Genomic DNA, 115,343 nt, shown 5'->3' with positions numbered 1-115,343 from the left:
CCTGTAACTGTTGTTTCCAGGCGGCTTTGCTGCGGTCGGTGAATATCTGGGAGAGACGGTAAGACAGTGAGTCAACGTTTTCCTTGAACACCAGTCCGTTTTTATCCCGCAGGCCGTCTGCTGCAAAGTCTATCCGGATGTCGAAATATGGGATGGAGGTTGACAGCATCCTGCCTTCCTCCGAGTAGATAGTGCCTCTTTCTGCGTCCAGTGCCACGTAGCCGGTGTGCAGGCTATCGGCCATACTGCGCCAGTAGTTGCCCTGTACGTTCTGGATATAGAACACTTTCACCAGGATGGCGACGCCGAACAGCGCCATGCCGATGAGGCACAGATACACTCTCCACAATATGTCCTTTTTTACATCCACGATGTTGTATTAGCATTTTAGTTTTTAGCCTTTAGCTGTCAGTTATTTACCCGGGGGCAGATAGCTGATGGCTAAAGGCTGATAACTTATAAGAAGATACCTGACACTGGCTGCATTTATAATTGAGATGCTTGCCATTGATTTGATTTACCAGCATCCCCGACCTGAGTTATGGGTCAGGCGGGCAGCGTCAGGCATCAATATTAAATTCATTTTTCTGTTTCCTTTTTCAGCACAATCTTTTGTGGAGGGGAGCTGAGTTGTTTAAGGCCCAGCGGCTCTACTGACTTGCTGACTTCACTCATTTTGCTTCGAAACATGAGCTCACTTTTCACGTTGATGTACTCCCACTTCAGCTCTTTAATTTCTTTGCCTAGTTTGTTAATGCGCCGGATCTTTTTTTCAGCGAGGTGACTGTTGGCGATATAGATTAAAGCCAGGAGGGAAAGGAAACCGATAAAGGGCATGTTTTGCACCAACGCTCTGTAGTTGATGCGCAAACGCCATTCTTTACGTTGCTCCGGGGGAAGGGTATTTACTTCAGCCGGACTTTCCTGGATTGTATCTATATCTTCTTCCTGCAACACGCTCTATGCCTTTTTAAAAATTGACAATATAAACCTGAACGCAACTCAAAACGGGTGTGTATAGGATAGGGTAGGATGTGGTGGGCGGTTTATAGCCGCGTCACGCTTGTTTTTCGGCCACCCGCAGTTTTGCACTTCTGGATCTTCCATTAAGTTTCAATTCTGCATCACTGGCGGTAACCGGTTTTTTTGTGATTAATCTGAACAATTTAGGGGGTGTTTCTTTTGCAAACGGATCTTCCGGTGCTTCTTCAAAACTTCCAGTCTTCATAAAATTTTTCACCATCCTGTCTTCCAGCGAGTGGAAGGTGATGACGGCGAGTCGTCCTCCTGGTTTCAGCACATTGGCAGCTTGTTCCAGTAAATCTTTCAGAGCGCCCAGTTCATCATTAACGGCTATACGCAAAGCCTGGAAAACCTGTGCCAGGTACTTTTGCGGGTTACCTTTTACGATGGGCTGGATCACGGATTTGAATTCTGTGATGGTGCGCATGGGGTGTGTTTTGCGCTGCTTTACAATTGTTTGGGCGAGGGTTTTCGCGTTGGTTACTTCTCCGTATTCCTGGAAAATCAGTTGTAACCTTGCTTCTCCCCATGTAGCCAGCAATTGGGCGGCAGTAAATTCTGTTCTTGTATCCATCCGCATATCCAGGTCGCCATCAAAGCGGATACTGAATCCTCTTTCTGCTGTATCGAACTGGTGCGATGAAACGCCCAGATCCGCCAGCACGCCGTCTACCTGGTCTGCTTTATGTAATTTCAGAAAGCGTTGCAGATGACGGAAGTTTTGTTGTACAAAAGTGACACGTTCGTCTATAATCCTGTTTCGGTAAGCATCTTCATCCTGATCAAACACTATCAGCCGTCCTTTTTCACCCAGTTTCTCCAGTATGGCTCTCGAATGTCCTCCGCCTCCAAACGTAGCGTCTACATAGATCCCATCGGGATTTATCTGTAACAGCTCCGTCGTTTCCTGCAGCAGAACGGGTAAATGATATTGTTGTTCGCCCATATGCTCCCCTCTTTAAATTGATATGTTGTTATCTCCTCCTCCCATTACCTGTTGTGCCAGATCACTGAACGCCCCTGGTGAGAAATTTTCAAAGAACTCCTGGTATTTACCTTTATCCCAGATCTCGATTTTATTGGATGCTGCTGCCAGCACAATATCTTTTTCCAGATTGGCGTACGACAGCAGGTTTTTCGGTACCAGCAGTCTTCCTGCACTGTCTAACTCCAGAATAGTGGCCCCGTTTAAGAAGTACCGCCTGAATTCCCTTACTTTTGGATCAAAGTCATTCAACTTGCTGATACGCTCGAAAATAGGCTGCCATTCGTTCATGGGATACAGGGACAAGCATTTTTCAAACCCTCGGTTAATCACAAACTGTCCTCCGGCCCCGTCTGTTAACTGCTTTTTAAACCCGGCAGGTAACAGAAAGCGTCCTTTTGCGTCCAGCGTCGATTCATATTCACCGAGAAATCCTGTCATACCATGGGGCAAAGTCCTTGAAAATCCTTTTTCAACACAAAATAACACTTTTTCCCACTTTTTAACGAAAAAATACTTTATAAATTTTTTCCACAGATGCAAGCGCCTGCATCATAGCCCTTTTGCTACCATTTATGCACCTTTATGGTGTATTAAACAATAATACGTGTGAATAACGTGTGAATAAGTGTTAATTTCATGTTCATATCTTGCAGATGCCCACGGAGTGAGACATTCCCGAATGGGATAGCGGGTGGGAAAATGGTACGGAGAAATGCTTATGCGTGGAATTTTTTTATAATATGAGGCTTTTTCTGCCGCTTTTTGTCTCTTAAAATCCAATTTTCCACATCCGGGTGGGAAAAATGTCAGCAACCCCGGCGGTGGTGGAAAACTCCCCTTTCGGCGATTTAATTCCCTCTTTTGCAAAATTTTAACAGCAATCAAAATCTCTCTGCCTTACATTTACATTTAATTCTTAATTTTGCCACTCTTTTATGCGGAAATTTTTATTGTACATCAGTGTTCTTGCGGTTGTCGTATCTACCTCCTGTAACAACCAGTTACGGAGAATAGAAAAAAGCAACAACTTTGAAAAGAAGTTGGACTACGCAAATCAGCTGTTCCAGAAGAAAAAATACAATACGGCAATAACACTCTATACCGACCTGGTTCAGGTATATAAGGGAACAGAGAAGTTTGAGCCCATGTATTACAATTTCGCATATTGCTCTTACTATGTTAAGGACTACGTTCAGGCAGCTTTCCAGTTCAAAAATTACCTGGACCTGTTCCCGAACAGCCCCAGAGCGGTAGAAATAGATTATATGCAGGCATATTGCTACTATAAGCAGTCGCCAAAGGTATCACTGGATCAAACCAATACCATGAAGGCCATTGCTGCTATGCAAACCTTCATTAACAACTACCCTACGGCAGATAAAGTGTCGGAAGCCAACCTGGTAATCGAGTTGTGCAGACGCAAGCTGGAAAAGAAAGAGTTCTCCAGCGCAGAATTATATTATAACCTGGGCTTCTTCAAAGCCGCTGGTATTGCCTTCAAAAACCTGATGCGCAACTACCCCGACTCTGACAAAAGCGACAGTTACAAAGTAATGGCCATCAGATCTTACTATAATTATGCTAAAAACAGTATCCCGGAGAGACAAAAGGAGCGCTACGCAACGGTTCTCGACGAATACCTGGACTTCGCGGATCACTACCCGAACAGCAAATTAAAGCCAGATGCCGAAAAATTTTATACCTTAGCACAAAACAACATAAAAACACTGGATAATGAGCAAATTAAAGCGAAGTCTAACCAGTAGCCTTAATCCCTGGGTAGAAACCAAAAACACTACCGACATTAAGAACAGAACTGGTAATTTATATGAGTCTATTGCCGTAATAGCCAAACGCGCCAATCAGATCAATATTTCCGTGAAAGAGGAGCTCCATTCCAAACTGGAAGAGTTTGCCAGTCATACTGACAACCTCGAAGAAGTGCACGAGAACAAGGAGCAGATTGAGATTTCCCGTTTTTATGAAAGACTGGCAAATCCGGCAATCCAGGCTACACAGGAGTTCCTGGACAGCAAAATTTATTTCCGCAAGAACGACGACGATTTGTTTAGCTAATCCGCCACACATTATTTTGTGAGGTGCGTGATTGCGAAAAATAAAAATATTAATTTCATGGCGGCAGAATGATTTCTGCCGCTTTTGTTTTTATATATGTCCATGGACGCTATCAAAATGCTACAAGGAAAAAAGATCCTGCTCGGAGTGAGCGGCAGCATCGCTGCCTATAAGGCCGCTACCCTCATACGCCTGCTGGTAAAGGAAGGAGCTGAAGTGAAAGTGGTTATGACCACCGCCGCCGCCGGCTTTATTACCCCCCTCACCCTGGCTACCCTCTCTAAAAATGAGGTTCCCCTCAATATCAGTGACCACAACAGCTGGAATAATCATGTGATGCTGGGCCGCTGGGCAGATGTAATGCTCATCGCTCCCGCTTCAGCCAATACCCTCGCCAAAATGGCCCTGGGGTTGTGCGACAACCTCCTGCTGGCCGTATACCTCTCCGCCACCTGCCCTGTACTCTTTGCCCCGGCAATGGATGAAGACATGTGGCATCATCCGGCCACCCGCAGCAATGTGGATAAACTCATCTCCTTTGGTCATCAGCAGATCCCCGTAGAATCCGGGGAGCTGGCAAGTGGCCTCTTCGGGGAAGGCCGCATGGCAGAACCAGAACAGATTTTGACCTTTCTGCAACAGCATTTTCAGCAGAAAAACGGAAAAAAGGCACTGAACGGCACCACTGCCATCGTTACAGCCGGTCCTACGATCGAACATATTGACCCGGTTCGCTACATCAGCAACCACTCCAGCGGCAAAATGGGAATTGCCATTGCGGAGGCCCTGGCAGATGCCGGCGCCAATGTACAGCTGGTACTCGGCCCCACTTCGCAGAAAACAACCCATCCGGGTATCACCGTCACCCATGTGCAAACCGCCCAGGAAATGTTTGATGCCGTAACCACCCGCTACCCCGCCGCCGGGATAGTAGTGGCCGCTGCCGCCGTAGCTGATTACCGCCCGGCAAATGTGGCCGACAAAAAGATCAAAAAAGGGGAAGCACAGTTACATATCGATCTCGAAAAAACACCTGATATACTCCGCTCACTGGGCGATAACAAAGGTCCGCAGCAACTGCTGGTAGGATTCTCCCTGGAAACAAACAACGAAAAAGAATATGCGCTGAAAAAACTGCGCGACAAAAACCTGGACCTGATCGTGATGAATTCACTGGCAGATACAGGTGCAGGCTTTAACTATGATACCAATAAAGTAACCCTGTTTGACAAAAACGGGAATGAACGCAGTTTCCCTCTCAAATCCAAACAGGCCGTGGCCCAGGATATTGTTTCCGCTATAATCGAATTGCAACATGCATAATCGTTTCCCGTTGTTCCTGCTGCTTGCAGGCGCCTTCTTACTATTCTGCTCCCCCGCTGTGAAAGCCCAGGAAATAAGGGCCAACGTATCTGTCGTTGCCCAACAGATACAGGGAGTGGACAAGAAAATATTTACTACCCTGCAGAATTCCATCCGGGATTTCCTTAATAACCGGCATTGGGCAAATGATGCCTTTACACCGGCAGAACGGATAGAATGTAACTTTTTGCTGAATATCACCGGTACTTCCGGGAACGACAGCTATAAGGCATCCCTGACCATACAGGCCACCAGACCCGTATACAACGCCAGTTATGTAACCAGCCTGCTCAATATCCAGGATCCCAACGTAGTGTTCCGGTATGTGGAATTTCAACAGCTGGAATTCAGCGATACCAGGGTGGTGGGAAATGATCCGCTGAACTCCAACTTAACCGCTATCCTGGCCTATTACGTTAATATCATCCTGGGCCTCGATTATGATTCCTTTTCCCCACGGGGCGGAGATGTATATTTTAAGAAAGCGCTTAATATTGTAAATAATGCGCCGGATGGGAAAGAAATTTCCGGTTGGAAGGCTTTTGAAGGAAACCGTAACCGCTACTGGTTACAGGATAATCTTCTCAATGCAAAATTCCTCCGGTTTCATGATGTGATGTACCAGTATCACCGGCAGGGACTGGACCTGATGTATGATGATGTAATCAAAGGCCGTGCAGCCATCCTGAACTGCCTGAACATGCTTTATGCCATCCACCAGGACATCCCCAATTCCATGCTGATGCAAACTTTTTTCCTTTCCAAAGGAGAGGAGTTATTGAAAATATTCTCCCGTGCCACGCCACAGGAGAAAAGCCGTGCAGCGGAATTGCTTTCGCAGATGGATGTACCCAATGCGCAGAAGTATCAACAGATGAAGTAACAGCTATGATGAATATGATGATGAAATACGCCTCCCTGGCTTTGTTAGCGGTATTTTTGGTCGCCTGTGCCAACAGTGACCAGGTGCCGCGTAAATATATTTCAAAGGAACGTATGACAGGTATCCTGGTAGATATGTCTATTGCAGATGCCTACAGCAATGAACAACAAATGCAGGTTACTTATACGCCCAACTTTGATTCCCTCAGACAGGAGAAAGTAAAGATCTATTACAAACAGATACTGGACCTGCATAAAGTAACCGTTAAGGAATTTATGGAAAGCTACCGGTATTATGAAAGTCATCCCAACAGGCTGAAGGAAGTTTTTCAAATGGTACAAACAGATATTGCTTCCAGGAAACAGCGGTTGCCCAATCCGATTGATGAAAATGCGCCGCTCCGGTTTCGTATGAAAAGCATTTTCCCTTATGCAGACAGCGTGCTATTGCTGCCGAAGACCGATACAACCCGGCCTTTTATCAAGCGGCAGCCCTAATCTATAAAACACCAAAACATGAACAAAGTAGTAGCAAATGCCGACGAAGCCATACAAGATATCCGGGATGGAGCGGTACTGATGCTGGGAGGGTTTGGTTTGTGTGGAATTCCGGAGAATTGTATTACCGCCCTGGTAAAAAAAGGGGTGAAAGATCTTACCTGTATTTCCAATAATGCAGGCGTAGATGATTTTGGTCTTGGCCTGTTGCTCAAAACCAGGCAGATCAGAAAAATGATGTCTTCCTACGTAGGTGAAAATGCAGAATTTGAAAGACAGCTGCTGGCTGGAGAACTGGAAGTAGACCTCATTCCCCAGGGAACGCTGGCCACACGCATCCAGATGGCAGGCATGGGCATTCCTGCTTTTTTTACACCAGCCGGTTATGGAACAGAGATCGCTGAAGGAAAAGAAGTGCGGGTGTTTGACGGCAAGCCTCACCTGATGGAACTGGCACTGCACGCCGATTACGCCATCGTAAAAGCGTGGAAGGGAGATACACTGGGCAACCTCGTATTCCGTAAAACCACCCGGAATTTCAGTACCTCAATGGCCCGGGCAGGACAAATCACCATTGCTGAAGTAGAGGAACTGGTGCAACCCGGAGAGCTGGAACCCGACCAGATACATGTGCCGGGTATTTATGTGCGCCGCATTTTCAAAGGTGGCAACTATGAAAAAAGGATCGAACGCAGAACGGTAAAGATCTAGTTCATCCAATTCTCCACTTTTCAAATCTGATATTTTATGCCTCTCGATAAATATGGTATTGCCAAAAGAATTGCGCAGGAACTGCAGGATGGTATGTATGTAAACCTCGGTATTGGTATTCCTACGCTGGTATCTAATTACATCCCTGCCGGAATATCTATTATGCTGCAGTCTGAAAACGGGATACTCGGTATGGGACCGTATCCTGCTGCGGAAGATATTGATGCTGACCTGATCAATGCAGGAAAGGAAACCGTTACCCTGCTGCCCGGTGGCAGCTTCTTTGATTCCGCAGAAAGCTTTGGTATGATCCGCGCCGGTAAGGTAGATCTTACGGTATTGGGTGCAATGGAAGTATCCGATACCGGTGATATCGCCAACTGGAAAATTCCCGGTAAAATGGTGAAAGGCATGGGTGGCGCAATGGACCTGGTAGCTTCTGCAAGGAACATCATTGTGGCCATGATGCATACCAATCCCAAAGGAGAAAGTAAATTATTGCCGGCATGTACATTACCACTTACCGGCGTTAACTGTGTAAAGAAAATTGTTACGGAACTCGCTGTGCTGGATGTAACGCCCGAAGGATTTAAGCTCCTCGAACGTGCGCCTGGTGTTACGGTAGAAGAAATCCGCGCTAAAACTGCCGGGAAACTGATCATTGAAGGTGATATTCCGGAGATGAATATTTAACAGCAACATTCGTATATACGTCACCGTGCCCTGCTTTCCCGGAAGCAGGGCATTTTTATTTTTTGGTAAAAAAGTCGTTTTTATAATATGTAATTAATTTAAATATTTATAATTTAGCATGCTTAAGTTGTTAATCTCGTTTATTCCTAACCTATAATAGTCACTATGAAAAGGATTTTTACATCCGCATTATTATTGTCATGCTGTGCACTTTCCACGCAGGCACAGGACCTGGCCGGATTCCGGACCAGTAACTACGCAGGCGTAACCAGCGTATTTTCCAACCCCGCCAACATCGCCGACAGCCGTTACCGCTGGGATGTTAATCTCGTGGGTGTAAACGCAGGCGTTTCCAACAACCAGCTGAAGTACAAACTGGGAGATGTAGGCTCCGCATTTGGAGAGGACACTATCAAGAGCCAGTTGTTTGGCCAGGGTAAGGGCCTTACCAAAGCATTGGTGAACCTTGCAGTGTATACTCCCTCCGTTATGTTCAACGTGGGGAAGTTTTCTTTTGCCGTTACCACCCGTGCGCGCGTAGTGGCCAATGTAACTGATCTGGACGGCCGGCTCGCCGATAAGATCATGAATGACCTGTCTGCAACCGACAACCTGCCTTACAATATTGCTTCCAACAGCAATATGCGGGTTAGTGTGAATGCCTGGTCGGAGTATGGCGTATCTGTGGCCCGTGAAGTGATTACCGTGGGTCCTCATTTCCTGAAAGCCGGTGTAACCCTGAAATACCTGGCCGGTTCCATGAACGGCACCATAAACATCGATAAGCTGCATGCCACTATGGATGTGGATGAAGGTCAGCAGGAGGCTTTTCTTACCAATGCTTCCGGTAAAGTAGGCATGAATTTCTCCGGGATGAACCTTTCCGATTTTAAAGCGGAAGATGCTTCCAAAATGGTGGGACACGGCATTGGTGCAGAGTTGGGCGTGGTATATGAATACCGCCCTGCCAGCGAAAATGTTTCCGGAAAAGGAAGCAACAAGTATAAATTCCGCTTGGGCCTATCCCTCATGGATGCAGGCAAAATCAAATACGAACGTGATGTAACACGTAGTGGTGCATTTACCATTGGAATACCGGCTAATCAACAGTTTTCACTGCAAAATCTGCAGGATGTAAAGCTGGATAATTACAAAACAGAATTAGGTAAGTATCCGCAATACTTCACACCGGCAGCAGATAATAACAATGCTGATTACTCGGTGAGCCTGCCAACTACCTTACAACTGGATGGCGACTATCACATCCATCATGCGTTTTACGTAAACGCAAACATACAGCTGGCTTTAACAAGCGGCGACAAAAAACCTTACAACACCCAGTATTACAGTGGCTTCAGTATCACTCCGCGTTACGATGGCCGTATATTCGGCTTCTTCCTGCCGGTAAGCTACAACCAGTTATCCAAACTGAATGCAGGCGCCAGCTTCCGTGTAGGTCCGCTGTATCTTGGTTCAGGCAGTGTACTCAGTGCATTACTGGGATCTTCTCATCAGCTGGATGGCTTTGTGGGTGTCCGTTTTGGAGGATTGCAACGGCATAAATAATACTTAACCTCTATAGGGATTTAGATATTTTGTTTTTGGAATACATACTTCCATGAAACAAAATGTCTAAATCTCTAAATTTATAAATCCCTAAATAATTGGTACCTTTCAACTTGCTAAAATAGTTCGAGGTGCAAGTTGGATTTCTTTGTTATAACGGTAAATATATTCCTGCGGCTGACCCGATTTTTACGGCAGATAATCGATCTTTCAGATACGGGGATGGCTTTTTTGAAACCCTGAAAGTATACCAGGGACAAGTATTGCTGGCTGACCTGCACTTTGAACGGATGCTTGCCAGTTTACACCTGCTGCATTTTGATATCCCCACACATTTTACCAAAGCATATTTTGTTAAGCAGATACTGGAACTCTGCAGTAAGAATAACGTATCCCAGATGGCCCGTGTTCGCCTGGCTATCTTCCGGTCGGATGGTGGTTTGTATGATCCGATCAATAACTTACCGAACTACATTATCCAATGCTGGGAATTAAGCAGAACCATATTGGAGTTAAATAACAGCGGGCTGGTAACAGATATCTTCCCCGATGTAAAAAAAAGCTGTGATAAATTATCCGCTATTAAATCAAACAACTGCCTGCCCTATGTGATGGCAGCAATGTATGCCAAGCAGCACCGGCTGAATGAAGCTATTTTACTCAATCCTTATGGAAGAGTGGCCGATAGCACCATTGCTAATGTATTTATTGTACGGGATAAAGTGCTTTATACACCGCCATTGTCTGAAGGTGGCGTGTGTGGCGTAATGCGCAAGTATTTGCTGAAAACAGAACTGCCATTCAAAATAGAAGAAAAGCCACTGAATATAGAAGACCTCGAAAATGCGGATGAAATATTTTTAACCAATGCCATCTATGGTATCCGTTGGGTAGGCCTTTTCCGCGACAGCAGCTATGGAAACGCCACCGCCGCTATTTTACACGAGGTATTACATGAAAGCATGTTGTAAAAATCACCTGCTGAGATGGAACAAACAATCAGTTTATGCTGGTTTCGCCGCGATCTCCGGCTTGACGACCAGGCCGCTTTCTATTATGCGCTACGTGCCGGTAACCCGGTAGTGCCGGTATTTGTTTTTGATACACATATCCTCAACGACCTGGAAGATAAACAGGACCGCAGGCTTACCTTTATTCATGAAGTGGTGGAAGACATGCAGACACAACTGCAGCAACTGGGTTCCTCAATGGATATTTTTTATGGTACACCGGAAGCCGCTTTCACACACTGGATCAGTAAATACAAGGTAGCTGATGTATATACCAATCATGATTATGAACCTTATGCGAAAAGCAGGGATGCTGCAATAGCAAAGCAACTCAGCGAACACGGGATTTCTTTTCATAGTTACAAAGACCAGGTAATATTGGAAAAAAATGAAGTGCTGAAAGATAACGGTGAACCATATACGATATTTACACCTTACAGCAGGAAATGGTATGATACCCTCACCTTTTTTCATATGAAACCTTATCCCTGCAAAAAATATTATCAGCATCTCTTTAAACAACCACCTGTAAAAATCCCTTCCTTAAAGGAGATGGGATTTATCACCGCAGAAAAGCATTTTCCCGCAAAGAACCTGGACGAAACACTGGTTAAACATTACGATGAAACCCGCGATTTTCCTGCTATAAACGGCACCTCAAAATCAGGCATCCATCTGCGCTTTGGTACGGTAAGCATTCGCGCATTAATGCAGCAGGCGATGCAGCTCAATGCTACCTTTGCAAAGGAATTGATCTGGCGGGAGTTTTACCAGATGATCCTCTGGCACTTTCCTCATGTGGCAGGAAATTCTTTTAAGAAAGAATATGATAAAATAGTTTGGCGTAATAATGAAGAAGAGTTTGAAAGATGGTGTAATGGCCAAACAGGTTACCCGATAGTAGATGCCGGCATGCGGGAACTGAACACCACCGGCTTTATGCACAACCGTGTTCGCATGATTGCCGCCAGTTTTTTAACCAAACATTTACTGATCGACTGGCGCTGGGGAGAAGCTTATTTTGCAGCTAAACTGTTGGATTATGATCTTGCTGCGAATAACGGTGGCTGGCAATGGGCAGCAGGTTCGGGGTGCGATGCTGCACCTTATTTCCGGGTGTTTAATCCCACGCTGCAAACGCAGAAGTTTGATAAAGACCTGAAGTATATCCGCAAATGGGTGCCGGAATTTGAAGGATTTGAGTATGTGAAGCCGATTGTATCGCATGAGGAAGCGCGTAAGCGTGCATTGGAAGTATATGGAAAAGCGCTGAAGAAATAGCATAAAAAAAGCAGTGAAGACAACATCTTCACTGCTTTTTTTATGACTGCAAAATTTAGTGGTTAAACACTTCTTTCAACTTAACGTCCAGCGCTTCATGTTCTTCCCCGCCGCCACCATAGCGTGCTACAATTACTCCTTTCGGATCAATCAGTATCTGGGTGGGTAACGAATGAATGCCGAAGTGTTCGCTGATATCTTCCGGGTTAGGCTCATTCTTCATGCGCTTATTCATGTCCAGTCCGCGCAGCACATGTTTCCACACACCAATACCATCTTTTTCCACTGCTTTTTTCCAGGCGTCATGATTGCGGTCATCGTCAGATACACTGATCACTTCAAAGCCTTTATCCTTGTATTGTTTGTATAGTTCCAGCAGATGTGGATTACCCGCACGGCAAGGCACACACCAGCTGGCCCAGAAATCTACCAACACGTATTTTCCTTTGAAGTCCGATAAACTGAGTGGCTGGCCATTGATGTCTGCTTTGCTGAAATTAAAAGCAACGCTGCCCGGGGAGCCCTGTTCCAGTTTTTTAATCTCCTGGGCTATGTCCAAACCATCTTTACTTTGTTGTAAAGCGGGGCTTAAACTGTTGTAATAGTATTTGGCAGAATCCAGTGTCATGCTGCCTATTTGAAAGCGCATGAGATAAACACTCAGGAAAGAATTATGATGTTCACGGATAAATTTCCTTGACAACTGGTTGTTTGCATTAAAGTAAGGCGCCAGTTGCTCGCGGATAGCACCGGCTTTGTCGTGATCTTTTTCATTGCGTAATGCTTCCAGTAATGGCTGGTATTTCACGGTAGCCATTTCTCTTTCCTTTTCCAGCTGTACATTTTCATCATTGCTTGCGGAGCCTTTCAGTACGGTGGTGCTGAGGTCGCCGTTTGTGATAGTGATGGTCATGGCAGCGGGTTCCAGGAACAGGTATGCCTGCTCTTTTTTGTTGCCGGTCATGTTTTTGACCAGTGCCGCGGAAAATACGCCGGGGGCGGGTTGCGATAATGTACCTGTAAAGTTGAATCTGCCATTTTTAACTTCGGCACTGTCTGTAATATATTTTGCACCATTGCTATACTGCAGGTAGTATTTCGCAGGCGCATTGCCGGTAACGGTACCGGCTATACTGAATTTCTGTTGTGCCGTTACCAGCTGACTGAATGCTAACGGTAATGACAGTACGCAAATTATTCTTTTCATCATGTTATTGTTCGTTTTGTGTAAGATTAGGATTGAGGATGATTTCTTCTTGCGGGATGCGCAGTAATATCTTCGGGCTGGTAGCGGCGATGGTCATAGTACCACTGCTGGCAGAGGTGTAGTTGCGTACCATCGGTAAACCGTTTCTGAAATAGTCGAACCCGGTATGTCCTTCGAAAGCAAGTTCCAGGCGGCGTTGCAGCAGTATCTCATCAAACAGCGCCTGTCCGGAAAGGTCTACTGAGGCAAGTCCTGCGCGGTTTCGGATGATATTCAGATCGGCCAGTGCAAGATCCTTTTTACCGAGCTTGGCATTGGCTTCTGCACGGTTCAGGTATACTTCTGCAAGACGGATATACCGGAACGGCGATTTGCTGTAGATGGCTGAGTACAGGTACATATATTTAGCCGTGGCAATACTGTCGTTGGGAAAGCCGGGCGTTACATTTACTTTGTAGTGCGACGTGCGCAGATCTGTTTGGGCAATCCGGCTCAACAAATCGGGAGAAGGCCGGTAGTAACCGCCGGTGTAATTGATCTGTGGCGGATAGGCATATTGCTGGCTGATAGAAGCACTGCCATAATCCACATTGCCCGCAAAGATATCTTCCTTATTGGCGGTATTGCTGCTGTTGTAGTAAGCCCGGTAAGCATTGTCAGTGAGCAATGCATATTTGTTACTGCTAATCACCTGGTCCGCATAGCTCACTGCCTTCTGATTAAATGCTGCATCCGGTTGCTGGAGAGTACCACCCATATAGAGATACACCCGCGATAACAAAGCGGCGGCGCTCATTTTTCCGGCAAAGCTGTTGGACTTCTCCTGGCTGAACAGCGACATGGCTGTTTCGAGATCTGAAATGATTTGCCCGTATACCGCTTTGACGCTGGCGCGCGCCGGCTTATAATCGGTGCCGTTGGCGGCGGTGGTAATAAGCATTACACCTGGCGATCCTGCTGCATCCTGGTAGTAAGGCTTTGCATAAAAGCGCACCAGGTTAAAGTATACGAACGCTCTCACAAACAGCGCTTCTGCTTTCGCCTGCAATACCGCCGGGCGCTGTTCATCTTTAGGTACATTATCCAGTAGTTTGTTGGCATGCAGAATAGTAAAGTAACTTCCTCTCCATAAGTAGTAAGTCCAGCTATGATCTTTGTCAGGAGAGTTAGTATAATCAAACGCATCCGAGTAGCGGTTAGGTCCCAGATCGAGCGAACGGATATTGTTACCGTGTGTTTCCGAAAGGAACATAGTAATATCACCGTATCCAAAGCTGCTGCTTTCCATAGCAACACCGGTGGTGATCATGGGATACAAACCCAGTGCGGCCTGTGAAAACCCTTCCGGGGTGCTGAACTGGGCATCTTCGTTGGTAACGTTGTGCGGACGTAGTTCATCCAGTTGTTTGTTGCAGGCGCTTAACGAAATAAGGCTGATAGCGGCTATTATAATTGTACGCGTCATTTTCAAGTAGTTTAGAATGTAACATTAAGACCGGCAGTAATGCGCCGTGGATTAGCATTTCCGATACCTACACCTCCATAGGCAGTAGAGGTACCGATGGATGCGCCTTCGGGATCTGCCCCTACATAGTCTTTATGTTTGATAACAAAAACATTGTCCATACTAACGAATACGCCTGCACGCTGTGCGCGGATCTTTGTCAGTGTTTTTTGAGCAAGATCATATCCGATCCTGATGTTGCGCATACGGATATGGCTGGCGTTACCGTAGATAAGTGATGAGCGGCTGTCAAATGCCCGCCAGGTATCCATTTTACTACTGTATACATCAGGGTAGTTGGCATTTTTATCGCCGGGTTGCTGCCATACTTTCTGGCTGGATTGCCAGTTCACATTATTCCTTCCGAGGAAAGGAGCAGCGGGTGATTGAAAGTTATTAATGAGACTCATAGCGGTATAATTACCCACCTGGAACCACATCTCTGCACTCAGGGAAAATTGCTTGTAGGTAAAAGTATTGGTGAAACCTCCAAAGAATTTTGGTGTGGCGGAGCCCACAGTCTGGTAATTGCGGATATCCGACATGGCGCCAATGCCTTCTGTTACCTGCTTCTTTCCGGAAGCATCATAGTTTTCAAACAGCGGTGCGCCGTTATCAGGGTTTACACCTACATAACGGATTGCTTTAATTACATTCAGGTCTTCTCCTTCATAGCGGTAATAGGCGCGGTTGTAGTTGTCGAGAAGAGAATCGCCGTATAATTTCTGTATCGTGTTTTTATTAAAGCTTACGTTGAGATTGGTGGTCCAGCTGAAGTTCCGCGCGTCTATATTCCGGGTATTCAGCATAAGTTCCAGTCCTTTGTTCAATACTTCTCCTACATTCTGGTATTGCTGGAAAGAGCCTTGTGCAGAACCAACAAACACCTGTTGCAGCAGGTTTTTACTAAGTTTTGAATAGAAGTCGGCGGAAAGCTCTATACGTTTCCATAGGCTGACATCTATTCCCGCTGTATTGTTAACGGTAGTTTCCCAGCTGATGTCGGGGTTTTCCAGCTGTGTAATAGCAGAGCCTATGTTGTTAATGTTATCGTAGGTATAATTGGAGGTGGCGGCATAAAGGGTTTGGTTCAGGTATCCATCGCCTACATCCCTTCCGGAAGTTCCGTGCACTACTCTCAGCTTCAGCAGGTCTATTGCTTTCACATCTGCCAGGAAAGCTTCTTTGTTGATCAGCCATCCGGCACTTACAGCATAAAAAGTACCGTATCTTTTGTTGCGGCCAAAGTTGGTGAATGCATCGGTACGAAGAGAAGCTGCCGCATAATACTTAGTGAGGTAGTTATAATTTAATTCACTGAAGGCAGAAAAACTGGCTCTTTCAGTATAGGCGCCGCTGGGCCGGTAGGGGGTATTATAAGCCACGCTGATGGCGCTGCCAAAGTTTTTGGCTGCACCCATATTTCTTTCGCCTGGCAGCAGGTTGTACATATCTGTACTGTTGGTTTCATTGGTACGCTTTGCCCATTCTGTTCCTGCCAGGAAATTGAGGCTGTGCTGCCCAAATTGTTTGGAAGCATTCAGCGTATTGGTGGAGGTAAAGTTAAAGAACCTGGTATCTGCGATGGTGAGCGTTCCGTTGGGAGTAACGGCGCCTGGTGCAAACAGGTAAGGATAACCACCGTATTTCCCGGAGAAGCTACGGGGATCCAGGTAGGAGTTCCGGTGGGTGTTGATATAGTCGATGGTATTGGTAGTTTTAAGGCTTAACCAGGGCAGTACGCGGTAATTGAGCCATATGGTACCGGTGAAGTGCTGGTTGTCTATAATGGCGGTATTATTGAATTTCTTTTCGGCTAAGAAGTTCTGCGACCAGGTGGTATAAGGAACACCGAAATTATTGGATTGCCTCACGGGGATACTGTCGGCCAGCGTACCATCCGCATTGTAAGGCGTAACAAAAGGCTGGGTCATATAAAGCGCCGGCACTCCATTGCGGGAAATGGTTTTATCGATAATAGCGCTGGTATTCAATCCGCCGGAAACTTTTTTGGAGAAGTTCTGCACAAGGTTCAGCCGCAGGTTACGACGGTCGAAGGTATTACCAACGTTAATACCTTTTTCCTTGTACCAGTCGATGCCTGCATACACCATTGTTTTATCGTTGCCGCTGTTAAGTCCCAGGCTGATATCAGAGAAATTACCGTCATCGAACATCGCTTTTTCCCAGTCGAAGTTCTTTGATTTATCTTCATCTGTATAAATCCTTCTTTGCTGAATAAAATCTGCTGCAGTAGGAAACTGTTGCTGGAGGGAAGGTGTTTCTTCCCATCTGCGTTGCATCACTTTATCCATCAGCGCAATATTTTCTGTTGTGTTCATCATGCGGATGGCGCGGTTCTGTTTAATAACGCCGTAGCGGGTATCCAGCGTTACGTGCACGCCACTGTTGGCGGCGGCTCTTTTGGTGGTTACCACAATTACTCCCTGCGCAGCGCGTGAACCATAGATAGCAGTAGAGGCGGCATCTTTGAGGATAGTAACGCTTTCCACATCAGCGGGATTCACTACATCCTGTAAATTCTGTGAGTTGGAAATTACGCCGTCAATTACGATAAGCGGTCCGAAGTAAGCGCTGGTACCGGATGGGAGCGACGACTCTCCACGCAGCAGTACCTGTCCTCTTGCACCGGCGTCGGCACTAGGCTCCACGATATACATGCCGGTAGTTTTTGCTTTCAGCATAGAGAGGATATTGGAAGAAGAAACAGAGCTGCGCAACTGGTCGCCCGAAACTTTTTGTACAGCGCCGGTTAGTTCAGCAGCCTGTTTACTGGTGTATCCCATTACTACAACGCCACCAAGACTGGTAGCATCTTCTTCCATCGCAATATGATTTTCTGTACCGGATATTACCTGTGTTTTCTGGCGGTAGCCAATGCTGCTGATCAGCAGCGGGTGACCTTCCTCGGCGTTAACCGCAAACATGCCGTTGGCATCTGTAACAGTGCCTTTGCCGGTAATAATATCCCGCACGGTGGTGCCGGGCAGCGGCTGTCCCTTACGGTCTGTTACCCTTCCTCTTATTGCGGGCACCACGGCCTTCGTAACACCGGTTTGATTATAAGGCATTACTACCCCGATCATATTACCACTTACCCGGAACTTAAGGCTGGAAGCATCTTCCAGCTCTGCCAGCACTTCGCGGATACTCCTGGCTTTTGTGGCCAGGGTAATACGCCGGATTGGTAAGGTGGCAGCGTCGTAAAAGAACTTTACCTGGTAGGTGCTTTCAATTTTTTTGAAGGCGGCAGACATGGTTACATCCCGGAACCCTATTGATTTTCTTTGCTGCCCATATGATAGCATACAGGTCATCAGCATTAACAACACCAAAAGAGGGAACTGCCATTTTACCGCAGTGCTTAACGGCGCACGCAGGCGCGCATAATTAAAAGTCATGCATCAGATTTTTTAATGATGGTTGATATGGTCACCACAGGCGCCGGCAGCCTGCGTGTGATCCCGGTTTAGCGATTTTGGTGGAAACGCTTTGTGATTAAAATTGAATCAGCACTTTGTCCGGTTGTATTTGAAAACTACATCCGGCTGTAAAACAAAAGATGTTCAATACTTTTTCCAGTTTATCGTTGTCGAAGGCCCCGGAGAACCGTTTGGCATTTAATGAATTTCCGTTTACCTGGAAGGGTATTCCATACCAGTTTTCCAGTTCACGTATTACTTCAAAAGCGCTGGCATTGTTAAACACTAGTTTTCCTGATTTCCAGGTACGTAGTGCAACCGTATCAAATGATGCCCTGCTCATTTTCCGGGTAGACTCATTCCACCGCGCCTGTTCACCCGGCGCCAGTGTGAGCGGATCTGTTTTGCCTGATTGTTCACTCACTTTTACTTTTCCGCTGAGCAGTGAAACGGTGGACTGTGGCTCATACGGATAAGATTTTATTAAGAAGGAAGTACCCAGTACAGTAGTTTGTATTTGTTTGCTGGTTACCATAAACGGATCATCCGAATTTGTTTTTACATCAAACAGTGCGGCGCCTTTTACCAGTTCCACATGCCGGTGTTTATTGCTATAATCGGAAGGAATCCTAATGGTAGTGTTAGCGTTCAGAATCACTGAAGATCCATCCGGTAATGTCAGCAATTTGCGTTGTCCCCATTCACTGGAGTATACCAGGAAGGTGTTGGGAGCTGTTGCCGGTTTCTGTGGTTTTAACCGGGGCCATAACAGCGTGATGCCTCCCAGGAGCAGGAGTACTGCTGCGGCACGCCAGGCCACCTGCCGCCAGTTGATCCGTCGGATACGTACCGGCTGAGTGGCTTTAACAGCCTGTTGCAGCCTGTTTAGCTGCATTGTTCTGTCTTTTTCTGCCTCAGCGGTATTAATGTTATAATACAATGTTATTGCCGCTGCCACCTTATCCTTTATTTCAGGATGCAGCAGGATATAGCTTTCCCATTTAGCAATAGCCGTATCATTGTTTCGCCGGATATATTGCAGAAAGGTGTCGTCGAGCAGCAGGTCTAATTCAGTCAGGTCCTTTGGCAGCATTCCCCATCCATTTTTAAAGTAGAGCGACAATCAGTTCTCTTTTACCGGGTATGGACCGGTAAATTTTCAGATTTTGATAAATTTTATTTTAAAGTGGCTTTATTGAAAATAATCTAACAGGGAATTTATAAGGGAAGTAACAGCAGTAATGTTCTCAAATGCAGGTTGCCGGATTTAAGATCCTGTTCCAGTGATTGTTTGAGCGATTTCAGTGCTTCGTACAAGTGATTATAAACGGTGCGGTGCGTAAGCCCCGTGATGTCTGTTATTTCGTCGTAGCTCCGGCCTTCGTAAAAGCGGAGGTTAATTAATTCTTTTTGTCTCGGACTGAGTAAAGATATGGCTTCCTGTATACGTGCAATAGTTGCTTTGTTTTGTTGCTGCTGCACCAGCAGTTGTTCTGCAGAAGGAATGTCGCCGGTGGCTTCGGTATCCATCCACAGCGACAGCAGGCCATTGTCCTTTTTTTCCTGCTGAAGATGTAATAACAGTTTGCGTTTAAAGGAGGTGATAATGTAGCTGCGTACATTGGTAACGGTATCCAGTCCTTCTTTCTTCTCCCAGAAATAAAGAAATACCTGTTGGATACAGTCTTTTACCGGCTCGCTTCTCGCGCATATTTTAAGGCCCAGGAAAAGGAGCAGGTGATAATACTTTTCATACAAGGTATATAGCGCCTGTTCCTCTCCTTGCCGAAACCTGTTCCACAGGTCTGTATCCTTATTATCGATCATACCGCAACAAAAGAACGAAAAAATCGGCTGCTTTACGGACGGATTTTTTCTGCCGCTTCCATCAGCGCTACTACAGCGGCTTTCCCTTCCTCGCCCAGGTCTAAACTAAAATCATTTACATACAGGTCGATATGCTGGCGCATCACGGATTCATCCATTTCCTGCGCGTGTGATTTCACATAGTCAGACAGCTGCGGGTAGGTGGTGTAGCTGTTCTGCAGGCTTTTATGGATCAGGGAATCGAGTTGTGCGCGGGTAGCTTCGGGTACATCTTTACGGATAAAGATACCTCCCAGCGGAATAGGATTACCGGTGGTTTGTTCCCAGTATTCGCCCATATCCATCAGCTTTACGAGGCCCTTGAGCTGGTAAGTGAAGCGGTTTTCGTGAATGATTACGCCGGCATCCACATCACCGTTCAGCACGGCATTTTCAATTTCAGAGAACAGCATCACCTTTTTGTTGGTGGCTTCCGGGAAAGCGATGGAGAACAGCAGGTTGGCAGTGGTGTTTTCTCCGGGGATGGCGATGGTCAGATTTTTTATCTCTTCACGGGGAATGTCTTTCTTTGCAATGAGCAACGGGCCACAGCCGCGTCCCAGTGCGCTGCCGCTGTTGAGCAGTTCATATTGGTCTTTTACCTTCAGGTAAACTGCAAAACTCAGCTTTGTAACGGCCAGTTTGCCTTGCAGTGCCCAGTTGTTCAGTGTTTCCACATCTTCGAGATGGGTATCGAAGGTAAATTCCTTTGTGTCTATTTTGTTGTTTACCAGTGCATCAAAAATGAAAGTATCATTCGGGCAAGGTGAAAAACCTAAAGATAAATGCATAGCTATCAAAATTTTATAGTCTGTCGTTAAATTCCGGCCAGTGTTTCCACGGTTTTTATCAGTTCGTCGTTGAGTGTTTTCACCGCCAGGGGGATCTTCCATTTGCTCTTATCCCTGATTTCCACATAGTTAGAGATGCTGCGCAGCTGAAGAAACGGTATTTCTTCCAGCAGGCAGGCATAATGAAAGGCGGCGCCCTCCATGCTTTCTATGTCGGGGTTGTATTTGGCCACCAGCTTTTGGATGGTGGGTTCGCTGCCGCTCACCAGGTTTACGCTTATCCCGGTAGCGGTGGGCAGGGGAGGTACTTCGGGCAGGCCGGCAAAGGTGTTCACCAGGCTGTTGCCGGTGAATGGTGGCTGCGATGGCTGCCAGAGCTGTATATCAAATAAATCTTTAAACTGATCATTATCTTCCGCTCCGAGGTCGGCCAGGTATTCACGTTTGATGAGCACTACCTGTCCCAGTTCCCAGGTGTGGCGGAAACTGCCGCCGATACCGGCCTGTATGGCTATATCCGGCCGGTTTACCACCAGGTGCCTTCCCAGGCTGAAAGCGGTGTGCATCATGCCAATACCGGCAATCAGTACGTCTATATTGCAGTTCGCGGCTTTAAGGGCCGGAATGTGCTGGTCCAGGTACTGTAAAAAAGGCTGTATTTCCAGCGTGGTAGCCGCGGTCACCAATATTTTCATCCCGTAAAAATACAGCAAAAATGATTGCTCCCCGTGTAAAACAATTGACAGGAATTAGGATAAATTGGCACTACTCACTTAATAGTGGTATTTTTGCAAAAATTTTTTGCAATAATGATTTATTTAACGCGAGTAGAGAACTTCAATGCAGCGCATAAGTTATCTAACCCGGGCTGGAGCAAAGAAAAGAACGAGGAAGTTTTTGGTAAATGCGCCAACGAAAACTGGCATGGTCATAATTACGAACTGCACGTCACTATAAAAGGTAATCCTGATCCGGAAACGGGTTTTGTATTTAATGCCAAGACTTTAGGAGTAATTATCCGGGATGCGGTGATAGAAAAGATTGATCACCGGAACCTGAATATGGATGTTGATTTTATGAAAGATAAATTCACTTCCGCTGAAAACTTATCTATCGCTATCTGGGATCAGCTGGCCAAACACCTGCCTGCAGAGGTGCAGCTGCACTGTATCAAGCTGTATGAAACTCCACGCATATACGTAGAGTACTATGGTGGCAAGTAATGTCCGCATATTACCGGCCTTTGAAATTTGTTAAATCATATAAGAATGGCGTATAATAAGAACGAAAGTTACGATGAAAAGATCACGTCCGGTCTTGTAGAAAACTATAAAGAATGCCTGCACCTGCTGGGGGAAGACCCTGAGAGGGAAGGCCTGCAGAAAACACCTGAACGGGTAGCCAAAGCCATGCAGTTTCTTACACAAGGGTATCAGCAGGACGCACGCGAAATACTGGAAGGTGCGAAATTTACAGAAGCATATAGTGAAATGGTGATTGTAAAAGACATAGAATTATACTCTATGTGTGAACATCACATGCTGCCCTTTTTCGGAAAGGCCCACGTAGCTTATATTCCCAACGGGTATATCACCGGCCTGAGCAAAATAGCCAGGGTGGTAGACGTATACGCCCGCCGCTTACAGGTACAGGAGCGGTTAACACACCAGATTCTGGATGCCATCCAGGAAACCCTGCAGCCGCAGGGCGTTGCGGTAGTAATTGAAGCACAACACCTGTGTATGATGATGCGCGGTGTGCAAAAACAAAATTCCCTTACCACCACCTCCGCTTTCAGCGGTCAGTTCGAGCATGGTACCACCAGGGCCGAATTCCTGAAACTGATTGCCAAATAAAAAGATTTTATATAACGGATTACGGATTTATGGGTAGATGATAATAGTAACTTATATTTATCAGCTACCTGTAAATCCGTAATTCTTATTTATATTTGAAAAAATATTAATTTATATCCACATGAAGCATGCTTACGTATTTCCCGGACAAGGTTCCCAGTTTCCGGGTATGGGCAAAAATCTGTACGACACCAACGCAAAAGCAAAAGAACTTTTTGAACAGGCCAACGACATCTTAGGCTTCCGTATTTCTGATATCATGTTCAACGGAACAGAGGAAGACCTGAAACAAACCAACGTTACACAGCCTGCCGTATTCCTGCATGCAGTGATTGCCTTCCTCTGCACGGAGCATTCCCAGCCTGAAATGGTAGCGGGTCACTCCCTGGGAGAATTTTCCGCCCTCGTAGCCAATGGCGTATTGTCGTTTGAAGCTGCCCTGAAACTGGTGGCTATCCGCGCCAATGCCATGCAGAAAGCCTGTGAGCTGCAACCTTCCACAATGGCCGCTGTACTGGCCCTGGATGATGCTAAAGTAGAAGAAATATGTGCGGCTGTTACCGCCGAAACCGGCGAAATAGTAGTACCTGCCAATTATAACTGCCCTGGTCAGCTGGTGATTTCCGGTACCCTCAAAGGCGTGGAAATTGCCTGTGAAAGAATGAAGGCCGCCGGCGCCAAAAGAGCGCTGATCCTGCCGGTAGGTGGCGCGTTCCACTCTCCTTTAATGGCTTCTGCCAAAGAAGAATTACAGGCAGCCATCAACACCACTACTTTCAATACCCCTTCCTGCCCGGTGTACCAAAACGTGGTAGCCGTAGCAGTAACCGATCCTGCACAGATCAAACAAAACCTGATTGATCAGTTAACAGGCGCTGTAAGATGGACGCAATCCGTTCAGGCAATGGTGGCCGATGGTGGTAAAGAATTCACGGAAGTAGGCCCCGGTAAAGTATTACAGGGACTGATCCAGAAGATCAACAAAGAAACAGTGGTAAACGGCATCAACTAAAATGCAGCCGATTTTGCCTTTACTGCTGATTACACGGATCATGCTTTGCACATACTTAGTACATACTTAGCACATGCCTTTGGTGTGGAGTTGACACGGACCTGACGTGGAGGTGATGTGGACTTGATCGGTAACCTATTGTGTATCAAAGCGCTAGAGGGGGTTCCGGGAGATTCTTTAGCGGGGTCGCATCAGAGAAACAAACTGGATATCAATGCTTTAGGTGTTTTATAAAGATAAACGTAATCAGGCAAAAAAACAAAATTTTGGATCAGGGAAGATAGCAGCGGAATATGCGCTTTTATCTTCCCTGATTTTTTACTTTATAATACAATCTCCATCTCGTACTGCGACAGGTAATGCATCAATCCGGCCTGTTGCAGGAATTTATCTATCTCCGGAAAATGTTCATCAATATTTATAATGCTCACCGCCGCACCCCTGAACTGATCGGCGGCATATTGCAATAAAGCGCTGCCCACGCCTTTTCTGCGGAACTCCGGGTGTACGGCTATATTCCTGATCCTCCGGGTATCTTTATGTACACTGATGAAACCCGCCGTTTGCCCGTTGACGGTAGCCTCCCAGGTAACCGTAAACGGGGCTTCCCGCTGTATGCTGGCCACATTGTTGGACCAGGTGGGGATCATATCCATAAACGTAGCCAGCAGGGGCCAGTCGGGTGTTGTATTTTCTTTTATGGAGATGCCCGCCGGGTTTTTATGCGTTTTTATATTGCCTTTGAAAGAATGAATGGTGCGGGTTTTATGAAACCCTGTATTCGTATATGCTTTGATGGCAGGAAGATTGGTGCTGATTACCTCCAGGATTATTTTACGGATACCCTGCGACTGGTACGCAGGAATAAACTGATCATACATTTTTTGTACGAGGTGCTGGCCGCGGTATTCGGGAATAATACCGGTGCCCCCGTTGTATAATACGGTTGGATGCGTTTTGTTATCTACTGCATGTAAAATGAAGCCGCCAAGTGCATTACCGGCAAAGGCGCCGATAGAGTAATCCCGTAGCAGGTTTTCACCCTGCATTTTTTGTTCCAGTATAGAGGGCGTGAGGTGCAGGGGGACTATATAATCGCTGAAAGCCACGTTGAAAGTGTCGCAGAGGTCGGGTGTGGATACGTTGTGAAGTGTCCGGAAGTCGTGGATAAAAATCATAGTGAAATGGTATGTCGTCAATATTAATGAGGATTGACGACATACCGTCCCGGAATTTTATGAGCGGAAAAATTATTGCAGTTCTATGCTGACGTTGATCCATTCCGGATCAAATTTATCTGTATATTTTTGGTAGAAGTTGATGGCAGGTGTGTTCCATTCCAGCACCTGGAAAACGATGCCACTGAACTGTTTTTCTTTTGCTTCAATGATCAGCTGGTCGAACAACAATTTGCCGATGCCTTTACCCCGCCAGTTCTCTGTAACAAGAATATCTTCCAGGTACATCCGGCAACCTTTCCAGGTAGAGTAACGGATGTAATACAGTGCAAATCCGTGGATCACTTCCTGTCCGTTAATCATAGTGGAGGCTACAAATGCTTTCCACACCGGGTTGGGGCCAAATCCTGCTTCTTCAAAATGTTCCTGGCTCACGGTTACTTCTTCCGGTGCTTTTTCATATGCTGCCAGTTCGCGGACCAGTTCCATCAACCGGGCACAGTCTTCTTTTCGTGCAACCCTTAACGTTATATCTTCCATATCTGTATATATTAATCAAATACCCGGCCGGTTGTTTATACACACAGCCTCCGGCCGGAGGCTGCAAATTAATCAAAATTGCGAAGTCCATCGCTGCCACTCATCCCGGTAAGCGAGCGCCGTATAACGGTAACCGTAAATATCGGTATGTTAAAATGGCAAACAATATTGTAATTTGTAGGTTGTTTGGGGTGGAAATGGCATTAATCTCTTCTTACATGAAAAATATGCTTGCGCATTATACAGCTTACAATTACTGGGCTAACCAGCAGCTGGCAAAGGGGTTACTAAAATTAACGGATGAACAGCTGGACCGGGAGCTGGGAGGAGGATTTTCCACGTTGCGCGCTACCGTTTATCACCTGTGGCATACGGAAAGTTTGTGGTACCAGCGTTTACAGCTCACGGAAAAAACAACCGATCCTACGGCGGGTTTCAGCGGCAGCTTTGCGGCAGCCTGTGCAGCCTGGCTCACACAGTCGGAACAACTGGAGGAATGGGTGCAAAAGGCCAGCCAGGTGAGGCTGAACCACACGGTTGCCTACACCCTCAAAAAGAGTGAACACTATAAAATAGCGGTACAGGATGTGATCATGCAGGTGTGTAACAGTAGTACCTTTTACCGTGGACAACTGGTATATATGTTAGAGATGTTGGGCGTGAGTAAGATACCGGTCACGGAATACAGTCGTTTTAAGCCCAAAAAATAGGTTGGTTTTATTATTTTTGATAGATTTTCCGCCTTTTAAAATTCCTATATGAATGCTGCTTCTTTTTATGCAAAGGCCCCGAAACACCTGGTGGCAGTAGATTGTATCATCTTCGGTTTTGATGAAGGCCGCCTGAAATTATTGATCATGCAACGGAAAGTTGCCCCTATGGCCGGCGAATGGTCGCTGGTGGGCGGTTTTGTGCAGGAAGATGAAAGTACCGATGAAGCGGCCGCCCGCGTGCTGGAGCATACCACCGGGCTGGACGATATTTACATGAACCAGCTGCATTGCTATGGTAATGTGGGCCGTGATACCGGCGCCAGGGTAATATCTGTTGCCTATTATGCCCTGATCCGTATTAAAAACCACGATAAGCCGCTGGCCCGCGAACACGGTGCACACTGGCTGGAACTGCACGAAATACCGGAACTGATCTTCGATCATGGTAAAATGATTGAAGACGCATTGGCTGCACTCCGTAACAATGCACAGTTTCACCCCATCGGCTTTGAACTGCTGCCGGAGAAATTCACCCTCTCACAACTCCGGAGCCTCTACGAAGAGATTTACCAGAAAACCCTCGACAAACGTAATTTCCGCAAAAAGATCCTGTCGCTCGATGTGATGGAAAAACTGGAGGAAAAAGACAAAACCTCTTCCAAGAAAGGCGCTCACCTGTATCGCTTCGATCCTGAGAAATACGAAGCCCTGAAACGCAAGGGATTGGTATTTGAAATCTAGTGATAAAATGAACAAAATGGATGAAAGCAGGCACTGTAAATAAAATTATTTTACAGGCTGTTGATTCCCATTTATGTCATGTTTACACCGTATGGGCCTTTGCGCCCTGCTTTTTATTTCGCAGGCATTATGCGCCCAGCATAATGATATTATAGCAATTAAGAATGCGTTACCACGGTTAACGGACAGTGCTGCCTATGCAGATGCGTTGAACAGGTTATCGTCGCTGTATCTGCCGCGACAGCTGGACAGCAGCGGCGTATACGCCCGGCGGGCCAGTGAGTTGTCGGAGCGTATTCATTACAGCAAAGGACAACGTGACGCATTGCGGGGCATGGGCCGGTATTATGCCCTCAGGCCACACCGGTATCTTTCCTTTCTTTTTTATGACAACGCATTGGCCGCCTGCCGCGCCGCCGGCGATTCTGCAGGCGTTGCGGTATCGCTGATGAATATTGGCACCTTTTACCAGTACCAGCAAAAACATACGGAAGCGCAGAACTATATCAACAGGGCGCTGAAAGTAGCCTGGGATGCGGGACTCGACTCCCTGCGGGCCTGGGTGCTGGTGAGCTATTACATCATTAATGAATCGGACTCTGCTGTGCTGCCCATTGCACAAAAAGGACTGCAACAGGCCCTCAACCTCACTGACAGGTATCACGACGAACCAGGCATTTTATACACCAGGTTATTTGCCGCACATGAACAGATGAGGGCGGGTGAAATAAAGAAGGCAGAAGAAACCCTGAAAGGTATAATGGCCGCGGCCGACAGTACAGGGCTTAACTACATTGCCATGTACGCCTGTATGCAGCTGACAGGCTATTGCATCTGGCAAAGAAAAGCAGATTCGTTGCTGTATCAGCGTAAATCGGTGAACTATGCGGTAGCCGGTGGATACACCGGGTTAATGCTGCCCGCGATTACCGGGTTATATAACACGTACCTGCAATCGGGCGATGCCTCCAAAGCCTCCGGATACAGCCGTCTCGCACTCGGTGTGATGCAGCAGCAACAGGAAGACATGCAGGCCGGCGAAGCAGATTATCTCTCCTATGCCTTTGGCGATGAATGGCTGGATTCCCTTCAGCAGCAACATCACTCACAACAGGAACAACTGGCTTTTAATAAAGCCACAAATCATTTCTGGTATTATCAGCTGCTGATCATAGCGGCCATTGCTATCCTGCTCATTATCCTGCTTATTTACTTTGTGCGCGCCCACCGCCTTTCCCGGAAAAATGCCGCCAGCATGGCCACTTTGCAGGAGGAGATCCGCGTTGGTAACAAAGCCCTCCAGGATAACGACGACTTCAAAAATAAACTGATTTCAATGATTGCGCATGATTTCAGAACGCCCCTGTATAACATCGTTAATATCACCGGGTTTATTGATGAAAAGGCGCTCACCGTAACCGATGCGGCCAGCATGATTGTGGAAGTAGAACATACCGCTTCCGATACCCTGGTTATTTTTGAAGAAATATTGCGATGGATCCGTACCCAGCTGTCGGGCTTCGTATATCATCCTAAAATATTCCTGCTGGAAGAAATGATCAACGCCACAGCCGGCAACCTGCAGCATTTGCTTGCGGGGAAAGATATTCGCTTATCCATAGACATCCCGGCAGGAACTACTGTGCTGGCAGATTATGAAATGCTGCAGTTCATCCACCGGAATTTCTTACATAACGCAGTTAAGTTTTCACCGGACTATGGCGTAATAACTATAACGGCTACACGTAAAAATAACTGGCTTACAGTTTCTTTTACAGATGAAGGTTCCGGCATAGACGCCGCCGTGCTGCCACATCTCTTTAACTGGAACAGCAGCACCAGCGAACAGGATCGCGCAGGGAAAGGCGCAGGACTGGCACTCATCATCTGCAAAGACTTTATAGATAAAATGAACGGAAACATAAAGGCGGAAAACAATTACGAGGAAGGCAGCACCTTTTATTACCAGCTGCCGGAATCATCGGAAAAAGCATGATACGCCGCATCAGCTATTCATATTACCAACGCATTTTATCCGCCACGTTGCTGGCGCTCGCCTTGTTATGCGCGGCACCCCGTATTGCTGCCCAAAGCCCGCAGCTGCCGGAACTGCTGCATGAGTTAGCCGCTCCCCATGATAGTATCGCCTATATCAACACCCTGGGGAAACTCGGCGCACTGTATATGATGATTAACCTCGACAGCAGTTTTACCTATGCTATCAGGGAATATGAAATAGCGGAAAGATGGCAGTATAAAAAAGGCATGGCAGACGCCTTTGATGTAATGAGTTTCTGCTACGCCCTGAGAACAGATTTTAATGTAGCCGGCATCTATGGCTACAAAGCGCTGCAGCTGCACAAAGCGGTATCAGACAGCGGCCGCATTGCTAAAACGCTGAGTAACCTCTATCTCTACTATCGCAATATGGGACGCCCGGCAGACGCCAATAACTATTTCTATGAAGCCTTTCATATGGCTGCCAGGCTCCCGGCATCGCAGGATTCTATCTACAGTATTCTACTGGTAAATTATGCCATGCGTTTTTATAAAGATAGCACCCGTAAGGACTCCGTACAATGGGCGTTGCGAACAACTGCACATATCAGTGAAAAGTATCCGCACAGCCGGTTGCCGCTGTACATTGATGCCTACGCAGCAGATACGCTGGTAATACAGGGCCGTGGAAAAGAGGCAGAGGCGGGGATCAACCAACTGGCAGCGGCTGCATTGAACAGGGGGCTGCCGTATGTAGCGATGGACATTTATAACCGGCTGGAAGATTATAGCCGGCTGGGGTATCATACAGATTCCACCCGGTACCGGGAGCTCTCTTACCAGCTGGCTAAAAAGGCCGGGTGTATTGAGCTGAACCTGCCCGTACTGGCAGGATTATACGACTACTACCAACAGCATAACCAGGTTGCGAAAACTGATTATTACAGCCGGGAAATAATGCGGCTGGCCGCGCAACACCGTTATCAGCAGGGGAGAGACCCTATTAATTATATCGCCTTCTTTTTAAAGGAACAGTCCCTGCAACGGTTATCCCGCAGCAACCAGCAGCAACAACAGGAACTGGAACAGGTACAGCTCCGGAGAAAACACAGCCAGTTTATAATAGCCGGGCTGTTTATTATTGTGATCCTGCTGTTCATCCTGCTGTACAGCCGGTACCGGCAATACATTACCTGGCAGGAACAGGAACAGGCTATTTCAGACAGTTACACCCATTTGTCGCTTAAAAATGTAGCCCTGCGGGCAAATGATGAGTTTAAGAACAAGCTGATTACCCTTATTGCCAATGACTTCCGCGCGCCGCTGCATCATATTTCAGAGGTGGCGCTGAAGTTGCGGAATCAGGCCGCCAGCCAGGCTACTATGGCTGCTTTGATCCGGGAAATTGCATTGGTATCCGGTAACACGCTCTGCGTGTTTGATAATATTTTAAAGTGGATCCGCATGCAGTTGCCTGGATTTACCTACCAGGGGACACGCTGCCTGCTGGATGATATATTCCTGCAGGTTTTAAAGCAAACGGCGCCTGATGTGAAAGAGAAGGCGTTGGTGGTGGTGAACCTGTTGCCGGAACGATGTGTGGTAATGGCCGATCCGGAAATGCTCCGGGTAGCCCAGTTGCACCTGATGCGCCTCTCCATACAGTATGCCCGGCCGGGCAGCCTGCTGATCCTGTCGGCCTGGAACAACGAAGGGGCGGTATACGCCCGCATCATTGCGGATGCCGGCCCGGCTACTGAGGACATTTTACGGCACCTGTCCAGCTGGCAGCACGACATGCACGCCCTTAGCTATGCTATTACCCGTGATTTTATGGATAAGATGAAAGGCGCCGTACAGGCAACTACCAGTGAAGGGAGATACCTGGTGTTTACCGTGGTGCTGGAGGGGGCTGAAAACACAAACGGATAACAGCTGCGAATGATCCGCTGCTGTTATCCGTTGTAATATCGGGAGTATGTTTATTTACCGTATTTATCCCCGTCGTACGCCCATTTGATGTAGTTGGCGCCCCAGGTGAATCCACCGCCAAAGGCAGCCATCATTATGTTGTCGCCTTTTTTAAGGTACTTTTCGTAGTCCCACAGGCATAAAGGAATAGTACCCGCGGTGGTGTTGCCATAGCGGTGAATATTCATCATTACTTTTTCGTCCGGTACGTTAATGTATTGGGAAGTGGCCGCAATGATACGTTTGTTCGCCTGGTGGGGTACCAGCCATGCAATATCGTCTGCGCTGAGGTTATTACGTTCCATTACATCCTTCGCTGCTTCCGTCATATTGGAAACGGCATATTTAAACACCATTTTACCTTCCTGGTATACGTAGTGTTCTCGGTTGTTTACGGTTTCAATGGTGGCAGGTTTTACGGAGCCACCGGCTTTCATGTGAAGGTATTCACGGCCATGACCATCACTTTTCAGGATGCTGTCTATTAACCCGAAGCCTTCTGTATTAGGTTCCAGCAATACGCCACCGGCGCCATCTCCAAAGATGATACAGGTGGTTCTGTCGGTATAATCAATGATAGAACTCATTTTGTCGGCCCCAATGATCATTACTTTGGCGTAACGGCCACTTTCAATGAACCGGGCGCCGGTTTCCAGGGCGTATAAAAAGCCGGAGCAGGCGGCGCTGATATCAAAGCCAAAAGCGTTTTTAGCGCCGATTTTGTCGGTTACCACGTTGGCGGTAGCCGGGAAAGTCATGTCCGGGGTTACGGTGGCTACAATCAACAGATCAATTTCTTCCGGAGAAATTCCTCTCTTTTTGCAGATTTCCAGTGCTACAGGAACACACAAATCAGAAGTCCCTTTCCCTTCTCCCTTCAATATCCTTCTCTCCGAAATGCCCGTCCGGGTTAATATCCAGTCGTTCGTTGTATCTACTAATTTTTCTAATTCCTGGTTGGTTAGCACGTAATCGGGAACATACCCACCCACCGCTGTAATAGCGGCCGTTATTTTATTCATATAAACTAAATATGTGTTTAAAACGAGGCGTAAAAATACGATATAAACGTATATTTCCTAAAAAAGTCGCATATGACAAATATTAGGGATTGTCAATCCGTTAAAAGTTAGCATCTTTGCCCCGGTTTTCCCGAATACATTATTAATCAATTTCCAAAAGTTTAATTAATTTACTGAACCTTTACCTCGTATGATTGCTTATCTGAATGGTAAATTAGCATATAAGTCGCCTGCTCTTGTTCATATGGATGTGAATGGAATCGGTTATGAAGTACAGATCAGCCTCAATACATATTCCCGGATACAGAATATGGAAAGTTGCAAACTGTTAACCTTCCTCCAGATTAAGGAAGATGCACACACTTTATATGGTTTTTTTGAAGAAGCAGAAAGAAGCCTTTTTCTCCTGCTGATCAGTGTTTCAGGGGTAGGCGCGAGTACCGCGCGCATGATGTTGTCTTCTTTACAACCAGAAGATGTACAACGGGCGATCATGATGGAAAATGAAAAAATGCTCGAAAGCGTGAAGGGAATCGGTGCGAAAACAGCCAAAAGAATAATTCTGGAACTAAAAGACAAGTTGACGAAGCATAAGGATACCGGCATACATTTATCTGCCAGTGTGAACAATACAATCCATGAAGATGCGTTAAATGCTCTGATAACTCTGGGAATAGCCCGGAATATGGCAGAATCGTCTATCCAGAAAGTCATGAAAAATGAGCCGCTATTGCAAAATTTGGAAGAACTGATAAAGAAGGCTCTGAAAACGTTATAAGAAGTAAATAAAATCCTCTATAAAACCTATTTTTCTTGGCAAGAAAGACATACTATGGTGCTTTTGTGGTGATAGCAATTGTATCCTTTATCATTGTTGACACTGCCGCTAGGGATCGTTCTGGGAATCTGAAATTATCGAGAAGTAGATGGAAACCGGATACCACCATTACTCCTCAAACCAAAATCGATACTACCGGGAAAAAAGATACCTTGAAATACCCCCTTCAAGACAGACGTGGCCCCAAAATAACGGATCAGGGGTCAGGGAATGCTATTGATCTCAAGGACCCTTCCAATATCAACAAATCTGTAGAATACGATCCGGTTACCAAACAATACACCGTTACCGAAAAAATCGGTAACCAGTATTACCGTAACCCTACCTACATGAACTTTGATGAGTTCTATAAACTGCAATCCAAACAAAGTGAACAGGACTACTGGCAGAAAAGAGCCAGCGCACTCGGTAACCTGAACCAACGCGCCAATGGCCCCGTTCTGTATAATGGCAACAACCTGTTCGACCGTATTTTCGGCGGCAGCAAGGTGGATATCCGCCCCCAGGGTAGCCTGGACCTCACTTTCGGATACCAGGGCCAGAATATCAAAAACCCCGTGCTGGTAGAACAGGCCAGGAAAAACGGCGGGTTCAATTTTGATATGGGTATCAACATGAACGTAGTAGGTAAGATCGGGGATAAACTGAAACTCATTACTAACTATAATACCCAGTCGCAGTTCGATTTTGAGAACCAGGTAAAACTGGAGTACACCGGCTACAACGATGAGATTATCAAGAAAATTGAAGCCGGTAACGTAAGCTTTCCCCTGCGCAGTACCCTCATATCGGGTATCCAGTCGCTCTTCGGGGTGAAAACCCAGCTGCAGTTCGGCCGCTTAACCGTTACCAGTGTACTCTCCAACCAGAAGTCGCAGAAACAAAACCTCATGCTCAAAGGCGGTACCCAGGTACAGGACTATAACCTGAGGGCCGACGAATACGAAGATAACCGCCACTTCCTGCTGGCGCAGTACTTCCGCAATAATTTCAACAGCGCCATGTCCAACCTGCCGGTGATCAAGTCACTGGTAAATATCACCAGGCTGGAAGTATGGGTAACCAATAAAACCGGCGCCACCACTCAAACCCGCGATATCGTTGGTTTGATGGACCTGGCAGAACAGGAGCCTTATAATAAAGACGATATCACGGTACTTACCAGCTCCAAGCTGCCGGACAGAGGAACCAACGACCTCTATTCAAAACTGATCAGCGATCCGGCCAGCCGTAACACCGGAACAGTGGTGAGCCGCCTGCTCAATATCGGCCTGCAGCCGGTATCAGAATTTGAAAAAACATTTGCCCGTAAACTCGATTCCACCGAATACATCTATAACAGACAACTGGGCTTCATCTCACTTAACCAACAGTTACAACCGGATGAAGTACTGGCCGTAGCTTATCAGTATACCTACAACGGAAGGGTATACCAGGTGGGTGAGTTTTCACAGGATGTGCCCCCGGATCAGAACAACAGTGCCAACCAGCCCGTTCTGTTCCTCAAATTGCTCAAAGCTACTTCGGCCCGTCCTACCCTCCCGGTATGGGACCTGATGATGAAAAATATTTACGCCACCGGCGCCTTCCAGGTAAATAAGGAAGACTTCCGCATGGATGTATACTATAAAGATCCCGGCGCGGAAGGCCGCCCTCCCAGCGATAAACGGTATATCCCCGATGCAAAAGGCGACTATGCCGGCGCACCGATCATTACCATTCTTAACCTCGACCGTCTCAACAACCAGCTGGATCCACAGCCGGATGGCGTGTTCGATTACGTGGAAGGCTATACGATCAATTCCCTGACGGGTAAAATCATGTTCCCGGTACTGGAACCATTTGCCGACGGACTGAAGAAAGCCTTTAATGGCGACGTCACCCTGGAAAAGCAATACCTCTATAACGTATTATATGACTCCATCAAAGTAGTTGCCCAACAGTTCCCGCAACTGAACCGGTATGTGATCAGGGGTTCCTATAAATCGGCCAGCAGTTCGGAAATTAACCTCGGCTCCGGTACCACCATCCCCCCGGGGTCAGTGGTAGTAACCGCCGGTGGCCAGCAGCTCCGCGAAAATGTGGATTATATTATTGATTATAATCTCGGCCGTCTGAAAATTATTAACGGAGGCGTACTCAACTCCGGCGTACCTATCAACGTGCAGTTTGAAAATAATTCCCTCTTCGGGCAACAGGTCCGGAACTATTTTGGTACCCGCCTGGATTATCTTGTAAATGATAAACTAAGTATTGGTGGTACAGTGGTGCGCATGAGCGAAAGACCCTATTACCAAAAGGTGAACTATGGGGAAGATCCTATTAAAAACACGATGGTAGGTTTGGATGCAAACTATGCCTCCGAATGGAAAGGGCTTAACCGCTTCCTCGATAAACTGCCCAACTATAACAGCACTTCTCCTTCCAGTATCCTGTTCACGGGTGAGGTAGCCCGCTTGTTCCCGGGCCACAGTAAACTGGTAAATGAACCCGGCAGCAAAAAAGGTACTGCTTATATCGACGACTTCGAAGGCGTGAAAAGCGGTTATGATCTGAAGTTCCCTGCTACCAGCTGGGCGCTCGCCTCTACGCCAAAAGGCGCTACAGATGCCAACGGCAAGGTGATGTTCCCGGAAGCAGAATTGAATAATATACTGGATTACGGAAAAAACAGGGCAAAACTGTCCTGGTATATCATTGAACCTACCCTCCAGTTACCAAAGTCCCCCAACCTGCCGGCGGGTATTTCTGTAGATGATCAGTCGGACCCACGGGTAAGGCTGGTATACCAGAAAGAAGTATTCAAAAACAGGTCTACTGATTTCGGACAAAGCCAGTTAAGCACACTCGATCTGGCCTACTATCCTACGGAAAGAGGTCCTTATAACTTTACCAATACCCCCATTGCGATGGACAATAACGGCCACCTGGCACGGCCACAGGGTAAATGGGGTGGTATCATGAGGGCCATTGACAACAGTGATTTCGAAACAGCCAATATAGAATACATCGAATTCTGGATCCAGGACCCCTTTATCAAACAGCCTAACAGCACCGGCGGTTCCCTGTATTTTAACCTCGGTAACGTATCGGAAGATATTCTCAAAGACTCTAAGAAATTCTTTGAAAACGGAATGCCCGATCCCCGCCAGGATCCGAATAAGATCGATTCTTCCAAATGGGGCCGTGTACCTAAGTTCCAGCAGCAGATCACCCAGGCTTTTGATAACGATCCCAATATCCGCAACTACCAGGATGTGGGTTACGATGGTTTGAAATCGCAGGATGAAGGCGCCTTCTTTAAAGGATACATGGATACACTGCGACAGAATTTTGGCGGCAGCCCGGTATATAACCGCGCCGTACAGGATCCGGCCAACGATGATTACAAGCATTACCGCGATCCGGTATATAATGGTCTTCCTATCCTGCAGCGGTATAAAAACTACAGCAACCCGGAAGGCAACTCCCCGGTGTCTGATCCTAAATCACAGTTCTCATCTGCCGCTACCAATATTCCTGAATCAGAAGATCTGAACAGGGATAATACCATGAATGAAACAGAAGAATACTTCCAGTATAGGGTAGACCTGAAGCCGAATATGGCAGTAGGCTCCAACTTTATTGTGGATAAGATAGAGGCAGATGTAACATTACCCAATAACCAGAAAACAACGGAAACCTGGTACCAGTTTAAAGTACCGCTGAACCAGTACAACGCGAAAGTAGGCAGCATACCGGATTTTAAATCTATCCGTTTCATGCGTATGTTCCTCACCAACTTCAACGATTCTGTTGTGGTACGTTTTGGTAAACTGGAGCTGGTGCGCAACCAATGGCGCCGTTATCTCTACGAACTGCGTCCCGGTGATCCTATTCCGCTGGATAATACTACTACCTTTAATTCTTCTGCAGTAAATATTGAAGAAAACTCTTCCCGCACACCTATACCATATGTGTTGCCACCGGGAGTAATAAGACAAAACACGATCAGCACTAATAACACCACCCTCCAGTTGAATGAACAATCATTGTCCGTTCAGCTGTGTAACCTGCAGGATGGTGAAATACGCGCCATGTACAAAACGCTGAATATGGATCTGCGCCAGTACAAAAGGCTGCAGATGTTTATCCATGCGGAAGCAGTAGGTGCTGCCACTGCGTTGAAAGACGGACAGATACAAGCCGTTATCCGTATTGGTAGCGATTTTGTAAGCAACTATTATGAATACCGTATTCCACTGAAAGTAACGGATTGGAACGGACCTAAAACAGCGCTGGACATCTGGCCGGAACGTAATAACCTCGACCTGCTGATGTCGCAGCTCAGCACCCTGAAGCAGCAACGCAACATGTGCGATTCCTGTTCGCCGCTGCTGCCTTACCCGGCCAACCCCGTAGCCGATCAGTATGGAAACTTCATGACGGTAATCGGTAACCCCAGCCTGGGAGATGCCCGCACCATGATGATCGGTATCCAGAACCCGAAAGATGATGGTTTGCCCCGCTGCGCGGAAGTATGGCTGGATGAACTGCGTCTCACCGATTTTGATGAAAAAGGCGGATACGCTGCACTGGCAAGGGTAGATGTACAGCTCTCTGATCTGGGATCAATTTCTGTTTCCGGTAATATGCACACCGCCGGCTTTGGAAATATTGACCAGCGTGTAAATGAACGGTTCAGGGATAACTTCCTGCAATACGACGCCGCAGCCAACCTCGATCTGGGTAAGCTGCTGCCAAAGAAAGCCGGTATCTCTATTCCTGTGTATGCCGGCTACTCTCAGTCGGCCAGCAACCCGGAATATGATCCGTATGACCTGGATATAAAACTGAAAGATAAAATTGCCCTGGCCAGAAGCAGGCGGGAGAAAGATTCCATCCGCCGTGATGCCCAGGACTTTACTTCTATCAAAAGTCTCAACTTCACCAACGTCCGGAAACTCAACCTGGGCGGCGGTGGAAAACGACACCTCTGGGATGTGGAAAACTTTGATATCAGTTATTCCTTTTCCCAGATCCAGCGGCATAACCCCATCATCGAAAATGATGTGCTCACCAAACACAGGGGTGGGCTGGGATATAACTATGCCGGGCAGCCACATTACCTGGAGCCGTTTAAGAAACTGATTAAGAGTAAAACACACTGGCTCGACCTGATACGTGATTTCAATATTAACTATGTACCTTCTATCCTGAGCTTCAGGGCAGATATTTCCAGGCAGTTTGGCGTTACCCGCGTACGTAATGTGGGCGGCGACGTGCAATATAAACTCCCGGAAACCTATAATAAATACTTTACGTTCGACCGGTACTACACTGTTAAATGGGATCTTACCCGTAGTATCAACTTTGAATTCAACGCGGTAAATAACGCACGCATCGATGAACCCAACGGACGTATCAACAGCTCAGCGAAGAAAGATACCGTGCGCAGTAACTTCTTCAAAGGCGGACGTAATACCAACTACATGCACAACGCCAACTTCACGTACACATTGCCTACGTCGAAGTTCCCCGCACTCAGCTGGACCAACATCGCCTTCGGTTACAGCACGGAATACCGGTGGACAGGCGCTTCCCAGCTGGCATTGTACCTCGGTAACGCGATTGAAAACTCCCAGCAGAAAACACTGACGGCAGAATTCAAATTCACCGAACTCTATAACAAGTCGAAATTCCTGCGGGAGGTAAATGCCAGGAAACCACAGAATAACAACAACCAGAATAATAACAATAACAACAAAAACAACGGCAACCAACAGTCCAACCAGAACCAGACAGCTTCTTCTGATGAAATTTCACCGTGGGTGAAAGGACTGCTGAAACCACTGATGATGTTGAAACGGATCGGGTTTAACTACAACGAAAACGCCGGTACCCGTTTGCCTGGTTATATCGACAGTACCAAAATTATTGGTATGAACTGGGCTACTATGGCGCCGGGCCTGAACTTCGTGTTTGGTTACCAGCCCGACCGGAAATGGCTCGACAAATTTGCAGAGAAAGGACTCATTACGCCGGATACCATGTTTAATATCCAGGCGCAACAACAGTTTACACAAAGGTGGGACTTACAGGCCCAGCTGGAACCGATTAACGACCTGCGCATTGATCTGACCATGACGAAGTCGTTTACCAAAACACATACGGAACTGTTCAAAAATCTCACAGATCCAACAAACTTCCAGCACCTGAGTCCATACGATGCCGGCGGTTTTGAAATTACTTACATCGCTATCAAAACAATGTTTGGTAAAATCAATACCTCGGATGGTATTTCACAAACCTTCCGCAATTTTGAATCGTACCGAAATGCTATTTCAAAACGACTGGGCGCCGCCAATCCATACAATAAAGATCCGGGCGTACCCGCCACCGATCCTAAAGATCCTGCGTACGCATACGGTTATACACGGTATGCGCAGGACGTGCTGATACCGGCCTTCCTGGCGGCATATACCGGCGCGGATCCGGATAAGGTGTCATTGCTGAAACAAGGCAACGATAATGTGAAGAGCAATCCTTTCAGCAATTATATTCCAAAACCAAACTGGAGTCTCACCTACAACGGTTTAACCAAGCTGGAACCATTCCGTTCCTTCCTTACGAATTTTACCATCAGGCACGCTTACACCGGTACGCTGAGCATGAACTCCTATAATACTTCCATGTATTTTGAAGATCCGCGGCTCACCGGGTTCCCGGCGTTCAGGGATACCATATCGGGAAATTATTATCCTTATTTCCTGGTGCCTAACCTCACGCTTACAGAGTCGTTCTCCCCGTTACTGGGTGTGGACCTGACTTTTGTGAACAGCCTGAATGCAAGGGTGGAATTCAGAAAGAGCCGCTCCCTCAGTTTGAGCCTCATCGATTACCAGCTCACGGAAGTGCGCTCCAGCGAAATTATCATCGGAGCCGGTTACAGGGTGAGAGGTGTTCAAATGCCGTTCTCCTTTAGCAGAAACGGCGGCAAAAAACTGCAAAACGATATGAACTTCCGGCTGGATCTGAGCTTCCGGGATGATAAAACGGCCAATAACCGACTGGACGCCGATCTGTCTATTCCTACCAGCGGCCAGAAAGTAGTGGGAATTTCCCCTTCTATCGATTATGTGGTGAATAACCGCCTGAACTTACGCTTCTTCTACGACCGGCGACAAACCATACCGGTTATCTCCACCGCTTACCCGATAACCAGCACCAGCGGCGGTATTACCTTCCGGTTTGTATTATCGCAGTAGGTAATAAAAATATATAATGGATTTATAGTTAGATGGACAACGGCATAAACTGTCCCGTTTATCTAACTATAAATCCGTTTTTTCTTAACAGGGGAATGGTAATTATTTACTAGGTTTGCGGCGTGAAAGGGCTTGGCATCATATGCATATTTCTGGGACTGCTGTTACAAAACTTCAGCAGGAGCGTGGTTTTTGTACAGTTTAAAGTAAACCAGTCCTATATCGCCAGCGTTCTCTGTGAAAATAAGAACAAGCCCCAGATGCACTGTAACGGCCGCTGTCATCTCAAAAAAGAACTCGACCGGGATGCCCAACAGGATAAAAATAATAATAACGGGAAAGATAAATATGAGGTGATGTTCATTGAAACATTACAAACCTTTCATACCACTCCACCCGTTAACCAATCCGTATTCAACGCTTATTATAAGGCTCCCTGCCTCGATACACTTTCCCCCTCCATCTTCCATCCACCGCAGTTGGCGTTAGTCTGAACCTGAAACTTATACTACCTGACTAACCCTGTTCGCCACCGGCGAACAGTTAATGACATATACATACATGAAACAATGTTGTTTACTCCTCATTGCCTGCATGGCTGTTGGTAACAGCTATGCACAGCAGATACATGGGCGCGTGGCAGATGCACAAACAAAAGAAGCCCTGCCGGGTGTGAACGTAAGACTATTGCATGCCGCCAACGGATGCAATACCAATGCACAGGGGAAATACGAATTAACAGCTGCTGCGGCAGACTCTATAGAAATATCCTACGTAGGATACGTACCCATGCAGTTACCTGCTGAAACAGCCGCTAACATGCCGGTGATCTACCTGCGCCAAAGCACTACCAGCCTGAATGAAATCATTGTATCCTCTTCGCGCGATAAGCAGCAGCGCTCGGAAGCGCCGGTGGCTATCAGCACCATTTCGGCCCAAACATTAAGTGAAACCAAAGCCACCACGCTGGATAAAGTACTGAATAAAGTGAGTGGCGTATACATGGTAGACCTGGGCAACGAACAGCATACGATGGCAATCCGTCAGCCTATCGGTTATAAAAGCCTGTTCCTTTACCTGGAAGATGGGATCCCTATCAGAACTATCGGCGACTTTAATCACAACGCGCTCATTGAAATCAATATGGCCGCATTGAAAACAGTAGAAGTGATCCGTGGTCCGGCGTCTTCCCTGTATGGAAGCGAAGCAGTAGGTGGTGCGGTTAATTTTATCACCGCATCACCAACGCTGGTGCCTACCGCCAGGATTCAACTGGAAGGCAGCAACTGGGGATATAAACGAACCGACTTCAGTGTATCCAATACCGTGAAAAAAATGGGTTTTGCGGTGAGTGGTTACTATGCCAATCAAACCAATGGCTATATGGATCACAGCGATTTTCATAAACTGGCGCTCACCGCAAAAGTGGATTACCAGATCAATGAAAAGAATAAATGGACCAATGCCGCTACACTCATTAATTATAAAACAGATCAAACCGGTGGTCTGGACAGCACCCATTTCTTCGCAAAAGATTACCGCAGCTTTCAAACATTTACCTACCGGGAAGTAAAGGCATTACGCGTGCGCAGCACGCTGGAACATGAATGGGATAACAGTAACCATACTACTTTCACCGCCTTCTTCCGTAATAATACTATCGGGCAAAATCCCTTTTATGCGATCAAGGATATAAGAGGTACCTTAAAAGCAAACGGACAAATCAACAGCGACGGCTTTAACAGTTATGGCATAATTGCGCAACACAAAAAACAATTCAGCTGGAAACAGGCCGCGCTCATTGCCGGTGTGAGCGCCGATTACAGTCCTGCTACCTACGTGGCCAATTATATTGATATTACAAAAGATGCTGCCGGTTATTACACCAGCTACCGGAACACAGATTCCCTGCTTACGGATTATCGTGTAGGATTACTCAACAGTGCCGTATATACACAATTTGAATTTTCACCGCTGCCGGAAATGAGGGTAGTAGCCGCTTTGCGCTACGATCGGATGGATTATAATTTTGAAAATCATCTCACCCCTTCGGCGTATACCGGCGCACCCAGTGAGGGGAATAATTTTAATGCGCTTACACCCAAGCTGGGCCTCACGTACAATCTCGGTAAAAACCGTGGACTGTATGCAAATTACAGTGTAGGTTTTGCGCCTCCCAATATTTCAGAATTGTACACAGGCGTGAAAGTGCCGGTGCTGAAATCAGCTACGTATCAGAACTATGAAGCCGGTGGCTGGTTTGCGTTTGCACAGCAAAAAGGTTATGCTGATCTGAGTATTTACCGCATGAATGGCAGCAACGAAATTATCAGTGTAAGAAATGCGGATGGTGTGTATGAAAACCGGAATACCGGCGCTACTACACACAGCGGGGTAGAGTGGAACGTAAAGTACACGCCGCTGCGCAGCCTGTTGATCCGTACCAGCGGTACTTACGCGGAACATATTTTTAAAGCCTATGCAGATGGTAGTAAAGTGTACAACAACAACCAGATGAGCGGTGCGCCGAAATGGATCACGAATACAGAAGTTACCTGGAAACCAGCGCTGTTAAATGGTTTCAGGCTGGGCGCCGAATGGCAGCATATCAGTAAGTATTATATGGACCCTGCCAATACTTCTTTGTATAACGGGTATAACCTGTTTAATGCCAGGGCAGGATATGCTTACAAAGGATTCGAGTGCTGGCTGAACTGCATGAATATAGGCGATCAGTTGTATGCCACTACTGCAGAAAAATCTGCCTATGGCAAAACCTACAGGGTAGGCCCGCGTCAGACTTTCAACTTAGGCGTGGCGTATACATTTACCGGTAAAAAATAAACAGATGAAGCAAGCAGCAGTATGGATAGCAATGATGATGGGAGTTGCCGCGTGCCAGCCGCGTACATTACAACCAGGTAAGGCAGTAGTGGTATCGCATACAGGAAAAGATGCATCCTGTCCTTTTATTACAAAGGATGCCGGTGGCCATCCGGTGATCAGCTGGGTGGAAACAAACAGTAATGCAGATACCGGTTTGATGTATTATGCGGTATCTAACGATAATGGATATACGTTTTCTGAACCGGTGGTTATTCCTGCTTCTGCGGGCGTATATCCGCATGATGAAAATTTACCTAAGCTGTTGTTTAAACCCGGTGGTACTGTGATCGCGCTCTTTGGTGTGGAAGCCAATGATCCGCGGAATAAGTATGCGGGCAAGGTAATGTATACACAGTCGTTCGACGATGGTAAAACGTGGCAGCCCGCTCTGCCGCTGGTAACGGATACCGCCGGGTACGACCAGCGGTATTTTGATATGGCCTTATTGCCGGGAGGAGAGGCTGCTGCTATCTGGCTGGACAACCGGAAGGATACTAACGCAGAAGGCTCTACGCTTTACTTCGCCACCACCGCCGGGCGTAATGGTTTTCAACATGCTGTCCCTGTGGCTTCCACCATTTGCCAGTGCTGCCGCACAAAAATGTATGTCGCAGAAAATGGCAATATTCACCTGGCCTACCGCGATATCATCAACGACTCTATCCGTGATATGGTACACCAGGTATCTGCAGATGGTGGCCGTACCTTTTCTGCTCCCGTGCGTATCAGTGCAGATAACTGGGTGGTAAATGGATGTCCGCACACGGGACCAACACTTACCGCCAACAGCACGGGGCTGCACTTTGCCTGGTTTACAATGGGTGGCGGACAAGGCGCTTTCTATTGCGGTTCTGTTGATAACGGCAACACCTATACGCAAAAGGAGTCGCTGAGTAAGTCGCCTATGGCAAAGCATCCGCAAATGACTACCATAGCAGATCATATCATGATTGTGTGGGATGAACCGGTAAAGTGGAAGGGCGATTTCAACAGCAGGATAGGCTTTCAGTATAAAGCGGCAGATGGAAAAACGATGGAAGCAGGTGTTCTTACTAACGACAGTACCTATGCTAATTTCCCGGTGATCAGCGGAGTAAAGGACAATAAAGCATTAGTGGCTTATAAAAGAAGAGCAGGCAATAAGAGTGAAGTGGTGGTAAGCCTGTTAAGTATGCCGTAAAATAATTTTGGGATTTAGCTGTTTGTTTCCCGGAATCAATAAAAAGGAAATCAAATAACTAAATCCCAAAATTCAAAAACTTGTTTCAGCTGTAACCCAGGGAAAAGCCCTTTTGTCCGGCCCAATCTTTACGCGATGCCCAACGGCCATAATTGCCTTTCCGGGAGTTACCGAAATAGAAGCGCCAGCCTTCTTTCCACCGGGGATAGTACAGACGCAGCAAATACATAGTCATAAATGTAAGCATAGGGATATGGTTTCATGTTTAGGATAGTCTTAGTTCTGACAGCATTGGCATAGATTTTCTGCGAAACGGTACAGGAAATATATAAATGTTTCCAAATATAAAGACTATCATCCAGCAATGAAATCACATCTATGTGTTATTTTTTATCTATGTAATATGCGTTGGCCTGTTGTAAAGGCGTCATTACCAGGTCGTTGATGCAAACATGCGGTGGAAGCGATGTGCAGTAGTATACTACGTCTGCTACATCCTGGGCGGTTAAAGGAATAAATCCTTTGTACACTTCTTTCGCTTTATCTTCATCTCCTTTAAATCTCACCATCGAAAATTCGGTTTCAGCGGCGCCGGGGTGAATAGCGGTTACTTTTATGCGGTAAGGCAGCAAATCAATACGCATACCCTGGGAAATGGCATCTACCGCCGCTTTGGTGGCACAATACACATTGCCTTTGGCATATACCAGCTTGGCGGCAGTGGAACCGATATTGATAATATGACCCATTGTGCGGGAGCGCATCCATGGAATAACGGTGCGCGACACATAGAGGAGTCCTTTTACATTGGTGTCTATCATGGCATCCCAATCGTCCGTGCTGCCTTCGTCGATGGTGCTTAAACCGGCCGCAAGCCCGGCATTGTTCACGAGGATATCAATTTTGCGCCAATCTTCCGGAATAGTGCCTAAAACGGATTTTACTTCTTCCTCTTTTCTTACATCAAAATTCAATGCCAGTACATTGATGCCAAATTCCTGCGTTAACTGGGTTTGCAATGCTTCGAGCCTTTCTTTCCGGCGACCGGTAATAATCACATCATAACCTTTGCCGGCGTAAGTAATAGCGCATGCCTGACCAAAACCGGCCGTTGCACCAGTGATAAGAACAATTCCCATGAGTGGTTATTTTTTTATGCAATTTACTAAGGATCAGCGGACCAGCGTCACAGTTCCTTTTTTAAGGATCTCTTTTCCATTGAAATCTGTACCCTGCAGTATCCAGATATAGGTATCTACAGGCGCCGGCATCCCTTTGAAGGTACCGTCCCAGCCAACGCGGAAATTTGTGGAGGAGTAAATTTCCGTTCCCCACCGGTTGAAGATCCGGAAGAAGGTATAGGTAGTAATGCCCACAGGAATAAACCGGAAGTAATCGTTCAGCCCGTCGCCGTTGGGTGAAAATGCGTTGGGGATGTACATGTCGGGGCCGGTGTAATATTTTACATGTACCGAGTCGAAGCCAAAGCAGCCCTGCTGATTGGATACGCGCAGCGCAAAAGAGATATCCTTGTTATAGGTTAGCACCGGCTGCGCAATGTTGGGGTTATCAAGTCCGTCGGCCGGCGACCAGGAATAAAACTCCCCGCCGCTGCCCTGCATCACCATTTGCTGTCCTTTTGCCAGGATGGTATCGTTGCCTGCAAACGGATTTACCTCGTAAATCCTGATGTTTTTGCTCACAGTTTTTACGCATTGTTTATCCGTCAGCAACGTCAGTGAAATCGTATATACGTCACCTTTAGGAAAAGTATATCTCATAGATCGTTGTGAACCAGGTGTAACCACACTGTCCAGCAACCCCAGATCCCAGACGTGACCGGTAATATTTCCATACAGATAGGAAGAGGTATCGTTGAACTGAACGGGATCACCCTTGCAGTACCCGGTGGTGGTGAAGCCTGCCGTTAATCCGGGATAGTTAAATATTTCCCCTTCGGAGCTATCGGTGCAGGCCAGCCCGGGGTTAACCACCATCTTTACTTTGTATACACCTGTGTCCGGATACTGGTGGTAGAACATTGTTTTTGTATCGGTGAGGGTATCGGTACCATCACCAAAGGTCCAGTAATAGGTAGATGTATAACCGGCTACGCTGGAATTGGTAATAGGAACGTGTAAAGAAGGGTCTTCTGTACAGTTATTCAGCACCGGTGGAAAAATGGCGGTGATTTTTGTCTGGCAGTTAAATACGGTCAGTAAAATATCCTTGCTGTGGGTGCCGAGGAACTGTTTGGTTACCAGGTCATATTCATTCACGCATACCGTTACTACATACTTTCCCTGCAGGTTGGGTGTACAGGTAATCAATCCTTTGGAAGAAATGGATATCCCCGGATTACCGCCCATTGGGTTATTGCCTGAATAAGGCGGGATATAGCTTACAGTTGAATTATAGGGCGGCGGTGTGGTGGAGTTGCTTTCATTGGCGCTGGAGCCGTCTGTTAATGCGCTGCAAAGGTTATAGGTCAGGCTGTCGCCGTCTTCATCATAGGCAGCGTAATCCAGGCTAAACGGCATGGCGTTGCAGATGACAATAGCAGTATCCCGGTCGAAGTACGCGCTGTTATTATTGGGCCTCGATTCTATTCCCGGTATCACGGTATAATAGGTAGATCCTTCGTGTTCAGAATCATAGATGTTACTCAGTTTTTCGCCCCGGCAGCAGCGTTGGGAGGAAACATAATATCCTCCAACAACGGGTGGCAGTTCGATGGTAGCGGTATAAAAAGCTACTTCAAGGTGTTGGGCCTGCGGAGCGAGACAAGGGTTTTTCAGGGTATCTATCAGCGGACGGGTAAAAGCAATGTAGAGGTAAACGGAGGATAAAACTTTGGAACCATTGGAAGTAAATACGTTAGCAGTAACCGGGTTCTCAAATCTGTCAATACAACCTTGACGGTCGCCACAGGTAAAATCTGCGTCGCGGTATAACTTGAGAGTGATGAGATAACGGTAGCGGGAGTTATCCTCAGTCATTCCTAATGTTTTATAAAAAATTTCGCCACCAATGATATGATATCCAGCCGCAAAAACAGGGAACAAACAGCAGCTCAATATCAGTAAAACTGCTCTCTTCATGATGGGGGATACTGCTCCCTGAATTTAACAAAAAAAGAGCATATACGGTTCAATCCGGCCAACTTTATCTTACAAGTGTGACGGTCCCCTTACGTTGAACTGTATTATTGTTAATATCTTTTCCCTGAACTACCCAAACATAGGTACCTACTGCAGCAATACTGCCGTTAACAGTTCCATCCCATCCCTTGAGATACGCCGTACTGGAGAACATTAGCTTACCCCAGCGATCAAACACCCGGAAGAATTCCATCTGCACAATACCCACCGGCAACGGACGGAATACATCATTTAAACCATCCCCGTTGGGTGAGAATGCGTTAGGTATATAAATATCCGGTCCTTTGATAAAGCGTACAAAAATATTGTCGGTACCGGAACAACCTTCCTGCGTATAGGCGGTAACGGTATATGTGATATCACGGTTATATGTAGTTACCGGGTTATAAATATTGCGGCTGTTTAATCCATCCGGCGGAGTCCAGGTATATCGTACGCCCCCGGTAGCATTCAGCTGGAATGGCGTGTTCAGCATAATAATGGTATCGTTGCCGGCAAAGGCATTTACCTTAGGCACCACTTTTACTAACGCGGTGGCAGTAACCGGTTTAGGACATCCCAGTGTATCCGTTACCGTTACTGTAAACAGGGTAGTGTCCGGAGGATGGGCCAGTGTAACTGCTGATGTGGATTTATCCACATAATAAGCCGGCGCCCACTTGTAGTAAGCGCCTCCTGTAGCGCGCAGCGTAAGCGGAATACCAAAGCAAACAGTGGTATCAGGAGCAGCAGTAGCCCTCGGTGGATCCACCACTTTGAGTGTAACGGTATCGGCTGAACGACATTTGCCCAGCGCTACCTGGATCTCATAACTTTGTTTGGGAGGAGTGGGTGTTACATACGCATCCGCCAGTAATGATACTACCTGGTTGCGGTCCAGGTCCGTCCAGCGGTAGGTATACGTTCCATCTGTAACCGATGGTAAATGAACCTCATCATTGGTACACACGGTGCTGTCGGAAATCGTTTTCACCCGGATGGTATCTCTCACATCTACCTTTACATCTTTAAAATTGGTACAACCCTGTGTATCCGTAAACGTTACCTTGTAAACAGACGACTTCGGCGGAAATACAATGGCATTGGGCGTATTGGGATTCAGGATAAAATAATTATCCGGCGTCCAGGAATAAGAACCGGGAAGTGTGCTGCCTGCGCGCATCTGCAAACTATCTTTCGCGCAAAGTAGTGTATCGTTGGTAGCAGTGAATGGCGGCTTATCATAAATCACCAGTGGCTGTGTAACGGCTTGCTCACATCCTTTTACATTGCGGGCATACAGCTTTACATTATAAGTGCCGGGTGTAGTATAGGTATAAAGCGGGTTCGCCAGATTGGAAGTATCACCGTTGCCAAAATCCCATTTATAATACACGATGCCGCCGGCGTCAGACTGGGTGGAAGCAGAATTGAATTTTGTTTCTTTATTCACACAGGCGCCTGCGGTAGTGAATGCCGGCTTGAATACCGGGTACGCATATACGATAGCAATGGCGCTGTCGCCGCAATTGCTCGCTTTATCTACATAAAGTTTTACGGTATAGGTACCTTGTTGTGCATAGGTATGCTGAATAGGATTGGCGGTATTGGTATCCAATGTGGTGCCGTCTCCAAAGTCCCAGTGATAAGGCTTTCCGAGCGTGCTGTTATTGGTGAAGGTGATGGTTAAGCTGCTGCAGTCTGCATATTTTTCGGGCATGGCGGCGGTGGCCTGTTTCACGCAGGAGGTGATGTTGATGTGAAAGTCTTTCCGCAACGTTCCGATCTTTTGTCCTCTGCGGAATTCATTTACACACACTGTTACCACATACTTACCTGCTGCCGGCGCCACACCGGAAATGATACCGGTATGCGGATCTATGGTAACGGTAGATCCCAGCGGACTGCTGCCACTGAATGGCGACACATAGCTGGCGAAGCTGTACGGCGGTGCGTCCGCCGCAGGCGGAATATCTCCTTCACTGGTTTTGCCGCCTTTATAAGCGTCGCAGAACTCATAGCTGAGAGAATCTGCATCCGGGTCTGTAGCAGAAAAATCGTAGGTGAATTTCTTGTCTGCACAAACGAGGGTGGCTTCTTCTTTATTAAAAACGGGACTTGAATTATTGGTAGCGCCGGAGTTGCTGCCGGGAATATCGGCGTAGTAAGTAGCGCCGGTACCGAGGTCGCCGGGACGGCCGCCTGGAATAGGTTCTGCCACTATATTTTCCATGTACGGATCACGGCAGCAGCTCTGGAAAGCAATGGTATAACCGGCGGCATTCACCGGAATGGTAATAGTAGTGGTATAAGTTCCTATCTGGTAACAGATCACCGGTGGGTTAACGATACAGGGATCTATCTTCGCAAGATTTTTTACTTCAAAGTTGGTACGTGTGATCTGGTATTGGGCTATCTGCCGGTAAGTGCTCCTGTCAAAAGAAGAAAGTATAACAGCGGTGGGCATTTTGGCAATCCGTTCCCCGTCGCCGCAAATGCGGTATAATTTCAGTGTGATGGAATATTGAAGGTTATTCCCACTCTGCCCGAGATACTTATAATATACCTGTCCGCCTATGATATGACTGGCCTGCGCCACCAGGGCGCACACCATGCATAGCAGGATGACAAGAAGTTTTTTCACAACAGGTGTTTTTTAGATTATAGTTGACAAAATGCTATAAACTGTTCCAATATCACATTGCTCTCTTCCGCTATTTCCCACATGCCCATGTGGCCCACGTTTTCAAAAATATGTATACTGCTGATCGGGGGTAAAGTTATCTGAGATAGCACGTTATCCAGCGGCACTGCATTATCATCTTTCCCGATCATAAATAACACCGGCGCACGGAGGGTTTTCAATACTCCTGTCCGGTCCGGCCTCACTGCCATTGCTTCGTAATACGCTACCAGGGCGGGAAGCTGGCATTCCATGCCCAGTTTTACATAGGCGTCTATTAATTCGTTGTGTTTACTTTTGGTAGCAGGACTAAACATATTCGGCAATGTTTGCCGTAGAAATGTTTCTGCTCCATATTGTTCCATCATCCGGATGGATTTGCGTCTTCCTTCTTTTTTCTCTTCACTGTCTGCTTTCGCGGTAGAATGAAAGAGGCCGAGTCCTTTCAACAGCGCCGGATACTTTTCCGCCAGCGCCAGTGCAATGTAGCCACCCATAGAGTGACCGATAATAACTGCTTCACTGATGTTTTCTGCTAACAGGATGGCATATACGTACTCCGCCATAGATTCAATGGTAAGTGGAGTAGTAAGCGGCGATAATGCGGTTCCGGGTAAATCAGGGATAATAATCCGGTAATGCTCTTTTAGTCGCGTTGTTTGGTTGTCCCAAAGCGTGGCATTTTCTGAAAAACCGTGTATAAGCACTATCGTTGCACCTTTGCCTTCGTCAAGCCAGGTGATGTTTCCGTTATTGATTGATTTCCGCATGTCTTAAGCCGGGAATAAATCGTGAAATAAAAGCATGTACCACTAACAAGATACAAAATATTAGTGCTGCTTTGGAAACCAGGTCACCATTTTTTACATAGAACGTAATACCTGCCTCCGGTGTTACAGTTGCTTTAAAAACAGCTTCTTTCCAATAGGGCTGCGGCTGATGCACGTTCCCCGACGGGTCTATCACGGCCGATATACCGGTATTGGCACACCGGGCTATCCAGCGCCGGGTTTCAATGGCGCGGATCCGGGCATATTGTAAATGCTGCCGGTGTCCTTCGGTGTTTCCCCACCATCCGTCGTTGGTTATAATGACTAATAAATTAGCACCGGGTTTAATATGGGTGGCCATGTAATTGCTAAACACGGATTCATAACAGATTACAGGAAATACGTTGATGCTGTCCTGGGGATTGGTGAACATTTCCACACCCGGCATCCTGCCATAGCTGCCTGAGATACCGCCAAAATCCAGCGCAACGCTCTGCATAAACGATAAATAACCTACATAGGGCACCAGTTCGGCGCCGGGCACCAGCTCATATTTATGATACACCTGGATATTGCGGGATGTATCTACCTGTATGGCGCTATTGTAGGCATCCCAACGGGTGCCGTCATTCATGGTCCGGGCGGTATTGGGTATTTCATCGGTAGTAGTGTAGCGTTTCATGGTGGCTGCACCGCTGATGAGCTTTGCCTTCGGATATTTACGCAGCATTTCACGGACAGCGATAATTTCCGGCTGATAGTTCAGCTCATGTTCCCATGCTCCCTGTGGGAACAATGCCGTTTCCGGCCATATAATATAACGGGTATTGCTATCCGCTTTTTCTTCAGTGAGATGTAAAAATTTACCAAGCTGCTCCATCGCCGATCCGGCGCTGAACTTTTCATCATAGGGATCTATATTCGGCTGCACAATCACGATCTCTGTTTTCCGGGCAGGGTTATCTGCCGGTGCAGATATAAAGGCAGAAATAATCAGCGGTAACCCAATCACCAGCAGGGGCTTCCAGCTTTCTCCCAACAGGATCTGTTTCCAGGTAAAATCGTATAGACGGGCCCGTTTCCATACATTGTAAATAACAACGTTGGCTAACAATACCCAGAAAGTACCTCCGCTGGTACCGGTATATTCATACCACTGGATCCATCCCGGCCGCAGCGCAAAGGCATGGCCAAGCACCAGCCACGGCCAGCTGAATTCCCAGGTCTGATGAATGTATTCAAACGTTAACCAATATACGATCAAGGCAAAATAAGACACTGACTCCGGCAATTTCCGCTTCGTATTTTTGAAACCCAGCCAGGGAATACTCATCAGCAGGGCGTTGAAGCAATTGGCGAAAACACCGCTCAGCGGAAGGGTGGTATTACCCACCCACCAGGTGGATGCTACGTTCCAAACGAGGAAAGCCAGGAAAAGAAGACCAAAATATTTCCAGCGGTGCTGCACCTTATCGCTGATATACAATAAGGGCGTAAAGGCGATGAAAATAAGCGGGGTAAGTGGCAGGGTAGGCCAGGCAAGCCAGCAAATCAAACCACTCAATATACTCAGCAACAGGTAAGGCTTCTTCATTTAAGCATTGCGGATTATGAATTACGAATTACGACGAAGATAAGCGCGGAATTACTGAAAACAAAAACGCCCGGTACTTTCATACCAGGCGTTTGTATTTAAAGTGTTGCTTATCTGCTGTAGTTAGGTGCTTCCTTTGTGATCACCACATCATGCGGGTGGTTTTCCTTTACGGTAGCAGCCGTAATTTTTACAAACTGCGCTCCCTGTAAAGCTTTGATGTCTTTGGAACCGGTAAGACCCATACCAGCCCGTAAACCACCTACAAATTGCTGTACTATTTCAGACAACATGCCTTTGTATGGAACACGGCCTACGATACCTTCCGGTACCAGTTTCTTGATATCATCTTCATCCTGGAAGTAACGGTCTTTACTACCTTCCTGCATGGCTTCGATAGAACCCATACCACGGTAAGATTTGAATTTACGTCCTTCGTAGATGATTGTTTCCCCGGGGCTTTCTTCCACTCCTGCAAAAATAGATCCTGCCATGATGGTAGAAGCGCCTGCGGCAAGAGCTTTCACCATGTCGCCGGTATAACGGATACCACCATCTGCAATTACCGGGATACCCAGTTTCTTCAATGCATCAGCAGCTTCCATTACAGCGGAAAGTTGTGGGAAACCTGCTCCTGTAACGATACGGGTAGTACAGATAGAACCAGGTCCTACACCTACTTTTACTGCATCGGCTCCTGCCTGTGCCAGTGCCAGTGCGCCTTCTGCGGTGGCTACGTTACCTGCAATCACCTGCAGTTTAGGGAATGTTTTCTTTAATTTCTTCAGGTTGTTCAATACGGCGATGGAATGACCGTGGGAGCTATCCAGGCAAACCACATCCACACCTACATTGATCAAAGCCTGTGCGCGTTCCAGCAAATCGGCAGTAATACCTAATGCTGCACCTACCAGTAAACGGCCAAATTCGTCTTTTACTGCATTGGGGTAGCTGGTCAGCTGAAGGATGTCACGGTAAGTGATCAATCCTGCCAGTTTGCCCTGCTTGTTAACAACCGGTAATTTTTCGATTTTATATTGCTGGAGAATTTTTTCTGCCTTTTTCAGGTCAGTGCCTTCCGGAGCAGTGATCAGGTTTTCGCTGGTCATTACTTCTTTTACAAGGCGTTTTTTATTTTTCTCAAACCGTAAGTCCCTGTTTGTCAGGATGCCTACTAGTTTGTTGTGGTCATCAATGATGGGAATACCGCCGATACCGTTTTCTTTCATCAGTCGCAGCGCTTCTCCGATGGTAGCATCCACCTTCAGCGTAACGGGATCAATGATCATTCCGCTTTCGCTGCGCTTTACACGTCTTACCATTTCGGCTTGCCGTTCGATGCTCATGTTCTTGTGGAGAATACCTATTCCGCCTTCCCTCGCGAGCGCAATCGCCAGCGTTGCTTCTGTAACAGTATCCATCGCTGCAGATACCATTGGTATATTCAGACGTATGTTTTTTGTTAATTGCGTAGAGAGATTTACTTCTTTAGGCAGAACTTCAGAGTAGGCCGGTACCAGGAGCACATCATCGAATGTAAGTCCGTCAGCTACAAATTTGGGTTTAGATTTTCCCGCAGGCATGATGCAACTATTAATCAGTTAAAAAATAATTGCACGCAAATGTACACCTAATTACCCAATAAATAAAATAATCACTCTCCACCGGGCCCGCCCGGTTGTTAATAAATCATTAACAAACCAGCTCGTAAAGCTGTCCGGGTAAGCTTCTGAGCACACTTTGCATTTCCAGGTTGAACACGGCGGTGGCTACCTGGCTCCCGGATAAACGGGTTTGCAGGTACAATTCTTCGAGGTGCCGCTGCGATTTTTCCCGGAAAAGCGACATAATCAGCTGTTCGTCCTCGCTTAGCTCCGGAAATAACCCGGGCTGTACCACCGGAGCCTTGCCGGCAGCGGTTTTCTCCTGCCAGCCCATGAGCGCCAGCACATCTTCGGGGCCTGTGAGCAGGGCGGCTTTGTTTTGTTTGATCAGGTAGTTGCAGCCGGCAGACTGGGGATCATGAAGCCTGCCGGGAATACAAAACACATCGCGGTTGTAGCCATTGGCCAGATCCGCTGTAATCAGCGATCCACCGCGCATCCCGCTTTCTATCACTATAGTGGCGTCGCAGATCCCGGCCACAATCCGGTTCCGCTTGGGAAAGTTTTGCCGGTCGGGCGTGGTTTGGCTCGGGAAGTCGGTGAGCAACCCGCCCTGCTCCAGCATTTGCACCGCCACCTGTTTATGTGCCGGCGGATAGATCCGGTCCAGCCCGTGTGCCAGCACCCCGATAGTAGGTATTTGGGCTTTTAAGGCCGTTTTATGGGCAATGATGTCAATACCATAGGCCAAACCACTCACAATGGTAATCCCCGCCTCAGAGAGTCCTTTAACCAAGGTTTCGCAAACACTCTTTCCGTAGGCGGAAGGATGCCGCGTGCCCACAATATTGATCATCCGCATGGCATTCAGTGAAGCGTTGCCTTTGTAATACAACATCGCCGGATTGTCGTAGCAATGAAGCAATCGCTGCGGATACGCCGGGTCTGTACAAAATAATGGCTGTATCCTGTACTTCTCCATAAAACTGATTTCATTTTCTATCTCCGCAAAATCACGGAAATTACGGATAGCGGCGGCCCTGATGGCGCCTACCGTTTCAATTCTTTCCAGCTCCTGTTTCCGCGCGTTGAAAATATTACCGGCACTGCCGAAATGCTCCAGCAGTTTTTTTACAGTTACATCGCCGATCAGGGGAATACGGGTTAATGCCAGTTGATACATGAGTTCCTGGGGCATAACAAACAATATTTCCGCATAATTTACAATTTTCCCGCGGCACTTTTTCTGCACAGCATGAATTATTTTTGCAGCTACCAACGGATATTTTTATGAAGATGAAATGGATACTGACAGGCGTAATGGTAGCAGGATTGTTTGCCTGTAAAACTACCCGGCCCGTAGCAGAAAAGAACACCGGATCGCAACTGATTCCCGGTGGACCGGCATGGGCCGCACTATGGCAGCAACAGTCCGGCGAATACAAGGCATTGTGCCTGCAGGCATACCAACTGGCTGCGCTCCGCCTCGATCAATACCTCGCCGCCAAAGGCAGCAAACCACTGGCAGTAGTTACAGACATCGACGAAACCGTGCTGGATAACAGCCCCTACTCTGTACACCAGGCATTAGCAGGTAAAACCTACGATGATAAAAGCTGGATGGAATGGACCGCCAAAGTCGCCGCAGACACGGTTCCCGGCGCACCTTCCTTTTTTAAGTATGCAGCTTCCAAAGGCGTAAAAGTATTTTATATCACCAACAGGGCCGAAAGCGAAAGAGCCGTTACTTTACAAAACCTGCAGCGCTACCAGTTCCCCGATGCTGATGATCAGCACCTGCTGCTGAAAACCACCACCTCCGGCAAAGAACCCCGCCGGCAACAGGTATTGCAGCAGTATGAAATTGTAATGCTGTTTGGAGATAACCTCGGCGACTTCTCCGCTACGTTCGACAAAAAACCTTTTGAAGAAAGAAATACAGCAGTGTTACAGGCAACCCCCAACTTCGGCAGCCGGTATATTGTATTGCCCAATCCGATGTATGGCGACTGGGAAGGAGCGTTATACAACTTCCAGTATAAATTAACCACGCAGCAAAAAGATTCTATTCTGCAAAGCAGGTTGCGGAACTACTAATATGCAGGGGGATCAGCGCGTAGGTTGTCTTTTTCAGGATTAAACTGATTAGACTGATTTAGGGATTTGATCACTTTTGATTATAACTGATTAGGGGAGATATAAGCGGGTATTCGCTTATATCTCCCCTAATCAGTTATAATCATTTATAAAATCCAAAAAGTAAAATCAAGGTAATCAGTCTAATCAGTTTAATCCTGAAAAAGACAACCTACGCTTACAGGCTGATAATCCGGAACACCGTCCGCCTGTTGGCGGCTCTTCCTTCTTCTGTATCGTTGGTGGCTACCGGGTCATTCTCTCCATAACCCTTTGCTGTAAGGCGATCCAGCGGGATACCTTTTTCTGTGAGGTAGCTTACCACCGCTTTGGCGCGGCTCTGCGAAAGCAGTTGATTGTCTTTGTCGGTACCTACATTATCAGTATACCCGGCGATCTCAATTTTTACGGTAGGGTTATCCTTTAGCAGGTTCACCAGTTTGTTGAGTTCCGTTACCGATTCAGGTTTCAGGTTATACTGTTTGCTGTCGAAGAAGATGTTATGCAATACGATGCTGGCATTGGCAGCCAGTGGCTGCAACGGAATATTTTTTTCGTAAGGGATACCGGGGTTGTGTTCTTTCAGCGAAAAATTATCTGAGTAAAAGAGATATCCTTTCCTGTTTACGTGCATGGCATAATCCTTTCCCACCGGTAGTGGCGCGAGGTAATCGCCGGTTTCATTGGTTTTAACGGTAGCGATATTATATCCGCCCTGGAGGTCAATGATATCTATGCTGGCGGTTAAGCGTTGGTGCGTGAGGGTATCATACACATAGCCTTTTACGTACAGTGTTTGCAGGGGGCGTGCTTCCGGGTAAAGTTCAAAGCGATAAATATCGAGGGTGCCGCGGGTATCAGACCGGTCGGAGGCGAAGTAGGCAGTTTTACCATTTGCTTCTACTACCAGCGAGGCGTCTTCATCAATGGTATTGATCGGGTAACCGAGGTTGGTGGCTGGTCCCCAGCTGCCGTCGGGTTGCCGCCGTGAATAAAAGATGTCGAGGCCGCCATATCCCGGATGCCCGTCGGAAGCAAAGTACAGCGTTTGTCCATCTGCGTGTATGAAGGGTGTGGTTTCCCTGCCGTTGGTATTGATATTGGGCCCCATTCTTTCGGGTACGCTCCATTGTCCGTTGGGTTGCCGGCTGGTTATAAATATATCTGCACCATGATCTGGTGTTTCACGTGCAAAATAAAGCGTTTGTTTGTCGGCGCTGAGGCAGGGTTGTGACTCCCAGTCGCGTGTATTAATGGGCGATCCCATATTCTTTGGTGCGGTCCAGCCCGAAGCGGTTTTTTCCGAGTAGTAGAGATCGCAGCTGCCTTTGCCTTCCGGAAATTCGCAGCCTGTGAATACCAGCATGGTACCATCTTGTGAAATGTTTTGTGCGCCTTCATTGAAAGAGGAGTTTACGGGTTCACCCATGTTTTGTGCCGCTGACCAGATGTTGTTGTCCCGGTACGTAATATAAAAATCTTCATTGCGGCCATTTACGCGCCTGGTGAAGATCAATGTTTTACTGTCAATAGTTAATGAGGGGAAGTATTCCGGATCTTTACTGTTTACCGGATCACCCAGGTTTTCCGGGTGGAATGGCACGGCTTGCCGGTTGTTGTTTACGGCAAATTCATAATTAACTTTCAGCTTCTCTGCATTTGCACTTTTCGATTTGATGGACGCAATGTATTGATTGATTAACTGTAACGCACCTACGAAATTCCCTGTGCCTGCCATCGCTTTTGAGTAAGGCACCATTACCGGCCGCAGCCCGCTGCTATCCAGTTGTTTTAGCTTCTCAAACGCGGAGGTGGCCGCTGCATAATCTTTCAGCTCCACATAACACAAGCCCATTTGTCCGTATGCATCAGTAAATCCGGGCGCCGTTTTAATGGCATCCTGCAGAAATCCGATAGCAGCTTTTGTCTGGTAAGTTCTTACGGCATCAATGGCGCGGTCAAAACTGGCTTTGGCTTTTTTAGGGGCGTTTTCATAGGTAACTGTCTGGGCCTGCAACAGCAGCCCGAAGCCCAGCAGGCAACTCAGTATTAACAGGGAGGTCTTTTTCATAGTATGTATTCGCAATGTAATTAACGAAAATACTATGAGAATAGTACAGCGATAAAGTGTTAAAAATATAATGGGAGATAAAAGTGAATCTATTCACCGTTATCTCCCAAAAACTTTTTAAAGATCCACAGAAATCAAATTATCTATGGAACATTAATATACTTATGGATCTGCAATGACATGGTCCATTCCGGATGATCCTTGATATACTCTGTTATCAGCGGCGTCATTTCTGCGCTGCGTTCCCATTCGGGCTGCAGGTACAGCTTACAATGCTTACCGGCTAAGGCAGCATATTTTTCTGCCCAGGCAAAATCCGTTTTATTAAAGATCACTACTTTCAGTTCATGCGCGGCCTTGCAGATTTCCGGCAGGGGCGCCTTGAACTTTTTGGGCGATAAAGTAATCCAGTCCCATTTGCCACTGAGCGGTGAAGAACCGGAGGTTTCAATATGCGTGTGAAAACCCTGTTTGTGCAGGGAACGGGTAAGTGCATCGAGGTTATGAAGCAATGGCTCACCACCGGTAACCACTGCAATACGGCCGGGATAGGCCGCTGCTTCGGTTACAATATCGGACACGGCTACCTGCGGATGCTTATCTGCATCCCAGCTGTCTTTTACATCACACCACACACAACCCACATCACAACCACCCAGTCTGATGAAATAGGCAGCCCGTCCCTGATGGTAGCCTTCACCCTGGATCGTGTAAAAGCGCTCCATCAGCGGGAGGGTATCGGTACTAATATTTATTGTTGTTACAGACATGACTTACTTCACAAAGGTCCGGTTTTTTTAGTTCCGGCTATATTTAATTCTATTTTCAAACCTCACGGGTTCGAATCCCTGACTCTCCGCAGATTAATTCATACTTCCTTTCAAGCCAATAGTGGCGTGATAGGTGTTTTTGAGCAAAGCGGCAATCGTCATCGGACCTACGCCACCCGGTACCGGGCTGATGTAGCTGCATTTAGGCGCTACTTCGTCAAACTTCACGTCACCTTTCAGGCGGAACCCGCTTTTCCTGGTGGCATCTTCCACACGGTTAATACCTACATCCACAATTACAGCGCCTTCTTTCACCATATCCGCTGTTACAAAATCCGGTCTGCCGATAGCGGCAATGATGATATCTGCCTGACGGCAAATTTCAGCCAGGTTATGCGTCTGGGAATGGGTAAGGGTAACGGTACAGTTACCTGGATTGGTATTGCGGCTCAGCAAAATGCTCATAGGCGTGCCTACAATATGGCTGCGACCTATTACTACTGCGTGTTTTCCTTTGGTCGGAATGTTGTAATGCTCCAGCATCAGCATAATACCATAGGGAGTAGCAGGAATAAAAGCAGGTAAACCACTTACCATTTTACCTACGTTCATGGGATGGAAACCATCCACATCTTTGCTCGGATCAATGGTGTTGATCACCAGCTCTTCATTGATATGTTTTGGTAAAGGTAATTGTACAAGGATACCATCCACATCCGGATTTTCATTCAGCAGAATGATCTGGTCCAGCAGATGCTTTTCAGAGATCTGCGCATCAAAACGCAGGAGGGTGGAATTGTAACCGCATTCTGCACATGATTTTACTTTGGATGCTACGTAGGTTTCACTTGCCGGATTATTACCTACCAATATGGCTGCCAGGTGAGGGACCTTTTTCCCAGCTGCCTTCAATTCAGCCACCTGTGCGGCTAATTGGGCCTTTATAGCCTCAGAAACGAGTTTACCGTCTAAAATTTGCATGTGCAAAGGTAAGAAAAAGCTGTATGTAATCAGCTATGGGAAATCAGCTTTTTAGGGAAGCGCTGCCGGAAGGAATGGAGACAATCGTCTTAAATCGTCCGAAGATCCAGCAAAACAAGCTCCTGTAAAGGAACTTGCTTTGCTCAGGCATTGCGCCCGTCAGGAACTTACGAGTTGTTCAGTGGAAATTATAAGGCAAAACTTAAATATAAATCTTCTTGTTGATATATGCAACCGAAGAGCCAGATCACAGTACTTTAGGAATTAAATTTTTGGCGCAGCATCCAGTATTTCCGGTGCTGATGCTCCTGCATATTTTTCAAAATTACGGATGAACTGTCCGGCCAGATCCTTTACCTGCCTGTCATAGGCGGCTTTATCTTCCCAGGTATTGCGTGGGTCCAGGATATTGGATGGAACGCCGGCGCAATTATCAGGGATTGAAAAACCGAATACAGGATGTGCGTGGAAAGTTTCCTTGTCAAGACTGCCATTCAACGCTGCCGTGATCATAGCACGGGTATACGACAACTTCATGCGGCTGCCGGTGCCATAAGCACCGCCGGTCCAGCCGGTGTTGATCAGCCATACATTAACATTGTATTTGCGCATTCTTTCACCCAGCATCTGCGCATATTGCGCCGGATGCAAAGGCATAAATGGTGCGCCGAAACACGCGCTGAACGTGGACTTCGGCTCTGTGACGCCCGCTTCGGTACCCGCCACTTTAGCCGTGTAGCCGGAAATGAACTGGTACATGGCCTGTCCGGGCGATAACCTGGAAACCGGCGGTAACACGCCATAGGCATCGCAGGTAAGAAAGAATATATTTTTTGGAATACCTCCCACAGAAGGTTCCAATGCGTTATCAATATAAGGCAGCGGATAAGATACGCGGGTGTTTTCCGTGATCCGGCAATCTGCATAGTTCACGGTATGGGTGCCGGGGAAAAAGTTGATATTTTCCAGCAGCGCGCCTTCACGCACAGCATGAAATATCTGCGGTTCTTTTTCTTCAGAAAGATCAATACATTTTGCATAACAACCGCCTTCAAAATTAAAGACGCCGGTAGCATTCCATCCGTGTTCATCATCACCGATGAGTTTCCGCGAAGGATCAGCGCTCAACGTGGTTTTGCCGGTGCCGCTCAAACCAAAGAAGATAGCAGTATCGCCGTCATCGCCTACGTTGGCGGAGCAATGCATGCTTAACACATTTTTGTTGTGCGGCAATTCGTAATTCAGGATCGTGAAAATGCCTTTCTTGATTTCACCGGTATAGGCGCTGCCACCTATGAGGATAATTTTTTTGGTGAAATTCACTACGGAGAAATTCTGCTGCCGCGTGCCGTCAGTGGCAGGATCTGCCAGACAGCCGGGCGCTTGGATAACGGTCCAATCGGGATGCATGTAATCCAGTTCATCTTCCGAAGGACGTAAAAACATGTTGTAGGCAAACAGACTTGACCACGGCAGTTCTGTAATTACTTTGATGTTGACCCGGTAGTCCTGGTCGGCACATGCATAGCAATCACGTACCCACACGTCTTTCCCGCTGAAATAACGGGTGATTCTGCTGTATAAACGATCAAAATTTTCTTCAGAAATGGGGAGGTTAAAATCGTTCCAGTTAACAGTGTCCGTTGTGATGTTGTCTTTTACAATGAATTTATCTTTGGGTGAGCGGCCGGTAAATTCGCCGGTGTTTACAGCTAATGCCCCTGTATCGGCATATACCCCTTGTTTACGGGCGACCGTTTGCTCCGCCAGTTTTTCGGGTGAAAGTTGGTAATAGACGTTCGTTACGTTCTCTATGCCAAGTCCCCGTAAGTCAGCAACTGGATTCCTTACGCTACTCATTTGCATAAAAGCAAGATTGTTTTGGTGTAAAAGCAAAACTAGCGATTTTTTGATATTGTCAAATTTTATAGGTGTTATACCATTGAAATTTAGAAATTAAATACCGGTTTAGGGGTGGTTGTTGCGATATCTTCAAAATGTCCACTTTTCATTGCAGGATTATCTAACCATATTTGAGAGAATATACTATTAAATAATTGTAAGGAAATATTAGTACGATTTTGTCATTTAATGATGCAGATATTGACCGATTTGCCGGTTCTGACCTTTTTCACATTTCTACCTCCCGAATTTTACATAGGTTTGAAGCCTCATTTGAAATTAAGCGATATGAAGAATCTGCCCTTGGATCCGCAGCTGTTCGTGAAGAACCGCCAGCGTTTTGTGGCTAAAATGCAGCCACAGTCTATAGCTATTATTAACTCCAATGACGAACTGCCCACCAATGGCGACGCCTTGTATAAGTTCAAACAGAACTCGGATCTGTATTGGCTTACAGGCATTGATCAGGAGGATACGATGGTAGTGTTGTATCCCGATAACCCGGATCCGAAGTACCGCGAAGTATTGGTACTGGTGCGGCCTAACGAGTTAAAGGAAAAGTGGGATGGTCACAGGTTGCGCAAAGACGAGGCATACGCCGTGTCTGGTATGAGCACCGTAGTTTGGCTCGATAGCCTCGATGCGCTTTTACAACAGTGGATCAACGAAGCCGCCAACATCTACCTGAATTCCAACGAAAATAACCGCAAGGCAAACCTCGTACCGGTAAAAGATTACCGCTATGTACAGGAACTGAAAGTACGCTACCCGCTGCATAACTATCTGCGTGCAGCCGTTATCTTTAAAGAACTGCGCGCAGTAAAAACGCCGGAAGAAATCAAGGTAATGCAGGAAGCAATGGATATCACGGAAAAGACTTTCCGCCGCTTACTGAAATTCATTAAACCCGGCGTATGGGAACATGAAATTCATGCGGAAATTTTACACGAATTCCTCCGCAACCGCTCTGCCGGTGAAGCTTATAGCTCTATCATCGCTTCCGGCGACCGCGCACGCACGCTGCACTATATTTCCAATAACCAGGAATGTAAAGACGGAGAAGTGATCCTGATGGACTTTGGTGCAGAATACGGCGGATACAACGCCGATCTTACGCGTTCCGTACCGGTAAATGGTAAGTTTTCGCCACGCCAGCGCCAGGTATACGATGCCTGCCTGCACCTGCATAACTACGCCAAATCCATTCTCCGCCCGGGTATCACCATTGCCAAATACCACGAAATGGTAGGAGAGGAAGCCACTAAACAATTTATAAAAATCGGGCTGCTCACAGAAGAACAGGTGAAAAACCAGGACCCGGAAACACCGGCCTACCGCAAATACCTGTACCACGGTATTTCCCACCACCTCGGTATAGATGTGCACGACCTCGGCCCTTCTTTCCATCAGCCTATCCCGGTAGGCGCTGTAATGACCATCGAACCAGGTATTTATATTGAAGAAGAACAACTGGGTATCCGCATCGAAAACAATATCTGGCTCACCGCCGATGGTAATGTGGACCTGATGAAGAATATTCCTATCACGGCAGATGAAATTGAAGCCCTGATGGCCAAATAATAATGATGATTTGTGATTATCCTGGTTAGCAAAGATTAAAAGATAGATGATATAATATAATTGTCAATATTCTATCTTCGCTCATCAGGATAATCACAAAATCATCATAATCACAGTTAATGAAACAAATACCGAATATTCTTACCCTATGTAACCTCTTCTGCGGTGCACTGGCCATTATCTGCATACTGCATGCGCCCGAATACCGCGCGGAAATTAACGGCGCCGACTATACGATTATCAGCCCGGAGCCTGTATACTGGGCATCCGCACTGGTGGTGATTGCGGGGATTTTCGATTTTTTTGATGGTATGATAGCCCGTCTACTCAAAGTATCGGGCCCTATGGGTAAGGAACTCGATTCACTGGCTGATGTAGTAACCTTTGGTGTGGTACCCGGCATGATGCTGTACCGCCTCCTGCGCAGCGCTTATTTTCAGCAACCCGATGTTTTTGATGTATCCATTATAAATCTGGCCCCGGCCTTACTGGTGCCCTGCTTCGCCGCTTACCGCCTCGCCAAGTTCAATATAGATACCCGCCAGTCCGAAAACTTTATTGGGGTGCCCACTCCCGCAGTAGCCCTGCTGGTAGCCTCTTTCCCCCTCATCCTTTTATTTAATCCCTTCAACCTGGCCCACTGGTTCCAGAATATCTGGGTATTATATATCACTATTGCGCTGCTCTGCTACCTGATGGTGGCGGAAATACCAATGATCAGCCTGAAGTTCAAAAGCAAAAGCCTGGCCGACAACTGGCCCCGCTTCTTACTGATCCTGCTCACCCTGGTAAGCATACCGCTCCTGAAGTTCGCTACCGTTCCCTTTATATTTATTTGTTACGTAATATTATCGGTAGTGGCGCCGCCGAAAATAGAAGCGGTTTAACATTCTGGATTTTTTGATGTAGGTTTGCGGCAAAATTTCTAGCACAATGACTTTTACTGCACATATCAATGTGATGCCACTGAAAGAATTATTAGATCCGCAAGGTAAAGCGGTAATGAGTGGTCTCAAGAACCTCGGCCTGGGCCAGGTACAAGATGTACGTATTGGTAAACACATTACTCTGCAAATTGAAGCCGCCAGCCAGGAAGAAGCAAGGCAGATCGCTGAAACTGCCTGCCAGAAACTGCTGGCAAACCAGGTAATGGAATCTTTTGAAGTACAAATACAATAATTAATTGCGAATTGCGGATAACGGAGCTGTGGGGAGATGACTGGTAAAGTCTCCGGACTGCATCTCCCCACACATTCGTAATTCGTAATTCGTAATTAAATTATGAAATTATATCTCGTTCCATCTCCTATTGGCAACCTCGCCGATATTACCTACCGGGCCGTAAAAGTACTCGAAGAAGCAGATCTTATCCTCGCGGAAGATACCCGTACTTCCAGCGTATTACTGCGGCATTACCAGATCAATAAACCCGTTACACCCTACCATCAGCACAATGAGCATAAAATAGTGCAACACCTCCTGCAACAGCTGCAGGGCGGTAAAACAATGGCTATGCTCACCGATGCCGGTACCCCCGGAGTTTCTGATCCCGGCTTTTTACTGGTTAGGGAATGCGCCCGCGCCGGCGTACCGGTAGAATGCCTCCCCGGCGCCACCGCCTTTGTACCCGCACTGGTAAACAGCGGTATCCCCATGACCCGCTTCGCCTTTGAAGGATTCTTCCCCCTCAAGAAAGGCCGCCACACCCTCTTTACGAAACTGGCCACCGAAGAACGGACCATCGTTTTTTATGAGTCGCCTATGAGACTGCTCAGAACCCTCTCCGATCTGATCCAGTATTTCGGACCAGACCGCCAATGCTGCGTATGCCGCGAACTCACCAAAATGTTCGAGGAAAATAAACGCGGCACATTACAGGAAGTACACGATTACTTCGCTGAAAAAGGCGTAAAAGGAGAAATTGTAGTAGTGGTGCAGGGCGTTGAATAATTATTTTTACCTTCCGGTTAGTTGCTGACATACTATTGTCGTACCCGTGCAGTTGTTTTGTATAACAAATCATTTAGCCATGCCCGTTACAGATATCGCCGCACTGCGACTGCAACATCAGCAGTTGCTGAAAACAGCTTTCAAAAAACCGCAGGACATCGTGGCCTTCTTTGGCGCCATGCAGGCACAGGAACACGCCAACAGCAAATGGGGCATCGGCGCACGGCTCCCCGGCTGTACAGACGCGGACATAGAAAAAGCCATCAGCCACAAATCCATTATCCGCACCACCGCCTTCCGCGGTACCCTGCACCTCATAGCCCCCGCCGATGTACGCTGGATCCTGCAACTCATTGCTCCCACCATAAAAGCCCGCATGGGCAGCATGATGCGCAAACTGGAAATGGACAATGCCCTCCTGCAGAAAACCAATCAATATATCACCAAAGCATTACAGGGAGGAAACCACCTCACCCGCAAAGAACTCACCACCCTGTTACAGGAAAAGGGAATCAATACTGACGACCACCGCATGAACCACATCATCTATCACGCGGCGGCAGATGGAATTATCTGTAACGGCCCTCTCAGCGGGAAACAATTTACCTACACACTCCTCGATGAATGGCTGCCCGGCACGGCAACACTCAATAAACAGGCGTCGCTGGTTACCCTGGCTAAACGCTACTTTATCAGTCACGGCCCGGCTACCTTGCCCGATTTCGCCCAATGGGCCGGCCTCCCGCTCACGGATGCCCGGGCCGGACTGGAAGGCGCGCAATCCGCGTTAAAACCACTGGACGTAAACGGTACGGCCTACTGGATGGCCCCCGGGAAAAAACAAACCACACCTGATACCGCCCTGCTGTTACCCGCCTTCGATGAATATTTCATCGGGTATAAAGACCGCAGCACACTGATAGACATGCAGTTTGCCAAAAAGGTAATGACCATCAACGGTATCTTCAATCCTATCATGGTACAAAACGGGCAAATCATAGGTACCTGGAAACGCACCTTTAAAAAAGACAGTGTAACCATCGTTACCGATCCGTTTAAACCACTCAAAAAGGCCGGCCTGAAAGCGTTTGAGCCTGCCGCACAACGGTACGCCGGTTTTCTCGGACTCACCCTCCACAGTTTCTCCTGATTAACTTCCGGCCACATTACACTCATCAAATATCAGGGACAAAATCGCCAAATGATCCTTATTTTAGCTGTTTTAAACCAAATAAAACGGAATGAAGTACCGGGTTACAACAGGCAGCTGTATTGCCATCGCTTTGCTGGCGGGCAGCTGGTTACAACTAAGCGCTCAATCTGACCGCTGGCAACAGAGAGTAAAGTATACGATGGATGTGAAGGTGGATGCACCGGCCAATCAGTTCAAAGGACAACAACACCTTGAATATTACAACAACTCCCCCGATACATTAAAGAAAGTTTTTTATCACCTCTACTGGAACGCCTTTCAGCCCGGCAGCATGATGGATGTACGCAGCCGTGAATTGGGAAAAATTGTAATAGGAAGAGATAAGAAAGGGAATGAACGCCGCGACTGGGACAACCGCGTACGCGACCGCATCTCCCAACTGAAACCCGATGAAATAGGCTACCAGAAAATCATCTCCCTGAAACGCGATGGAAAACCACAGGACTTCAAAGTAGTGGAAACCATCCTGGAAGTGCCGCTGGATAAGCCTATCCTGCCACACTCCAAAGCTGTTTTTGATATGGAGTTTGCCTCACAGGTGCCGGTACAGATCCGTCGCAGTGGCCGCAATAATGCCGAAGGAGTGGACTTCTCTATGGCACAGTGGTACCCTAAAATGTGCGAATACGATTACGAAGGATGGCACGCCACTCCTTACATCGCCCGCGAATTTTACGGCGTATGGGGCGATTATGATGTAAAAATCACCATCGATAAAAAATACGTGATTGGCGGTACAGGCTACCTGCAAAACCCCGATCAGATTGGGCACGGATACGAGAAACCAGGCGTTAAAGTAACACCCCCCACCGGCAACACGCTCACCTGGCATTTCATTGCACCCAATGTGCATGATTTTATGTGGGCCGCCGATCCGGATTACAAACACATCACGCAGAAAGTGGATGGCTTTACGGCTCACTTCTTTTATATCGACAACGAATACACGCACAATACCTGGCCGCAGCTGGCGAAGATGGTGCCTGCTGCCTATGCCTACATCAAAGCGCATTACGGCGCCTATCCGTATGAGCAATACTCTTTCATACAAGGCGGCGATGGCGGTATGGAATATCCAATGGGTACCCTCATTATGGGCAACGGTAAAATGGATGGTCTGTATGGTGTAGCCATGCACGAATGGATGCACAGCTGGTACCAGGGAATGCTGGCAACCAACGAAAGCCTGTACCCCTGGATGGATGAAGGCTTCACTACCTTTGCGGAAAACAATGTGATCTTTAACACCATCGATTCACTGAAAGGCCGCGATGCACAGGAAGATGCATATGCAGGTTATTTTGCGCTGGCAAGAAGTCCTTTTGAAGAACCCGCTACCACACATGCCGATCACTTTAACACTAACTATGGTTATAGCCTTACTGCCTATTCCAAAGGCGCTGTATTCCTGGAACAGTTGGGTTATGTAATTGGCGCGCAAAACCGCGATAATGGCCTGTTACGCTACTATAACGAATGGCGCTTCAAACATCCGAACGTGAATGATTTTGTACGGGTAATGGAAAAAGAAAGCGGTATTGAACTGGACTGGTACAAGCAATATTTTATCAATGCAGTAAAGCATATCGACTATGGTATCGACAGCGTTTTTGCAAAAGGTAATAAAACAGTAGTGCGTTTACGCAGGGTAGGATATATGCCGATGCCCATCGACTTTATGGTAACGGATAAGAGCGGTAATAAAGTGCTGCACTATATTCCGTTGTCCATCATGTACGGCGAAAAGCCTAATGAGTATCCGAATGTAAAACGTATAGTCGACCCCGTTTGGTACTGGACTAACCCCGTTTATGAAGTAGAACTGGATACTCCGCTGGCAGATATTAAAGAGCTGGAAATAGATCCCAGTCAGCGTATGGCAGATGTGGACAGAAGTAATAACAAAGCAGTGTCTTAATATACACCAATAATAAAGTTCGTACCGGGATGTTGTTTGCAAAAGCAGCATCCCGGTATTTTTTTTACAATGATTGTAACACTGCAGCTGCCCGTTGTTCTCCTTCTTCCATCATCTCTTTCATTATCTGCGGTATAAATTCCAGTCCTCCCATAGCTACATTCAGCGCTGTTTTCGGACGGATGATGTGCAGCTTTACCGCCCTTTTTCCCTGGAAGGGATTAATAGCGGGAAGATCAAAACACTGATCTATATCCGCAGCAGGGATTCCCTTTTTCTTCAGGTTATCTTTTACCGCATTCAGATAGGTGAGCGACTGGTTGATGAGTTGTGTGATTTCCACGTCGGTGGCGGCTATTTCATTGGTGGTATTATCCACTTGTTTTTCGAGGATATCGATCAGGTTCTGGAACAGGATATCATCTTCGCCGGGAGTTTCCGGTGTGAGCAGAATGACATAGATTTCGGTGGCGCCTTTTTCTATGGCCAGTTTAACGGGGTGATAGTGAGCGCCGCCGGCATTGGTAAACTGCTGCACATGATCGGGGAGGGAAGCCACTTCCACTGGTGGCATAAACACCGGCATGCTGCAGGATGCCTGCATGGCTTCACGGAATGTGTAATTGTCAAGAAGGGATATTACATCATAATCCTTCTTCACCATATCGGCGCCTGACGGGGAAAAATAAGTGAGGCGGTTTGTTTGCAGGCAGCGTGCCGCAACAAATACTTCTTTATTCAGCTTTTGCAGTGCGCTGAAGCGGGCATCGGTAAAGATGTTGGTAATTTTATGGGCAAGGGCGGTAGCGTTGTAAAGAGAGTTGTTTTGGGGGAAGCGTTGCAGCATGGTATTGGTGCTCACCAGGTCGGCGGTGGTGTTGCTGGTGAATAATTTTTCCAGCAATGTTATTTCTCCCAAAGCCGCGAGGGGAGCAATTAATGAGCTGATGCCGGTGCCGCAGAAAAAGTCGAATCCAATAGCTGGTTGTTGGGAATAAAGATACTTCAAAGCGCCAACAGCAAAAGCTGCCCTGGAGCCGCCGCCGCTGATGACTAACGCAGTTGTAGCCATGAGGATTTTTTAGGTAGCAACAATTTAACTAAAAAATCAAAATATCAGCTGCTGTAATTGGTTCTGCCAGGTATGGCCCTGTAATTCCTGATCTTTTAATTTGCTCAGGTGGTGTTCATTGTGATGTGCAATGTAATAAAGCATCTCCCGGATGGTAATCTTTCCGAGCAGGGGATGTGGCAGGCGGTACCTGTCCAGGTCACTTTCCGACCAGCCGGCCAGTTTGTTGATTAATTTATTTTTCTGGAGAAGAAAACCTTGTAGCAGCGCCGGTCGCTGTGCAGGATAGATCACCCCGGGCTGATAGGCCCTGGTAGCTTTTGCGCCGGCATCCAGGATCCGCTCATAGTCGGCCACCAATTGGTTGTACGACCGTGATGGTATGGCGCTGGTGCCGAAATAGAGCAGTGTTACTTTGGGAAATCCCAGGGCACTGCTTACGGGTCTGATGGATTTGGTGAGATGATCCAGCTGCTGGCCGGCCGACCACTTACCGTAAGGGGAAGCGGTAAATCGTATATCCGGCAACGTATTCACAAAATCCACGAAGTTGTCGAAACTGGTATTTAATAGAGATTTGATCTCGTGCTGGTTCAGGTACATAGGAAACAAAATTTAGAGGATTTCAAATACACTATACCTGGCTTTGTAAACAATATACCCGGGCCGCTGCATTCTCTTTGAAGTTACGCCAGATTTGCGAGCCGGCCAATAGCTTATTACATATAAAATAAATTTATGTATAATAAAATCGCCAGATGGCCCGGGAATATTGATCCGCTGCTGAAAAATCTCAGATTATTCCAGCACAGCGCATTCAAAACCTTGTTTTTGAACGAATTCTATAATAATATTCTCTTCCACCTGTAAGTCGGCAATGCGTAATACTTTATCGCAGTCGTCCAGGTCTACATGGCATGACCCAACGGGGAAGCTGGAAGCAATGGCCTGGATCATCTGCTGGCGCTCTTCCAGGCTGCCTATATTGGTTTTGAATATTCCTATCATCGCACAAATGTTTTTTAGTGTGATTCTTTTTCTTCGTTTTTAGGTTGTTCAGGATCACGGTGCCAGTCGTCGCGTTTCCACGCACCAAAGCCGGTTCTGCAGCGGTTGCGCAGATGTTCTCTCATTTTATCCTGTTCTTCCGGGGTCATATTCGCCATCCTGTCTTTCAGGCGGGCTTTCCATTCCCGGCCGCGGCCAAATTTATCGTGATGGTTATGCCATCCAAAAAGTAACTTACCCAGTAACATCAGGCCCAGTGCCTGCCAGAAATTGATCACCGGTCCGTGGAACAGTTCAGGGATCAGGCAGTTCCATAATAACATGGTCGCAAATCCCACTACTGTAACGAACAGTGCTCCCATGATTATAAACTTGAGTACCTGTAGCCCCTTTCTTCTGCCAAAATTGTTGCTCATATCTTAATAATTAAATCAGTCGTTAAGTAATTCGTTGTACAGTTCTGCCAGGCGTTCCCGCAGGAACAGTACTGCATAACGTTTGCGTGATAAAAGGGTATTTACCCCGATGCCGGTTTCTTCACTCATTTCCTTAAAGGATTTCCCCTCCAGTTCGTGCTGCAGAAATACTTGCCGCTGTTCGGCCGGTAACTCATCAATGGCCTCCATAATGGCTTCCGACATAATCTTTTTCGCCATCGGGGTGTCTGCCTCCATGTTTTTGTCGGAAAGTAGTTCGGGGAGAAATAACACTTCTTCGCCTTCTATCTCGCGCGTGAAATCGGAAAAAGGAGTTTCTTTCTTCTTACGGAACCAATCGGTAATCTTGTTCCGGGTTACGGCAAAAAGCCATCCGGTGATAGAATCTACCTGGCTTCCCAGGCGCAGGTATTCGGTAAACTGATAGAAAACATCCTGTAAAATATCCTCTGCATCGGACGCATTATTTACCCGTTGCCGGATAAAATGCAGCAATCGCTTGCGTTCCTGCTTCACGGTTGCCTGTATGCGTTCGTTTTGCTCTATGGCCATAATGCTATTTGTAAGGACCAGCTGTTTCATCTTAATAAGGATGACGAAGCAGCGAACCGGATATTTTATAAGGACGAAAAAAAATCTTCTTAAATTACGTACCAGGAAATCTGTTGTTTATGCATGATCACGCCCACGCCCATACTCCTGCACTCAATAACGCCCAGGTTAACAGGGCTTTTATATGGGGTATTTCCCTCAATCTGGCCTTTGTGGCGGCGGAGTTTATAGCGGGTTTCCTCACCCATTCCCTGGCCCTCATGGCCGATGCCGGGCATAATCTCAGCGATGTGGCCAGCCTGGCCCTCTCACTGCTGGGGTTCCGCCTGGTTAAAATAACGTCCAACCCTGGCTATACCTACGGCTACCGCAAAAGTACAATACTTATCTCCCTGTTTAACGCCATGCTGCTGCTCATTGTGGTAGGCGTAATCGGGTATGAGGCCATCCGCCGCTTCAGCCAGCCCTACGAAGTACCCGGAACGCCCATTGCCGTTGTAGCCGGCATCGGTATCTTTATTAACGCTTTTACCGCCTGGCTGTTTTTCAAAGACAAAGAAAGGGATCTGAATATAAAAGGAGCCTACCTCCACCTGGCCGCCGATGCCCTGGTATCAATGGCAACCGTGGTTGCGGGTATCATGATCATTTACACAAAATGGTACTGGCTGGATCCCCTGTTGAGTATAATAGTAATGGTAGTAATTGTAATGGGTACCTGGGGGCTGCTGCGCGACAGCCTGCGCCTGTCGATGGATGGCGTTCCAAAGGATATCGACTTACAGGAAATCAGGAAAAAAGCCCTGGCCGTGAAAGGGGTAAAAGATATTTATCATATTCATGTGTGGGCGCTCAGCACTACCGAAAACGCATTAACGGCCCAGGTAACCATAGATCCACAGCTGGATGCTGCCGGCACAGAAGCTTTGAAGAAAGAGCTGCGCCATGAACTGGAACACCTGGGCATCCGCCACACTACACTGGAAACCGGGTTTAGCTCTTAGCCAATACCACAAATTTCTCCTTAAAACTTTCTTCCGGGAAAATATCATACACCTTTACCAGGCGTGGCTTTAAGCCGCTGTCGGAAATTTCCTGGGCCAGATCCCCGCCCTTCAGGCAAATCAGCCCCTTCTCAAACTGCTTGCCCGGTACGGTGGACTTCTTTAATACATGCTTGCTCCAGCGCCAAAGGTCGCCCAAAGGAGCCACCGCGCGGGAAACCACGATATCAAACTTCCTGTTCTTAATGTCTTCCACCCGGCTATGCGCCGCGGTAACGTTTTTTAGCTGCAGCGCTTCTGCAACGCCTTCCACTACCTTGATCTTTTTACCAATAGAATCTACCAGGTGAAATTGTACTTCCGGGAAAAAGATTGCCAGGGGAATACCTGGAAATCCGCCGCCGGTGCCCAGGTCCAGGATTTGGGTGCCTGGCTGGAAATCCGCTATGGCGGCTATACTGAGAGAATGTAATACGTGTTTTTCATATAAGGCATCTATATCTTTACGGGATATCACATTGATCTTTTCGTTCCATTCCTGGTATAATCCCTGCAGTGCCTCAAACTGCGACAGCTGTTCCGGTGTAAAGTCGCTGAAATACTTTAAAATAACTTCCATGCGGCAAAAGTAAAGCAAAAGCAAATAAGCAGAAAGCTATTTGCCCGCTGCTTATTACCATTTATTTTTTGCCTTGAAAAGCAAGGCCGGTGTAAAAATGATATAATATAATACCATGAAGATGTCCATCAGCCAGCTGAACTTAAACAGGTCGCTTTCATCCAGCCTGCGCATGGCCGCATAAGTAATAATGGACTGTATCAGCACTTTACCGCCAAAAATTCCCAGCACATACCACAGGATGGGAGGCGGGAAAAATAAAGCGAAAATAAAGGCGGGGTAAAAAAGGAAATGCGTCAGCGAAAATAACCCCAGCACAAACTTATGACCGAAACGGTAATGCTTGCCGGTAGACATATGCCGGGTTTTTTGCTGGAACCAGCTTTTCCAGCTCAGCTTTGGCTCGGAGTAGGTGAAAGCCTGTTTGTCGATCACCACCCCCACATTTTTGCGGTTGGCAGCTGTGTTCACAAACAAATCGTCGTCCCCGGAGGCAAGATGCTGGTGGCTTGTAAAACCCTTGTGTTTAAAGAACAGCTCTCTCTTATAAGCCAGGTTGCGGCCTACACCCATGTACGGCATACCGCTCATGGCAAAGGAAAGATGCTGCAGTGCGCTGAAAAAGGTTTCGTACCGGATGATCTTATTCAGGAACCCCGGTTTTTTATGGTAAGCGCCGTATCCCAGCACTATTTCTTTCTGATCCGTAAAACCCTGGCTCATCAGGGAAAGCCAGTAGGTGCTGCCTGGTTTGCAATCGGCATCTGTAAGCAATACCTTTTCAAACTGGGCGCCTTTCAAACCTATGGAAAGCGGGTATTTTTTGCCGGGAATAAACTTGGCGGCCTGCTTGATCTCTATATGCCGGTAATGTGGATAACCTGGTTCAATAGAGCGCAGGTAGTATTTGGTGTCATCTTCAGAGTTATCATTTACCACAATTACCTCGTACTCCGGTTTCATGTGCTGGTGATAACGCTGCTGCAACACGCCCGGCAGATTCTTCTGCAGGTTCAGCTCTTCATCTTTGGCACAGATGATTACCGAAAAAGGCCCGTCCGGTGCATGGTCCAGGTCAAATTTACGTCTGTAAAAAGCCACGCGGGAAAACACAAAAAGAAAATAAATGATCTGTATCCCGGCGATGGCAGCAAAAGAGTATAAGGCAATTTCACCCAGATGGTCTAGCATAATGCCCGCAAAAATATAATATTTTTATTATCTGTAAAAGAATTAATTATGAACATTGGAGGGATCCCCTCTGTGGGCAAAATCCACCAGCTTCCCCTTCCGCTCTGATCTTCACTTCATTTCAATATCTTTGCGGCCTGAAATATCGACGAGTGAATTTTGAACTGATAACTACAGATAGCGGCAGCAATGCCAGGGCCGGGAAAATCACCACGGCTCACGGGGAAATAGAAACGCCCATTTTCATGCCGGTAGGCACTGTTGGCAGCGTAAAAGCGGTTACACAGGAACAGCTGCGTGCAGATGTACAGGCGCAGATCATTCTTGGCAATACCTATCACCTCTATTTAAGACCCGGACTGGAAGTATTGTCGCTCGCCGGTGGCCTGCATAAATTTAACGGGTGGGACCGCCCCATCCTCACCGATAGCGGCGGATACCAGGTGTTTTCCCTGGCGGCCAACCGCAAGATCAAGGAAGAAGGCGTAGTTTTTCAGTCGCACATCGATGGCTCCCGCCACCTCTTCACTCCCGAAAATGTAATGGATATCCAGCGCACCATCGGGGCCGATATTATTATGGCCTTTGATGAATGCCCGCCCTATCCGTCGGAATACCGTTATGCACGCAAGTCGATGGAACTCACCCACCGCTGGCTCGACCGCTGCATCACGCGCCTCAACGATACCCAGCCTGCCTACGGTCATGAACAAACCCTGTTCCCGATTGTACAGGGCAGCACCTATAAGGATCTCCGCAAAGCTTCCGCTGAATACATTGCCTCCCGCAACTGCGCCGGTAATGCCATCGGTGGCCTCAGCGTTGGAGAACCGGAAAATGAAATGTACGAAATGTGCGGACTGGTATGTGAATCACTGCCCACCGACAAACCCCGTTACCTGATGGGCGTGGGTACCCCGTGGAATATCCTGGAGAACATTGGCCTCGGTATCGATATGTTCGACTGTGTAATGCCTACCCGCAACGGCCGTAATGGCATGTTATTCACCTGGAACGGCGTTATCAACATCCGGAACAAAAAATGGGCAACCGACTTCAGTCCCGTTGATGCCAACAGCCCCTGCTTTGCTACCAGCACCTATTCAAAGGCTTACCTGCGACACCTGTTTGTGGCCGGGGAAATTTTAGGCATGACATTAGCCAGTATCCACAACCTGGCCTTTTACCTGGAACTGGTGAAGGAAGCCCGTAAACAAATATTGGCCGGCACTTTCGCCACCTGGAAAACCGGGATGATCAATCAGCTGAAAACACGCCTGTAAAAAGTTCGGACTATAAAATAAACTAATATCTTTGGGGTCATGACTAAAATTGACTGGTACATTTTACGCAAGCTCATAGGTACTTTCATTTACTCCCTGATGATATTCCTATTGATTTCTGTAGTGATCGACACTACGGAAAAAGTGGATGACTTCATGAAGCATCACTTGTCGCTGCATGAAATCGTAGTGGATTATTACTTCGGCTTTATCCCGCATATCCTGGCGTTACTGTTCCCGCTGTTTATATTCCTGTCGGTTATATTTTTTACTTCCAAGATGGCCTACCGCTCGGAGATCATCGCTATACTGGCTGCCGGCGTGAGCTTTCGCCGCTTTCTGCGTCCTTACTGGATGGGCGCTTTCCTGTTTGGCGGGGTACTCTGGCTCGCCAACTACTGGGTGGTTCCCAACGCAAACCGCATCCGTACCAGCTTTGAAAATAAATACCTCCATAGCCACGACGATGAGAAATCACAATATGACCGCACCACCCGTATCGATAGCTTCACTTACGTAACCTTTGGTACCTACGATCCCAACTATAAAAGCGGAAGCAACTTTGTGTTGTCTGTTGTGAACAAACAATCCATGACCTTCAAACTAAAAGCCGACCGTATCAGCTGGGACTCCACCACCAAAAAGTGGAAACTGGACTACGTATCCATGCGCACCATGAACGGCTTAAAGGAAACCTGGACCAGCAAACAGGATACCCTGCTCAAAATACCCCTGGTCCCAAAAGACCTGGTAGACGAAAAGAATATCCAGGAAGCCATGACCACGCCCGATCTCAGGCGATACATCCAGCGGGAAAGCATCCGTGGGGCAGAAGGGCTTAATACCTATTGGGTAGAATATTACAGGAGAACTTCAGCCGCTTTCGCCGTTGTGATCCTCACCCTGATCGGTGGTATTATTGCCGCCAAGAAGGTAAGGGGAGGAAGTGGATTGCACCTGGCTGTGGGTATTGTAATCAGCGCCAGCTACATTATATTCCTGCAATTCGCCACCGTGTTTTCCGTAAAAGCCGACCTGAATCCCTTGCTGGCCGTGTGGATTCCCAATATCCTGTTCGGCGGACTGGCATTTTACCTGTATCGCCAGGCGCCTAAATGATCTGGCGCGGAGGTTGTCTTTCTCAGGATTAGGTTGATTTTGCTGATTAACTTCTGGTGATTAATGAAGGATTTTGAGAGATTAGTGTACCCGTCAGATTTTAATTCCGGCATTGATATTTTCCCTGGAAAATTGATTTATTTTCGTTTTGGTATGATTTCCGGAAAATTCAGTGAAATTTAAAAGCTGCTACCATCGCTATTCCTCAAATAATTTAAAAAGATGGGCAGCTTTTAACGGCAATGATTTATTGCTGCCGTTCATTCATTTTCACCAATATATTAATAAACCGTTTCACTTATAGGGCAGTATTGCGTGGAACGCCCCGTTTTTTTTCGTCTGTAAAGCCCTGTGGTAAATGATCCTGGGATCAAGTCCACGTCCCCTCCACGTCACCTCCGGGTTATCTCCATGTATTAAGCATGTAATAAGCATATGCTAAGCGTATGCAATGTAGGAATGAAGCATCCTACAGTCGATCTTTATGCAATCCCTGTCATCCCCACCACTAATCTCTCCCCTGATCCCAAAAAGTTAATCAGTCAAATCAACCTAATCCTGAGAAAGACAAAATCCGCTCAAATCATCGCATTTTTTCTTTCAATATTTTCAATTCATTCTGAAAATTTTACATTTCTTTAACGTCTATATACATACATTATATATTATATTCGTAAGAGACTTACATGTATTATGTTAATGAAGCTCACCGCGGCTATACCGCCTTGCTTTTTCATTCGCAAATCGTTGTTAATTTGGCATTAAATACCACTAAAGGGTGGTAACTTCGTTAACAAATCATTACTTTTGACTATTGATCGATTTTGTTTTCATTAATAACAATAGCAGTAAAATGGGGTACATAAAAGAGAAATTCAAGGTTAAAGCAGATGAACTTAACATTGAAGTAAAAGACCTGGTAAAGAATCACGGCACCAAGAAAATTGAGGATGTAACACTGGCACAGGTTTATCAGGGTATGCGCGGTATTACCGGCCTGGTAACAGAAACTTCCCTGCTGGATGCCAATGAAGGAATTCGTTTTCGTGGATATTCCATCCCGGAATTAAGAGAACACCTGCCAAAAGCACCAGGTGGCGCAGAACCTTTACCCGAAGGTTTATTTTACCTGATGCTGATAGGAGAATTGCCTACAGAAGCAGATGTACAATACCTGTCCAGCATGTGGGGCCGCCGTTCTCATGTACCCAACCACGTTTTTGATGCTATTGAAGCGCTCCCGATCACTGCACACCCTATGACCATGTTCAACGTGGGTATTATGGCGCTGCAAACAGAATCCTCTTTTGCACAGGCTTACTCAGAAGGAATTAATAAAAAAGATTACTGGAGTTATACTTATGAGGACACCATGAACCTCATTGCCCGTCTGCCACGTATTGCAGCATATGTTTACCGCCGTAAATATAAAGGTGGCCAGCATATTCAGCCAAACGGCATGCTCGACTGGGCAGGTAACTTTGCACACATGCTCGGTTACTCCGATGAAGGCTTCAAGGAACTGATGCGTCTTTACATGGTGATCCACGCCGACCACGAAGGTGGTAACGTGAGCGCACACACGACACACCTCGTAGGTTCTGCACTGAGCGATGCGTACCTGTCGTTCGCCGCCGGTATGAACGGTTTAGCGGGTCCTTTACACGGCCTCGCTAACCAGGAAGTGATCAAATGGATCCTCCAGATGCGCGAAGAACTGGGTGGTGGCGTTCCTACCAAAGAACAAATTGAATCTTATGTACGTAAAACCTTAGCCGATGGTAAAGTAGTACCAGGTTACGGTCACGCTGTTTTACGTAAAACAGATCCGCGTTTCACTGCACAAATGGAGTTCGCCAAGAAACACCTGCCAAACGATGAACTCGTGAAAATTGTATGGCAAGTATATGAAACCGTGCCGCCAATACTGCAGGACCTGGGCAAGGTAAAGAATCCGTGGCCTAACGTAGATGCACACTCCGGCGCATTGCTGGTACACTACGGCCTGGTGGAATATGAATTCTATACCGTGTTGTTTGGCGTATCCCGCGCATTGGGCGTACTGGCTTCCCTCTGCTGGGACAGAGCGCTCGGACTTTCCCTGGAAAGACCGAAATCTGTTACCACCGAGTGGATGAAACAGTTCGTGGAAGGAAAAGTAGATGCAATAGCCGAATAGTTTTATAATTGTTTTTTTAGTAAAAGAGGCAAGTGGTGAATTTTTACCATTTGCCTTTTTTATTTTTGTTGTTCACAAAAAATGAAATAACCATTTCTACTTTTACCGCCATATTATCAAACCCGATAGAATACCTGAAAGGAGTAGGCCCGCAGAAAGGAGAACTGCTGCGCAAGGAAATCAAAGTATATACCTTCGGCGACCTCCTGCAATATTTTCCTTTCCGTTATGTAGATCGTACCAGGATTGATAAAATTGCCTCCCTCAGCGGGTATGAAGATTTTGTGCAGATCCGCGGAAAGATCATCAATATGGTAGTGATGGGAGAAAACAGGTCGAAAAGATTAGTGGCTACTTTTAAAGACGAAACCGGCACCATCGACCTGGTTTGGTTTCAGGGCTGGCAATGGATGCAGAAATCGCTGAAGGAAAATGTAGCTTACCTGGTATTTGGCAGGATCTCCGTTTTCAATGGCGTTACGCAGCTGGCACACCCGGAACTGGATCTGCTCACAGAAGAAATCGCCACCGGCAAACAATTCCTGGAACCGGTTTATTATACCACAGAAAAACTCAAAGCCCGCGGACTAACGGCAAAGGCTATAGGAAAACTCACCAAAAACCTGCTGGAACAATTATCTCCCCTGGAAATCAGGGAAAACATCCCGGTGGAAGTATTACAGCAGTACCGGCTCATGCCCCGCGCTATGGCCTATTTCAGGATTCATATGCCAGCCAGCGAAGACGATGCACGGCTGGCACAGCGACGGCTGAAATTTGAGGAACTGTTTATTGCACAAATCCGTATATGCAGGCTAAAACTCAAAAGACACAAGCAATCGCATGGCTTTGTGTTTGGTGCAGTAGGCGAATCTTTTAATGAATTCTATAACAATCATCTTCCCTTTTCTTTAACAGGCGCACAGAAAAGGGTATTGAAAGAAATAAGGACAGATACCGTTCACGGGCGGCAGATGAACCGCCTCCTGCAGGGAGATGTGGGCAGCGGTAAAACAATGGTAGCCCTGCTAACCATGTTGCTGGCTAAAGATAATGGCTTCCAGGCATGCCTCATGGCGCCCACGGAAATCCTGTCGCAGCAACACTTCAAAGGCATTTCCGAATTGCTGGAACGTATGGATGTAAAGGTAGCACTGCTTACCGGCAGCATCAAGGGCAAGGCGCGTAAACAAATACTGGCCGGCGCACTCGATGGCAGCATCGATATCCTCGTTGGCACTCACGCCCTGCTGGAAAAAGAAGTGGAATTTAAAAACCTGGGAATGGCCATCGTGGATGAGCAGCACCGTTTTGGTGTGGCACAACGGGCACGCCTATGGGAAAAAAATACCATCCCGCCGCATATTCTTGTTATGACGGCAACGCCTATACCAAGAACACTGGCCATGACTATTTACGGCGATCTCGATGTATCCGTTATTGATGAAATGCCGCCCGGACGTAAACCCATTACCACCGTACACCGCACTGAATATCAGCGTCCGCAGGTAATGGATTTTATAAAGGAAGAAGTGAAGAAAGGAAGACAGGCATACATCGTATACCCGCTGATCGAAGACTCGGAGAAGCTGGACTATGAAAACCTGATGAAAGGATATGAAGAAGTAAAAGCCTTCTTCCCGGAACCGCAGTATTACATCAGTATGGTACACGGCCGCCAGCCTGCCGAACAGCGGCAAACCAATATGCACCGCTTTGTAACCGGCGATACCCATATTATGGTAGCCACCACCGTGATTGAAGTAGGGGTGAATGTACCCAATGCCTCTGTAATGGTGATAGAAAGCACTGAACGTTTCGGACTGTCGCAGCTCCACCAGCTGCGGGGAAGGGTAGGCCGCGGCGCGGAGCAATCCTTCTGCGTACTCATGACAGGCAATAAGCTAAGCCAGGATTCCCGCGAACGGATCAACGTAATGGTGCAAACCAACGACGGATTTATTATTTCAGAGAAAGATATGGAGCTGAGAGGCCCCGGCGATATTGAAGGCACCCGCCAGAGTGGGGTGCTCGACTTTAAACTGGCAGATATTGTTGCGGACAAACCCATCCTCGACGCTGCCCGTGCCAGCGCAGAAAAGATCCTGGAAGAAGACACCGATCTGCTTCTGCCTGAGAATCAGGCACTAAAAGAATTTTTGGCTGCCCAGAGAAGTAAATCTATCTGGAGTAAAATTTCCTGATGGTTTTTACGTTTATTAACTGATGGATGAATTAAAAAAGTATAAAAGCTGCTGAAGCTGAGATTTACCTTGTTTCCCATTTAGCCTATCATTCCTCAATTCAGAAGTTTTGTGCTTGTCCCGACCGTAACAATTTGAGTGGCTTCTGCGTTTAATAGTATTATATTAGTTTTTAAGAATAAAATAAATCTGATCCCGTTGAAATTTACCTTCCCGACCGGCCTTATTGGATTGATGATTTGCTTTTTGTTCACCGGACGATCCGCCCAGGCGCAGCAGCAACGTGCAAACTTCACCCCCCTGAATTTTATTGAGAACAAAGGCCAGTGGGACAAGGATGTTATCTACAAAACAGAACTGGATGGCGCTGCTATCTTCCTCAAAAAAACAGGATTCACTTTCCTGATGATGAACCAGGAAGATCTCTGGAGCCTGAACGAATATGTTCACGGACACTCCCACCGGAACGATACGGTGTATGTTCCGAAAAGCAGCGTGAAACCGGCGCCCTCCCAACCCGGAAACAGCCAGCCCCCTCCACGGCCCGGCAAAATTCCTGATGTACGCGGACACGCCTGGAACGTTACCTTCCTGAACGCCAATCCTGATGTACAAATAGTACCCGAAAAAGAACAGGATGCCAAAAGCAGCTATTTCATCGGAAACGACCACACCAAATGGGCGGCCGGCGTGGGTTCTTTTCAGGGTGTTAATTACAATTCCCTTTACTCCGGTATTGATGCACACGTTTACTCCGAAGGTTCCCAGCTGAAATACGACCTGATTGTGCATCCGGGCGCTAACCCGGATAATATCCAGATGGTATATGAAGGCGCCACCGGCATGGAACTGAAAAAAGGCCAGCTATATGTACATACTTCCGTAGGCGACCTGATTGAACAACTCCCCTTCGCTTATCAATACATCGATAATCAACGTGTAACCGTAAAGGTATCCTACCGGTTGAATGGTAATAAACTGGGCTTTAAAATATCCGGTGAGTACAACCCGGCCTATCCGCTAGTGATAGATCCGATCTATGTTTTCTCTACCGTGTCCGGCGCCCGCTCCGATAACTGGGGCTTTACCGCTACTTACGATGATGCCGGTAATTTATACGGCGGCGGTATCGTGTTTAATCCAGGCTATCCTGTAACAACCGGGGCTGTACAAAGTGTTTACGGCGGCGGCCAATTTGATATCGCCATTTCTAAATTCAACCCCAACGGTACCCGGCTGATATATGCCACCTATATGGGCGGCAGCGGCCTCGAACAACCGCATAGCTTATTCGTGGATCAGCAGGGCAACCTCGTGATCTCCGGCAGAACCACTTCCAACGACTATCCCAATACTGCTGTAAAAGGAACCCGCGGAGGATGGGACATCGCCATTACCAAAATAAACGCCACCGGCTCCGCTATCATCGGCTCACTGATCATCGCAGGAGGGGCAGACGATGGCGTGAATATGCGGGCCGACCGCCAGGCCGGCGACTGGGTACTGCTCCGCAACTACGGCGACGACGCCCGCAGTGAAGTAGTAGTGGATGATGCAGGCTATATTTATGTAGCCAGCTGCACCCGCTCCACCGACTTTCCCGTAACCGCCGGCGTATTCCAGGGTACTAACAAAGGTTCGCAGGATGGCGTGATCATGAAAATAAACCCGCTTTGCCAGGACCTGGTATGGGCCAGCTACCTCGGAGGCAGCAAGGAAGACGCCGCCTATGTAATTGCATTAAACGGTCTTAATACCCTGTATGTGGCCGGAGGCACCGCCAGCGACGACTTCCCCACAACTGCCGGCGTCATATATCCCCAGTACCGCGGCGGCGTATGCGATGGGTTTATTGCGCACATTTCAAACGATGGAAGAAACATCATTCAAAGTACTTTCCTCGGTTCAGATAATCCCGCAGCCGACCAGGTATACGGTATCCAGCTGGACAGGAGAGGATTTGTATATGTAATGGGCACCACTGAAGGCGCATGGCCCATCAAATTAATAAGCACCGACGGATACAATGAAAACGGATTGCAGTTTATCTCGAAGTTAGAGGCAAACCTTTCTTCATTCGTGTATTCCACTACTTTTGGTAAAAGAAGAACACTGGTTTCTTCTCCCAATATTTCACCCACCGCATTCCTGGTAGACCGCTGCGAAAACGTATATGTGTCCGGATGGGGCGGAGGTATCAACACCTCCCTGCATTATCCGAATTCAGGAACTTCCGGTTTAACTACCTCCTCAGATGCGCTGCAACGCAGCACAGACGGGATGGATTTTTATTTCTACGTACTGCAACGTGATGCCGTAAGATTTAGTCCCACCCAGGGTCCATTGTATGCAAGCTATTTTGGCGGCTCCGGTTTGTATGAACACGTAGATGGCGGTACCAGCCGCTTCGATCGCAACGGGATTATCTACCAGGGTATTTGCGCCTGGTGTAATGTGAGCAACACCGGTTTCAAACCGAGGTACCCGACCACCCCGGGCGCCTACTCCAGCACACCACCGGCTTCCTGTAACTTCGGCGCGCTGAAAATTGCCTTCAACCTCGATGGGGTGAAAGCAGGCGCCAAAACGCTCGACCGGCGCACTAACTACTGCGTACCGGATACCATCACTTTTGTGGATACCACCCGCTTACCGGGTAAATCCTATCAGTGGTTTTTCCCGGACGATGGTACAACTGAAAACTTCGGACCTGAAGGAGATACGGTGACACACATCTTTACAAGGGTGGGCACCTTCCGCGTAAGGATGGTGAAATACGATCCGCAAAGTTGTAATGGATCAGATACTGCTTATGTAACCGTGAAACTGGGCAACAATGAAGCGATCCTTCATTTTGAAGCCCGGCGTCAGGATCCATGCGATAGCCTGAAGTACATGTTTACCAATGAATCCACACCGGCAGCAGATTTCAGGGATCGCTCCTTTATCCTGGACTATGGCGATGGCACACCTCCGTTCTATACCGGTATAGATACCTTCCCGCTATTCCATTATTATCAGAATGCAGGTATCTATAATGCCACCCTCACACTGGTGGATACCAATTTCTGTAACGCGCCGCAAACAATTACCTACACTCTGCGTGTAGCCGAAAACGTTATAGCGAAGTTTACGGATCCGGGAACTGTTTGTGTAGGTACAGAAATACAAATGGATAATACTACCGAAGGTGGTGAAACATTTACCTGGACTTTTGAAGACGACGGTTCTGTTTCACACGATCCTTACCCGGTACATACATTTAATAAAGCCGGCCGCTGGAAAATAACCCTGGTGGTAGAAGATCCTAACACCTGCAACAAAAGGGATTCTATCACGCAGGAAATAAATGTGGCGGCGCCGCCCGTAGCGGACTTTGACTTTTCACCCACCAAAGCAATTGAAAATACACCGATACAGTTCCTGAATGGTTCTTCAGCGAACGCCATACATTATCTCTGGAATTTCGGCGATGGCGATACTTCATCCCTGCCAAACCCCAGTCACCAATACCTGCGGACAGGTACGTATAATGTGTGTCTTACTGTTACTAACGCAGAAGGCTGTACGGATACAAAATGTCAGGAAGTAAGCGCCATAGTGGTACCGCTGTTTGATGTGCCTAATGCCTTTGCACCGGGTGGTAAGAACAATGTATTTTATGTAAAAGCTTTTGGAGCGACCAAATTCAATCTTAAAATATTTAACCGTTGGGGCCAATTGGTTTTTGAAAGTTCGGACCCTCAAATCGGTTGGGATGGCCGGTTTAAAGGAAATATTCAGCCTATGGACGCGTATGCCTATATCGTAAACCTGGAGTTTACGGATGGCACAAAAGGCAGCAGATCAGGAAGTGTAACCTTGTTAAGATGATGAGCCATGAATCAGATCGTTAAAATATCAACATGTCTGGCAATTTTATTAATTGTTTCAATGAACGGAGTGTATGCACAAGACCTCCATTTTTCACAGTTTTTTAATTCGCCATTGACAACTAACCCGGCCAATACCGGTTTTATTCCGGACGGCAACTACCGTATTGGCCTTAATTACCGCGATCAGTGGACCAGCGTTCCGATACCTTACCGGACGATGTCGGCATATGGCGACTTCCAGTTATTCCGCGATCAGCTGGAATATGGCTGGGTAGGCATCGGGGGCGTATTGCTCCGCGATGTGGCCGGCGCCGGCAACCTCACTTCTACCAAAGGATACGCTTCCATCGCTTATCACCAGCTCCTGGGTTTCAGCAGCTTGTTATCCGCAGGGTTTAACGTAGGTTCCGCCGGTAAACGGGTGGATATCACCAAGCTCACGTTCGCCGATCAGTGGAATGGCAAGTTCTTTGATTCGCAGATCCCCACCGGGGAACCCATCACCCAAAGCAGCGTTAATTACTTCGACCTGCAGGCAGGGCTCAATTATGCTTATTTTCCTACCGATAATATTTATGTAAACGCGGGCTTCTCTGTACAACATATCAACACACCCAGGGAAACCTTTTTTGATGGGAACAACACGGTTCCCCGTCGCTATATCGGGTTCCTGAATGCGAGTTTGAAAATGAGTGATAAAGTGATCCTGAACCCTGCGGCATATTATGCCACACAGGCCGGCGCCAGGGAACTGATGCTGGGCGCCAATGCAGCCTATAATCTTTCCGGCGACGGCGTACAGCAATTGTATGGCGGCGTTTATTACCGCGCCAATGATGCGGCTGTTTTCCTGGTTGGCTACCAGCTCAACTCCATAAAACTCATGTTTAACTACGATATTACTACCTCCAGTTTATCGGCCGCCAATAACAGGCGTGGCGCCTATGAAATAGGCATTGTTTATACGGGGCTTTACAGCAACCGTACTTTTAACAATGCGAGGAGATCTACGATTTGCCCTTCTTTTTAATGGCCGGATATTACCACCTAACCGGCATTATGATTATTTTTGTTCCATGACAACGTTTAATAAAGTAACTGCCGCTCATGTAGCGGCATTACGCGAAATAGCCGGAGCGCAATACGTATTGGCCGACGAAGAAAGTATGAGCCGTTATGCACAGGATGAAACCGAGGATCTGCATTATCTCCCGGAAGTGGTGGTAAAGCCGGATACTACCGAACAGGTAAGCCGTATCATGAAATTGTGCAATGAAGAGCTGTTGCCTGTAACTCCCCGTGGTGGCGGCACTGGACTCAGCGGCGGCGCGCTCGCCCAGTTTGGCGGCGTACTCATTTCAATGGAACGGTTTAACCGGATCACGCTTATAGATGAAAGGAACCTGCAGGTAATCACCGAACCCGGTGTGATCACAGAAGAATTACAGAACGCCGTAAAAGAGAAAGGGCTGTTTTATCCACCCGACCCAAGCAGTCGTGGTACCTGTTTTATTGGCGGTAATATTGCTGAAAATTCAGGTGGCCCCAAAGCCGTGAAATATGGCGTGGTAAAGGATTATGTGCTGAACCTGGAAATGGTGCTGCCCAGCGGCGAAGTGATCTGGACAGGCGCCAATGTACTGAAAAATGCCACCGGCTATAATCTCACCCAGCTGGTAGTAGGCAGCGAAGGCACCCTGGGCATCGTTACCAAAATTGTATTACGCTTAATTCCGTTACCTAAAACAGACCTGCTGATGCTGGTTCCTTTCCGCTCCGCTGAAAGTGCCTGCGAAGCGGTGAGCGCTATTTTCCGCGCGGGTTACACGCCTTCTGCTATGGAATTTATGGAGCGCGACGCCATCGACTGGGTAACCCAATACGTACAAAGCAGTGCTGTTAAAATAGAAGACGATATACAGGCACACCTGCTCATAGAAGTGGACGGGAACCACCCGGAAGTGCTGATGCAGGAAATGGAAGGCATTGCCGGTGTGGTAGAAGGTTTTGATATCGGGGAGATATTGTTTGCAGAAGACTCCCAGCAGAAAGAAGAGCTTTGGAAACTGCGCCGCCGGGTGGCAGAAGCCGTAAAAGCAAATTCTGTATACAAAGAAGAAGATACCGTAGTACCCCGCGCGGAACTGCCGGTATTGCTGAAAGGCGTAAAAGAAATAGGAGCCCGGTATGGATTTCACTCGGTATGTTATGGTCATGCCGGCGATGGCAACCTGCATGTGAACATTATCCGTGGCACCCTTACGGAAGAACAATGGAACGGCACCCTCACGGAAGGTATACGGGAAATTTTTCAGCTGGTGAAAACATTGGGAGGTACCATCTCCGGTGAGCATGGTATTGGCCTGGTGCAGAAAAGCTATATGGATATCATTTTTGATCAGACCTCCATGCAACTCATGAAGCAAATAAAACAGATCTTTGACCCGAAGAATATATTAAACCGGGGTAAAATTTTCGATTGTTAAACCTTTCTGCCGGTAAATAGTTAAACTTAATAAATCTGATCATGAAACGTTTACTCATATGTTTTTTCTTTCTGGCTGGAGTGCAGCTGGCACACGCGCAGTATTATAAAACGGACACCGCTACCCGCAAGGGTTTTGATCCTTCCCGTCTGGTACTGGGAGGTTCCCTGGGAATGGTGTTTGGCGATGTTACCAATGTGGATATCTCCCCGTTGGTAGGTTACCGTTTTTCTGATTATATCGCTGCAGGTGTTAACATCAATGCACAATACGGCCAGTATAAACTGTGGGATTACGATCGTGTTGCTCAACGGGATAAGTACACTATTTTTGGTGGTGGTATCTGGGGCCGTGTGTATCCGATCCCAATGGTATTTATACATATCCAGCCGGAGTATAATTTTGTTACACAGAATTCCACCGTTTACCCGTTAAACGGGGATAAACAAACCTTCAAAACCAACTATGGCGTTCCCAGCTTACTCGTGGGCGCCGGTTATACCCAGAGCGTTGGTGGCAGGGTAGGTATAGGCATTTCTATTTTGTATGATGTGATCCAGGACAACCGTTCGCCTTATAACAACAGCCTGATATACAGGGTGGGCGCAGGACTTGGCTTCTAGCGGAGGATCGCCTTCGGCGATAGGAAATTGTCCTGGAACAGGATTAGGCTGATTATACTGATTTAGAGATTTTATAAATAATTAAGGGAGATATGCGGATCTATTCGCTTATCTCCCTTAATCATTTAAAATCAAAAGTGATCAAATCAACAAAATCAGTATAATCCGCCTGATCCTGAAAAAGACAACATCCGCGTATTAACCACATGTTAAATGTTTATAAAGGCTAAACTTATTTTTAGTAAGTCATTATCTTTGCCACATATTAATACCGGGAAAAAGATGGGAATACAATTAGTTGTTTTTGATATTGCAGGCACTACCCTGCATGATGAATCCAATGTAGCAAAGGTGTTACAGCAGGCTATTAAGCTGGCGGGAGTTACCGTAACGCTGGAACAGGTAAATGAAGTAATGGGATACGCCAAACCGTATGCCATCCGTTACCTGTTGCAGCAGCAGCAGGATAGCCGTTATAGTGATGAAGCCTTTGTCCTTGAACTACACGGCCGTTTTGTGGCGGATATGAAAGCGCATTATGCAACACATCCTGCGGTACGGGAAAAGGACGGCGTATCAGCAGTATTTGCCGCGTTAAAGGCAAAGGGCATTAAAGTGGCGCTGGATACGGGGTTCGACAGGGACATTACCAACGTGATCCTGGAAAGGGTGGGCTGGCAGCAAAAAGGACTCATTGATGCCGTAGCTACCAGCGATGAAGTACCTTTTGGCCGTCCGTATCCATATATGATTTACCGGATTATGGAAGAACTGGAAATCCGCAGTATACAATCGGTGGCCAAAACCGGCGATACCATTTCCGACCTGGAAGAAGGTACCAATGCAGGTTGCCGCTACGTAATAGGCGTTACTACCGGCGCCTATAGCCGCGAAGAACTGGAGAAAGGGCCGCATACCCACCTGGTAGCATCCCTGGATGAACTACTGTCTATCTTTTAATCATACTTTACATTTTATATCATGCAACAACAACAGGCAGATGTAGCGGTAATAGGTGCAGGAATAGTGGGGTTGGCCATGTCTTACCACCTGGCATCAACAGGAAGAAAAGTAGTTTTATTTGAACGTAACAGCAAAGCGATCAGCGCTTCGATCCGCAATTTCGGGTTGGTATGGCCCATCGGGCAAACGGCGGGTAAAATGCACGACCGTGCTATGCGCAGCCGCCGTACCTGGAAAGACCTCGCCGCAGCCACCGGCTTGCAGTGCCAGGAAACAGGATCGCTGCACCTCGCGTATGAAAATGATGAACTGGCGGTATTGGAAGAATTTGTACAAGCCGCGCCGGGTAATGGTTACAGCTGTGAGCTGATTGCCCCTTCACAAATAGGAAAATATACCTCCGCTATTAAAACAAACGGGTTGAAAGGCGCACTATGGAGTGCCTCCGAAATGACCGTGAATCCGCGTCAGGCCAGTGCTGCCATTGCAAAGCACCTGGAAGAACATCTCAACGTAACGGTTCGTTTTGGCACCGCGGTAAATGGCATCAGCATGCCTTACATAGAAACAAAAGATGAGCGCTGGAAAGTGGATGAAGTGTTTGTATGCAGCGGCGCTGATTTTGAAACGCTTTACCCTGCTGAATTTGCAGCTGCTCCCCTGAAAAAATGCAAACTGCAGATGATGCGTACCATCCCGCAACCGGGCAACTGGCAGCTGGGACCCGCCCTGTGCGCAGGTTTAACACTGGGACACTATGCGGCCTTTGAAAGCTGCAAAACGCTGGAACCCTTGAAGCAACGCTTCGCGCAGGAAATGCCGGATTATGTGAAATGGGGCATCCACCTGCTTATCTCTCAAAATGGTGCAGGTGAACTCACCATCGGTGACTCACATGAATATGGTCCGGACTTCGAACCATTTGATAAAGCATTTATCAATGATCTCATCCTGCAGTATATGCACACTTTCTTGCAGGCGCCGGAGTATACTATCCAGGAACAATGGCATGGCATCTATCCAAAACTCACCAATGGTAAAACAGACCTGGTGTTCTCTCCTGAAAAAAATGTAACGATTGTAAACGGTCTTGGCGGAGCCGGCATGACATTGTCTTTCGGACTCGCAGAAGAAGTAGTGGCGGGCATGCATACCTTTGCGTAACCTTGATAAATTTAAATTAGGTTATTGCTTAAATAATTAATAAATTAATGGAGATTAAGCGTTATGAGAACATCTGTTGATTAAAACGATAGTACTATCTTAATAAATTTCAACATTATTTATTTTTTTGATTGCCAGCATTAGCAACGTTTCTGCAGCGATGTTTATTTAACATCGCTGCACGTTCATAACGTGTTAAATGTAAAGCAGGTTTCTATATAGTTACCTGCTTTTTTTATGCGTATGGCTGTTACTGTAAGCCAATTATTATATAAATTACATCATTCCACGTGCCTGCACGGGGAAGTGTTTTATAGGATAATAAAAAAGCAGTCGCATGAACAGTAGTATAAAGAATCTTAAAGAAAGAGACTGGACGGAAACAAGAGCGCATTCCAGCTGGCAGATATTCAAGATTATGGCGGAGTTTGTTGAAGGATTTGAGAAGCTGGCTAAAATAGGACCCTGCATTTCCATATTCGGATCAGCCCGTACGAAGCCGGGTAACCGCTATTACGATCTTACCCAGGAAATAGCCACCCGCCTGGCAGACGAAGGCTTTGGCATCATCACCGGCGGCGGACCGGGTGTGATGGAAGCGGCCAACAGGGGAGCCCAGGCCGCACATGGCAAATCAGTAGGGGCCAATATCAGCCTGCCGCATGAGCAGCATCCCAATAGTTTTATTGATCCGGAAAATAATCTTCATTTCGACTATTTCTTTGTCCGCAAAGTGATGTTCACCAAGTACTCACAAGGCTTCATTATGATGCCCGGAGGATTTGGTACCATGGATGAATTCTTTGAAGTACTCACCCTCATACAAACCAAAAAAATGGAGGAAACCCCTATGGTATTGGTGGGTAGAGAGTACTGGAGTGGCCTCCTGCAATGGATCCGCACGGTGATGATGGAAAAGGAAAGCAATATTAACCCGGAAGACCTCGACCTGCTGCAATTATTTGACACCGCAGATGAAGTGGTGGAATATTTCCGTGTTTTCTATACAACCAATAAATTAAGACCGAATTTCTGATAAAGCCTGCCTCCGGGCCGGAAAAGCGGATATACATGAACGTACACCCGGATAGAATAAAACCCGGCAGAATAACGTTTATGGATATATCCGCTTTTTCTGTTGGAAGCAACAGGCTGTCAGTTAGCCGCTTTTCCTTAGCTTTGCAGAAATTTTAATATATGGAGCTCATACCGGCAGCAGTGGAGGCCTATTCAGAAAAATATACCAGTCAGGAGAGTGAATTGATGTACCAGCTGAACAGGGAAACACATCTGAAAGTAGAGCTACCACATATGTTGAGCGGGCAGGTACAGGGGCAGTTCCTCAGTATGGTAAGCCATATGATCCGGCCCCGCCGCATCCTGGAACTGGGCACTTACACCGGGTACTCAGCAATTTGCCTGGCTGCGGGCCTGGCCCCCGATGGCATATTGCACACGGTAGATATCAACGAAGAACTGGAAACACTTTGTCATCATTATTTCTCGGCAAGCGGGAATGCAGATAAAATTAAAATGCATATCGGTAAAGCGGCCGATGTTATTGAACAACTGGATGAAGTATTCGACCTGGTGTTTATTGACGCGGACAAATCCGGATATGAACAGTATTACGACCTGGTTTGGGATAAACTGCGTCCCGGTGGATTTATCCTGGCAGATAACGTGTTGTATCACGGCCAGGTGCTGCTGCCTGAAAATGAACAGGGACGCCAGGCAAAGGCCATGATCAGTTTTTGTGAAAAAGTGTTGGCAGATGATCGTGCAGAACAGGTATTACTCACCATCCGGGATGGTGTACTGATGATCAGGAAGAAATAAAACGCCCATTAAATCCGAACATACATGCAAGTAAGAAAATTCTTATTGGTAGTCAGTTTTCTTATTGGCTTCGTTACCGTACTGCACGCACAGAACATCACAACGCAGCAGTACATTGCCACCTATAAAAACTTAGCCATTGAGGAAATGCGCCGCTCAGGCGTGCCTGCCGCCATTAAACTGGCGCAGGGGATTATAGAAACACAGTCCGGCAACGGTACCTTGTGTTTACAATCGAACAATCACTTCGGTATTAAATGTAAAAATACCTGGACTGGCAAAACCATCAAATACGACGACGATGCCGCGCAGGAATGTTTCCGCGTATATGAATCCGCCCGCGATTCCTACCGCGATCACTCCGATTTCCTGCACGCCAATCCACGCTACGCTTTCCTCTTCCAGTTTGATGGCGATGATTATAAATCATGGGCCTTTGGACTTAAACAGGCCGGATACGCCACCAACAAAACTTACCCGCAACAGCTGATCAAAGTAATTGAAGATTATAACCTCCAGCAATATACCATGATTGCTATGGGGAAAGATCCTTCCGCCGGCGATGCTGCTACCGATGGAACGATGTATGCAGAAGTAACGGAAAAAGGAAGCAAAACTTCTCCCGGAAGAAAAAATCCGGTTACCACTACCAAACAAACGGTCTACCCCAAAGGTATCTTTGAAATCAATGGCCGCAAAGCAGTGTATGTAAAAGCAGGCAGCTCCCTGATCCAGGTAGCCGACCAGCGTAACATGCGTCTCCGTAAACTGGTGCGTTACAACGACCTGGAGAATGACAATCCGCCCGCAAAGGATATGATCGTCTTCTTACAAAAGAAAAGCAAAAGGGGAAATAAAGAATACCACAATGTTGTTAACGGGGAAACCATGCACGATGTAGCCCAGGCAGAAGGGGTACAGTTAAGATGGTTGCGCCGCCGTAATAAAATGAATGAAGGGGAAGAACCTGCTGCCGGTCAGCGGTTAACCCTCGACGGCTTTGCTTCTGCGGCGCCCAGGCTGGCTAAAAACACCCGGGTACTGAAAGAAGAAGACCAGGAGCCCCCGGAAGATTTTTCTCCCCGTAAAGCACTGGATGGCATTAAAGAAGAAGTGGCTAAAAACACAGCAGGCGGTGCTGCGGTACCGGAAACAAAACCAGCCCCACAACAGGGTGGTGTGCCGGTAGCCATGATAGAAGACCTGAAAAAAGCCGGGCAGGTAACTACCACCGGAAATACAGGTACGCCAAAGGCATCCCTGCCACAACCGGCTCCACGGCCGGCTACACCTGCGCCTGTACAGAAGTCCGGTACACAATACCACGATGTACAGCCAAAGGAAACGCTGTATGGCATTGCCAGAATGTACAACCGCTCTGTTACGCAGCTGCAGGAATGGAATAACCTGCAGGGTTTTGATATTAAAATCGGCCAGCGTTTGCTGGTAAATAAATAAGCAGCGATCTTTTTTTGCTGATGATTGTTAAATAAGGAAATGCAGAAGTATTATGTCAGTGATTAAAGTGCATGACAAAGAGTTCCAGCCCTATATTGATGAAGTGGCGTTGCAGCAGCGGGTAAAGGAAATGGCGGAACAGATTAACAAAGATCTGAAGGGGGAACGCCCTTTATTTATCGCTATTCTCAACGGCTCCTTTATGTTTGCCGCAGATGTGTTTAAATACCTCACTATTGAGGCGGAAATCTCTTTTATTAAACTGGCCTCTTATAAAGGCACCAAATCCACCGGTAATGTGGTACAGGCCATTGGCCTCGACGAAGATCTCTTTGGCCGCACCGTAGTGATCCTGGAAGATATTGTGGACACCGGCCGCACCATGAGCCAGTTCCTGCCGCAACTGGAGCATCAGCAACCTAAAAAATTACTCGTAGCAGCCCTGCTTACAAAGCCGGATGCGATGGTACATCCTATCAAAATAGATTACCTGGGCTTTTCCGTTCCGGATAAGTTCCTGCTGGGATACGGGCTTGATTACGATGGCCTGGGCCGGAATCTGCCAGCCATTTATCAACTGGTGGAATCCGGGCAGTAATTATTTTTTCCGGGCGCTTGCCCGGAAAAAATCTTAACTTAATACATGCTCAAGTACCTTTTACTCTTTCTTTTCTGGGGTGGAGGGCTGCAGGCGCAAACAATCTGGGTATCGGGAGCGGTAGAAGACAGTTTATCCCATCGCCCCGTTGCAGGAGTACAGGTGAAGGTGATGGATGACACAGTCCATGTGGTCACAAACGCTTTCGGTCTTTTTAAAATTTCAATCCCCACGGCATCTGCCACGTTATTGCTCACACAAAGCGGTTATCAATCCAAACAGGTAACGGTGCGCAAATACGACAGGCTGTTAATAACGTTATCGCCTCTACGTAAAGATGCCGACCCGGTGGCCCTTGCCAAAGCCCGGTCAAAACTGCTGCACAGCAGCAATCCCAATTACGGTAATACCGGTATGGGAATACACTCTTTTTACAACGAAACTTACGGCGCTACCTACGAAAATAAATTTGTCCGTACCTCCAGTCACCCGGTATCCACCTTCGCCCTGGATGTGGACAGGGCCGCCTATAGCAATATCCGCCGCTTCCTCCGGCTGAAAGAAACCGTACCGGTGGATGCGGTACGCATTGAGGAAATGATCAACTATTTCCACTACGATTACCCGTTACCGTTAGCTGGCCAAACGATGGCCATGTATAGTAATTATACCACCTGCCCCTGGGAAACTACTCACCAGTTACTGCAGATCGCCATCAGGGCGCGCGCATTGGAAACAGACAGCTTTCCCGCCAGCAACCTGGTTTTCCTGCTGGATGTTTCCGGCTCTATGGGCACGCCCAATAAGTTGCCTTTATTACAGGCGGCTTTCCGCATCCTGGTGAATAATCTGCGCCCGGTAGATAAAGTAGCGATTGTAGCCTATGCCGGTGAACCCGGCGTCCTTTTACCGGCTACACCCGGCGATCAGAAAGAAAAGATCCTCAATGCAATAGATAATCTCAGCGCCGGCGGCGCCACCGCGGGGGAAGCCGCTATAAAAATGGCGTACCGGATTGCGTCAGAGCAATATATTCCTGATGGCAATAACCGCGTGATACTGGCCACCGACGGCGATTTTAATGTGGGCCTCAGCAGCGATAGTGAAATGGAAGAGCTGATCATTCAGCAGAAAGAAAGCGGGGTATTGCTTACCTGCCTGGGTTTTGGGATGAAAAATTATAAAGACTCAAAGTTGCAATCCCTGTCCAGTAAAGGGAATGGTAATTTTGCGTATATAGATGACCTGGAAGAAGCCAATAAAATATTTGCCCGCGAATTCGGCAGCACCCTGTTTACTATTGCCCGCGATGTGCAGTCGGAAGTATGGTTTAACCCGGCGCTTGTAAAGTCGTATAGGCTTATTGGTTATGAGAACAAAATACTGCCTGCCGACAGTTCGGAGAAGGGGGAGTTTGGCGGAGGGATTATCGGCAGCGGGCATTGTTCCGTGGCGTTGTATGAGATTATCCCTGCACCGGAAGCCGCTCCCGGCGATACGGTGCTGGCCCGGGTAAAGATATCCTGGCGTGATCCGCAGGATACGGCGATGCAATATTTACCCGGTGTAATTCCTGCGGAACTGAAAAGTTTTGATAAAGCATCCGATGATTGCCGCTTTGCCGCGGGGGTGGCTTTATTCGGTATGTTACTGCGCAAGTCTTCCTACTGCGGTAAAGGCAATATAGGCATGGTGAGCGATATTGCCCGCAGGGCGTTGGGCGCCGACAAAGGCAACTATCGCCTGGAGTTTCTGAAGATGGTAAAAATGTTGCGTAAAGGAAAGCGTTGACCCCTTATTTTATTAACCGGTAGCACTTCCTGATCATCTTCTGCTGAAAATCAAAAGGTAAGGTCTGATTGGTAATATCCTTGATGCTGGAGGCATTGATCTTATCGGCTTCCAGTACAAACCGGCGGTAGTTATTGCTGAAGTAAACAACACCATCCTTTTTGGTAGCCAGTAATACTTTATTGAGCATATCCGCATGATCGCGCTGTACATCGAGGAAATCCTTCATCCGCTTGCTGTTGGAGAAGGTCGGCGGGTCTATGATTACGAGATCATAGGTGTTGAGCTTCAGGGTGTCGAGGTATTGGAGTACATCCGCATGTACAAAAGTATGTTTCGGGTTATCGAACCCGTTCAGCTTCATATTTTCTTCTGCCCAGGCCAGGTAGGTTTTGGACAGATCCACAGAAGTTACTTCTGCTGCGCCACCTGCGGCAGCATACACGGAGAAGGAGCCCGTATAACAGAACAGGTTTAGTACTTTCTTATCTTTTACTTCTTCCCTTATCATGCTGCGTGTAATGCGATGGTCGAGGAATAAGCCGGTATCAAGGTAATCGGAAAGGTTCACTTTAAACTGCAGGCCTGCTTCGTAAGCCGTCATGATATGGCTTTCCAGGCTCAGTTTTTCGTACTGGCTTTTCCTGTTTTCTTTACGTTGCCGTTGTTTAACCCATATTTTATTGGGGGCTACTTCCAGTACTTTGCTGATCAGTTCCAGGCAGGTATCGAGCCACTCTTCGTGTGCATCTTCTTCCATGCCGTGTTTGCGGTGGTACTCTGCGATGTAAACATGGTCTTCATACATTTCTATGCTGAAGGGAAATTCAGGAATATCATCATCATACACCCGGTAGCAGGTGATGTTTTGTCGTCTGGCCAGTTTGGATGTATGCCGGAAAACTTTCGTCAGCCGGTTTTCGAACATCTGCAGTTTTTGTTCCATGATATGATATTAAAAGCGGAGGGGAAGGATTCCGGCCTTTAGCCGAAGACCTTCCCCTCCGCTTTATTCGTTAAATCCTCAGCTAAAAATATCCCTTACCTTTTCGAAGAATCCTTTATCGGATTTTTCGGGGTTTGGTTTAAAGTTATCGGACGATTGTAGTTTATCGAGCATTTCTTTCTCTTCAGCGGTTACATGCTGTGGTGTCCATACATTCACATGAATAAGCTGATCGCCTTTTTCATAAGAGTTTACGGAAGGGAATCCTTTGCCTTTCAGTCGGAATATTTTACCGCTCTGTGTGCCGGCAGGGATTTTAATTTTGGCTTTCCCGTCGATGGTAGGCACTTCCAGGGAGGTACCATACACTGCATCGGGGAAGGAGATGTGCAGATCGAACGCCACATTGAGTCCGTCGCGTTGCAGTTCCGGATGTGGTTCTTCTTCGATGAGGATGAGCAGATCGCCGGGTGCGCCGCCTCTTTCGCCGGCGTTACCTTTACCGCTCATGCTCAGCTGCATGCCTTCCTGAACGCCTGCCGGGATATCGATGCTTACCATTTCCTCGCCATACATACGGCCTTCACCTTTACAGTGGCCGCATTTGCTGGTAATGATCTGGCCTTCACCATGACAGGTAGGGCAGGTAGTAACGGTTTGCATTTGTCCGAGGAAAGTTTGGGTAACTTTTCTTACCTGGCCGGAACCGCCACAGGTATTACATGACTGGAATGCGTTTTTATCTTTTGCGCCCAGGCCACCACAATGCTGGCAGGGTACATATTTCTTTACTTTAATTTTTTTGTTGGCGCCTTTGGCGATTTCTTCATAGGTAAGACGGATCTTAACCCGGAGGTTAGAACCGCGGGTACCGCGTCCACGACGGTTTCCACCGCCACCACGGGCGCCACCGCCACCAAAGAAGCTGCCGAAAATATCATCGTTACCAAAAATGTCACCGAAGTTGGAGAAGATGTCGTCCATGTTCATTCCACCACCGCCATATCCACCACCACGGTTGCCATTCATGCCGGCATGGCCAAAACGGTCGTATTGCGCCCTTTTATCAGGGTCGCTTAATACTTCATAAGCTTCAGCTGCTTCTTTGAATTTTTCTTCTGCCTCTTTGTTATTTGGGTTGCGGTCAGGGTGAAACTGCATAGCCACCTTGCGGTAGGCTTTTTTAATTTCATCCTGGGAAGCAGATTTGGCAACAACCAGTATTTCGTAATAATCTCTCTTGGTAGACATTATAATAATCACTTAATGCTGGTGCAGGCACCAGCTTTTGTTCGGTAAAAAATATTGCTTTACGTCAGCTTTTAGCATAGGCATCCTTAGAGATTATGCCACATCGTCATTATTTACCCACAATTACCTTAGCATGACGGATTAACTTGTCATTCAGGTAATAACCAGGTTGCAGCACATCTACTACTTTACCAACGAGCTCTGGCGTAGGAGCAGGGATTTCGGTAATAGCCTCTTGCAGATCCGGATCAAATGGGGTGTGTATACTCTCCATTGGCTTCAGTCCCTTCGCTTGCAGGGTACTTCTCAGTTTATTGAAAACCAGCATTACGCCATCTTTAACGGCAGCAACATCGGTAGTATTTTCCAATTGCTTTTCGGCCCTGTCGGTATCATCCAGCACATCCAGCAAAGATATGATAACTTCCTTACTGGCTGTTTGCATCAGTTCTATACGTTCTTTGGCAGTACGTTTACGGTAATTGTCAAATTCTGCCTGTAACCGGAGATATTTATCACGGATTTCACTTACTTCCTTTTCTTTCTTCTCCAGTTCTGTCACTTCATCTGGCGCATTACTCGTATTTGAACTATTGCTTATATTTTCTTCTGGCATGCTTTCGTTTTCGCTACCAGTGTTAGCCTGACCGTTTGTCTGCATGTCTTTTTCGTTTTCTGTCATAATAAGTAATAATTGTCTGCGCTGGTATGCAGTCAATTTCTTTGCCAACAGCGGTTTTGCCGACAAAAAGGCAGAATTGAAGCGAAAACCGGGAGGCTAACCGCTAAATAGCTACCTTTGCCCCTCGAAATACAATAAATGACTAAAGTTTTTTTAAAGAAACAGATACAGAACAGGGTATTACAAGGGCATCCCTGGATTTTTGGTAATGAAGTAGCCGAAATAAAAGGAGATGTAAATGCCGGTGATATTGTAGATGTATATACACATAAAGGTTTTTTCCTGGGACGTGGTTATATCAATCCTCAATCCCAGATTCTCGTACGACTGCTTACCCGTGATAAGAACGAAGAAATAAACCCGGAGTTCTTTTACCGCCGTCTCCTGAAATGCTGGGAGTACCGGCAGAAACTGGGCTATGTGGAAAACTGCCGTCTTGTATATGGAGAAGCAGATGATTTGCCTGCACTGGTAATCGACAAATTCAACGATTACTTCGTTATTCAAACGCTCGCATTGGGCATGGAGAAATGGAAAGATGCCATTGTAGATGCCATCAACCGCATTTTTTCACCTAAAGGAATCTACGAAAGAAACGATGTACCTGTAAGGGAACTGGAAGGCATGACTCAACAGAAAGGCTTTCTCAGCGAGCCTTTCGACACAAATCTGATCATCAATGAAAACGGTTTGCGGTTTCATGTGGATATCGTGAACGGCCAGAAAACGGGCTATTTCCTGGATCAGCAGGACAACCGCCGCGAAATTAAGCATATCGTAAAAGGCGCCGACGTAATGGAAGCCTTCTGCTATACCGGTACTTTCTCCTGTCACGCTGGTTTTTACGGCGCCAAAAGTGTACTGGGACTAGATATCTCCGAAACAGCGGTGGCTACTGCCCGCAGAAATGCGGAACTAAACAACCTGCAGGATATTTGCCGGTTCCAGGCTGTGAATGCGTTTGATCAGCTGAAGCAATGGACAAAGGAAGAGAAGAAGTTCGACGTGGTAATACTGGATCCGCCGGCCTTTACCAAAAGCCGTGAAAATATCTCGAAAGCCGTAACAGGGTATAAGGAAATTAACCTTCGCGGGATGAAGCTGCTGAAGCCCGGAGGTTTCCTGGTAACTGCGTCCTGCACCAACCTGGTATCGCCGGACCTGTTCCTGCAAACCATTGATGCAGCCGCAAAAGATGCGAAGAAGAGACTGCGCCAGGTAACTTTCCAGACGCAGGCCCAGGATCATCCTATCCTGAGAAATATTGAGAATACCACTTATCTGAAATTCCTGATTGTAGAAGTTTCCTGATGAGAGAAGATATAAAAAAGAAAAAGTCACGACGCAAATCGTGACTTTTCTTTTTTTATTTTGATGCCAGATATATCTATTATCTATTTCACTACATTGAATTTCCCGGATTCCACCAGGTTGCCCCGCTGATCTCTTAACTGGAAAATATACAGACCGTTATAATAATTATCCAGGCTCACCGTTGTCTTGGAACTGATGCCTTTTAACTGATCTATTTTTTTTCCGAGGAAATTATATACAATAAGATCGTATAAGCGGTCGTTATTATGTTGTTGAACTTCAAATGTTATGACAGTAGTAGCGGGATTGGGATATAGCTTCACAATTTTGCTACCCCCCTCCGTAGTAGGTTGGGATTTATCGCTTTGAGCCTTACCTATGCTGGTAAAAAGGCTGAAAACCATTATGAGAATCAGGGTAGAGGTTTTCCACATAGTATTATAAAAATAAAGTTTTTTTCAAATATTTCCTAATTTTTGTTTGATAAATTCAGCTCACTCGAGCGCCCATGTTTCTACATAAAAATAACAAACCACAGGCCATTTTGTTAGCATTTCTGCATATTTTATGTAATTTTTAACGCTTGGTAGTTTATTTTCATAATTAATTGATTTATAATAATTTAAAATCTGGGACAGTTTACGCTTTCCAGTGTCGAGTTCCTGCTGTTGAGAAATCCCTTGAAAACCAATGAAATTTCAAAGCCGCCAAATGTCTGGCTGGCAGTTCTCAGTTTGGAAATATTGGTGTCATAGCTCATTCCGATCTCGTATTTATCCATGTCAATTTTGACAGTAGGGATAATGGCGTCATTCCATCTCAGGAAGAGCCCGCCATAAATAGCCCGGGTTGATTCCAGCCCCTGGTCCATCAAACCATAACCGATTAATGCACCGCCGATAAATTCAGTATAAGTGCCCTGGTGCAACTGGTTGTAGTGTGCAATCACTTTTACCCGTTCATCTACCGGTATCGTAATACCCGCGTTGAACGTAAGTTTCGGCTGCAATTCAATATTCTGATCGTTATAAAAAGATATTTTAGCCCGGTTAAAATGGAAGTAGCCGGCCCCGATAAAGTAATTCACATCTTCCCCGATCACGCTGTTGTAACTCAGGCCCACACCGGCATCCAGGTAACTGTAGCCTTTCAGCGCCAGCTTGCCTTCCTCGCCGGTAGGGGAAGCCGGATCAAAACGGCCGCTCGTGTACTGGTTGTTGAAGGTCATGTTGGTAGGATCAAATTGCCGCTGTACAAAGCCGCCCATGAACCCCACGGAGAGGAAACTGCTCTTATCCTCATTGAGGGACTTATGATAGTTGATAGCCGGGAAGATCTGCGTGGATTGTAGTTTGGACGTACCTGCACGGTCGTAGGTTACCTGCAAACCCGTAGTCACATAGTCGTTGCTGCGGCCTACCGGAAACTTTATTTCGCCACTCACAGTACCGGTCTGGTAAGGAATGGTAACGCTGTTCCACTGGTTGCGATATACTGCCTGCACGCGCACATCGCCGTTGAAAATGCCTATCAGCGCAGGGTTGCGGAGGATAGGCGTTTCATAGAACTGCGACAGATGTATATCCTGGGCATACAACGGTGTTGCACAGGGGATGCAAACTATCGCCAGTAATACGCGGTATATGATTTTCATGTTAGCCAGGTTAAAAATATTTATCTGAGTAATGTTACGTTGCCTTTCATCTGGAAAAATTCATTGGTATCACAGTATGCTTCAATAAAGTAGATATACACATCGGAAGGTTGCGGCTTGCCGTTAAAGGAGCCGTTCCACCCGGTGCTGATATCATCGATGTTGATTTTTTCGCGGTGATGTACTTCCTGTCCCCAGCGGTTGAAAATCCGGAAAGACTTTATCAGGCTGATGCCCTTTCCGCGTGGATAGAAGATATCGTTTTGCCCGTCGCCATTGGGACTGAAAGTATTTGGAATAAACACCACGTCGGTGTTGCAAACGAGGTCCACGTTCATGATATCGCTTTTCGTACAGCCGAACTGGTTAGTACCGGTAATACTGTAGGTAATGGGTTTACGTACAGCCGCCGTTACATACGGAGAGCTGGTGTTATCGAGGTAATCATCCGGACTCCATTTCCATTTCACGATGTCCGGGCTTCCACTGGCCATGAGCCGTACAATATCTCCCACCATTACGGTCTGGTCTTTCCCTGCATTTACCTGTGGTACCGGCTTTACGGATACCTTCACGGAAAGCGGTGCACTCATCGGGCAAATGGCGTCGTTGGTGCCGGTTACCTGGTAAGTGATGTCTTCTATTGGTGTGGTAACCGGGTTGGCGATAGTGTTGTTGGTTAAGCCGGTAACGGGCGTCCAGTTATAGATGGTGGCGCCTGTGGCTTTCAGCTGTACCGATGTGCCATAGCAGGCAATAGTATCATTACTTACAGCAAGATTTACTTTGGGCACCACTACTACATCCGTGGAATCATATACCGTACATCCGTACACGTTAGATGCCTGTACATGGTAACGGGTGCTTGCAAGTGGCGATGCTACCGGATCTGTACAGAAAACACAACTGAGCTGGTTAGTGGTGAGCCATTGTACGGTGCCATCTGATAAGGCGTTGAGGTTAACGCTGTTACCCTCACAGATTTTTGGCTGCTGCGCAGATGCTTTCACCACCGGCGTAGGATGAATGTTGATGGTTTTACTGATGGAGTCCCTGCAATTGCGGGCGTCTGTTACCACGAGTTTCACTGCCTGTCCGCCGGAAGCGCTGTACTTGGTGGCCGGCGGCGTTTGAGTGGTGGAACTCAATCCATTGCCCAGATCCCAGTACCAGTTGGCAATGGGGATATTGGGAGAAGTGATGGTGTTGTTGATAAAGCTCACTGCCTGGCCTGCACAGGTAACCGGGCCAGTGGTAAAGTCGGCCTGTGGCGCGAGGATGTCAATATCATCCGGTTTATACACAATATCGTCGCAGTAAGCAGGATCTTTATAACGAATGGTGAGCTGGTTATCGAACGTGCCGGTAGTGGCCCATGTTTTTATGTAGGTTTGATCGGTAGTGGTAAAGGTGGTACCATCGCCGAATTGCCAGGTGTAGCTGGAAACCAGTCCCAGTGGCACATTCAGCACGCCGTAAGTGGCTTTGCTTCCGCGGCAGAGGGAGTTGACGCCGGCGGTAAAGTCGGCCCGGAAATAATAGATCGTCTGGAAACTGCTATGGTTGCAGTTATTGCCTATTTCCCCGATAGTAAGTCGAACGGTATAATTGCCTGGTGTTGTATAATTATGCACCGCATCCATTGTGTTTACCAGTGGCGAATTATCTCCAAAGTCCCACTGATAGGTGGAATTAGCGCTGGTGCCGATAGAATTGTTGGTAAAGATGAATTTACTTTTATCAGCACAATCGCGTACTACACTGAATTGCGACACCGGGCCGGTTACATCTACCGTAACCGGAGACGCTGCTGTGAAGCAGCCATTACTGCCCGCTTTCATTTGTACGGTAAGCGTACCATTGGCATTAAAAGAATGCCTGATATCGTTGCTGCTGCCTGATTCCGTTTTCCCATCTCCGAAATCCCAGCTGTAGGTATCTGCAAAGCTGGCGTTAGCCAGCAATCTTACGGGGTCGCCTACGCAGGTACTGGCAGGAGATACGGTGAAGCTTACATTGGAAGGCGGATTGCCGGTGTGTACAAATTTATCAAAGGAGGAGGTTACCACGCACTGGCCCTGTGTAGTAACGGTAACGCCTACGTTGTAAGTGCCCGTTTGCGTATATACGTGATTTACATTACCGGTGGTAGTGGATTGTGTGTTGCCATCCCCGAAATTCCAGGCCCAGGATACAACCGGATCGTTGATATCGTTGGTAGAAGTAGCGGAAAATGCTGCGGTATAAGGCACGCAACCGGATAATGGCGTGGCCATTGTAATCTGAGGCAGGGAAATATCGATATAAGCATCTTTTTTCAAAGTGGCCGTACAGCCGTTACTGTTAGTAACGGTGAGGGTTACATCAAATTTACCCGCGCGGGTGTATTGATGTGGTATATAAGCATTGCTGGTGGTAACCGGCGCGGTGCCGTCGCCGAAATCCCACGTACGACTGGCCGCGCCTGTGGTGACATCTGTGAAATTAGCGGTGAATACTTTGCAGCTTTTTGTTACATCTGCCGAAAAAATAACCTGGGGGGTGGCACCTACTACTAAATCCCGCCAATAGGTACTGGTGGTTGTTCCGCCGCTTACTTTATATACTGCTTCCAGGGTAATTTTTATGGGGCCGCCACTGGTATAGGTTACCTGCGGATGCTCTTCATGTGAAGTTCTGCCATCCCCGAAATCCCAGTTATAAGTGAGGGGAGTGCCGGTGCTGGTATTTCTCAATGTCAGTGTTACCGGTGTACACAGGTTACCCGGCGAAGCGGTATAGGTAAAGTCCGCCTTCTGTGCCAGTAAGCAGTTTGCCTGCAAAAGGGATATAAGGAGCAGTAATGTCCAAAAACACTTTGCCTGTAGGTATTTCATAGGGTACACAGGTTTTCCATTGACTGAATGTCTACACAAATTAATAAAAATTACATATATAAACTTTTTGATTTTCGGAATTTTTAATAAAGGAAAGATGGAAATGCAGCAGAGTAGCTGCAAATCAACAACATCCGTATCAAAAATTCCGTTGACGGTGTTCCTACCTGATAAGGGTAATATTCCCTTTCAGCAGGTTCACAGCGCCTTTATCACACACCACTTCCACATAGTAAACAAATACATCCGGATTCAGGATGGTGCCTTTGTAGCGGCCATCCCATCCCGACGATGGATCATTGGTATTCACACCGGTACGCTCAAATACCAGTTGCCCCCAACGGTTGAAGATCCTGAATATGCGGATGGACTGCATGCCGCGGCCCCGCACATAGAAAATATCGTTCTGGCCATCGCCATTGGGAGAAAAGGTATTGGGGATGAATATGTTGCCTTCATCGCATACCAGCTTGATTGCCACCTCATCGGTGCTCACACAGCCAAACCGGTTGGTTACCTTTACATGATAAGTAATATCGTCTGTTGGGGTAGCTGTAGGCGTTAGGCAGTCGTAGCAGCTTAAACCTGTTACGGGTGTCCATTCAGTTTTAATGATATCCTCACTGCCGGTAACAGGTAACGGAATAACAGAGCCGGTGGCAATCACCATATCCGGGCCTGCGTTTACTACCGGTACCGCACGTACGTAAACCCTGGCCAACGCTGTATCTGTGAAGCAGGTACTGTTATTATAACCCACTACCTGGTAGGTGATATTACCATCCGGACTGGCAACCGGGTCGGCAACATCCGCGCGGTTCAATCCCCTGGCGGGAATCCACTGATATCGTAAAGCTCCCCCTGCATTCATTTTTACGCTTTCGCCCGCACATATCTCCGCATCCTGTGCATAAATTTTAAACGGCTGGGTAACAGTAACGGCTACTTCGCCTGTATTCGTACAACCGTATTCGTTAGTAGCGGTAACGCGGTATATGGTATCGATATCCGGCGTTGCCTGTGGCGATACACTGGCTACATCTGAGATGTTGTAATCAGTCCAGTTTACTGCTACATTGGCGGTGGTATTTGCCTGCAGCTGTAATGCCGCACCACGGCAGATAGTAGCGGTAGTGGGAGAAGGATTTAATACCGGTGAAGGATGTACGGTCATTTGCGCCGTAGTTTCCGAAGGACAGGAACCATCGGCATTAGTGATCGTTAATACTACGGGTATGGTGCCGGTGCTGTTTAAAAGTATTTCCGGTGGCACAGGTACATCGTAGGTTTGCCCTGTACCTACCTGCCACAGCCATTTGGTACCTGGTATATTTTTGCTGTCGCTGCCGGATAGCTGTATTTTCCCGGACACACAAAGCGGTGAAATAGGAGCGATTACGGCCACCGGTTGCGGCGGAATTATCACCGGCAATATCTTTTCATCTATACAGCCATAGGCGCTGGTTACTACCAGTTTAACATTAGTTGTTCCGGGCTGCGGATAATTAAACAAACCGTTTACGGTAGTAGCACTGTTGCCGGGATTACCCGGTACGCCGAAGTCCCAGGCATTGGTAAAGTCAAGCGCAAGTGAATCTTTCGTTAACGTTTTACTCTTATTGGTAAATGTTACCTCGCCGCCACCGCATACCTGGAAGTCATTGGTGATAAAGTCAGCGATCGTTTGATCCACAATGATCTTATCGTTTCCTGCTGCTTTTACTACGCAACCCTGGTTGTCCAGTAAGGATACGCGCGGGTAGTAAATGCCTGCTTTGGTATAGGTATGCGCCGGGGATACAGGAGTGGTAGAAGTAAGTACCGTACCGTCGTCGAAATCCCACATATAGCTGTCGGTTTTAACAGAGGTGGCGCTGATGCTGATTGCTAACGGCACACAACCCTGTGTTGGCGTGGTTTTCATGGTGCCGTCCGGCCCCTTGATGGTAATTGGAAGTGTAGCGGTGCTGGAGCATCCTCCTTCTGAGTATACTGTCAACACTACATCGTAGGTCCGTGCCCGTGCATAGATGTGTACATCCGGATCATTCTTGGAGGAGGTGCCGTTATCGCCAAAATTCCAGCTGGAGTTTACAAAATCGGTAGAAGTGTTAGTGAATAATACTTTCACCGGCGGACACAGATCCAGGTTATCCGGAATAGTGAAAGACGCTTTCGGATCCGGCACCCTGATTACATTTGCTTTGGTAATTTCATCCGTACAACCCGCAGGGGTGGTTACTTTGAGCGTTACGTTATATTGGCCCGGTGCGCTGTAAACCTTTGCAGGCCTGTTGCCTGTGCCGGTGGTGTTATCCCCGAAATCCCATGCATAACTTTGGATAGTGCCCTGCGACTGATCCACAAATGTAAATGACTTATCCAGGCAGGCGATATTGGATGGTACCATAAAGTCGGCCTTCACCCGGTCGAAGCGGATCACCTTCTGTACTTTCACTACACAGCTGAACTGATCGGTTACCGTCAATGAAACCGTGTAATCGTTCGCGTTAGTATAGGTATGTTTTATATCAATGGGTTGTGTGGTGTAATTCTCTTTACTGCTCTGATCCCCGAAATCCCATTCCCAGTTGAGTATGCTGTTGCCGGTGTTAACGGTGGATTTATCTGTGAAACTGAAAATCTCATCTTTACATCTCTTACCGGTATAATCAAAATCAGGTGTAGCGCCGTTTACATCAATGGTAATTGGCGGCGCTTCGCGGGTACAGCTGTTTTTATCTGTAATGGTGAGCTTAATGGTAAAGGTGCCTGTTTTGTTGTAGGTATGTGTGATGCCATTGGCGGGATTAAAATTGTAGGCTGGTATATTTTGCAGGGCGCTGCCATCACCCCAATCCCAGCTATATTCATTGATATTATCATTATTCAGCGGCCCTAACGAAATATGGATGCTTTCTCCTCTGCATATTCTGGGCTTATCGGGAGTAATGATTGGTTTTTCATCGATGATGTTCACCGATTGTGTAGTGGTAGAAGTACAGATACCATTGTCGATGGTAAGCCGCACCTGTTTCAGACCTGTTGTCTGATAGCGGAAATCCGGGCTTTGATCGGTAGACGTGGCGCCGTTTTCACCAAACTCCCACAGCCAGGTTTTTACCGCGGTGGGTATAGGCCCGAAGGTAGAGTTGTCGGTGAATTTCCGGTGATAAGGATCCACGCAATCCGGTGTGGTTTCAAACCGCGCGATGGGTGGAATGATCTGTATATAATTCCGTTTTATTAGCTGTTCAATACAACCATTATTGTTTACTACCAGGATGACATCATGACTGCCAATTTCATTGAAGGTATGATTAGGATTTTCTTCGGTACTGGTACTGTTATCCTGCACAAAGGTCCAGAGCCAGGAAGTGCCGCGGGGAACAGACAGGTTGGTGAACTGCACCGGGTCTTTGGCGCATGATTTCAGGGGAGTGGCCACAAAATCCACGACTGGCCTTGTTCCTGCCATAATAATAGTGGTGCCGCTGGCGGTACATCCACTTGCTGTAGTTACAGTAATGGTAACGGTGAAAGTTCCCTGTGTGGTGAAAATATGATTAGGTCTTGCATTGGTGGAAGTACTGCCATCTCCGAAATTCCATTGATAGCTGACAATAGGATCGGTAACATCCAGTTCTACGTAGAAGTCGACCGGTAAAGGGATACAACCCTCCGTTGCGCTGCGGTAAATACTCAGATTGGGTTTGGCGATATTGATGTAACCGGGATTGGTAACAGTTTTGCTGCAGCCCGAAGCATTGGTGGCGGTGAGGCTCACCGTAAAGGATCCTTCGCGGGTATAAGTGTGCGAAGGGTTTTCCAGTGTAGAAGTAGTGCCGTCTCCAAAGTTCCAGTTCCATGCGGTGGCATTGGTGGACTGTGCGCTGAACTGCGTGGTAAAGGGCGTATTACAGGCGCTGAGTGGCGTAGCTACCGGGTTAATTTGCGGAGAAGGATTTATGTGAATGGTTTGCTGGATCTCTTCCATGCAGCTGCCCAGGGTAGCCTGCATTTTCACGATATAATCGCCCGGTGTGGTAAATTGTTTCACCGCGTTTGCCGTTGTTTGTGTGGTGCCATCGGGGAAAGCCCAGGTCACCTGGTCAGGAACGGGTTGCGTGGTATTGGTGAAGTTAACAGGTTGATCTGCACAGGGAGCGGAAAAAGTAAAACCAGGTTTAACTTTTTCAATTACGATATATTCCGTTTTGGTAAGTGGTGTGGAACATCCGCCGGAAGTGTTAGCGGTGAGTTTCACGGTAAAGCGGCCTTCCCTGGTATAGGTATGTTGATTGGCGGTGCCGGTGGTGCCATCGCCGTAATCCCAGGTATAGGTAACCGGATCAGGCGAGTTATTAACAGTGTTGTTAAAGAAGTTTACGGTGAATGGCGTAGTACAGCTTTGTGTTTTATCGGCGGAGAAAGCGGGTGTGGGCGCGCTTTGTATTTTCACAGGTTCCGGTCCTTTAAAAGCCGTACAGCCGTAGCTGTTAGTTACAGCGCTGAGTACATTGTAAGTGCCAGCCTGTGTGTAGGTGTGGGTAACATTTGCGCCTGTGGCGCCGCCGCCGTCGCCGAAGTCCCAGGTAATATCCGCAATGCTGCCATCTCCCGGTGCAGACTGGTCCCTGAATGTAGCCATAAAGGGTGCGCATCCGGTGGTGCTGGGGATGGTGAAGTTGACAACAGGTTTGTTATATACCTGGATGTCGAGTTGTTTGACGATGGTATTAGCGCCGTAGGTAGCTGTTAATTTAACATGATAAATGCCAGGGTCCTGGAATGTTTTAGAGGGGGCGGGGTCGTTGGTAACGTTGGCGCCAAGCCCGAAATCCCATTCTATCTGTTGGTAGCCTGCATCCAGCGTAGCGGTGAAATTCACCAGGAAAGGGGGACAGCCTGCTTTTTTATCCGCATCTATAGCAACTGACTGCGCGCGGGCGCTAATGGCCAGGGCCATCACCGGCAGCAGACAAAGCAAAATACGTCTTATGACAATCCGCAAATAATTGTGTAGGCTTTTCATGGCATAGGTTGGCGTTAAGGCCGTTTCACAGGTATATTCAAAGCATAAAAATAGCAATAATGTTTGGAAAAGCGATGCATTTATGTATGTGGCTGAATGGCCGTAACTTAGCATAAAAAGGAATACCGGATATGGACAGTCAGTATTGGAATAACCGCTATCTTAAAGGAGATACGGGCTGGGATATGGGAGCGGTGTCTCCTCCCCTGAAAGAGTATATCGATCAGCTGGTAGACCGGGATATTCGTATACTCATTCCCGGTGGAGGCAACAGTTACGAAGCTGCTTACCTGGCGGGTCAGGCTTTTAGTGATGTAACGGTGCTGGATATTGCACCGGTATTGGTAGAACAGCTGCGAAAAACGTTTGCCCGTACCCGTGTGAAAGTGCTGGAAGAAGATTTTTTTGCCCATAAAGGCAGCTACGACCTGGTATTGGAACAAACATTTTTCTGCGCACTGCCGCCTTTTCTCCGGATGGATTACGTAGAACATATGTATTCGCTGATCAAGCCAGGCGGGCATCTGGCAGGGGTGTTGTTTAACCGTCATTTTACACAGGACGGACCGCCCTTTGGTGGTACTGAGGCGGAATACACAAAATTGTTTTCTCCCTTATTTGATATTAAAACGTTACAGCCCTGTTATAATTCTCATCCGGCCAGGCAGGGCACCGAGTTGTTTATTAATTTTATGCCGAAAATAAAGAAGATATGGGACGAGTTTTCTTAGCCATCATGTTGATGCTCACAGGCATTACCGCAATGGCACAACAGCAACAGGCGGTAGATGCTGCTGAATTTGATAAGGATATCCAACAGCCTGGTGTACAGGTATTTGATGTGCGTACCGCCGGGGAATTCAGTACCGGGCATTTGCCACATGCCTTACAGGCCGATTATACAAAGAAAGAAGAGTTTAAAGACCGGGTGCAATACCTCGACAAGAAAAAGCCCGTTTATATTTATTGCCTGAGTGGTGGCCGCAGCGCCGCCGCTGCCAGGTGGATGAGAGAAAACGGCTTTGTGAATGTAGTAGAGCTGGATGGTGGTATCAACGCCTGGAAGAGGGCCGGCAAGCAATTGGAAGGTGTTGCTGAGAAGAAGCCCCAGCTCAGTGTAGCTGATTATAATAAAGCGGTACAGGCAAAAGGATATGTGCTCACCGATGTGGGAGCCGCTTGGTGTCCTCCCTGTAAACAGATGGAGCCGGTGCTGGAAAAATTCTTCCAGAAACATCCGCAGGTAAAAAAGGTAGCGGTGGATGGTGGTAACGACCAGGATGTAATGAAATCTGTTGATGCAACCAAACTGCCTACTTTTATTTTTTATAAAGATGGGAAAGAAGTAGCACGGAAGCAGGGTGTGATGGAACTGGCGGAGCTGGAGAAGCTGGCGGGGTTATAATTGAGATATACACCAAATGATAGAAAAGTCCGGAACCATCGTTCCGGACTTTTTATTTTAGAAGCCATATATCCCGCCATATTTCCCTTTCGCATAGGTGAGGAACTCCCCAAACACCAGCTGTTTCCCTGTTACTTTCTCACATAATTCATTCGATGTATAAAACCTTCCAAACGGATGAACGTTGGTACGCAACCATTCCAGTAGCGGCTGATAATCGCCGCCGGCAATACGTGCATCTAAACCAGGCACCTGTTTTTGTGCAGCAGCAAAGAATTGGGCAGCATAAAAACTACCCAGCGAATAAGTAGGGAAGTAGCCAAAGCTGCCGTGCGACCAGTGGATATCCTGCAGTACGCCGTGTACATCATCGGGTACCGTTACGTGCAGGTATTGACGGTAGTATTCGTTCCAGGTGTGTTTCAGATCTTTTACATCGATGCTGCCGTCGATCAGTCCTTTTTCAATTTCATACCGGATCATGATATGGAAATGATAGGTCAGTTCATCTGCTTCTGTGCGGATGAGCGACGGTTGTACTTTATTGATGGCTTTATAGAAGGCATCCAGCGATACATTTCCGAGATTTTCGGGGAAGAGTTGCTGAAGGCGGGGATAATGATATTGCCAGAAGAGGAGGCTGCGGCCCACGTTGTTTTCCCATAGGCGCGACTGGGATTCATGGATGCCCAAACTGGTGGCTTCCCCGCAGGGAAGACCGTATTGTTCAGTGGGCAGCCCCTGTTCATAAAGGGCGTGGCCGCCTTCATGGATACAGCTCCAGGTCATGTTCCCAAAATCATTTTCATCGATGCGGGTGGTTACCCTTACGTCAAGTGGGTTGAAGCTGGTGGTGAAGGGATGCTCGGAAACATCCTGCCGGCCTGCTTTCAGATCGTATCCCATGTTTTCCAGCAGGGCAAGGCCAAATTTCCACTGTGCATCGCGGTTATAGTGCAGGTGCAGGAAATCCTTATTGATGGCGGGTTGCTGTTCTATTTGGGTGAGCAGCGGTGAAAGGGCGGTTTTCACTTCATTAAAAATGGTATCCAGCATACCGGTGTGGGCGCCTTTTTCATATTCGTTCAGGAGGGCATTGTAGGGATGTCCTTCATAGCCCAGGATATCCGTTTCCTGTTTCTTCAGCTCAATCATCCGGGCAAGCGCCGGGGCGAAAATGGAATAATCGTTGGCTTTGCGGGCTTTGATCCAGGCGTGATAGCTTTCGTTGGTCACTCTCGACATTTCGGCCACAAAGGCTGCCGGGTATTTTTTATTCTTTTCAAAGTCTTCTGTAGAAAGAATGATATTTTTTTGTTCTACCGGATCCAGCGTGGTATTACCTTTCAGGGCCTGGAGAATAGTTTCCAGTTCCGGGGCGGTGAATAGTTCGTGGGCAATAGAGCTGAGGGTGGTGATCTGCTGACCACGGAATCCGGCGCCTTTTTCCGGAAGATAGGTTTCCTGGTCCCAGCCAAGTACCGCCAGGGCATTTCTTACATCTGCAATTTTTTGCATTTTTATTTTGTAATCCGCATACTGTTCTGCTGTAGATTTGCTTCCGGGCATAAAAGATAATTTTTTGCAAATTTAGCAGATGCCACGAATGAACCATTAATTTTTGCAGATATGAAGATAAAAGAGATCATACAGGCCATCGAACAGTTTGCGCCTTTGCAGTACCAGGAGAGCTACGACAATGCCGGGCTTATTTTCGGGCGGGCAGATGTGGAGCTGACCAATGCGCTGCTTACGCTGGATGCTACAGAAGCTGTTATTGATGAGGCTATTGCAACGGGATGTAACCTGGTGATTGCCCATCACCCGATTGTTTTCGGGGGATTGAAGAAGATTAATGGAAATAACTATGTAGAGCGGGTGGCGATTAAGGCCATTAAACATGATATTGCCGTGTATGCGGCGCATACCAACCTGGATAATGTGCGGAACGGGGTGTGTGCGCAGATGGCGGCAAAGCTGGGGCTGGAACAAACGCGGGTATTGCAGCCTAAGCGGGGATTACTAAAAAAGTTATTCACATTTGTGCCTTCGGCGGATGTGGAAACGGTGAGGGCTGCTTTGTTTGAAGCGGGCGCCGGCCATATTGGCAATTACAGTGAATGTAGTTTTAACGGAGCAGGTGAGGGTACGTTTAAGGGAGCGGAAGGCACTGATCCTTATGTAGGTACGCCCGGAAAACGACATTTTGAGGCTGAAATAAAGTTGGAAGTAATTTTTCCGGTATATTTGGAAGGAAAAATTTTACAGGCGCTGTTGGGCAGTCACCCTTATGAAGAGGTGGCTTATGATGTGGTAAGCCTGGAAAATGCTTATCAGCAGGTGGGTTCGGGATTGATCGGTACCTTACCGGAGGCGATGGACGAGCTGGAATTTTTGCAGTTTGTAAAGGAGCAGTTCCGGACTGGTTGTGTGAAATATACCCCATTGAGGGGGCGTTCCGTAAAAAAAGTGGCGTTATGTGGGGGAGCAGGCAGTTTCCTGTTAAAGCAGGCGATAGCGGCCGGGGCAGATGCCTACATTTCGTCGGATTTCAAGTATCATGAATTTTTTGACGCTGACAATCAATTAATTATAGCAGATATCGGACATTTTGAGAGTGAGCAGTTCACAGTGGAATTATTTTATCATATATTGACCGAAAAATTCCGTAATTTTGCGCCTCTTAAATCTACGATTAAAACAAACCCGGTAAATTATTTATAATACATGGCAACCGTAAAAGAATACTCCGTTGAAGAAAAATTAGCGTCTGTACTCAGATTGCAAAAGATCGATTCCAAGCTGGATGGGATCCAGGTGTTGAAAGGGGAGTTGCCGATGGAGGTAAAAGACCTGGAAGACGAGATCGAAGGCCTGAACACACGTCAGTCTCACATTGAGAATGAAATGAAAGGTATACAAGACTTTGTTGCCAGCAAGAAAAACGCCATCAAAGAAGCGGAAGCGCTGATCAAGAAGTACGAGAAGCAGCAGGATAATGTGAAGAATAACCGTGAGTTCGAAGCCATCACCAAAGAAATGGAGATGCAGGCGCTGGAAATCAAGCTGGCTGAAAAGCATATCAAGGACGCTAACGAAGAGATCAAGGAAAAAAGCCGCGTACTGGAAGTAGCCAAGAAAGCGGTAGCAGATAAAGAAGCGAACCTGAAGCACAAGAAAGGCGAACTGGAAAAGATCATCGGCGAAACAGATAAAGAAGAGAAAGCATTCCGCAAAGAAAGTGAAGATGCTAAAACCAAGGTAGATCCCCGCTTATTGCAGGCTTACGAGAAAATCCGTAAGAACTACCGCAACGGTTTGGCGGTGGTAACTGTAGAGCGTGATTCCTGCGGTGGCTGCTTCAATGCAATTCCTCCTCAGCGTCAGGCAGAAATCCGTCAGCACAAAAAGATCATCGTTTGTGAGCACTGCGGACGTATCCTGGTGGATAACGACCTCGAAGCAACTGTGACTATCTGATTATAGTCTATCAGCGATAAACATTTAAAGGACATCTTCGGATGTCCTTTTTTTATTGGTGTATGTGCATAAAAAAATATACTAATTTATTTAGTTTTGTTTTACTAATTATATTAGCTTTGTGTACATTGCCGTTGCGCAGGTACCTTGCGTAGTAGTTCTTTTATTTTGTGGCAGGGATTTAGCTAAACAATACAACTTTTAAAAAATGTGAAGTGTTATTTGGGATTTGGAAGATGTTATGAGAGATTTGGCCTTTAATTTTGGAATTTTTCCCCGTATGCGTATTGTTTTTTCTTTGTTGTTATTGTTGAGCGTAGGATTTAACGTGAACGCCAGGCAGAAAGTATTTGATTTTAACACCCGCTGCGAGCAGGCATATGATGCCATCATGCAGTTGAGGTTAAACACCGGCAGGGCTTTGCTGGAAGCAGAGAAAAAAGAGCACCCGGATAACCTGGCGCCTTATTTCCTGGATAACTATGCGGATTTTTTCCCGCTCTTCTTTAATGAAGATCCTGCAGAGTATTCAAAAAAAAGGAGCCTGCGGTCTTTCCGGTTGAATAAAATGGCGGAAGGTTCCCCGGATTCTCCTTATTACCTGTATACGCAGGCTGCTATCAAATTCCAGTGGGCCCTGATCAAAATAAAGTTTGATGAGAAATGGGACGCTACCTGGGAAATCCGGAAAGCATATATGATGCTGAAAGAGAACCAGCAACGGTTTCCGGGCTTTGTTCCCAATAACCTGCTGCTGGGCGCCATGCAAACGGTGTTCGGAACCATTCCCGAAGGTTATAAGTGGATCACCAATATTCTCGGCCTTAAAGGCAGTATGA

At 47.1% G+C, this 115,343-nt stretch carries 92 protein-coding genes (2 of these 92 only partly in view); 51 read left to right on the top strand and 41 right to left on the bottom strand.

Annotated elements, in window-relative coordinates; translation table 11 throughout:
• The 4 genes from V7S65_RS17680 to mraZ form a co-directional block, all read right to left on the bottom strand.
• Positions 1-340, bottom strand: partial view of a penicillin-binding protein gene (locus V7S65_RS17680; protein ID WP_235015929.1) — the 5' end (the start) only. 1,739 nt of this gene lie to the left of the window's left edge; the window shows 340 of its 2,079 coding nt (coding positions 1-340); its start codon is at positions 338-340; its stop codon lies beyond the left edge, outside the window.
• A gap of 239 nt (positions 341-579) precedes the next feature.
• A complete protein-coding gene (locus tag V7S65_RS17675; protein ID WP_235015907.1) occupies positions 580-957 on the bottom strand; it encodes an FtsL-like putative cell division protein in 378 nt (125 codons plus the stop codon).
• 100 nt (positions 958-1,057) lie between these two features.
• Entirely contained in the window at positions 1,058-1,969 is a 912-nt protein-coding gene (gene rsmH / locus V7S65_RS17670) for a 16S rRNA (cytosine(1402)-N(4))-methyltransferase RsmH (protein ID WP_079469391.1), read from the bottom strand.
• 12 nt (positions 1,970-1,981) lie between these two features.
• Complete coding sequence (gene mraZ / locus V7S65_RS17665; RefSeq protein ID WP_079469390.1) at positions 1,982-2,449, bottom strand: division/cell wall cluster transcriptional repressor MraZ; 468 nt, start codon at positions 2,447-2,449, stop codon at positions 1,982-1,984.
• Between the two features lie 497 nt (positions 2,450-2,946).
• Between mraZ and V7S65_RS17660 the strand changes: the two genes are divergently transcribed.
• The 10 genes from V7S65_RS17660 (at position 2,947) to V7S65_RS17615 (ending at position 12,090) form a co-directional block, all read left to right on the top strand.
• Positions 2,947-3,777, top strand: coding sequence for an outer membrane protein assembly factor BamD (locus tag V7S65_RS17660; RefSeq protein ID WP_079469389.1), 831 nt, complete (start codon positions 2,947-2,949; stop codon positions 3,775-3,777).
• Positions 3,746-4,087, top strand: coding sequence for a DNA-directed RNA polymerase subunit omega (locus tag V7S65_RS17655; protein ID WP_079469388.1), 342 nt, complete (start codon positions 3,746-3,748; stop codon positions 4,085-4,087). Before V7S65_RS17660 ends, V7S65_RS17655 begins: the two co-directional genes overlap by 32 nt.
• Positions 4,088-4,189: 102 nt before the next feature.
• On the top strand, positions 4,190-5,410 hold the full coding sequence (coaBC, locus tag V7S65_RS17650; protein ID WP_336387439.1) for a bifunctional phosphopantothenoylcysteine decarboxylase/phosphopantothenate--cysteine ligase CoaBC: 1,221 nt from the start codon (positions 4,190-4,192) through the stop codon (positions 5,408-5,410).
• Positions 5,403-6,332, top strand: a complete 930-nt coding sequence (gene porD / locus V7S65_RS17645) for a type IX secretion system protein PorD (RefSeq protein WP_079469387.1) — start codon at positions 5,403-5,405, stop codon at positions 6,330-6,332. The genes coaBC and porD overlap by 8 nt, the downstream gene beginning before the upstream one ends.
• A gap of 14 nt (positions 6,333-6,346) precedes the next feature.
• Positions 6,347-6,829, top strand: a complete 483-nt coding sequence (locus tag V7S65_RS17640) for a DUF4296 domain-containing protein (RefSeq protein WP_159454269.1) — start codon at positions 6,347-6,349, stop codon at positions 6,827-6,829.
• Positions 6,830-6,847: 18 nt separating this feature from the next.
• Positions 6,848-7,540 carry a CoA transferase subunit A gene (locus V7S65_RS17635; protein ID WP_079469385.1) on the top strand — a complete coding sequence of 231 codons (693 nt, stop codon included), beginning with the start codon at positions 6,848-6,850 and terminating at the stop codon, positions 7,538-7,540.
• 36 nt (positions 7,541-7,576) lie between these two features.
• Positions 7,577-8,233 carry a 3-oxoacid CoA-transferase subunit B gene (locus V7S65_RS17630; protein WP_079469384.1) on the top strand — a complete coding sequence of 219 codons (657 nt, stop codon included), beginning with the start codon at positions 7,577-7,579 and terminating at the stop codon, positions 8,231-8,233.
• Between the two features lie 165 nt (positions 8,234-8,398).
• Positions 8,399-9,799, top strand: a complete 1,401-nt coding sequence (locus tag V7S65_RS17625; protein ID WP_336387438.1) for a DUF5723 family protein — start codon at positions 8,399-8,401, stop codon at positions 9,797-9,799.
• 131 nt (positions 9,800-9,930) lie between these two features.
• Entirely contained in the window at positions 9,931-10,770 is an 840-nt protein-coding gene (locus V7S65_RS17620; RefSeq protein ID WP_079469382.1) for an aminotransferase class IV, read from the top strand.
• A gap of 15 nt (positions 10,771-10,785) precedes the next feature.
• A complete protein-coding gene (locus V7S65_RS17615; protein ID WP_336387437.1) occupies positions 10,786-12,090 on the top strand; it encodes a cryptochrome/photolyase family protein in 1,305 nt (434 codons plus the stop codon).
• A 55-nt stretch (positions 12,091-12,145) separates the two neighbouring features.
• On the opposite strand, the gene V7S65_RS17610 is transcribed toward V7S65_RS17615, so the two are convergent.
• From V7S65_RS17610 to mqnB, 7 genes are all read right to left on the bottom strand, one after another.
• Positions 12,146-13,300 (bottom strand): TlpA disulfide reductase family protein, encoded by a 1,155-nt coding sequence (locus tag V7S65_RS17610; protein WP_336387436.1) that lies wholly within the window; start codon positions 13,298-13,300, stop codon positions 12,146-12,148.
• Between the two features lies 1 nt (position 13,301).
• Positions 13,302-14,762 carry a RagB/SusD family nutrient uptake outer membrane protein gene (locus V7S65_RS17605; RefSeq protein WP_336387435.1) on the bottom strand — a complete coding sequence of 487 codons (1,461 nt, stop codon included), beginning with the start codon at positions 14,760-14,762 and terminating at the stop codon, positions 13,302-13,304.
• An 11-nt stretch (positions 14,763-14,773) separates the two neighbouring features.
• Positions 14,774-18,223, bottom strand: a complete 3,450-nt coding sequence (locus V7S65_RS17600; protein WP_336387434.1) for a SusC/RagA family TonB-linked outer membrane protein — start codon at positions 18,221-18,223, stop codon at positions 14,774-14,776.
• A gap of 97 nt (positions 18,224-18,320) precedes the next feature.
• The gene (locus tag V7S65_RS17595) at positions 18,321-19,337 is read right to left on the bottom strand and encodes a FecR family protein (RefSeq protein WP_336387433.1); all 1,017 of its coding nucleotides are present in this window, start codon (positions 19,335-19,337) and stop codon (positions 18,321-18,323) included.
• 125 nt (positions 19,338-19,462) lie between these two features.
• Complete coding sequence (locus V7S65_RS17590; protein WP_079469377.1) at positions 19,463-20,071, bottom strand: RNA polymerase sigma factor; 609 nt, start codon at positions 20,069-20,071, stop codon at positions 19,463-19,465.
• 32 nt (positions 20,072-20,103) lie between these two features.
• Complete coding sequence (locus V7S65_RS17585; protein ID WP_079469376.1) at positions 20,104-20,901, bottom strand: 1,4-dihydroxy-6-naphthoate synthase; 798 nt, start codon at positions 20,899-20,901, stop codon at positions 20,104-20,106.
• Positions 20,902-20,927: 26 nt separating this feature from the next.
• Positions 20,928-21,596 carry a futalosine hydrolase gene (mqnB, locus tag V7S65_RS17580; RefSeq protein ID WP_079469375.1) on the bottom strand — a complete coding sequence of 223 codons (669 nt, stop codon included), beginning with the start codon at positions 21,594-21,596 and terminating at the stop codon, positions 20,928-20,930.
• Between the two features lie 114 nt (positions 21,597-21,710).
• On the opposite strand from mqnB, the gene V7S65_RS17575 reads away from it, so the two are divergent.
• The 3 genes from V7S65_RS17575 to fabD all read left to right on the top strand — a co-directional run bounded on the left by V7S65_RS17575 (position 21,711) and on the right by fabD (position 23,769).
• Entirely contained in the window at positions 21,711-22,124 is a 414-nt protein-coding gene (locus V7S65_RS17575; protein WP_079469374.1) for a 6-pyruvoyl trahydropterin synthase family protein, read from the top strand.
• A 45-nt stretch (positions 22,125-22,169) separates the two neighbouring features.
• A complete protein-coding gene (gene folE, locus V7S65_RS17570) occupies positions 22,170-22,757 on the top strand; it encodes a GTP cyclohydrolase I FolE (RefSeq protein ID WP_079469373.1) in 588 nt (195 codons plus the stop codon).
• A 121-nt stretch (positions 22,758-22,878) separates the two neighbouring features.
• Positions 22,879-23,769, top strand: a complete 891-nt coding sequence (fabD, locus tag V7S65_RS17565) for an ACP S-malonyltransferase (protein ID WP_336387432.1) — start codon at positions 22,879-22,881, stop codon at positions 23,767-23,769.
• Between the two features lie 323 nt (positions 23,770-24,092).
• Here the strand turns inward: fabD and V7S65_RS17560 are convergent, their stop codons facing one another.
• Both V7S65_RS17560 and V7S65_RS17555 read right to left on the bottom strand, forming a co-directional pair.
• Complete coding sequence (locus V7S65_RS17560) at positions 24,093-24,947, bottom strand: GNAT family N-acetyltransferase (protein ID WP_336387431.1); 855 nt, start codon at positions 24,945-24,947, stop codon at positions 24,093-24,095.
• Positions 24,948-25,019: 72 nt separating this feature from the next.
• Positions 25,020-25,487 (bottom strand): GNAT family N-acetyltransferase, encoded by a 468-nt coding sequence (locus V7S65_RS17555; protein WP_111576722.1) that lies wholly within the window; start codon positions 25,485-25,487, stop codon positions 25,020-25,022.
• Between the two features lie 218 nt (positions 25,488-25,705).
• Between V7S65_RS17555 and V7S65_RS17550 the strand changes: the two genes are divergently transcribed.
• From V7S65_RS17550 to V7S65_RS17535, 4 genes are all read left to right on the top strand, one after another.
• Positions 25,706-26,197: a DinB family protein gene (locus V7S65_RS17550; protein WP_159454267.1), complete on the top strand. Its 492-nt coding sequence runs from the start codon at positions 25,706-25,708 to the stop codon at positions 26,195-26,197.
• Positions 26,198-26,245: 48 nt separating this feature from the next.
• Positions 26,246-26,941: an NUDIX hydrolase gene (locus tag V7S65_RS17545; protein WP_079469368.1), complete on the top strand. Its 696-nt coding sequence runs from the start codon at positions 26,246-26,248 to the stop codon at positions 26,939-26,941.
• A gap of 73 nt (positions 26,942-27,014) precedes the next feature.
• Positions 27,015-28,937, top strand: coding sequence for a sensor histidine kinase (locus tag V7S65_RS17540; protein ID WP_336387430.1), 1,923 nt, complete (start codon positions 27,015-27,017; stop codon positions 28,935-28,937).
• Positions 28,934-30,871 carry a sensor histidine kinase gene (locus V7S65_RS17535; protein ID WP_336387429.1) on the top strand — a complete coding sequence of 646 codons (1,938 nt, stop codon included), beginning with the start codon at positions 28,934-28,936 and terminating at the stop codon, positions 30,869-30,871. Before V7S65_RS17540 ends, V7S65_RS17535 begins: the two co-directional genes overlap by 4 nt.
• Positions 30,872-30,921: 50 nt before the next feature.
• Here V7S65_RS17535 and V7S65_RS17530 read toward each other — a convergent pair whose 3' ends face one another.
• The gene (locus tag V7S65_RS17530; protein WP_079469365.1) at positions 30,922-31,932 is read right to left on the bottom strand and encodes a beta-ketoacyl-ACP synthase III; all 1,011 of its coding nucleotides are present in this window, start codon (positions 31,930-31,932) and stop codon (positions 30,922-30,924) included.
• Between the two features lie 190 nt (positions 31,933-32,122).
• On the opposite strand from V7S65_RS17530, the gene ruvA reads away from it, so the two are divergent.
• The 5 genes from ruvA (at position 32,123) to V7S65_RS17505 (ending at position 44,083) form a co-directional block, all read left to right on the top strand.
• Positions 32,123-32,710: a Holliday junction branch migration protein RuvA gene (ruvA, locus tag V7S65_RS17525; RefSeq protein ID WP_079469364.1), complete on the top strand. Its 588-nt coding sequence runs from the start codon at positions 32,123-32,125 to the stop codon at positions 32,708-32,710.
• A 35-nt stretch (positions 32,711-32,745) separates the two neighbouring features.
• Positions 32,746-40,017, top strand: a complete 7,272-nt coding sequence (sov, locus tag V7S65_RS17520) for a T9SS outer membrane translocon Sov/SprA (protein ID WP_336387428.1) — start codon at positions 32,746-32,748, stop codon at positions 40,015-40,017.
• Between the two features lie 185 nt (positions 40,018-40,202).
• Positions 40,203-40,511, top strand: a complete 309-nt coding sequence (locus V7S65_RS17515; RefSeq protein WP_133256095.1) for a hypothetical protein — start codon at positions 40,203-40,205, stop codon at positions 40,509-40,511.
• A gap of 67 nt (positions 40,512-40,578) precedes the next feature.
• Positions 40,579-42,861 (top strand): TonB-dependent receptor, encoded by a 2,283-nt coding sequence (locus V7S65_RS17510; protein WP_336387427.1) that lies wholly within the window; start codon positions 40,579-40,581, stop codon positions 42,859-42,861.
• Positions 42,862-42,865: 4 nt separating this feature from the next.
• Positions 42,866-44,083 carry a sialidase family protein gene (locus V7S65_RS17505; protein ID WP_336387426.1) on the top strand — a complete coding sequence of 406 codons (1,218 nt, stop codon included), beginning with the start codon at positions 42,866-42,868 and terminating at the stop codon, positions 44,081-44,083.
• 85 nt (positions 44,084-44,168) lie between these two features.
• On the opposite strand, the gene V7S65_RS17500 is transcribed toward V7S65_RS17505, so the two are convergent.
• From V7S65_RS17500 to dprA, 8 genes are all read right to left on the bottom strand, one after another.
• Entirely contained in the window at positions 44,169-44,330 is a 162-nt protein-coding gene (locus V7S65_RS17500; protein WP_159454266.1) for a hypothetical protein, read from the bottom strand.
• A gap of 136 nt (positions 44,331-44,466) precedes the next feature.
• A complete protein-coding gene (locus V7S65_RS17495) occupies positions 44,467-45,222 on the bottom strand; it encodes an SDR family NAD(P)-dependent oxidoreductase (RefSeq protein WP_336387425.1) in 756 nt (251 codons plus the stop codon).
• Between the two features lie 33 nt (positions 45,223-45,255).
• A complete protein-coding gene (locus tag V7S65_RS17490; protein WP_336387424.1) occupies positions 45,256-47,082 on the bottom strand; it encodes a T9SS type B sorting domain-containing protein in 1,827 nt (608 codons plus the stop codon).
• A gap of 166 nt (positions 47,083-47,248) precedes the next feature.
• Positions 47,249-49,867, bottom strand: a complete 2,619-nt coding sequence (locus V7S65_RS17485) for a PKD domain-containing protein (RefSeq protein WP_336387423.1) — start codon at positions 49,865-49,867, stop codon at positions 47,249-47,251.
• 17 nt (positions 49,868-49,884) lie between these two features.
• Entirely contained in the window at positions 49,885-50,676 is a 792-nt protein-coding gene (locus V7S65_RS17480; protein ID WP_336387422.1) for an alpha/beta fold hydrolase, read from the bottom strand.
• The gene (lnt, locus tag V7S65_RS17475; protein ID WP_079469356.1) at positions 50,657-52,270 is read right to left on the bottom strand and encodes an apolipoprotein N-acyltransferase; all 1,614 of its coding nucleotides are present in this window, start codon (positions 52,268-52,270) and stop codon (positions 50,657-50,659) included. Before lnt ends, V7S65_RS17480 begins: the two co-directional genes overlap by 20 nt.
• Positions 52,271-52,380: 110 nt before the next feature.
• Complete coding sequence (gene guaB / locus V7S65_RS17470; RefSeq protein ID WP_079469355.1) at positions 52,381-53,853, bottom strand: IMP dehydrogenase; 1,473 nt, start codon at positions 53,851-53,853, stop codon at positions 52,381-52,383.
• A gap of 109 nt (positions 53,854-53,962) precedes the next feature.
• Positions 53,963-55,072, bottom strand: coding sequence for a DNA-processing protein DprA (gene dprA, locus V7S65_RS17465; protein ID WP_336387421.1), 1,110 nt, complete (start codon positions 55,070-55,072; stop codon positions 53,963-53,965).
• Between the two features lie 98 nt (positions 55,073-55,170).
• Here dprA and V7S65_RS17460 point away from each other — a divergent pair, with 98 nt between their 5' ends.
• On the top strand, positions 55,171-55,971 hold the full coding sequence (locus tag V7S65_RS17460; protein WP_227024400.1) for a 5'-nucleotidase, lipoprotein e(P4) family: 801 nt from the start codon (positions 55,171-55,173) through the stop codon (positions 55,969-55,971).
• Positions 55,972-56,188: 217 nt separating this feature from the next.
• Here V7S65_RS17460 and V7S65_RS17455 read toward each other — a convergent pair whose 3' ends face one another.
• From V7S65_RS17455 to pckA, 4 genes are all read right to left on the bottom strand, one after another.
• Positions 56,189-58,081 carry an OmpA family protein gene (locus V7S65_RS17455; protein ID WP_336387420.1) on the bottom strand — a complete coding sequence of 631 codons (1,893 nt, stop codon included), beginning with the start codon at positions 58,079-58,081 and terminating at the stop codon, positions 56,189-56,191.
• A 143-nt stretch (positions 58,082-58,224) separates the two neighbouring features.
• A complete protein-coding gene (locus V7S65_RS17450; RefSeq protein ID WP_079469352.1) occupies positions 58,225-58,851 on the bottom strand; it encodes a 7-carboxy-7-deazaguanine synthase QueE in 627 nt (208 codons plus the stop codon).
• Positions 58,852-58,944: 93 nt separating this feature from the next.
• Positions 58,945-59,832, bottom strand: coding sequence for a bifunctional methylenetetrahydrofolate dehydrogenase/methenyltetrahydrofolate cyclohydrolase FolD (folD, locus tag V7S65_RS17445; RefSeq protein ID WP_079469351.1), 888 nt, complete (start codon positions 59,830-59,832; stop codon positions 58,945-58,947).
• A 264-nt stretch (positions 59,833-60,096) separates the two neighbouring features.
• Positions 60,097-61,698: a phosphoenolpyruvate carboxykinase (ATP) gene (pckA, locus tag V7S65_RS17440; protein WP_336387419.1), complete on the bottom strand. Its 1,602-nt coding sequence runs from the start codon at positions 61,696-61,698 to the stop codon at positions 60,097-60,099.
• A 324-nt stretch (positions 61,699-62,022) separates the two neighbouring features.
• Between pckA and V7S65_RS17435 the strand changes: the two genes are divergently transcribed.
• From V7S65_RS17435 to V7S65_RS17410, 6 genes are all read left to right on the top strand, one after another.
• Positions 62,023-63,315: an aminopeptidase P N-terminal domain-containing protein gene (locus V7S65_RS17435; RefSeq protein ID WP_336387418.1), complete on the top strand. Its 1,293-nt coding sequence runs from the start codon at positions 62,023-62,025 to the stop codon at positions 63,313-63,315.
• Between the two features lie 119 nt (positions 63,316-63,434).
• Entirely contained in the window at positions 63,435-64,202 is a 768-nt protein-coding gene (locus tag V7S65_RS17430; RefSeq protein ID WP_079469348.1) for a CDP-alcohol phosphatidyltransferase family protein, read from the top strand.
• A 46-nt stretch (positions 64,203-64,248) separates the two neighbouring features.
• On the top strand, positions 64,249-64,494 hold the full coding sequence (gene purS, locus V7S65_RS17425; protein ID WP_079469347.1) for a phosphoribosylformylglycinamidine synthase subunit PurS: 246 nt from the start codon (positions 64,249-64,251) through the stop codon (positions 64,492-64,494).
• Positions 64,495-64,596: 102 nt separating this feature from the next.
• Entirely contained in the window at positions 64,597-65,265 is a 669-nt protein-coding gene (gene rsmI / locus V7S65_RS17420) for a 16S rRNA (cytidine(1402)-2'-O)-methyltransferase (RefSeq protein WP_079469346.1), read from the top strand.
• Positions 65,266-65,344: 79 nt separating this feature from the next.
• The gene (locus V7S65_RS17415) at positions 65,345-66,415 is read left to right on the top strand and encodes a winged helix DNA-binding domain-containing protein (protein WP_336387417.1); all 1,071 of its coding nucleotides are present in this window, start codon (positions 65,345-65,347) and stop codon (positions 66,413-66,415) included.
• A 91-nt stretch (positions 66,416-66,506) separates the two neighbouring features.
• A complete protein-coding gene (locus V7S65_RS17410; protein ID WP_336387416.1) occupies positions 66,507-68,396 on the top strand; it encodes a M1 family metallopeptidase in 1,890 nt (629 codons plus the stop codon).
• A 64-nt stretch (positions 68,397-68,460) separates the two neighbouring features.
• Here V7S65_RS17410 and V7S65_RS17405 read toward each other — a convergent pair whose 3' ends face one another.
• The 5 genes from V7S65_RS17405 to V7S65_RS17385 form a co-directional block, all read right to left on the bottom strand.
• Complete coding sequence (locus tag V7S65_RS17405; RefSeq protein WP_336387415.1) at positions 68,461-69,468, bottom strand: patatin-like phospholipase family protein; 1,008 nt, start codon at positions 69,466-69,468, stop codon at positions 68,461-68,463.
• A 36-nt stretch (positions 69,469-69,504) separates the two neighbouring features.
• Positions 69,505-70,071 (bottom strand): DinB family protein, encoded by a 567-nt coding sequence (locus tag V7S65_RS17400; RefSeq protein ID WP_079469343.1) that lies wholly within the window; start codon positions 70,069-70,071, stop codon positions 69,505-69,507.
• 195 nt (positions 70,072-70,266) lie between these two features.
• The gene (locus V7S65_RS17395; protein ID WP_079469342.1) at positions 70,267-70,476 is read right to left on the bottom strand and encodes a hypothetical protein; all 210 of its coding nucleotides are present in this window, start codon (positions 70,474-70,476) and stop codon (positions 70,267-70,269) included.
• A 14-nt stretch (positions 70,477-70,490) separates the two neighbouring features.
• Complete coding sequence (locus tag V7S65_RS17390; RefSeq protein ID WP_336387414.1) at positions 70,491-70,892, bottom strand: hypothetical protein; 402 nt, start codon at positions 70,890-70,892, stop codon at positions 70,491-70,493.
• Positions 70,893-70,907: 15 nt separating this feature from the next.
• Positions 70,908-71,495: an RNA polymerase sigma factor gene (locus V7S65_RS17385; RefSeq protein ID WP_227024399.1), complete on the bottom strand. Its 588-nt coding sequence runs from the start codon at positions 71,493-71,495 to the stop codon at positions 70,908-70,910.
• An 89-nt stretch (positions 71,496-71,584) separates the two neighbouring features.
• Here V7S65_RS17385 and V7S65_RS17380 point away from each other — a divergent pair, with 89 nt between their 5' ends.
• Positions 71,585-72,469 (top strand): cation diffusion facilitator family transporter, encoded by an 885-nt coding sequence (locus V7S65_RS17380; RefSeq protein ID WP_079469340.1) that lies wholly within the window; start codon positions 71,585-71,587, stop codon positions 72,467-72,469.
• On the opposite strand, the gene rsmG is transcribed toward V7S65_RS17380, so the two are convergent.
• Both rsmG and V7S65_RS17370 read right to left on the bottom strand, forming a co-directional pair.
• Positions 72,459-73,088: a 16S rRNA (guanine(527)-N(7))-methyltransferase RsmG gene (rsmG, locus tag V7S65_RS17375; protein WP_079470041.1), complete on the bottom strand. Its 630-nt coding sequence runs from the start codon at positions 73,086-73,088 to the stop codon at positions 72,459-72,461. The genes V7S65_RS17380 and rsmG overlap by 11 nt on opposite strands.
• Positions 73,089-73,142: 54 nt before the next feature.
• Entirely contained in the window at positions 73,143-74,279 is a 1,137-nt protein-coding gene (locus V7S65_RS17370) for a glycosyltransferase (protein ID WP_336387413.1), read from the bottom strand.
• A 152-nt stretch (positions 74,280-74,431) separates the two neighbouring features.
• Between V7S65_RS17370 and tgt the strand changes: the two genes are divergently transcribed.
• The 15 genes from tgt (at position 74,432) to V7S65_RS17295 (ending at position 95,861) form a co-directional block, all read left to right on the top strand.
• Positions 74,432-75,562, top strand: a complete 1,131-nt coding sequence (gene tgt / locus V7S65_RS17365; protein WP_111576699.1) for a tRNA guanosine(34) transglycosylase Tgt — start codon at positions 74,432-74,434, stop codon at positions 75,560-75,562.
• A gap of 39 nt (positions 75,563-75,601) precedes the next feature.
• Positions 75,602-76,681 carry an LptF/LptG family permease gene (locus V7S65_RS17360; protein ID WP_079469337.1) on the top strand — a complete coding sequence of 360 codons (1,080 nt, stop codon included), beginning with the start codon at positions 75,602-75,604 and terminating at the stop codon, positions 76,679-76,681.
• A gap of 853 nt (positions 76,682-77,534) precedes the next feature.
• Positions 77,535-78,860, top strand: coding sequence for a citrate (Si)-synthase, eukaryotic (locus V7S65_RS17355; protein WP_079469336.1), 1,326 nt, complete (start codon positions 77,535-77,537; stop codon positions 78,858-78,860).
• Between the two features lie 50 nt (positions 78,861-78,910).
• Positions 78,911-81,064 (top strand): ATP-dependent DNA helicase RecG, encoded by a 2,154-nt coding sequence (gene recG, locus V7S65_RS17350; RefSeq protein ID WP_336387412.1) that lies wholly within the window; start codon positions 78,911-78,913, stop codon positions 81,062-81,064.
• Positions 81,065-81,262: 198 nt separating this feature from the next.
• Positions 81,263-84,937, top strand: coding sequence for a DUF7948 domain-containing protein (locus V7S65_RS17345; protein WP_336387411.1), 3,675 nt, complete (start codon positions 81,263-81,265; stop codon positions 84,935-84,937).
• Between the two features lie 6 nt (positions 84,938-84,943).
• A complete protein-coding gene (locus V7S65_RS17340; RefSeq protein ID WP_079469334.1) occupies positions 84,944-85,969 on the top strand; it encodes a PorP/SprF family type IX secretion system membrane protein in 1,026 nt (341 codons plus the stop codon).
• Positions 85,970-86,015: 46 nt separating this feature from the next.
• Entirely contained in the window at positions 86,016-87,425 is a 1,410-nt protein-coding gene (locus V7S65_RS17335; RefSeq protein ID WP_111576697.1) for an FAD-binding oxidoreductase, read from the top strand.
• 41 nt (positions 87,426-87,466) lie between these two features.
• Positions 87,467-88,048, top strand: coding sequence for a hypothetical protein (locus V7S65_RS17330; RefSeq protein ID WP_111576696.1), 582 nt, complete (start codon positions 87,467-87,469; stop codon positions 88,046-88,048).
• A gap of 282 nt (positions 88,049-88,330) precedes the next feature.
• The gene (locus V7S65_RS17325) at positions 88,331-89,008 is read left to right on the top strand and encodes a phosphonatase-like hydrolase (RefSeq protein WP_336387410.1); all 678 of its coding nucleotides are present in this window, start codon (positions 88,331-88,333) and stop codon (positions 89,006-89,008) included.
• A 21-nt stretch (positions 89,009-89,029) separates the two neighbouring features.
• On the top strand, positions 89,030-90,175 hold the full coding sequence (locus tag V7S65_RS17320; RefSeq protein WP_079469330.1) for a TIGR03364 family FAD-dependent oxidoreductase: 1,146 nt from the start codon (positions 89,030-89,032) through the stop codon (positions 90,173-90,175).
• Positions 90,176-90,512: 337 nt separating this feature from the next.
• Positions 90,513-91,211: an LOG family protein gene (locus V7S65_RS17315; RefSeq protein WP_111576694.1), complete on the top strand. Its 699-nt coding sequence runs from the start codon at positions 90,513-90,515 to the stop codon at positions 91,209-91,211.
• Positions 91,212-91,372: 161 nt separating this feature from the next.
• Positions 91,373-92,014: an O-methyltransferase gene (locus tag V7S65_RS17310; protein ID WP_079469329.1), complete on the top strand. Its 642-nt coding sequence runs from the start codon at positions 91,373-91,375 to the stop codon at positions 92,012-92,014.
• A gap of 24 nt (positions 92,015-92,038) precedes the next feature.
• On the top strand, positions 92,039-93,472 hold the full coding sequence (locus V7S65_RS17305) for a glucosaminidase domain-containing protein (protein ID WP_336387409.1): 1,434 nt from the start codon (positions 92,039-92,041) through the stop codon (positions 93,470-93,472).
• A 52-nt stretch (positions 93,473-93,524) separates the two neighbouring features.
• Positions 93,525-94,070 (top strand): hypoxanthine phosphoribosyltransferase, encoded by a 546-nt coding sequence (hpt, locus tag V7S65_RS17300; protein ID WP_079469327.1) that lies wholly within the window; start codon positions 93,525-93,527, stop codon positions 94,068-94,070.
• A gap of 45 nt (positions 94,071-94,115) precedes the next feature.
• Positions 94,116-95,861 carry a YfbK domain-containing protein gene (locus V7S65_RS17295; protein ID WP_336387408.1) on the top strand — a complete coding sequence of 582 codons (1,746 nt, stop codon included), beginning with the start codon at positions 94,116-94,118 and terminating at the stop codon, positions 95,859-95,861.
• A 4-nt stretch (positions 95,862-95,865) separates the two neighbouring features.
• Here the strand turns inward: V7S65_RS17295 and V7S65_RS17290 are convergent, their stop codons facing one another.
• From V7S65_RS17290 to V7S65_RS17280, 3 genes are all read right to left on the bottom strand, one after another.
• Entirely contained in the window at positions 95,866-96,807 is a 942-nt protein-coding gene (locus V7S65_RS17290) for a class I SAM-dependent methyltransferase (protein WP_227024398.1), read from the bottom strand.
• A gap of 78 nt (positions 96,808-96,885) precedes the next feature.
• Positions 96,886-98,058 carry a molecular chaperone DnaJ gene (gene dnaJ, locus V7S65_RS17285; RefSeq protein WP_079469325.1) on the bottom strand — a complete coding sequence of 391 codons (1,173 nt, stop codon included), beginning with the start codon at positions 98,056-98,058 and terminating at the stop codon, positions 96,886-96,888.
• Positions 98,059-98,167: 109 nt separating this feature from the next.
• Positions 98,168-98,740, bottom strand: coding sequence for a nucleotide exchange factor GrpE (locus tag V7S65_RS17280; RefSeq protein ID WP_079469324.1), 573 nt, complete (start codon positions 98,738-98,740; stop codon positions 98,168-98,170).
• A gap of 138 nt (positions 98,741-98,878) precedes the next feature.
• Here V7S65_RS17280 and V7S65_RS17275 point away from each other — a divergent pair, with 138 nt between their 5' ends.
• Positions 98,879-100,051: a class I SAM-dependent rRNA methyltransferase gene (locus tag V7S65_RS17275; protein WP_079469323.1), complete on the top strand. Its 1,173-nt coding sequence runs from the start codon at positions 98,879-98,881 to the stop codon at positions 100,049-100,051.
• A gap of 83 nt (positions 100,052-100,134) precedes the next feature.
• On the opposite strand, the gene V7S65_RS17270 is transcribed toward V7S65_RS17275, so the two are convergent.
• From V7S65_RS17270 to V7S65_RS17255, 4 genes are all read right to left on the bottom strand, one after another.
• A complete protein-coding gene (locus V7S65_RS17270) occupies positions 100,135-100,488 on the bottom strand; it encodes a T9SS type A sorting domain-containing protein (protein ID WP_079469322.1) in 354 nt (117 codons plus the stop codon).
• Between the two features lie 188 nt (positions 100,489-100,676).
• On the bottom strand, positions 100,677-101,708 hold the full coding sequence (locus tag V7S65_RS17265; RefSeq protein ID WP_111576690.1) for a PorP/SprF family type IX secretion system membrane protein: 1,032 nt from the start codon (positions 101,706-101,708) through the stop codon (positions 100,677-100,679).
• 20 nt (positions 101,709-101,728) lie between these two features.
• Positions 101,729-104,584 (bottom strand): PKD domain-containing protein, encoded by a 2,856-nt coding sequence (locus V7S65_RS17260; protein WP_336387407.1) that lies wholly within the window; start codon positions 104,582-104,584, stop codon positions 101,729-101,731.
• 163 nt (positions 104,585-104,747) lie between these two features.
• Entirely contained in the window at positions 104,748-109,619 is a 4,872-nt protein-coding gene (locus tag V7S65_RS17255; RefSeq protein ID WP_336387406.1) for a PKD domain-containing protein, read from the bottom strand.
• 131 nt (positions 109,620-109,750) lie between these two features.
• On the opposite strand from V7S65_RS17255, the gene V7S65_RS17250 reads away from it, so the two are divergent.
• Positions 109,751-110,350 carry a methyltransferase domain-containing protein gene (locus tag V7S65_RS17250; RefSeq protein ID WP_079469318.1) on the top strand — a complete coding sequence of 200 codons (600 nt, stop codon included), beginning with the start codon at positions 109,751-109,753 and terminating at the stop codon, positions 110,348-110,350.
• Entirely contained in the window at positions 110,332-111,024 is a 693-nt protein-coding gene (locus V7S65_RS17245) for a rhodanese-like domain-containing protein (RefSeq protein ID WP_336387405.1), read from the top strand. The genes V7S65_RS17250 and V7S65_RS17245 overlap by 19 nt, the downstream gene beginning before the upstream one ends.
• 57 nt (positions 111,025-111,081) lie before the next feature.
• Here the strand turns inward: V7S65_RS17245 and V7S65_RS17240 are convergent, their stop codons facing one another.
• A complete protein-coding gene (locus tag V7S65_RS17240) occupies positions 111,082-112,593 on the bottom strand; it encodes a carboxypeptidase M32 (RefSeq protein WP_111576685.1) in 1,512 nt (503 codons plus the stop codon).
• Between the two features lie 60 nt (positions 112,594-112,653).
• Here V7S65_RS17240 and V7S65_RS17235 point away from each other — a divergent pair, with 60 nt between their 5' ends.
• From V7S65_RS17235 to V7S65_RS17225, 3 genes are all read left to right on the top strand, one after another.
• Positions 112,654-113,748 (top strand): Nif3-like dinuclear metal center hexameric protein, encoded by a 1,095-nt coding sequence (locus tag V7S65_RS17235; RefSeq protein WP_079469315.1) that lies wholly within the window; start codon positions 112,654-112,656, stop codon positions 113,746-113,748.
• A gap of 3 nt (positions 113,749-113,751) precedes the next feature.
• On the top strand, positions 113,752-114,504 hold the full coding sequence (locus tag V7S65_RS17230; protein ID WP_079469314.1) for a zinc ribbon domain-containing protein: 753 nt from the start codon (positions 113,752-113,754) through the stop codon (positions 114,502-114,504).
• Positions 114,505-114,784: 280 nt separating this feature from the next.
• Positions 114,785-115,343 carry the 5' end (the start) of a tetratricopeptide repeat protein gene (locus V7S65_RS17225; RefSeq protein ID WP_336387404.1) on the top strand. It continues 929 nt past the right edge of the window, so the window shows 559 of its 1,488 coding nt (coding positions 1-559); its start codon is at positions 114,785-114,787; its stop codon lies beyond the right edge, outside the window.

The organism is Chitinophaga sp. CCNWYY40, from assembly GCF_037483205.1.
Classification (GTDB): domain Bacteria; phylum Bacteroidota; class Bacteroidia; order Chitinophagales; family Chitinophagaceae; genus Chitinophaga; species Chitinophaga ginsengisegetis.
The sequence above is the reverse complement of the archived record's forward strand: the minus strand, read 5'-3'. Positions and strand labels throughout refer to the sequence as shown.

Excerpts from the sequence above, each read along its gene's own strand:
- fabD (WP_336387432.1), top strand. The coding sequence starts at position 22,879 with ATGAAGCATGCTTACGTATTTCCCGGACAAGGTTCCCAGTTTCCGGGT.
- V7S65_RS17330 (WP_111576696.1), top strand. The coding sequence starts at position 87,467 with ATGAAACGTTTACTCATATGTTTTTTCTTTCTGGCTGGAGTGCAGCTG.
- dnaJ (WP_079469325.1), bottom strand. The coding sequence starts at position 98,058 with ATGTCTACCAAGAGAGATTATTACGAAATACTGGTTGTTGCCAAATCT.
- V7S65_RS17575 (WP_079469374.1), top strand. The coding sequence starts at position 21,711 with ATGATTTATTTAACGCGAGTAGAGAACTTCAATGCAGCGCATAAGTTA.
- V7S65_RS17590 (WP_079469377.1), bottom strand. The coding sequence starts at position 20,071 with ATGATCGATAATAAGGATACAGACCTGTGGAACAGGTTTCGGCAAGGA.
- lnt (WP_079469356.1), bottom strand. The coding sequence starts at position 52,270 with ATGAAGAAGCCTTACCTGTTGCTGAGTATATTGAGTGGTTTGATTTGC.
- V7S65_RS17335 (WP_111576697.1), top strand. The coding sequence starts at position 86,016 with ATGACAACGTTTAATAAAGTAACTGCCGCTCATGTAGCGGCATTACGC.
- V7S65_RS17240 (WP_111576685.1), bottom strand. The coding sequence starts at position 112,593 with ATGCCCGGAAGCAAATCTACAGCAGAACAGTATGCGGATTACAAAATA.
- V7S65_RS17310 (WP_079469329.1), top strand. The coding sequence starts at position 91,373 with ATGGAGCTCATACCGGCAGCAGTGGAGGCCTATTCAGAAAAATATACC.
- V7S65_RS17610 (WP_336387436.1), bottom strand. The coding sequence starts at position 13,300 with ATGATGAAAAGAATAATTTGCGTACTGTCATTACCGTTAGCATTCAGT.
- V7S65_RS17585 (WP_079469376.1), bottom strand. The coding sequence starts at position 20,901 with ATGCATTTATCTTTAGGTTTTTCACCTTGCCCGAATGATACTTTCATT.
- V7S65_RS17245 (WP_336387405.1), top strand. The coding sequence starts at position 110,332 with ATGGGACGAGTTTTCTTAGCCATCATGTTGATGCTCACAGGCATTACC.
- coaBC (WP_336387439.1), top strand. The coding sequence starts at position 4,190 with ATGGACGCTATCAAAATGCTACAAGGAAAAAAGATCCTGCTCGGAGTG.
- V7S65_RS17600 (WP_336387434.1), bottom strand. The coding sequence starts at position 18,223 with ATGACTTTTAATTATGCGCGCCTGCGTGCGCCGTTAAGCACTGCGGTA.
- V7S65_RS17410 (WP_336387416.1), top strand. The coding sequence starts at position 66,507 with ATGAAGTACCGGGTTACAACAGGCAGCTGTATTGCCATCGCTTTGCTG.
- V7S65_RS17405 (WP_336387415.1), bottom strand. The coding sequence starts at position 69,468 with ATGGCTACAACTGCGTTAGTCATCAGCGGCGGCGGCTCCAGGGCAGCT.
- V7S65_RS17550 (WP_159454267.1), top strand. The coding sequence starts at position 25,706 with ATGAAAAATATGCTTGCGCATTATACAGCTTACAATTACTGGGCTAAC.
- V7S65_RS17415 (WP_336387417.1), top strand. The coding sequence starts at position 65,345 with ATGCCCGTTACAGATATCGCCGCACTGCGACTGCAACATCAGCAGTTG.
- V7S65_RS17480 (WP_336387422.1), bottom strand. The coding sequence starts at position 50,676 with ATGCGGAAATCAATCAATAACGGAAACATCACCTGGCTTGACGAAGGC.
- mqnB (WP_079469375.1), bottom strand. The coding sequence starts at position 21,596 with ATGAAAATATTGGTGACCGCGGCTACCACGCTGGAAATACAGCCTTTT.
- V7S65_RS17255 (WP_336387406.1), bottom strand. The coding sequence starts at position 109,619 with ATGAAAAGCCTACACAATTATTTGCGGATTGTCATAAGACGTATTTTG.
- V7S65_RS17510 (WP_336387427.1), top strand. The coding sequence starts at position 40,579 with ATGAAACAATGTTGTTTACTCCTCATTGCCTGCATGGCTGTTGGTAAC.
- V7S65_RS17305 (WP_336387409.1), top strand. The coding sequence starts at position 92,039 with ATGCAAGTAAGAAAATTCTTATTGGTAGTCAGTTTTCTTATTGGCTTC.
- V7S65_RS17400 (WP_079469343.1), bottom strand. The coding sequence starts at position 70,071 with ATGTACCTGAACCAGCACGAGATCAAATCTCTATTAAATACCAGTTTC.
- hpt (WP_079469327.1), top strand. The coding sequence starts at position 93,525 with ATGTCAGTGATTAAAGTGCATGACAAAGAGTTCCAGCCCTATATTGAT.
- V7S65_RS17640 (WP_159454269.1), top strand. The coding sequence starts at position 6,347 with ATGATGATGAAATACGCCTCCCTGGCTTTGTTAGCGGTATTTTTGGTC.
- ruvA (WP_079469364.1), top strand. The coding sequence starts at position 32,123 with ATGATTGCTTATCTGAATGGTAAATTAGCATATAAGTCGCCTGCTCTT.
- V7S65_RS17250 (WP_079469318.1), top strand. The coding sequence starts at position 109,751 with ATGGACAGTCAGTATTGGAATAACCGCTATCTTAAAGGAGATACGGGC.
- V7S65_RS17230 (WP_079469314.1), top strand. The coding sequence starts at position 113,752 with ATGGCAACCGTAAAAGAATACTCCGTTGAAGAAAAATTAGCGTCTGTA.
- mraZ (WP_079469390.1), bottom strand. The coding sequence starts at position 2,449 with ATGACAGGATTTCTCGGTGAATATGAATCGACGCTGGACGCAAAAGGA.
- purS (WP_079469347.1), top strand. The coding sequence starts at position 64,249 with ATGACTTTTACTGCACATATCAATGTGATGCCACTGAAAGAATTATTA.
- rsmG (WP_079470041.1), bottom strand. The coding sequence starts at position 73,088 with ATGGAAGTTATTTTAAAGTATTTCAGCGACTTTACACCGGAACAGCTG.
- V7S65_RS17385 (WP_227024399.1), bottom strand. The coding sequence starts at position 71,495 with ATGAAACAGCTGGTCCTTACAAATAGCATTATGGCCATAGAGCAAAAC.
- V7S65_RS17370 (WP_336387413.1), bottom strand. The coding sequence starts at position 74,279 with ATGCTAGACCATCTGGGTGAAATTGCCTTATACTCTTTTGCTGCCATC.
- V7S65_RS17635 (WP_079469385.1), top strand. The coding sequence starts at position 6,848 with ATGAACAAAGTAGTAGCAAATGCCGACGAAGCCATACAAGATATCCGG.
- V7S65_RS17235 (WP_079469315.1), top strand. The coding sequence starts at position 112,654 with ATGAAGATAAAAGAGATCATACAGGCCATCGAACAGTTTGCGCCTTTG.
- V7S65_RS17380 (WP_079469340.1), top strand. The coding sequence starts at position 71,585 with ATGCATGATCACGCCCACGCCCATACTCCTGCACTCAATAACGCCCAG.
- rsmH (WP_079469391.1), bottom strand. The coding sequence starts at position 1,969 with ATGGGCGAACAACAATATCATTTACCCGTTCTGCTGCAGGAAACGACG.
- guaB (WP_079469355.1), bottom strand. The coding sequence starts at position 53,853 with ATGCCTGCGGGAAAATCTAAACCCAAATTTGTAGCTGACGGACTTACA.
- V7S65_RS17430 (WP_079469348.1), top strand. The coding sequence starts at position 63,435 with ATGAAACAAATACCGAATATTCTTACCCTATGTAACCTCTTCTGCGGT.
- V7S65_RS17390 (WP_336387414.1), bottom strand. The coding sequence starts at position 70,892 with ATGAGCAACAATTTTGGCAGAAGAAAGGGGCTACAGGTACTCAAGTTT.
- pckA (WP_336387419.1), bottom strand. The coding sequence starts at position 61,698 with ATGCAAATGAGTAGCGTAAGGAATCCAGTTGCTGACTTACGGGGACTT.
- rsmI (WP_079469346.1), top strand. The coding sequence starts at position 64,597 with ATGAAATTATATCTCGTTCCATCTCCTATTGGCAACCTCGCCGATATT.
- V7S65_RS17360 (WP_079469337.1), top strand. The coding sequence starts at position 75,602 with ATGACTAAAATTGACTGGTACATTTTACGCAAGCTCATAGGTACTTTC.
- V7S65_RS17560 (WP_336387431.1), bottom strand. The coding sequence starts at position 24,947 with ATGATTTTTATCCACGACTTCCGGACACTTCACAACGTATCCACACCC.
- folE (WP_079469373.1), top strand. The coding sequence starts at position 22,170 with ATGGCGTATAATAAGAACGAAAGTTACGATGAAAAGATCACGTCCGGT.
- V7S65_RS17290 (WP_227024398.1), bottom strand. The coding sequence starts at position 96,807 with ATGGAACAAAAACTGCAGATGTTCGAAAACCGGCTGACGAAAGTTTTC.
- porD (WP_079469387.1), top strand. The coding sequence starts at position 5,403 with ATGCATAATCGTTTCCCGTTGTTCCTGCTGCTTGCAGGCGCCTTCTTA.
- V7S65_RS17545 (WP_079469368.1), top strand. The coding sequence starts at position 26,246 with ATGAATGCTGCTTCTTTTTATGCAAAGGCCCCGAAACACCTGGTGGCA.
- V7S65_RS17260 (WP_336387407.1), bottom strand. The coding sequence starts at position 104,584 with ATGAAATACCTACAGGCAAAGTGTTTTTGGACATTACTGCTCCTTATA.
- folD (WP_079469351.1), bottom strand. The coding sequence starts at position 59,832 with ATGCAAATTTTAGACGGTAAACTCGTTTCTGAGGCTATAAAGGCCCAA.
- V7S65_RS17435 (WP_336387418.1), top strand. The coding sequence starts at position 62,023 with ATGAAGAATCTGCCCTTGGATCCGCAGCTGTTCGTGAAGAACCGCCAG.
- dprA (WP_336387421.1), bottom strand. The coding sequence starts at position 55,072 with ATGCCCCAGGAACTCATGTATCAACTGGCATTAACCCGTATTCCCCTG.
- V7S65_RS17615 (WP_336387437.1), top strand. The coding sequence starts at position 10,786 with ATGGAACAAACAATCAGTTTATGCTGGTTTCGCCGCGATCTCCGGCTT.
- V7S65_RS17530 (WP_079469365.1), bottom strand. The coding sequence starts at position 31,932 with ATGAATAAAATAACGGCCGCTATTACAGCGGTGGGTGGGTATGTTCCC.
- V7S65_RS17320 (WP_079469330.1), top strand. The coding sequence starts at position 89,030 with ATGCAACAACAACAGGCAGATGTAGCGGTAATAGGTGCAGGAATAGTG.
- V7S65_RS17315 (WP_111576694.1), top strand. The coding sequence starts at position 90,513 with ATGAACAGTAGTATAAAGAATCTTAAAGAAAGAGACTGGACGGAAACA.
- V7S65_RS17355 (WP_079469336.1), top strand. The coding sequence starts at position 77,535 with ATGGGGTACATAAAAGAGAAATTCAAGGTTAAAGCAGATGAACTTAAC.
- V7S65_RS17275 (WP_079469323.1), top strand. The coding sequence starts at position 98,879 with ATGACTAAAGTTTTTTTAAAGAAACAGATACAGAACAGGGTATTACAA.
- V7S65_RS17500 (WP_159454266.1), bottom strand. The coding sequence starts at position 44,330 with ATGCTTACATTTATGACTATGTATTTGCTGCGTCTGTACTATCCCCGG.
- V7S65_RS17325 (WP_336387410.1), top strand. The coding sequence starts at position 88,331 with ATGGGAATACAATTAGTTGTTTTTGATATTGCAGGCACTACCCTGCAT.
- V7S65_RS17540 (WP_336387430.1), top strand. The coding sequence starts at position 27,015 with ATGTCATGTTTACACCGTATGGGCCTTTGCGCCCTGCTTTTTATTTCG.
- V7S65_RS17280 (WP_079469324.1), bottom strand. The coding sequence starts at position 98,740 with ATGACAGAAAACGAAAAAGACATGCAGACAAACGGTCAGGCTAACACT.
- V7S65_RS17295 (WP_336387408.1), top strand. The coding sequence starts at position 94,116 with ATGCTCAAGTACCTTTTACTCTTTCTTTTCTGGGGTGGAGGGCTGCAG.
- V7S65_RS17450 (WP_079469352.1), bottom strand. The coding sequence starts at position 58,851 with ATGTCTGTAACAACAATAAATATTAGTACCGATACCCTCCCGCTGATG.
- V7S65_RS17455 (WP_336387420.1), bottom strand. The coding sequence starts at position 58,081 with ATGAAAAAGACCTCCCTGTTAATACTGAGTTGCCTGCTGGGCTTCGGG.
- V7S65_RS17535 (WP_336387429.1), top strand. The coding sequence starts at position 28,934 with ATGATACGCCGCATCAGCTATTCATATTACCAACGCATTTTATCCGCC.
- V7S65_RS17605 (WP_336387435.1), bottom strand. The coding sequence starts at position 14,762 with ATGACGCGTACAATTATAATAGCCGCTATCAGCCTTATTTCGTTAAGC.
- V7S65_RS17595 (WP_336387433.1), bottom strand. The coding sequence starts at position 19,337 with ATGCTGCCAAAGGACCTGACTGAATTAGACCTGCTGCTCGACGACACC.
- V7S65_RS17460 (WP_227024400.1), top strand. The coding sequence starts at position 55,171 with ATGAAATGGATACTGACAGGCGTAATGGTAGCAGGATTGTTTGCCTGT.
- V7S65_RS17395 (WP_079469342.1), bottom strand. The coding sequence starts at position 70,476 with ATGATAGGAATATTCAAAACCAATATAGGCAGCCTGGAAGAGCGCCAG.
- V7S65_RS17340 (WP_079469334.1), top strand. The coding sequence starts at position 84,944 with ATGAATCAGATCGTTAAAATATCAACATGTCTGGCAATTTTATTAATT.
- V7S65_RS17655 (WP_079469388.1), top strand. The coding sequence starts at position 3,746 with ATGAGCAAATTAAAGCGAAGTCTAACCAGTAGCCTTAATCCCTGGGTA.
- V7S65_RS17505 (WP_336387426.1), top strand. The coding sequence starts at position 42,866 with ATGAAGCAAGCAGCAGTATGGATAGCAATGATGATGGGAGTTGCCGCG.
- V7S65_RS17630 (WP_079469384.1), top strand. The coding sequence starts at position 7,577 with ATGCCTCTCGATAAATATGGTATTGCCAAAAGAATTGCGCAGGAACTG.
- V7S65_RS17625 (WP_336387438.1), top strand. The coding sequence starts at position 8,399 with ATGAAAAGGATTTTTACATCCGCATTATTATTGTCATGCTGTGCACTT.
- V7S65_RS17555 (WP_111576722.1), bottom strand. The coding sequence starts at position 25,487 with ATGGAAGATATAACGTTAAGGGTTGCACGAAAAGAAGACTGTGCCCGG.
- V7S65_RS17270 (WP_079469322.1), bottom strand. The coding sequence starts at position 100,488 with ATGTGGAAAACCTCTACCCTGATTCTCATAATGGTTTTCAGCCTTTTT.
- V7S65_RS17490 (WP_336387424.1), bottom strand. The coding sequence starts at position 47,082 with ATGACTGAGGATAACTCCCGCTACCGTTATCTCATCACTCTCAAGTTA.
- V7S65_RS17660 (WP_079469389.1), top strand. The coding sequence starts at position 2,947 with ATGCGGAAATTTTTATTGTACATCAGTGTTCTTGCGGTTGTCGTATCT.
- V7S65_RS17265 (WP_111576690.1), bottom strand. The coding sequence starts at position 101,708 with ATGAAAATCATATACCGCGTATTACTGGCGATAGTTTGCATCCCCTGT.
- V7S65_RS17495 (WP_336387425.1), bottom strand. The coding sequence starts at position 45,222 with ATGGGAATTGTTCTTATCACTGGTGCAACGGCCGGTTTTGGTCAGGCA.